General features: G+C 64.0%; 108 protein-coding genes (2 of these 108 cut by a window edge). 50 read left to right on the forward strand and 58 right to left on the reverse strand.

The window, feature by feature from the left end; translation table 11 throughout:
* The 3 genes from carA to CLU93_RS01300 all read right to left on the reverse strand — a co-directional run.
* Positions 1-1,098 carry the 5' portion of a glutamine-hydrolyzing carbamoyl-phosphate synthase small subunit gene (carA, locus tag CLU93_RS01290; protein ID WP_099759668.1) on the reverse strand. 81 nt of this gene lie to the left of the window's left edge, so only the first 1,098 of its 1,179 coding nucleotides appear in the window; it begins with the start codon at positions 1,096-1,098; its stop codon lies off the left edge, out of view.
* Positions 1,099-1,392: 294 nt separating this feature from the next.
* On the reverse strand, positions 1,393-1,800 hold the full coding sequence (locus CLU93_RS01295; protein WP_099759669.1) for a GlcG/HbpS family heme-binding protein: 408 nt from the start codon (positions 1,798-1,800) through the stop codon (positions 1,393-1,395).
* A 70-nt stretch (positions 1,801-1,870) separates the two neighbouring features.
* Positions 1,871-2,782, reverse strand: coding sequence for a patatin-like phospholipase family protein (locus CLU93_RS01300; protein ID WP_099759670.1), 912 nt, complete (start codon positions 2,780-2,782; stop codon positions 1,871-1,873).
* Between the two features lie 164 nt (positions 2,783-2,946).
* Here CLU93_RS01300 and CLU93_RS28420 point away from each other — a divergent pair, with 164 nt between their 5' ends.
* Together CLU93_RS28420 and CLU93_RS01310 are read left to right on the forward strand one after the other, a co-directional pair.
* The gene (locus tag CLU93_RS28420) at positions 2,947-3,606 is read left to right on the forward strand and encodes a hypothetical protein (RefSeq protein ID WP_218968319.1); all 660 of its coding nucleotides are present in this window, start codon (positions 2,947-2,949) and stop codon (positions 3,604-3,606) included.
* A gap of 14 nt (positions 3,607-3,620) precedes the next feature.
* A complete protein-coding gene (locus CLU93_RS01310) occupies positions 3,621-3,890 on the forward strand; it encodes a barstar family protein (protein WP_257224826.1) in 270 nt (89 codons plus the stop codon).
* A 14-nt stretch (positions 3,891-3,904) separates the two neighbouring features.
* On the opposite strand, the gene CLU93_RS01315 is transcribed toward CLU93_RS01310, so the two are convergent.
* The 5 genes from CLU93_RS01315 to tssF all read right to left on the reverse strand — a co-directional run bounded on the left by CLU93_RS01315 (position 3,905) and on the right by tssF (position 13,240).
* Positions 3,905-5,257 (reverse strand): virulence factor, encoded by a 1,353-nt coding sequence (locus tag CLU93_RS01315; RefSeq protein ID WP_099759672.1) that lies wholly within the window; start codon positions 5,255-5,257, stop codon positions 3,905-3,907.
* Positions 5,258-5,307: 50 nt separating this feature from the next.
* A complete protein-coding gene (locus CLU93_RS01320; protein WP_099759673.1) occupies positions 5,308-7,530 on the reverse strand; it encodes a T6SS effector phospholipase Tle3 domain-containing protein in 2,223 nt (740 codons plus the stop codon).
* Positions 7,531-7,570: 40 nt separating this feature from the next.
* Entirely contained in the window at positions 7,571-10,324 is a 2,754-nt protein-coding gene (locus CLU93_RS01325; RefSeq protein ID WP_099759674.1) for a type VI secretion system Vgr family protein, read from the reverse strand.
* 79 nt (positions 10,325-10,403) lie between these two features.
* Positions 10,404-11,435 carry a type VI secretion system baseplate subunit TssG gene (tssG, locus tag CLU93_RS01330; protein ID WP_099759675.1) on the reverse strand — a complete coding sequence of 344 codons (1,032 nt, stop codon included), beginning with the start codon at positions 11,433-11,435 and terminating at the stop codon, positions 10,404-10,406.
* Entirely contained in the window at positions 11,399-13,240 is a 1,842-nt protein-coding gene (gene tssF / locus CLU93_RS01335) for a type VI secretion system baseplate subunit TssF (protein WP_180287783.1), read from the reverse strand. Before tssF ends, tssG begins: the two co-directional genes overlap by 37 nt.
* 489 nt (positions 13,241-13,729) lie before the next feature.
* On the opposite strand from tssF, the gene leuA reads away from it, so the two are divergent.
* Positions 13,730-15,436, forward strand: a complete 1,707-nt coding sequence (leuA, locus tag CLU93_RS01340) for a 2-isopropylmalate synthase (protein WP_099759677.1) — start codon at positions 13,730-13,732, stop codon at positions 15,434-15,436.
* Between the two features lie 169 nt (positions 15,437-15,605).
* Entirely contained in the window at positions 15,606-17,207 is a 1,602-nt protein-coding gene (locus CLU93_RS01345; RefSeq protein WP_180287784.1) for a methyl-accepting chemotaxis protein, read from the forward strand.
* Positions 17,208-17,212: 5 nt separating this feature from the next.
* Here the strand turns inward: CLU93_RS01345 and egtB are convergent, their stop codons facing one another.
* On the reverse strand, positions 17,213-18,445 hold the full coding sequence (egtB, locus tag CLU93_RS01350) for an ergothioneine biosynthesis protein EgtB (RefSeq protein WP_099759679.1): 1,233 nt from the start codon (positions 18,443-18,445) through the stop codon (positions 17,213-17,215).
* Positions 18,446-18,455: 10 nt separating this feature from the next.
* Positions 18,456-19,448 (reverse strand): L-histidine N(alpha)-methyltransferase, encoded by a 993-nt coding sequence (egtD, locus tag CLU93_RS01355; RefSeq protein ID WP_099759680.1) that lies wholly within the window; start codon positions 19,446-19,448, stop codon positions 18,456-18,458.
* A gap of 320 nt (positions 19,449-19,768) precedes the next feature.
* On the opposite strand from egtD, the gene CLU93_RS01360 reads away from it, so the two are divergent.
* From CLU93_RS01360 to CLU93_RS01370, 3 genes are all read left to right on the forward strand, one after another.
* Complete coding sequence (locus tag CLU93_RS01360; protein WP_099759681.1) at positions 19,769-20,461, forward strand: ABC transporter ATP-binding protein; 693 nt, start codon at positions 19,769-19,771, stop codon at positions 20,459-20,461.
* Between the two features lie 179 nt (positions 20,462-20,640).
* Positions 20,641-20,928 (forward strand): hypothetical protein, encoded by a 288-nt coding sequence (locus CLU93_RS01365; RefSeq protein ID WP_034786045.1) that lies wholly within the window; start codon positions 20,641-20,643, stop codon positions 20,926-20,928.
* Between the two features lie 286 nt (positions 20,929-21,214).
* The gene (locus CLU93_RS01370; RefSeq protein WP_099759682.1) at positions 21,215-26,701 is read left to right on the forward strand and encodes a CHAT domain-containing protein; all 5,487 of its coding nucleotides are present in this window, start codon (positions 21,215-21,217) and stop codon (positions 26,699-26,701) included.
* On the opposite strand, the gene CLU93_RS01375 is transcribed toward CLU93_RS01370, so the two are convergent.
* From CLU93_RS01375 to CLU93_RS01395, 5 genes are all read right to left on the reverse strand, one after another.
* Positions 26,634-27,395 carry a GNAT family N-acetyltransferase gene (locus CLU93_RS01375; RefSeq protein ID WP_077402770.1) on the reverse strand — a complete coding sequence of 254 codons (762 nt, stop codon included), beginning with the start codon at positions 27,393-27,395 and terminating at the stop codon, positions 26,634-26,636. The two genes, CLU93_RS01370 and CLU93_RS01375, sit on opposite strands and share 68 nt — an antisense overlap.
* Positions 27,396-27,548: 153 nt before the next feature.
* Positions 27,549-28,376: a formate dehydrogenase accessory sulfurtransferase FdhD gene (gene fdhD, locus CLU93_RS01380; protein ID WP_099759683.1), complete on the reverse strand. Its 828-nt coding sequence runs from the start codon at positions 28,374-28,376 to the stop codon at positions 27,549-27,551.
* Positions 28,377-28,451: 75 nt separating this feature from the next.
* Positions 28,452-29,138: a hypothetical protein gene (locus tag CLU93_RS01385; protein ID WP_099759684.1), complete on the reverse strand. Its 687-nt coding sequence runs from the start codon at positions 29,136-29,138 to the stop codon at positions 28,452-28,454.
* Between the two features lie 93 nt (positions 29,139-29,231).
* Positions 29,232-30,689 carry a Ppx/GppA phosphatase family protein gene (locus CLU93_RS01390; protein ID WP_099759685.1) on the reverse strand — a complete coding sequence of 486 codons (1,458 nt, stop codon included), beginning with the start codon at positions 30,687-30,689 and terminating at the stop codon, positions 29,232-29,234.
* Between the two features lie 163 nt (positions 30,690-30,852).
* Positions 30,853-31,935: a calcium:proton antiporter gene (locus CLU93_RS01395; RefSeq protein WP_099759686.1), complete on the reverse strand. Its 1,083-nt coding sequence runs from the start codon at positions 31,933-31,935 to the stop codon at positions 30,853-30,855.
* A 239-nt stretch (positions 31,936-32,174) separates the two neighbouring features.
* Between CLU93_RS01395 and CLU93_RS01400 the strand changes: the two genes are divergently transcribed.
* A complete protein-coding gene (locus tag CLU93_RS01400; RefSeq protein ID WP_096234915.1) occupies positions 32,175-32,504 on the forward strand; it encodes a hypothetical protein in 330 nt (109 codons plus the stop codon).
* Positions 32,505-32,510: 6 nt separating this feature from the next.
* Here the strand turns inward: CLU93_RS01400 and CLU93_RS01405 are convergent, their stop codons facing one another.
* Positions 32,511-33,662 carry a GGDEF domain-containing protein gene (locus CLU93_RS01405; protein WP_099759687.1) on the reverse strand — a complete coding sequence of 384 codons (1,152 nt, stop codon included), beginning with the start codon at positions 33,660-33,662 and terminating at the stop codon, positions 32,511-32,513.
* 37 nt (positions 33,663-33,699) lie between these two features.
* Complete coding sequence (locus CLU93_RS01410; protein ID WP_099764178.1) at positions 33,700-33,975, reverse strand: hypothetical protein; 276 nt, start codon at positions 33,973-33,975, stop codon at positions 33,700-33,702.
* A 160-nt stretch (positions 33,976-34,135) separates the two neighbouring features.
* Here CLU93_RS01410 and CLU93_RS01415 point away from each other — a divergent pair, with 160 nt between their 5' ends.
* The gene (locus tag CLU93_RS01415; protein ID WP_099759688.1) at positions 34,136-34,906 is read left to right on the forward strand and encodes a transferase spermidine synthase; all 771 of its coding nucleotides are present in this window, start codon (positions 34,136-34,138) and stop codon (positions 34,904-34,906) included.
* A gap of 154 nt (positions 34,907-35,060) precedes the next feature.
* Positions 35,061-37,946 carry a bifunctional diguanylate cyclase/phosphodiesterase gene (locus CLU93_RS01420; protein ID WP_099759689.1) on the forward strand — a complete coding sequence of 962 codons (2,886 nt, stop codon included), beginning with the start codon at positions 35,061-35,063 and terminating at the stop codon, positions 37,944-37,946.
* Between the two features lie 16 nt (positions 37,947-37,962).
* Here CLU93_RS01420 and CLU93_RS01425 read toward each other — a convergent pair whose 3' ends face one another.
* From CLU93_RS01425 to CLU93_RS01440, 4 genes are all read right to left on the reverse strand, one after another.
* Positions 37,963-38,844 carry a LysR family transcriptional regulator gene (locus CLU93_RS01425; RefSeq protein WP_099759690.1) on the reverse strand — a complete coding sequence of 294 codons (882 nt, stop codon included), beginning with the start codon at positions 38,842-38,844 and terminating at the stop codon, positions 37,963-37,965.
* 69 nt (positions 38,845-38,913) lie between these two features.
* A complete protein-coding gene (trhA, locus tag CLU93_RS01430) occupies positions 38,914-39,531 on the reverse strand; it encodes a PAQR family membrane homeostasis protein TrhA (RefSeq protein ID WP_099759691.1) in 618 nt (205 codons plus the stop codon).
* 133 nt (positions 39,532-39,664) lie between these two features.
* Complete coding sequence (locus CLU93_RS01435) at positions 39,665-41,140, reverse strand: NYN domain-containing protein (RefSeq protein ID WP_099759692.1); 1,476 nt, start codon at positions 41,138-41,140, stop codon at positions 39,665-39,667.
* Positions 41,141-41,253: 113 nt separating this feature from the next.
* Entirely contained in the window at positions 41,254-42,384 is a 1,131-nt protein-coding gene (locus tag CLU93_RS01440) for a dienelactone hydrolase family protein (protein WP_257224829.1), read from the reverse strand.
* A 212-nt stretch (positions 42,385-42,596) separates the two neighbouring features.
* Between CLU93_RS01440 and CLU93_RS01445 the strand changes: the two genes are divergently transcribed.
* The gene (locus CLU93_RS01445) at positions 42,597-42,974 is read left to right on the forward strand and encodes a flagellar basal body protein (protein ID WP_099759693.1); all 378 of its coding nucleotides are present in this window, start codon (positions 42,597-42,599) and stop codon (positions 42,972-42,974) included.
* 12 nt (positions 42,975-42,986) lie between these two features.
* Here the strand turns inward: CLU93_RS01445 and CLU93_RS01450 are convergent, their stop codons facing one another.
* Positions 42,987-43,592, reverse strand: coding sequence for a TetR/AcrR family transcriptional regulator (locus CLU93_RS01450; RefSeq protein ID WP_099759694.1), 606 nt, complete (start codon positions 43,590-43,592; stop codon positions 42,987-42,989).
* 140 nt (positions 43,593-43,732) lie between these two features.
* Between CLU93_RS01450 and CLU93_RS01455 the strand changes: the two genes are divergently transcribed.
* The 3 genes from CLU93_RS01455 to CLU93_RS01465 are packed head-to-tail and all read left to right on the forward strand — an operon-like array spanning position 43,733 to position 46,600.
* Positions 43,733-44,794, forward strand: a complete 1,062-nt coding sequence (locus CLU93_RS01455) for a sugar phosphate isomerase/epimerase family protein (protein ID WP_099759695.1) — start codon at positions 43,733-43,735, stop codon at positions 44,792-44,794.
* A gap of 13 nt (positions 44,795-44,807) precedes the next feature.
* The gene (locus CLU93_RS01460; protein ID WP_099759696.1) at positions 44,808-45,674 is read left to right on the forward strand and encodes an alpha/beta fold hydrolase; all 867 of its coding nucleotides are present in this window, start codon (positions 44,808-44,810) and stop codon (positions 45,672-45,674) included.
* Positions 45,671-46,600, forward strand: a complete 930-nt coding sequence (locus CLU93_RS01465) for an alpha/beta hydrolase (protein ID WP_099759697.1) — start codon at positions 45,671-45,673, stop codon at positions 46,598-46,600. Before CLU93_RS01460 ends, CLU93_RS01465 begins: the two co-directional genes overlap by 4 nt.
* A gap of 41 nt (positions 46,601-46,641) precedes the next feature.
* Here CLU93_RS01465 and CLU93_RS01470 read toward each other — a convergent pair whose 3' ends face one another.
* Complete coding sequence (locus CLU93_RS01470) at positions 46,642-47,181, reverse strand: molybdopterin-dependent oxidoreductase (RefSeq protein WP_099759698.1); 540 nt, start codon at positions 47,179-47,181, stop codon at positions 46,642-46,644.
* A 30-nt stretch (positions 47,182-47,211) separates the two neighbouring features.
* Positions 47,212-49,206, reverse strand: a complete 1,995-nt coding sequence (locus CLU93_RS01475) for a TonB-dependent receptor plug domain-containing protein (protein WP_099759699.1) — start codon at positions 49,204-49,206, stop codon at positions 47,212-47,214.
* Positions 49,207-49,493: 287 nt separating this feature from the next.
* Between CLU93_RS01475 and CLU93_RS01480 the strand changes: the two genes are divergently transcribed.
* The 8 genes from CLU93_RS01480 to CLU93_RS01515 all read left to right on the forward strand — a co-directional run bounded on the left by CLU93_RS01480 (position 49,494) and on the right by CLU93_RS01515 (position 57,637).
* Complete coding sequence (locus CLU93_RS01480; RefSeq protein WP_099759700.1) at positions 49,494-50,318, forward strand: IclR family transcriptional regulator; 825 nt, start codon at positions 49,494-49,496, stop codon at positions 50,316-50,318.
* A 51-nt stretch (positions 50,319-50,369) separates the two neighbouring features.
* Positions 50,370-51,524: an acyl-CoA dehydrogenase family protein gene (locus CLU93_RS01485; RefSeq protein WP_099759701.1), complete on the forward strand. Its 1,155-nt coding sequence runs from the start codon at positions 50,370-50,372 to the stop codon at positions 51,522-51,524.
* 11 nt (positions 51,525-51,535) lie between these two features.
* Entirely contained in the window at positions 51,536-53,074 is a 1,539-nt protein-coding gene (locus CLU93_RS01490; protein WP_099759702.1) for a class I adenylate-forming enzyme family protein, read from the forward strand.
* 60 nt (positions 53,075-53,134) lie between these two features.
* On the forward strand, positions 53,135-54,301 hold the full coding sequence (locus CLU93_RS01495; RefSeq protein WP_099759703.1) for an ABC transporter substrate-binding protein: 1,167 nt from the start codon (positions 53,135-53,137) through the stop codon (positions 54,299-54,301).
* Positions 54,302-54,405: 104 nt separating this feature from the next.
* Positions 54,406-55,278 (forward strand): branched-chain amino acid ABC transporter permease, encoded by an 873-nt coding sequence (locus CLU93_RS01500; RefSeq protein WP_099759704.1) that lies wholly within the window; start codon positions 54,406-54,408, stop codon positions 55,276-55,278.
* On the forward strand, positions 55,275-56,237 hold the full coding sequence (locus tag CLU93_RS01505) for a branched-chain amino acid ABC transporter permease (protein WP_099759705.1): 963 nt from the start codon (positions 55,275-55,277) through the stop codon (positions 56,235-56,237). The genes CLU93_RS01500 and CLU93_RS01505 overlap by 4 nt, the downstream gene beginning before the upstream one ends.
* Positions 56,230-56,943, forward strand: a complete 714-nt coding sequence (locus CLU93_RS01510) for an ABC transporter ATP-binding protein (RefSeq protein ID WP_099759706.1) — start codon at positions 56,230-56,232, stop codon at positions 56,941-56,943. Before CLU93_RS01505 ends, CLU93_RS01510 begins: the two co-directional genes overlap by 8 nt.
* Positions 56,936-57,637 carry an ABC transporter ATP-binding protein gene (locus CLU93_RS01515; protein WP_099759707.1) on the forward strand — a complete coding sequence of 234 codons (702 nt, stop codon included), beginning with the start codon at positions 56,936-56,938 and terminating at the stop codon, positions 57,635-57,637. The genes CLU93_RS01510 and CLU93_RS01515 overlap by 8 nt, the downstream gene beginning before the upstream one ends.
* Before the next feature lie 26 nt (positions 57,638-57,663).
* Here CLU93_RS01515 and CLU93_RS01520 read toward each other — a convergent pair whose 3' ends face one another.
* Positions 57,664-58,662, reverse strand: coding sequence for an HDOD domain-containing protein (locus CLU93_RS01520; protein ID WP_099759708.1), 999 nt, complete (start codon positions 58,660-58,662; stop codon positions 57,664-57,666).
* Positions 58,663-58,826: 164 nt separating this feature from the next.
* Here CLU93_RS01520 and CLU93_RS01525 point away from each other — a divergent pair, with 164 nt between their 5' ends.
* On the forward strand, positions 58,827-59,411 hold the full coding sequence (locus CLU93_RS01525; protein ID WP_099764180.1) for a DinB family protein: 585 nt from the start codon (positions 58,827-58,829) through the stop codon (positions 59,409-59,411).
* A 1-nt stretch (position 59,412) separates the two neighbouring features.
* On the opposite strand, the gene CLU93_RS01530 is transcribed toward CLU93_RS01525, so the two are convergent.
* Positions 59,413-59,805 carry a VOC family protein gene (locus CLU93_RS01530; RefSeq protein ID WP_099759709.1) on the reverse strand — a complete coding sequence of 131 codons (393 nt, stop codon included), beginning with the start codon at positions 59,803-59,805 and terminating at the stop codon, positions 59,413-59,415.
* A gap of 81 nt (positions 59,806-59,886) precedes the next feature.
* Between CLU93_RS01530 and CLU93_RS01535 the strand changes: the two genes are divergently transcribed.
* The 5 genes from CLU93_RS01535 to fghA all read left to right on the forward strand — a co-directional run bounded on the left by CLU93_RS01535 (position 59,887) and on the right by fghA (position 64,793).
* Positions 59,887-60,426, forward strand: coding sequence for a GNAT family N-acetyltransferase (locus CLU93_RS01535; protein WP_099759710.1), 540 nt, complete (start codon positions 59,887-59,889; stop codon positions 60,424-60,426).
* Between the two features lie 136 nt (positions 60,427-60,562).
* The gene (locus CLU93_RS01540) at positions 60,563-62,137 is read left to right on the forward strand and encodes an oleate hydratase (RefSeq protein ID WP_099759711.1); all 1,575 of its coding nucleotides are present in this window, start codon (positions 60,563-60,565) and stop codon (positions 62,135-62,137) included.
* A 148-nt stretch (positions 62,138-62,285) separates the two neighbouring features.
* Positions 62,286-62,957 (forward strand): signal peptidase I, encoded by a 672-nt coding sequence (gene lepB, locus CLU93_RS01545; RefSeq protein WP_099759712.1) that lies wholly within the window; start codon positions 62,286-62,288, stop codon positions 62,955-62,957.
* Positions 62,958-63,006: 49 nt separating this feature from the next.
* Positions 63,007-63,870 (forward strand): NAD-dependent protein deacetylase, encoded by an 864-nt coding sequence (locus tag CLU93_RS01550; protein ID WP_099759713.1) that lies wholly within the window; start codon positions 63,007-63,009, stop codon positions 63,868-63,870.
* Between the two features lie 56 nt (positions 63,871-63,926).
* Entirely contained in the window at positions 63,927-64,793 is an 867-nt protein-coding gene (gene fghA / locus CLU93_RS01555; RefSeq protein ID WP_099759714.1) for an S-formylglutathione hydrolase, read from the forward strand.
* Positions 64,794-64,802: 9 nt separating this feature from the next.
* On the opposite strand, the gene CLU93_RS01560 is transcribed toward fghA, so the two are convergent.
* The 4 genes from CLU93_RS01560 to CLU93_RS01575 form a co-directional block, all read right to left on the reverse strand.
* A complete protein-coding gene (locus tag CLU93_RS01560; protein WP_099759715.1) occupies positions 64,803-65,468 on the reverse strand; it encodes a dienelactone hydrolase family protein in 666 nt (221 codons plus the stop codon).
* 160 nt (positions 65,469-65,628) lie between these two features.
* Positions 65,629-67,947 carry a xanthine dehydrogenase family protein molybdopterin-binding subunit gene (locus tag CLU93_RS01565; RefSeq protein ID WP_099759716.1) on the reverse strand — a complete coding sequence of 773 codons (2,319 nt, stop codon included), beginning with the start codon at positions 67,945-67,947 and terminating at the stop codon, positions 65,629-65,631.
* Positions 67,940-68,407, reverse strand: a complete 468-nt coding sequence (locus CLU93_RS01570) for a (2Fe-2S)-binding protein (RefSeq protein ID WP_070218230.1) — start codon at positions 68,405-68,407, stop codon at positions 67,940-67,942. Before CLU93_RS01570 ends, CLU93_RS01565 begins: the two co-directional genes overlap by 8 nt.
* Before the next feature lie 24 nt (positions 68,408-68,431).
* The gene (locus CLU93_RS01575; RefSeq protein WP_099759717.1) at positions 68,432-69,730 is read right to left on the reverse strand and encodes a cytochrome c; all 1,299 of its coding nucleotides are present in this window, start codon (positions 69,728-69,730) and stop codon (positions 68,432-68,434) included.
* A 201-nt stretch (positions 69,731-69,931) separates the two neighbouring features.
* Here CLU93_RS01575 and CLU93_RS01580 point away from each other — a divergent pair, with 201 nt between their 5' ends.
* The 7 genes from CLU93_RS01580 to CLU93_RS01610 all read left to right on the forward strand — a co-directional run bounded on the left by CLU93_RS01580 (position 69,932) and on the right by CLU93_RS01610 (position 76,003).
* The gene (locus CLU93_RS01580; protein WP_099759718.1) at positions 69,932-71,584 is read left to right on the forward strand and encodes a Na+/H+ antiporter; all 1,653 of its coding nucleotides are present in this window, start codon (positions 69,932-69,934) and stop codon (positions 71,582-71,584) included.
* Positions 71,585-71,780: 196 nt separating this feature from the next.
* Positions 71,781-72,371, forward strand: a complete 591-nt coding sequence (locus tag CLU93_RS01585) for a YfiR family protein (RefSeq protein WP_243420180.1) — start codon at positions 71,781-71,783, stop codon at positions 72,369-72,371.
* Positions 72,368-73,651, forward strand: a complete 1,284-nt coding sequence (locus tag CLU93_RS01590; protein ID WP_099759719.1) for a diguanylate cyclase domain-containing protein — start codon at positions 72,368-72,370, stop codon at positions 73,649-73,651. Before CLU93_RS01585 ends, CLU93_RS01590 begins: the two co-directional genes overlap by 4 nt.
* A 16-nt stretch (positions 73,652-73,667) precedes the next feature.
* Positions 73,668-74,171, forward strand: a complete 504-nt coding sequence (locus CLU93_RS01595) for an OmpA family protein (RefSeq protein WP_099759720.1) — start codon at positions 73,668-73,670, stop codon at positions 74,169-74,171.
* An 8-nt stretch (positions 74,172-74,179) separates the two neighbouring features.
* On the forward strand, positions 74,180-74,674 hold the full coding sequence (locus CLU93_RS01600) for a gluconokinase (RefSeq protein ID WP_099764182.1): 495 nt from the start codon (positions 74,180-74,182) through the stop codon (positions 74,672-74,674).
* 70 nt (positions 74,675-74,744) lie between these two features.
* Complete coding sequence (locus CLU93_RS01605) at positions 74,745-75,062, forward strand: DUF3144 domain-containing protein (RefSeq protein WP_099759721.1); 318 nt, start codon at positions 74,745-74,747, stop codon at positions 75,060-75,062.
* A complete protein-coding gene (locus tag CLU93_RS01610) occupies positions 75,062-76,003 on the forward strand; it encodes an acyl-CoA desaturase (RefSeq protein WP_099759722.1) in 942 nt (313 codons plus the stop codon). The genes CLU93_RS01605 and CLU93_RS01610 overlap by 1 nt, the downstream gene beginning before the upstream one ends.
* Here CLU93_RS01610 and CLU93_RS01615 read toward each other — a convergent pair.
* The 4 genes from CLU93_RS01615 to CLU93_RS01630 form a co-directional block, all read right to left on the reverse strand.
* Entirely contained in the window at positions 75,976-76,518 is a 543-nt protein-coding gene (locus CLU93_RS01615) for a gamma carbonic anhydrase family protein (protein ID WP_071078004.1), read from the reverse strand. The genes CLU93_RS01610 and CLU93_RS01615 overlap by 28 nt on opposite strands.
* 141 nt (positions 76,519-76,659) lie before the next feature.
* On the reverse strand, positions 76,660-77,874 hold the full coding sequence (locus CLU93_RS01620; RefSeq protein WP_373629695.1) for a benzoate/H(+) symporter BenE family transporter: 1,215 nt from the start codon (positions 77,872-77,874) through the stop codon (positions 76,660-76,662).
* Positions 77,875-77,971: 97 nt separating this feature from the next.
* On the reverse strand, positions 77,972-79,447 hold the full coding sequence (pdxR, locus tag CLU93_RS01625) for a MocR-like pyridoxine biosynthesis transcription factor PdxR (protein ID WP_099759723.1): 1,476 nt from the start codon (positions 79,445-79,447) through the stop codon (positions 77,972-77,974).
* On the reverse strand, positions 79,444-80,373 hold the full coding sequence (locus CLU93_RS01630; protein WP_099759724.1) for a hypothetical protein: 930 nt from the start codon (positions 80,371-80,373) through the stop codon (positions 79,444-79,446). Before CLU93_RS01630 ends, pdxR (CLU93_RS01625) begins: the two co-directional genes overlap by 4 nt.
* Before the next feature lie 148 nt (positions 80,374-80,521).
* Here CLU93_RS01630 and CLU93_RS01635 point away from each other — a divergent pair, with 148 nt between their 5' ends.
* Together CLU93_RS01635 and CLU93_RS01640 are read left to right on the forward strand one after the other, a co-directional pair.
* Positions 80,522-80,977 carry an META domain-containing protein gene (locus CLU93_RS01635; protein WP_099759725.1) on the forward strand — a complete coding sequence of 152 codons (456 nt, stop codon included), beginning with the start codon at positions 80,522-80,524 and terminating at the stop codon, positions 80,975-80,977.
* 55 nt (positions 80,978-81,032) lie between these two features.
* Complete coding sequence (locus CLU93_RS01640; protein ID WP_099759726.1) at positions 81,033-81,755, forward strand: HAD-IA family hydrolase; 723 nt, start codon at positions 81,033-81,035, stop codon at positions 81,753-81,755.
* On the opposite strand, the gene CLU93_RS01645 is transcribed toward CLU93_RS01640, so the two are convergent.
* Genes CLU93_RS01645 through ssuE form a run of 5 tightly spaced genes read right to left on the reverse strand, consistent with a single transcriptional unit; the run spans position 81,700 to position 86,185 of the window.
* Positions 81,700-82,542: an ATP-binding cassette domain-containing protein gene (locus tag CLU93_RS01645; protein ID WP_099759727.1), complete on the reverse strand. Its 843-nt coding sequence runs from the start codon at positions 82,540-82,542 to the stop codon at positions 81,700-81,702. The two genes, CLU93_RS01640 and CLU93_RS01645, sit on opposite strands and share 56 nt — an antisense overlap.
* A gap of 21 nt (positions 82,543-82,563) precedes the next feature.
* A complete protein-coding gene (ssuC, locus tag CLU93_RS01650; protein WP_099759728.1) occupies positions 82,564-83,355 on the reverse strand; it encodes an aliphatic sulfonate ABC transporter permease SsuC in 792 nt (263 codons plus the stop codon).
* A gap of 1 nt (position 83,356) precedes the next feature.
* On the reverse strand, positions 83,357-84,517 hold the full coding sequence (ssuD, locus tag CLU93_RS01655) for an FMNH2-dependent alkanesulfonate monooxygenase (RefSeq protein ID WP_099759729.1): 1,161 nt from the start codon (positions 84,515-84,517) through the stop codon (positions 83,357-83,359).
* A 12-nt stretch (positions 84,518-84,529) separates the two neighbouring features.
* Entirely contained in the window at positions 84,530-85,540 is a 1,011-nt protein-coding gene (locus tag CLU93_RS01660; RefSeq protein ID WP_165829382.1) for a sulfonate ABC transporter substrate-binding protein, read from the reverse strand.
* A 24-nt stretch (positions 85,541-85,564) separates the two neighbouring features.
* Positions 85,565-86,185, reverse strand: coding sequence for an NADPH-dependent FMN reductase (gene ssuE / locus CLU93_RS01665; RefSeq protein WP_099759730.1), 621 nt, complete (start codon positions 86,183-86,185; stop codon positions 85,565-85,567).
* Positions 86,186-86,439: 254 nt separating this feature from the next.
* Between ssuE and CLU93_RS01670 the strand changes: the two genes are divergently transcribed.
* The 5 genes from CLU93_RS01670 to CLU93_RS01690 all read left to right on the forward strand — a co-directional run bounded on the left by CLU93_RS01670 (position 86,440) and on the right by CLU93_RS01690 (position 91,450).
* A complete protein-coding gene (locus CLU93_RS01670) occupies positions 86,440-87,654 on the forward strand; it encodes an acyl-CoA dehydrogenase family protein (RefSeq protein WP_099759731.1) in 1,215 nt (404 codons plus the stop codon).
* A 21-nt stretch (positions 87,655-87,675) separates the two neighbouring features.
* The gene (locus CLU93_RS01675) at positions 87,676-88,503 is read left to right on the forward strand and encodes a MetQ/NlpA family ABC transporter substrate-binding protein (RefSeq protein WP_099759732.1); all 828 of its coding nucleotides are present in this window, start codon (positions 87,676-87,678) and stop codon (positions 88,501-88,503) included.
* Between the two features lie 3 nt (positions 88,504-88,506).
* The gene (locus CLU93_RS01680) at positions 88,507-89,898 is read left to right on the forward strand and encodes an LLM class flavin-dependent oxidoreductase (RefSeq protein WP_099759733.1); all 1,392 of its coding nucleotides are present in this window, start codon (positions 88,507-88,509) and stop codon (positions 89,896-89,898) included.
* Between the two features lie 100 nt (positions 89,899-89,998).
* Positions 89,999-90,898: a subclass B3 metallo-beta-lactamase gene (gene bla / locus CLU93_RS01685; RefSeq protein ID WP_099759734.1), complete on the forward strand. Its 900-nt coding sequence runs from the start codon at positions 89,999-90,001 to the stop codon at positions 90,896-90,898.
* Positions 90,899-90,970: 72 nt separating this feature from the next.
* Positions 90,971-91,450 (forward strand): META domain-containing protein, encoded by a 480-nt coding sequence (locus CLU93_RS01690; protein ID WP_099759735.1) that lies wholly within the window; start codon positions 90,971-90,973, stop codon positions 91,448-91,450.
* 82 nt (positions 91,451-91,532) lie between these two features.
* Here CLU93_RS01690 and epsC read toward each other — a convergent pair whose 3' ends face one another.
* Positions 91,533-92,486 (reverse strand): serine O-acetyltransferase EpsC, encoded by a 954-nt coding sequence (epsC, locus tag CLU93_RS01695; protein WP_099759736.1) that lies wholly within the window; start codon positions 92,484-92,486, stop codon positions 91,533-91,535.
* A gap of 189 nt (positions 92,487-92,675) precedes the next feature.
* Here epsC and CLU93_RS01700 point away from each other — a divergent pair, with 189 nt between their 5' ends.
* Entirely contained in the window at positions 92,676-93,851 is a 1,176-nt protein-coding gene (locus CLU93_RS01700) for a multidrug effflux MFS transporter (RefSeq protein ID WP_099759737.1), read from the forward strand.
* 103 nt (positions 93,852-93,954) lie between these two features.
* Here CLU93_RS01700 and CLU93_RS01705 read toward each other — a convergent pair whose 3' ends face one another.
* Entirely contained in the window at positions 93,955-94,257 is a 303-nt protein-coding gene (locus CLU93_RS01705; RefSeq protein WP_099759738.1) for a hypothetical protein, read from the reverse strand.
* Between the two features lie 80 nt (positions 94,258-94,337).
* Positions 94,338-94,778 (reverse strand): carboxymuconolactone decarboxylase family protein, encoded by a 441-nt coding sequence (locus CLU93_RS01710; protein ID WP_099393179.1) that lies wholly within the window; start codon positions 94,776-94,778, stop codon positions 94,338-94,340.
* A 103-nt stretch (positions 94,779-94,881) separates the two neighbouring features.
* Between CLU93_RS01710 and pdxR (CLU93_RS01715) the strand changes: the two genes are divergently transcribed.
* Positions 94,882-96,354, forward strand: a complete 1,473-nt coding sequence (pdxR, locus tag CLU93_RS01715) for a MocR-like pyridoxine biosynthesis transcription factor PdxR (protein WP_099759739.1) — start codon at positions 94,882-94,884, stop codon at positions 96,352-96,354.
* Here pdxR (CLU93_RS01715) and CLU93_RS01720 read toward each other — a convergent pair.
* From CLU93_RS01720 to trxC, 5 genes are all read right to left on the reverse strand, one after another.
* The gene (locus CLU93_RS01720; protein ID WP_099759740.1) at positions 96,323-96,913 is read right to left on the reverse strand and encodes a DUF1287 domain-containing protein; all 591 of its coding nucleotides are present in this window, start codon (positions 96,911-96,913) and stop codon (positions 96,323-96,325) included. The two genes, pdxR (CLU93_RS01715) and CLU93_RS01720, sit on opposite strands and share 32 nt — an antisense overlap.
* Positions 96,914-96,974: 61 nt before the next feature.
* Entirely contained in the window at positions 96,975-97,310 is a 336-nt protein-coding gene (locus CLU93_RS01725; protein WP_099759741.1) for a DUF6616 family protein, read from the reverse strand.
* A 25-nt stretch (positions 97,311-97,335) separates the two neighbouring features.
* Positions 97,336-98,082, reverse strand: a complete 747-nt coding sequence (locus CLU93_RS01730; protein WP_099759742.1) for a HEAT repeat domain-containing protein — start codon at positions 98,080-98,082, stop codon at positions 97,336-97,338.
* Positions 98,079-98,588 (reverse strand): MarR family winged helix-turn-helix transcriptional regulator, encoded by a 510-nt coding sequence (locus tag CLU93_RS01735; protein WP_373629869.1) that lies wholly within the window; start codon positions 98,586-98,588, stop codon positions 98,079-98,081. The genes CLU93_RS01730 and CLU93_RS01735 overlap by 4 nt, the downstream gene beginning before the upstream one ends.
* A gap of 70 nt (positions 98,589-98,658) precedes the next feature.
* The gene (gene trxC / locus CLU93_RS01740; RefSeq protein ID WP_099759744.1) at positions 98,659-99,111 is read right to left on the reverse strand and encodes a thioredoxin TrxC; all 453 of its coding nucleotides are present in this window, start codon (positions 99,109-99,111) and stop codon (positions 98,659-98,661) included.
* A gap of 130 nt (positions 99,112-99,241) precedes the next feature.
* On the opposite strand from trxC, the gene CLU93_RS01745 reads away from it, so the two are divergent.
* Positions 99,242-100,672: a coniferyl aldehyde dehydrogenase gene (locus CLU93_RS01745; protein WP_099759745.1), complete on the forward strand. Its 1,431-nt coding sequence runs from the start codon at positions 99,242-99,244 to the stop codon at positions 100,670-100,672.
* Here the strand turns inward: CLU93_RS01745 and CLU93_RS01750 are convergent, their stop codons facing one another.
* Positions 100,673-101,278 (reverse strand): LysE/ArgO family amino acid transporter, encoded by a 606-nt coding sequence (locus CLU93_RS01750; protein ID WP_099759746.1) that lies wholly within the window; start codon positions 101,276-101,278, stop codon positions 100,673-100,675. It lies immediately after the preceding gene.
* A 204-nt stretch (positions 101,279-101,482) separates the two neighbouring features.
* Between CLU93_RS01750 and CLU93_RS01755 the strand changes: the two genes are divergently transcribed.
* Positions 101,483-102,373: a LysR family transcriptional regulator ArgP gene (locus CLU93_RS01755; RefSeq protein WP_099759747.1), complete on the forward strand. Its 891-nt coding sequence runs from the start codon at positions 101,483-101,485 to the stop codon at positions 102,371-102,373.
* A 105-nt stretch (positions 102,374-102,478) separates the two neighbouring features.
* Positions 102,479-103,516, forward strand: a complete 1,038-nt coding sequence (locus tag CLU93_RS01760) for an alpha/beta hydrolase (RefSeq protein ID WP_099759748.1) — start codon at positions 102,479-102,481, stop codon at positions 103,514-103,516.
* 116 nt (positions 103,517-103,632) lie between these two features.
* Here CLU93_RS01760 and CLU93_RS01765 read toward each other — a convergent pair whose 3' ends face one another.
* The 7 genes from CLU93_RS01765 to CLU93_RS01795 all read right to left on the reverse strand — a co-directional run bounded on the left by CLU93_RS01765 (position 103,633) and on the right by CLU93_RS01795 (position 108,823).
* Positions 103,633-104,271 (reverse strand): phasin family protein, encoded by a 639-nt coding sequence (locus tag CLU93_RS01765; protein ID WP_099759749.1) that lies wholly within the window; start codon positions 104,269-104,271, stop codon positions 103,633-103,635.
* Positions 104,272-104,545: 274 nt separating this feature from the next.
* On the reverse strand, positions 104,546-104,881 hold the full coding sequence (locus CLU93_RS01770) for a hypothetical protein (RefSeq protein ID WP_099759750.1): 336 nt from the start codon (positions 104,879-104,881) through the stop codon (positions 104,546-104,548).
* Positions 104,882-104,908: 27 nt separating this feature from the next.
* Positions 104,909-105,280, reverse strand: coding sequence for a VOC family protein (locus CLU93_RS01775; RefSeq protein ID WP_099759751.1), 372 nt, complete (start codon positions 105,278-105,280; stop codon positions 104,909-104,911).
* Positions 105,281-105,363: 83 nt separating this feature from the next.
* Positions 105,364-105,969, reverse strand: coding sequence for a pyridoxamine 5'-phosphate oxidase family protein (locus tag CLU93_RS01780; protein WP_099759752.1), 606 nt, complete (start codon positions 105,967-105,969; stop codon positions 105,364-105,366).
* Positions 105,970-105,982: 13 nt separating this feature from the next.
* The gene (locus CLU93_RS01785) at positions 105,983-107,251 is read right to left on the reverse strand and encodes a YVTN family beta-propeller repeat protein (RefSeq protein ID WP_071078051.1); all 1,269 of its coding nucleotides are present in this window, start codon (positions 107,249-107,251) and stop codon (positions 105,983-105,985) included.
* Between the two features lie 57 nt (positions 107,252-107,308).
* Positions 107,309-108,157 (reverse strand): creatininase family protein, encoded by an 849-nt coding sequence (locus CLU93_RS01790; protein ID WP_257224831.1) that lies wholly within the window; start codon positions 108,155-108,157, stop codon positions 107,309-107,311.
* Positions 108,158-108,355: 198 nt separating this feature from the next.
* Positions 108,356-108,823 (reverse strand): SRPBCC family protein, encoded by a 468-nt coding sequence (locus CLU93_RS01795; protein ID WP_257224832.1) that lies wholly within the window; start codon positions 108,821-108,823, stop codon positions 108,356-108,358.
* A 349-nt stretch (positions 108,824-109,172) separates the two neighbouring features.
* Here CLU93_RS01795 and CLU93_RS01800 point away from each other — a divergent pair, with 349 nt between their 5' ends.
* From CLU93_RS01800 to CLU93_RS01810, 3 genes are all read left to right on the forward strand, one after another.
* Positions 109,173-109,589 (forward strand): hypothetical protein, encoded by a 417-nt coding sequence (locus CLU93_RS01800; RefSeq protein WP_099759755.1) that lies wholly within the window; start codon positions 109,173-109,175, stop codon positions 109,587-109,589.
* 520 nt (positions 109,590-110,109) lie between these two features.
* Positions 110,110-111,066: a diguanylate cyclase gene (locus tag CLU93_RS01805; RefSeq protein WP_099764185.1), complete on the forward strand. Its 957-nt coding sequence runs from the start codon at positions 110,110-110,112 to the stop codon at positions 111,064-111,066.
* Between the two features lie 116 nt (positions 111,067-111,182).
* Positions 111,183-111,683 carry a lysozyme inhibitor LprI family protein gene (locus tag CLU93_RS01810; protein ID WP_180287785.1) on the forward strand — a complete coding sequence of 167 codons (501 nt, stop codon included), beginning with the start codon at positions 111,183-111,185 and terminating at the stop codon, positions 111,681-111,683.
* Between the two features lie 128 nt (positions 111,684-111,811).
* Here CLU93_RS01810 and CLU93_RS01815 read toward each other — a convergent pair whose 3' ends face one another.
* The 3 genes from CLU93_RS01815 to CLU93_RS01825 form a co-directional block, all read right to left on the reverse strand.
* Positions 111,812-112,003, reverse strand: a complete 192-nt coding sequence (locus tag CLU93_RS01815; protein ID WP_099759757.1) for a helix-turn-helix transcriptional regulator — start codon at positions 112,001-112,003, stop codon at positions 111,812-111,814.
* A 33-nt stretch (positions 112,004-112,036) separates the two neighbouring features.
* On the reverse strand, positions 112,037-112,471 hold the full coding sequence (locus tag CLU93_RS01820) for a hypothetical protein (RefSeq protein ID WP_099759758.1): 435 nt from the start codon (positions 112,469-112,471) through the stop codon (positions 112,037-112,039).
* A 312-nt stretch (positions 112,472-112,783) separates the two neighbouring features.
* Positions 112,784-113,034, reverse strand: the 3' portion of a protein-coding gene (locus CLU93_RS01825; protein WP_099759759.1) for a methyl-accepting chemotaxis protein. The gene runs 1,396 nt beyond the window's last position; only the last 251 of its 1,647 coding nucleotides appear in the window; its start codon lies off the right edge, out of view; it ends in the stop codon at positions 112,784-112,786.

Consider the following 113,034-nt stretch of genomic DNA (forward strand, 5'->3'; position numbering starts at 1 on the left):
CGACGCTTCAGGGTGGCCCTGGAAGCAGAAGGCCGGCTTGTCCGTGCGGGCAAAGCCCTGCAGGGAGCCGTCGAACAGCGATTCATGGGTCACGCGGCAATTCGCGGGCAGAGTTGCCGCGTCGACTGCGAAACCGTGGTTTTGCGAGGTAATCAAGACCTGTTTCGTTTCCAGGTCTTGCACCGGGTGGTTCGCGCCGTGGTGGCCGAACTTCATCTTCAAGGTTTTTGCGCCGGAAGCGATCGCCATGATCTGGTGACCGAGGCAGATGCCGAAGGTCGGGATGCCCTTCTCGATCAGCTCGCGGGTAGCAGCGATGGCGTAGTCGCACGGTTCCGGGTCGCCGGGACCGTTCGACAGGAAGATGCCGTCCGGATTCAACGCCAGGGCGTCGGCAGCGGTGGCTTGCGCTGGCAGCACGGTGACTTTGCAGCCGCGTGCCGTCAGCATGCGCAAGATGTTGCGCTTGACGCCGTAGTCGAAGGCGACCACGTGGTATTTCGCGTCCGCGTCCGCCAGTTGGCCGTAGCCTTCGCCCAAGGTCCATTCCGTTTCGCGGTACTCGTAGGCAGCCTTGCTCGATACCACCTTGGCCAGGTCCATGCCGGACAAACCGGGGAAGGAGCGGGCCAGTTCCAGCGCTTGCGCGGCGGATGGCTCATTGCCTTGCGTGCCGACCAGGATGGCGCCGCCCTGCGCACCTTTTTCACGCAGGATGCGCGTGAGCTTGCGTGTATCGATGCCGGCGATGGCAACGATATTTTCAGCTTTCAGGTAATCGGACAGGGAGAGCGTGGAACGGAAATTGGATGCCAGCAATGGCAGATCGCGGATGATGAGGCCAGCGGCGTGAACCTTGGAAGACTCGACGTCTTCCGGGTTGACGCCCGTATTGCCGATATGCGGATAGGTCAGGGTGACCATCTGGCGGCAATAGCTTGGGTCGGTAAGGATTTCCTGATACCCGGTCATCGAGGTGTTGAAAACAACCTCGCCCGTGGTATGACCGGCGGCACCGATCGAAAAACCTTTAAAGATCGTTCCATCAGCAAGCGCTAATATGGCTGGAACGGCAGGGCCAGAAAAAAATGGCGGCAAGGGCAACTCCTGATAAAGTTACCGTAGCTGCGCCACGTCAGACCGACCGCCTAGATACCCGAGCCAGATGCACTCAGGGTGTTTCAACGGTCATTTTGAATGAGGGGATGGGTAGTCGCTACGGTATATGTGTGATTGGCTAAACCTTTGAATTATAACCAAAAGGAAGCTTTTCCACAAGGAAGAAAATGTAGAGTGGGCGGCATTTTTTTGCGCAGCAGCATAAAACCCGCGCCCCATGAAAAAGCCGCCCGGCTTGCGCGGGGCGGCTTGCAAAGCAATATAGGTTGCTACTTAGGCTGTCAAAGCCGCGATACCTGCTTTGGCGATTTGCGCATCTTCGGCGGACTTCACGCCCGAGACGCCGACGGCGCCCACGTAGTGGCCATCGAACACGATGGGCACGCCGCCTTCGAGCAAGCCGTCGATTTCCGGCGCGCTCAGGAACGACACGCGGCCGCCATTGATCATCTCTTCATAGATGCGCGATTCGCGGCGGCCCAGTGCGGCCGTCTTGGCTTTCGATGGGGCGATGTGCGACGAGATCGGCGCCACGCCATCCATGCGCTGCAGCCACAGCAGGTGGCCGCCGTCATCGACGATGGCGATCACGACCGCCCAGTTATTCTTGACCGCTTCCGCTTCGGCGGCGGCAGCGATTTTCTTTACGTCGTCCAGGGTCAAAATCGGTTTCGATTGCATGGTGCATCCTTGTTATGTTGAATCAAAATTGTATACGAAATGCGCAGCGGCGCGATCGATTACTGATCGCTTACTGCTCGCGTTTGGCTTTCAGCTTTTGCTTGAGCTGCGCCATGACGGCAAACGTCGCCTGCTCGCCCGCGAGGATCGCCTGGTTGCGGCTGTTGAAATCGTTGCCCTTCATGGTGCCCAGGCTGGGCTGGATCACCACGTCCGCATCTTTCAATTCGAACTGGTTGATGCGCTGCCCCATGATGGCGAACGTCTGCATCAGCACTTCCATCGAGCTGATGGCCTTTTGCGTATCCGTTTGCGACGAGATATTCACGGCAATGATGAAATCGGCGCCCATGTCGCGCGCAAAGCGCACGGGCACGGGAGCGACCAGGCCGCCATCGACATAGGTGTGGCCGGCAATCGTCACAGGCTGAAATACGCCCGGCACGGCCGACGAGGCGCGCACGGCCATGCCGGTGTTGCCACGCTGGAACAGGATCGGCTGGCCATTTTTCAAATCGGTCGCCACCACGCCAAACGGAATCTTCAGCTTTTCCAGCGGCACGCCGCCGACAGCCTTGTTGACATAGCTTTGCAGCGCCTCCCCCTTGAGCACGCCGGACGACTTGCCGAACAGGGGCAAGGCCCAGTCCGAAATGGCCGCCTCGTCCATGTCGAAGGCCATCTTTTGCAGGGCGAAGCCCGAGTTGCCCGCCGCATACATCGCGCCCACCACGCTGCCGGCGCTGGTGCCGGTGACGATGTCGGCGTGGATGCCCTGCGATTCGAGCGCCTTGATCACGCCGATATGCGCGAAGCCGCGCGCCGCGCCACCACCGAGCGCCAAGCCGATCTTGATCTTGCGCGGCGTGACGACGATGGGTTCCGGTGGCGTCAATACTTGTATCGGTTTCGGGGCGGTGGTATCGCAGCCGGCCAGCGCAAAGGCGGCCAGGGCAAGCAGGGTCAGGCGTTTAGGGAACATGGTGGAGAGGGGAAACCGCGCGCGGCAGTGGCAATATAGGAGAACCGATTGTAGCGCAAGCGGGGCCGTCCGCACTGAAGGCAGTCTTAAATGTTTATGGTGACAAGGTTCGTGCGGGCCTGCCCTACTGCTAGACTGGCGCCTGTTTTTTACTTGTTCCCGATATGTCAGAACATCAATTTGCCGACAGCCGCGCCCTGAGCGCCCCTTTTTCACAGCAGCTGGCCAGCCAGCCCGGCGACGGCGCCCTTGCCTGGCTGACCGCCATCCTTGCCACGCAAGCGCCCGCGCTGCGCTCGTCGAACACCATCCTGCTGGCCTACACGGGCAACCCGGCCGCCATCGACTGGATCGACGCGAATGTCGGCTCGCCCGTGGCAGGACAATGGGGCGTGGCGGCAGCCCTGCTGGGCACGCCCTGGCCGCGCATCCTTGACTGGCTGCAGCGCGGCGGCCCGCACCGGCTGATGGCGCTCGATACCCTGCGCGCGTATCGCAAGCCGGCCGTCAACATGTCGCCTCTGGAACAGATTGCCGCCCCTGTGCTGCCGCAGGCACCCGCGCGCGCCGAACTGGACGCCGCGCTGGCCGTCTGCCTGGCCGCGTCCGCCACGCCGCGCATCCAGGCGGCGGTGAGCACCATTACGCAACACGCCGACGAGATCCTGCGCGGCGGCCCACGCGGCGTAGCCGTGGCCGACTTGCCGCGCCTGTACCTCGATCCGGCACCGTTCCAAGATGCTTCCGCCATTCTGGAGCAACACGCGACCGTGGTGGGCGGCATGCGCAAAAACCTGCAAAACCTGCTCAAGGGCATAGTGTGAACAGGCAAACCCTTGTGGCCATCGACTTGAGCGATATCAACTCGTCACGCCAGCTGCATGCCAGCCTGGCGGCCGCGCTGGCCTTTCCTTCCATGTATGGCATGAACTGGGATGCCTTCTGGGATGCCATCACGGGCCTGGTGGACATGCCGCAACAGCTGGAACTGCGCGGCTGGCAAGCCTTCGCGAGGCGCCTACCCGCCGATGCGGCCATCCTGCAGCGCATCCTGGCGCGCATGGCGCAGGACATGCCGGCCCTGGCAGCGCAGGTGCGCTATGCCTGAGCCTGCGACATTGTCTATTTCGAATATCCCTGTTCGTTGAACTGTCCCGCGTCCAGCGTCGCCCAGGCATGGCGGATGCCCCACCACATCAGATAGGCATTGCCGCCGCCGCGCGCGCGGAACCACGGTTTCACGGGGTCGATCGGCCGTACCTTGGCCGGCGGCAAGATCAGCACGCCGGTCGTCTGTGCGGCGTCGCTGGTGCCCGCCACCAGCACGTTCTGGCCAAAGTGATTTGCCTGCGCGATGCCCAACGCCACATTCGTCAAGGCCGTGGCAGCGCCCATTTCGCCCAGCAGCGCCGGGGTGTTGAAGGTTTGCTTGAGAAAATCGAAGGCCGGCAATTCAGTCGTCAAGGTTTGCGCCAGGTAGCCGATGCGATCCGACGAGACCGGATGCGCATTGTGCGCGTCATGGATCACATAGCCGATCTCGGCATCGGTCTTGCGCCCATTCGCGGCCGCCTGCGCCAGCGTCGCCTGCCACGCCTGCACCGTCGGCGGCGGCAAGCCCTTCTGCGCCGTAAATGCACTGACCTGCTGCGTGGCCGGATAGCCTATCCACGCCAGCGCATCGCGCTCCGTCTTGTAATGGGGACCGGCCAGTACCAGCAAGACCATGTTTTCATTGATCTGCTCATCTTTCGGAAAACTGGGCGCATCCCAGCTCATCACCCACACCGTTTCCTTCGGATGCGCCTGCAGATAATCGAGGGCGGCCGCTAGGGAGATAAACCCGGCATTCGCGCCGCCAGCCGTCACGCGCACGTCGGGCGGGGTGGACTTGGTCCAGGAGTTGGGGAAGTTCGGGTTACCAATTGAAAAGGTATCGATAATCTCATCGCGTAAATCGTTGCCGGCGAGGACAGGATCCAGCCGTGCGTCTGGCACGCTATACTCAACATGAATGCCAGCCAGTTCATGCCAGCCTATTTTGTTTTTTACGTCATGGGCATTGTAAAAATAGGTGGGGTTTGAAAAATACATCCCATGAAATCTTAATATCATCTCCAGCACATATTTATGGTGATATCCTTTGAAAGTCCCTTTAATTTTGTTTGTTGATGCAATGTCAGCAACATATTTCAGCTCAGAAAACTCTTTCGGATATAGTTCCACCATGTCATCTTTTTTATTGGGCCGCACCTTGCCTAGCGTCCATAGCAACTGCCACTCAGTGGGATAATCCTGACGCTGAAGAGGATTAAGCCATTGCAAACCAACCACCTGTGCAGTGAATGGCTTACCAACACCCAAATCTTCAGAATTGTCTTTTTCGATGATCAATGCAGGCTTCACTGCGCATGCGGATATGCCTATCGTCGCCATAATTGCAGCAATGGTGGGAAAAAGAGAATTTCTGGCCATGATTATTCCTTTATTTTTCAAAAAATTTACCAATATGGAAATTGAAATTTTTACATTCCTTGGTTTTCGCGTAAATTTTTTATTTTCTCTGGCATTGCCCCCTCTGAAGAACTTTTACTCCAATCAAAAGCCGTCTGACCTTCCAAATCCCCTTTCGTTAAATATTTATACAGCATTTCCATTTCTTTTTTATCTTCAAAATATTGGAGAAACCGCCAATCCGCCATGGTTCTCAACTCCCGCAAATCCGTTTCCAACAAATGGCAGCAGCCCACGGCCACGTCATATGCGAGCGCCTTTCTGGAGTGCTCGCTATTGGTCAGGATGGTGGAGTGATCGGTGGCATAGGTGCCCACGTTGCCGGCCAGGCCCGCCTGGATTTTCCGCTGGCGCCATGCCGTGTATTGCGCGCTCGCCGTCTCGGGATGGTCTTCTTCCGTGACGTGTTTGCCTTTCTCGACCTTGCCTTCGCGCTTGGCCATCATGCGCAGGGAGGCGTGGTATTCGTATTGCAGTGCCGCTTCGCTCTCCTCGTTGCCGCGCGCGGCATCGGTGCGCTGTTTTTCGCCATGCAGGCCGCCACGCGGTATCTCCAGCTCGCGCTCGCCATGGAACGGGTCGCCCTGCGGATGGGCGGCATCCTTGTTGCGATCCCAGCCATGCGGATGCAGTCCCATGTCAAAGCTGGGGCAGATCTCGCCAAACAACTTCGCCTTCGGGAAGAAGGTCTCCGGCAGGTCGGGCGCTTCCAGCGGGATTTTCCAGTACTTGTCGGGCGAGGCATTGATACGCTTGCGCATCAATGCGGTGGCCACGATGGCGATGGGCGCAAACGCCACGGTGAGTATCTGGAACAGCCAGTTCTCTTGCGCTTCCAGGCCCTTGGCCACGCTATACGTGGAAATCATGGAAGGCGGATTCCAGAAATGGTCGCTGCCAAAATCAATGGCAGGACGATGATCGCCCCAGTAGTCGTACGCGCCTTTTACGCCGACAGGAAAACCTTCGGCAAACACGCGCTGGGTAAATATTCCCTCGCCGCCTGCCCTGGCGATTTCGCCAGGGTCGACCTTGCCCTGGCGGTCTTTCTTTGGCAGGCCATCCTTCTCCAGCACGGGACCGGCCAGGCCGCGCCAGCCCATGCCTTGCACCGTCAGGGACGAAATCACCTGGTCATGCGGATTGCAATACAAGGTCACGCGTCCCACGGTGGCGCCCCGCACGCCATAAGTATCAATATCGTGCTGCGCCTTGAAGGGGTGATGCGCACTGCTCATGGCCTGGTCGATTTTCTCGGCCTTCCATTGTGCGGCGCGCCGCTCGCCGATGAGGGCGAAGAAGGCCGCCAGCGTACCGAAACGGGCGGCGGCCGTCTGGCGCCCCGTGCTGCCGTCGGCCGCCTTCAGATTCGACGACGTCCAGTTCTCCGCCATATTGTCTTCCACCACGCTGTACGGTGGATTGCACAGGACATAATTATCGGCAATGCAAGGCCACATCCTGCCTTGGGAGTCAGCCACCTTGGGCAGGCGCTCGCCCAGAAAGGCCGCTGCCATGCTGACCATATTGCCCTGGCTATGGCACACGATGGTGATCGGCACGTCGGCCTGTTTTTGCCGTATGGCCTCGATCAGCCGGGCCAGGCGGTAGGCGGCCAGCACGAAATACGGGCGTGGCGGGCAGGCGTACACCTGTCTGTCATTGGTCGGATTCATGTGCTGAATCTGCATCCACAAAAACAGCTGGTCCGACAAGCCTTCGCCCCACAGGTCCGGCAGCGAACTGCAGCCATTGGCGAACGGTCCGCCGCCCCAGTAATTCTGCTCGTTCAGGAATATGCCGTCGCCATACGTCTGCAACTCCTCGTCATTGGCCGCATAACCCCAGCGAAAGCGGATCACGGGCGAGTAGCCATCGCCTTCCATGAAGGTTCTGGGTTTCATCAGCGGGTTAATGAAACCGTCGCGCGTCAGCTGCTTCAAATAGCGGGCCGGCGTCATGGCGATGCCCTCTTGCGCGCCGCGATCGGCATCATGCTGGCGCCGGTGCAAGCGCGCATTCAATCCCGCGCACAAACCGGTTTCCGCCTCGTCGTACCACTCGCCATCGGAATTGACGCCATGCACGAAAATCATGATGCCTGGCAAGGGCAAGCGTGTGCTAATGAGTAACTTGTCGTGATCGAAGCGCAACAGGCCGTCTTTTTCGCCTATCTGCAGGTATTTGCTTTCATCGAAGGGCAAGGAACCTGCCTTGGGCTTGTGTATACTCATGCCTGACTCCCGTGAATGATGGACAACGCACTATCCACGCTCAGTCGCGCGGCCTGAAAATACGTACCCTGAGTTTTTCCAGGCTGTCGCCCACGATGGCCGCGCCCTTGCCTTCGCTGTCGGCATCGACCACTTGCTGCGAGCCATCCTCACGATCCACGACGATCTTGACGCCACTGACGGGACTGTCGTCGAGGCCGGAAAGCACCTGCGGCATGCGGCCCAGGTCGCCCTCGTCAAAGCTTGGCAATTCAGCCTTGCTGCTGGCCGGGCCATTCCAGTGATGGCCATCGGTCTTGATGGTCAGCGCACCCGGCCCACCCAGTTCCACGCTGCCGCCCGCCAGTTTCAGATAGGCGCCACCGGCCGTCATGAACGTGATTTCATCCTGCGCCATGCCGATCATGCGGGTATTGGCCGTCAATTTCAGGGCCTTGGCGGCGTTCAGCTGCATCTCGTCAAACTGGCTCTGCATGAGAAATTTGCCATGGTGCGCGATCTGGGTGATGCCGCCCTTGTGGGCAAACACGGAAACGCCCTCGCCGGCCTGCATGCTGCAGCGCTGGCCCGCGATCACATGTACATGCTGCTGCGCCACCGTGTCGACATTCACGCCGGCATAGCTGACGATGGTCTTCGGGCTGCTCAGCGCCAGCCCCGCGGGCGCCGTCAGGCTGGCAGTCGGTGCCACGGCACCAGCCACCGCCTCTTTCAAGGCGGCCGCGGGCGCCACGTCGACCGGCAGCGCCTGGTGCGCGCCAGCGTATTCGCCCAACGATTTGAACAGGTCCAGGCACTCTTGCATCAACGCCAGATGTTCCTCGGCGGATAACTGCCCACCTGTCGCGTCGAGGCGCCGCCAGGCCGACAACAGCAGCGCCTTGCCGCTGCGGATCGCGCCGCCGTGATCGCTGCGCAACTCGAATCCGTCGCCGCGCTGCTGGCCAGCGCCGCCGGCGCGCGGCTCGACAAGGAACCCAAGGTTGAGCTCAGTGGTGGCGTGATCGCTGGCCAGCTGGGCACTGATTTGCCGGGGCGTGTCGTCAAAACGCAGCTGATTGCCGCCCTGGCCGCGCACTTCGCGGCTGCGCATGCCTGCCAGGTAGCGGTTGCCCGGCAGTGCGCCGCGCTTGCTGAGTGCAGGCGGCGGCGCCACCGCGTTGAACAATTGTCCCAGGACAATCGGCCGGTCAGGGTCGCCTGCCAAAAATCCGATCAGCACTTCCGAGCCGATGCGCGGCAATGCCAGCGTGCCGCACTGGTGCGCGCTGCCCTGTCCATCGCCAGCCCAGTTGCTGACGACGCGCAGCCAGGCCGTGTCGCGCTCCGTATCCGAGGCGCCGGAACCTTGCGCATGTGCATGGTCGGCAGCGCGGGTGGCAGGAAAACGCACCTTGATGCGCCCTTGCTCGTCGCAATGCACTTCTTCACCGCTGGGGCCGACGACGATGGCGCTTTGCAGCTGCGGCTGGGGTACATCGCGCTGTGGATCGAATGCGGGCACCAGGGCCACGCTGGAACGCACGCAGCTGAAGCGCATGCGAAAACGCGACGTTTCCGGCCCCGTCTCCCCTGCCACCCAGGCTGCGCCTTGCGCCAGCCAATCACTGGCGGCGAACAGACGCGCGATGCGCGCATCCAGGGCGCGCGGCAGGTTGTTACTGGCATGCACTTCCAATGCCGTGACAAGGAAACGCCGGGCATCTGGCCGATGCCGGTCGATTTCCGGATGACCTTCCAGGCTGAACTGCTGGCCGGCACACAGCGAGCGCACGACGCCCTCGCCATGAAAACACTTGGTTTCCACATCATGGCGCGCCATCGCCAGCAAGCCCAGCTGGCGGAAATCTTCCGCGTCATTGCCCATGTGCGGCGTCGCCACAAAATAGTCGTCGAGCTTGGCCGCAAGGCAATTGCCGCTGGCACCCTGATCGGCCATGCCGTCCGCATCCGTCTGCATGAACTGGCGGTTGCGCGGCGCCGCATAATCCCAGCTATGGCGCCCCATGCTGCCTGCCTGCAGGGTGCGCACGGCGCCCCAGGCCGTGATGGTATCGCTCTCTTCGGTGGCGTCCGCCCGGTGGTAGCGGATGACAGGCGCCACATTCTCCGGCAGGCGGCTGGCGTCGTCGAACAGCAACAGGACATGCGACGGCATGGCGTCGGACGCCCCATGCCGTGCGGCGCCAGGCTGGATGACCCAGGAAATGCCGCGCCGCCGCAGCAGGCGCCGGATGAATGCGGCATCGGATTCATTGTGCTGCATGGTCAGTTCGCGCGCCGGAAAGTGACGACCGGCCAAGGCCTGATCGATTTCGCAAGCAAACGTGGCGCCGATGATGGTGTTGCCCAGCCGCCATTCAGCAATCAGCAATTCGACGATCTCCAGCTCCGTCTTGCCGCGGAACACACGTGTATTGCGGCGTTTTTCCATCAAGGTCAGCGCATCGTGCAGCACCAGCTGGTAAGTGGCGAGGCCGCCATCGCTCAGTCCGGCAGACGCTTGCGCGACGATGCCGCACACGCTGCGCAACTGCCCTGCGTCGGTAACGATCTGCAACTCGGCCGGCACACCGATGAACTGCTTGAGCGGCAAGTGCGCATCGAGCGAGACGCAACGTATGCGGTACTCCAGGCCGGCGCAAATGGCTTCGCGACCATCTACCTGCTGCGGCAACAGCACATCGTCGTTGATTCCGTCCGCATACGCCAGCCGCAGGCGCAATGGCCGGTGATGGGCGTTCAGTTCCTTCGCCGCCAGCATGAACTGCATGAATTCGTCCGCGCTCTCCATTCATCCTCCCCCTGTGCCGATACGCCTCGCTCCCAGCCCATCAGTATTCATACATTTGCCGGCTGCCAATTGCGGCGCATCAAGCGGCACCGGGAAATCGGATGTCATAGCACATGGCGTCACAGTCGCGGCTGGCGTCTCCGTTCAGCAAGCGCGCGCCCTGCCCCAGGCCTGCTGCGCCCTGCTCCTCCCTGGCCGTCAGGCTGCTGCCATGCACGTCGGCAGCGCGCAGGATCAGACGGATTTCGTATTGCATGCCTGGCAAGCCGAACAGGCTCAACATGTTTTTCAAGGCCAGCGCAGCGGAATGTCCGGGGAGAAAATCGTCGAACTGTGCCCGGTTCAAGGGCCCCAGGTACAGGCGCAGGCGCAAGTCCCGGCGCCGGCAGCGCGCGCCCAGCATGGCACCCTGCCCCAGGCTCACATTGCTACGATTGAGCAGGGAATGCTCATTGCTTGGGCGCACGTGCCAGGTGCTGACGAAGGACTCGATACGCAAGGGCACGCCGAAATAATCCGCCAGCACATCGGCCATCAACTCGGCGCTGACGGGCCGCTGCCGCAATGCCGCAGCGTAGTAAGCAAGCGCTTCCGGCGGCAGCGCGCCGGTGCTTGTCAGGCGCGACGGCCAGGCGCCAGCCAGCGCCAGCTGCAACGACAAAAACCCGGGGCGGCCGTTTGCGTCGACCTGGCACTCGATCCGGCTGCCGGCCCAGGCCTGATAAAACAGCACGGGCGCGCGTTGCGACAAGGCATCGAGAAAGGCTCGCGCGCCGACATTTCCCGTGGCCCGCTCCTGGCGCACCAGCCGCTCCGTATAGTGCAGGGGCAAAGTGCCATTCACACCCAGCAAGCCCATGAAACTGGGCCGCAGGTGCAGGCGGCCATGCTCGCCGTCATGCCACACCGCCTCTATCTCGCAGGCGGGAAACGCCAGCGCAACGCTCTGATGGAAACGCAAGCCATCGTGCAGTGCGGAATCGGCAGACGCGCCCTGCCGGCATAGCCAGCGTTCGAGCAGGCGCACGGTCTGGAAGAAACCGAAACGGTATGGCGCCTGGGACAGCAGCGCGATTACGCCAGTGCGTGCTGGCCATTGCGGGGCGGGCATCGCAGCAACTCCTTCCCACTCTTGTGCGAAATGACGACCAAACGGCAATAGCTGTTGACATGCACATACATGCCCAGCACATGCTCGATCACTTGCGCAAAGACATGCAGGCCGCTGCCGACGTAAGCCTCTTCATCCACCGACAGCAAGACGTCGATGCCAAACACCAGCACGCCACCACTGGCGTCGGGCATCCAGGTGCTGCTGGCGCGCTGCGTCAAGGCCTGGATGCCTTGAATTTGCCGTTGTGACATGAGTGAAGCAGGCAAATCATGCAGCGCCAGCATTTCCTGAAACAACGCCAGACCATCCTCCTGCAAAGACTGATGATTCAACGACAACAATGCCAGCAAACGGGCTTGCGCAGGCAAGTCAGCTTTAAAGCGATACGCCGGACTCGGCTGGCGCAACAGGCGCACCGGCAGCGCGCCAGCGGGCCCCTCGTGCCGCAGATCGCCATCTGGAGCACCGACTGGCAATGCACTCGGCAAGTGGCGATTGCTGCATGTCAGATCGACCGATACCGTCGTTATCCCGGCATAGGTATCGTCCTCGTCGCCGTCGACAAACGCCAGGCTGCTTTCGTAACCAGGATGGCTGAGCGCCCGCGCCTCATCGCGCCGCGCCACCCAGTAACGGCTCTGCGCGCCGCCAGCCTGCCCATGGCGCATGGCATAAAACGGCTGACAGTGCGTCACCGTGCCGGCATGGGCGCCCTGCCGCACCAGGCGCACGGCATCGACACTATGAATGTCATACGCGTGCGCATATTTATGCTCGGCCAGCAGCGGATACTCGCTGTGCATTTGCGTCAAGCGGATCGGCGCTGCAGCTTGCTGGAACAAATTAATCACCGGCGTGCAGGCAAGCAGCAAATTGCTTGCCGATACAGACCGCAGCAGGCGTGCACCAGCGCTGCTGGCAGTCATGTCCCGCAGACCCAGATGCAAGGTCCAACGCTGACATCCCGGCGGCAACAGCGGTGTGATCTGGCCTAGGTCGATATCGAAGAACTGGAATTTTTCAGGAAAAGCAAAGTATTCAGTCAGCAAGCAGTAGGCACGATGGGAACCGGGCTTGCGCGGCAACAGCGCCTCCTCCGGCAAAAAACCGACGGCACGCAGCGGCACTTGCGCCAGCGGCAACTGCACGCCGCCGGCCTCGATCCAGGCATGCGCGGCATGCAAAAACAGGGCATCGCGCAAGGTGGCCGTCAGCGATGGCGTGCCATCGATGAAGACGCGCACGGCAGGCAGCCTCAATTGCTCCAGCGTACCGGTGGCCGACGTGGACACGATATCGATGGCGATCGCAGTCGATATGTCGGACGGTAAATTGACCGCCGCAGCAACATCCATCACGGGAACGAAGCGCGCGCCGGCAAGGCTGAGCGGCGCCAGCACCACGTCATAGGCGGTGCGAAACTTGCAGACGACGCCCTGGTATGGCGGTGCATGCATCAATGTTCCGCGCGGCAAGATATCGATGCCGTCGCGCGCCTGGCCCGGCACGCCGCTGGCGTCCACGTGGGCAATCGAACACGCCGGAAATGGCCTCAGGTAGTGTGGAAAATTCACTTCCAGCATGGACTCGGTGAAAACATGGCGTGCGTCATCGATTTTCTTGGCCGTGCGGGCATTGCACAAGGCATAGGCCTCGATCAGGCGCTCGATATGCGGGTCCTGGCAACTGTTGCCAGTCAGACCCAGTGCACCGGCGACGCCGGGATAGCGCGCAGCGAACTCCTGCTGATGCGTACGCAGCATGCCCAGTTCGAGTTCATAGTACTTCAGCAACGATTCCATGCTGGCAGCTCCAAAGCAGGGCGGGCGACACAGGTCGCCAGACGGAAACTGCATTATTCAATAATGATAGAAAAGTAAGTTGCGCAGGAACAATAAGTCGAGCTGCAGCATGGCAGCGGCATCGTTCCCTGCCGAAATATGCTTGACAGCCCTGCCCCACTTCCCTTACATTAAGTGCATGTCCTCCTTCAAACATTCCTCCCCTTCCCTGCTGTCGCTATCGCGACTACTGCTAGCACGCGCATAAGCTTGCCGCATTGCTTCGCCTGGCCACACGCCGGCGTGTTTCAAAAACCCTGGAAGGTTTGATGATGTTTGCACCATCCCCCGCTACACCCGTAACTTCTGACGCGACCGCCACCGCTGGCGCCGTTGCCCTGCTTTGCCTGCTAAAACTACCGACCGCTTGCCTGGCCTAGTGTTGCGTGGCCGCCCGGCAAGCTTGCGCCACAACCATTGATTTCCCCCTATCTTCAGGAGTACCCGATCATGATGTTGCAAAACCCAGCTTCCAAATACCGCGCTTTCCCTCCCGTCAAATTGACCGACCGTCAATGGCCGAACCAGATCATCAGCAAACCGCCTATCTGGATGAGCACCGACTTGCGCGACGGCAACCAGTCCTTGATCGAGCCGATGAGCGCGGAAAAGAAGCTGCGCTTCTTCGAGATGCTGATCGCCATCGGCCTGAAGGAAATCGAAGTGGGTTTCCCATCGGCATCGCAGACGGATTTCGACTTCGTGCGTAAACTCGTGGATGAAAAGCGCATCCCGGACGACGTCACCATTATCGTGCTGACCCAGTCGCGTGAAGAATTGATCCGCCGCACGGTGGAATCGGTGGTCGGCGCCAAGCGCGCCATCGTGCACCTGTACAACTCCGTGGCGCCCGTGTTCCGCAAGGTCGTGTTCGGCATGTCGCGCGAAGAAATCACGCAGATCGCCACCACCGGCACCACCCTGGTCAAACAGCTGGTGGCGCAGCATCCGCAAACGGAATGGGGCTTTGAATACACGCCGGAATCGTTTTCCACCACGGAACTCGATTTCTCCAAGCACATCTGCGACGCCGTCAGCGCCATCTGGAAGCCGACGCCGGCCAACAAGATGATCATCAACTTGCCATCGACCGTGGAATGCAGCACGCCCAACGTGTATGCGGACCAGATCGAATGGATGTCGCGCAAGCTGGCGCGCCGCGATTCCATCATCATCAGCGTGCACCCGCATAACGACCGCGGCACGGCCGTCGCGTCGGCAGAGCTGGCCGTGATGGCGGGCGCCGACCGCGTGGAAGGCTGTTTGTTTGGCAATGGCGAGCGCACGGGCAACGTCGACCTGGTCACTTTGGCGATGAATCTGTACACGCAGGGCGTGCACCCGGGCCTGGATTTCTCCGACATCGATACCGTGCGCAAGTGCGTGGAAGAGTGCAACCAGTTGCCCGTCCACCCGCGCCACCCGTATGCGGGCGACCTGGTCTTCACGGCCTTCTCCGGCTCGCACCAGGATGCCATCAAAAAAGGTTTTGCCAAGCAACAACCGGACAGCATCTGGGAAGTGCCGTACCTGCCGATCGACCCGGCCGACCTGGGCCGCAGCTACGACGCCGTGATCCGCGTCAACAGCCAGTCCGGCAAGGGCGGCATGGCGTATTTGCTGGAACAGGAATACGGCCTGGTCTTGCCGCGCCGCCTGCAGATCGAATTCTCGCGCGCCGTGCAAGCCGTGGCCGACGCCACGGGCCGCGAAATCGCCGCGCACGATATCCACGACATCTTCCAGAAGGAATACCTGCAGCAGACGGCGCCGTACGCCTACGCCGCGCACCGCATGGTGGAAGACACCAGCAGCGACGAATCCGTGCAGATCGACATCAGCCTGTCGCACCGCCAGACGCCATTGGCCCTGCAAGGCGGCGGCAACGGCCCCATCGACGCCTTCGTCAATGCACTGGGCCTGGACATCAAATTGATGGATTACCATGAGCACTCGATCGGCTCGGGCGCCAACGCGCAAGCGGCGTGCTACGTCGAATTGCGCCTCGATAATGGTCCGACCCTGTTCGGCGCCGCCATCGACAGCAATATCGTCACCGCCTCGTTCAAGGCCGTCTTGTCGGCCGTGAACCGCCGCATCGGGCAGACGGAAGCCGAAAAAACAACAGCGGCCGACGTGGCGGCCAGCGCCGCCTGAACGCAGCTCGGGCATCCCTCATAGGGAGAAAAAGCGGTACGGCTTGATCGCCGTGCCGCTTTTTCATTTCTCCGAGGCAATTGTTGCTGCAAAAGAAGTATCACGCACCGTATAATCGACTCATAATAAGACCAGCGGAGACAAATTATTAGCTACCGAGGGAATGAGTATGAAATTGACGGATATGAAGATAGGCGTGCGCCTGGGCGCCGGTTTTGGCTTGGTGCTGCTGCTGATGGCAGTGCTGGTCGGCACGGGATTGTTGCGCCTGGACAAGATCGGTGGGCTCAGCGAGTCCATCATCGAGAAAGACTGGGCCAAGGCCGACGCCATCGCCACCATCCGCAGCACCACGCGTTCGAACGCGGCGCTCGTTCTGGAACTGTTCATCCATGAAGACCCTGCCCGCGCCAACGCCATCCATGGCGAAATCGACGCCAACAAGGCCACCATCAGCGATGCGCTGGTCATCCTCGACCGTCTGATCGTGCTGCCTGAAGGCAAGGAACTGCTGGCTACCCTGAAGCAGCAGCGCAAAGCCTATGTCGTCTCGTTCAGCCAGGCCGACAAGCTGCTGATGGCGGGACAACGCGCGGAAGCGGCCGTGCATGTGCGCGACGATACCCTGCCCGCCCTGAACCGCTTGCAAAAGACGGTGAACCAGCTGAACGACCTGCAGCGCGCAGTCGTCGTGCATGGCGGCCAGCAAATCCAGCACAATATTACAGCAGCGAATGTGCTGATGGCCAGCCTGGGCACGGCCGCCCTGCTGCTGGGCGTGCTCTTTGCCTGGTGGGTCACGCGCTCGATCACCACGCCCATCGCGTATGCCCTGCGCGTGGCGCAAGCCGTGGCCGCAGGCGACCTGAGCAGTAAAATCGTGGCCGACGGCAAGGATGAAACGGGCCAGCTGCTGCAGGCGCTGCGCGACATGAATACCAGCCTGGCCACCATCGTGGGGCAAGTGCGTGGCGGCACCGGCACCATCGCCGTGGCGTCGAGCCAGATTGCCAGCGGCAATGCCGACCTGTCGGCCCGCACGGAAGCGCAGGCCAGCGCGCTGGAAGAAACGGCCTCGTCGATGATCGAACTGACGAGCACCGTGCGCAGCAACAGCGACAATGCGCGCCAGGCGGACAGCCTGGCACGCTCGGCATCCGCCATCGCCCAGCGCGGCGGCACGGCCATGGCGGAAGTGATCGGCACGATGGATGCCATCAATGCCTCCTCGCGCAAGATCGTCGACATCATCGCCGTCATCGACGGCATCGCCTTTCAGACGAATATCCTGGCCCTGAACGCGGCCGTGGAAGCGGCGCGTGCCGGCGAACAGGGACGCGGCTTTGCCGTGGTGGCCACCGAAGTGCGCAACCTGGCGCAGCGCTCGGCGGCGGCGGCCAAGGAAATCAAGGAACTCATTGCCGACTCCGTCAACCGTGTGGGACAGGGCGCGCAGCTGGTCAGCCAGGCGGGCGCCACGATGGATGAAGTGGTGGCCAGCGTGGGCCGGGTCAGCGCCATCGTCGGTGAAATCAGCGTCGCCAACCACGAGCAAAGCGAAGGCATCGAGCAGATCAATGCCGCCATCATGCAGATGGACCAGACGACGCAGCAGAATGCGGCCCTGGTCGAGGAAGCGGCCGCAGCCGCGGCAGCCATGCACGAACAGGCGGGCGAACTGGAAACCCTTGTCAGCCAGTTCAAGCTGGAGCACAACGCCGGCGGCAAGGCGCCAGCCCGCCCTGCCCCGTCCGCCCCGCGCTTGAACTAAATGGGCTATTCCACCTGGCGCGCCAGGCGGATACCGGAAAATTGCCAGCGCGCACCAGCCGGGAAGAAATTGCGGTAGCTGGCGCGCGCATGGCCGGCCGGCGTGGCGCATGACGAGCCGCGCAGCACATACTGGTTCAGCATGAACTTGCCGTTGTATTCGCCCAGCGCCCCGGGCGCCGTGCGGTAGCCGGGATACGGCGCATAGCTGCTGCTGGTCCACTGCCAGCAGTGGCCGAACATTTGCCGCAAGCCCGCGCCCGGCCCACCGGCGGCCGGATGCAGCTGGCCCACTTGCACGGCGAGGCCTTGCGCCGCCACTTCCCATTCCGCTTCCGTCGGCAGGCGCGCGCCAGCCCAGTGCGCATAGGCATCTGCCTCGAACAGGGACAAATGCGTGGCCGGCGCCTGCAGGTCGAGCGGACGCAAGCCAAATAGCGTGAATTCCTGCCAGTGCCCGGCGTCATCGCACTGCCAGTACAGCGGACATGCCAGTTGCGCGCTGCGCACCCAGTCCCAGCCTTCGGCCAGCCACAGGTGCGCCGAGCGGTAGCCGCCCGCCTCGATGAAGGCGAGAAATTCGCCATTCGTCACCAGCGCAGTGGCCAGCTCGAACGGCGCCACATATTGCGGATGGCGCGGCAATTCATTGTCGAAGCAAAAACCGTCGCCCGCATGGCCGATCTGCGCCAGGCCGCCGTCAAACGCGACCCAGGCCGTGGCCTGCGCAGCTGGCGGCGCTGGCGGCGCGGCGTTGTCAAGATAAGCGGGAAACAGCGCGCTCTGCGCCAGCAGGTGTTTCACGTCCGTCAACAGCAACTCCTGGTGCTGCTGCTCGTGTTCGAGGCCCAGCGCCAGCAGCATGCTCAGGCGTTCGCGCTCGGGCCGCGCCAGCTCACTGGCCAGCAGCCGGCCGATGCGCGCATCGACATCGATCCGGTAGGCGCGCACCTGCGCCATGCCGGGGCGCGTCAGCAAGCCCCGCTGGGCACGCGGATGCTTCTCGCCCACGCCGTTGTAGTAGGAATTGAACAGCACGCGAAAGGCGGGGTGGAATGGCGCGAACGCCGCTTCCATGCTTTCCAGAATAAACGTTTCGAAAAACCAGGTGGTATGCGCCAGATGCCATTTCACGGGACTGGCGTCCGGCATCGACTGGGCACCGCAATCCTCGTCGGACAGGGGCTCGGCCAGCAGCAGCGAGTGCTGGCGCACTGTATGATATTGATCGATCAGCATCTTTTCTTTCTTAATCCCGGATCACGCGCGCATAGATGACGGCAAACCACTGCTGCGGGTCCGTCCAGACTTGTACGGTGGAAAACCCCGCCTGCTCCAGCAAGCCGACGAAGCTTGCGCGCGTGTATTTATAGCTGTCTTCTGTATGGATGCGTTCGCCTTTCGCGAAACGCCGCTGGCCACCTTTCCAATGGACAACTTGTTCGCTGCGCGCTTCCAGGTGCATTTCGACGCGGCGCTCGTCGGCGTTGAAAAAGCCGTGGTGCTGCCAGGCGCGCACGTCGAAGTCCGCGCCGATCAAGCCGTTCACATGGCGCAGCATGTTCAGGTTGAAGGCGGCCGTGACGCCCAGCGCATCGTCATAGGCGGCGTCGAGGATGGCATCGTCCTTGATCAGGTCGACGCCGATCAGCAAGCCGCCATCGCCGTCCGCATTCGCGCGCAGGCGGCGCAAAAAGGCGGTCGCCTGTTCAGGTGCAAAATTGCCGATCGACGAGCCGGGATAGAAGAACAAGCGCCGCGCCTCGCGCACGCTGTCGGGCAAGTCCAGGCGGCTGGAGAAATCCAGGCCCAGGCCCGTCATCTCGATGTGCGGAAAGCGCTGCTGCAGCCGGCTCAGCGATTCACTGAGGAAATCATAGGAAATATCCACGGCCACATACTGGGCCGGGTGCAGCAGGGGGAACAGGCTGGCGGCCTTGGCGCAATTGCCCGCCCCCAGGTCGATCAGGGTGCTGCCCGGCCCCACGGCGTGCGCGATCTCGGCGCCGTAACGGGCGAAGATGGCCGCCTCGGTGCGCGTCGGATAGTACTCGGGCAAGGCGCAAATGGCCTCGAACAGTGTCGAGCCCAGCGCGTCGTACAGGTACTTGGGCGAGGTCCAGGCCTCGCGCGCCAGCAGGCCGCTGCTGATCTCGACTATCGTGGCAGGAGTGGCGCTGGCCACTCGGACGTTGCTGGCGGGAGACAAATCTGACTGCTGTTGTGCGAGTGGCATGGTCATGGGCTGGCGTCGTCTATCAAGGTTCACGAAGGGCTTGCGCGGTCAGCCACCGGGCGCCGCCCCTGCCATAGCGGTTTGCGGGCGCCTTTGCCGATGACTTTTTCCCATCATAGCGGAATCCGCACAAGCCAGCCGTGCGACAGGTAACGTAAGATCAAACGAGCAGTGTGTACACAAAATGGGTATTGCCCAGCAAAAATGATAATCCTGTCGTATACTACACATTGCCGGCCAATCAATCCGCGCCCCTTTGCAGTTCCCAGGCCCCCCTCTCCCCCGCGTGCCTCCCTTTACGATAGCCGTTATTAATCAAGATCACCATGCTCGAATTGCGCCATCTGTCGAAGTCCTATGCCCATGCCCGTCCCGTGCTGGCCAACATTTCCTGCCGCTTCAAGGCAGGTGAATTCATTGCCATCATGGGTGACTCGGGCGTCGGCAAGTCGACCTTGCTGAACCTGATCGCCGGCCTCGATACGCCCGATGCGGGTGCCGAAGCGCACCCTATCCTGGTGGACGGCATCGCCATGTCCAGCCTCGATGACGCCGCCGCCACCCGGCTGCGTCGCGCCCGCATGGGCTTTATCTTCCAGGCCTTCCACGTCTTGCCGCACCTGACCCTGCTGCAAAACGTGGCCCTGCCGCTGCTACTCAACGGACTGCCTCAGGAGCGTGCCGCCAGCATGCTCGAAGCGGTCGGCCTGGGCGGACGCGGCGGCGACTTTCCGCAACAATTGTCGGGCGGCGAAATGCAGCGCGTGGCCATTGCCCGCGCGCTCGTGCACAAGCCGGCGCTGGTGCTGGCCGATGAGCCGACCGGCAACCTCGATCCCGATACGGCGCACAGCATCCTGCAATTGCTGCGCGCCGAAATCAAGGCCAACGGCAGTTGCGCGATCATGGTCACGCATTCGCTGGCCGCCGCCGAAATGGCGGACAGAACCATGATCCTGACGAAAAACGGCTTACAAAATACAACAACCGTCAACCAAATTGATCAAACAATCAGTTAATTTAACTGACCATCTTTCACAAGTTTTGTTATCGTAGTATTATTGAAAACACTTGCCTGGTTATCAATGTTGTAACGCGAATGGTATCACGTCACCCGGAGAGCCTTACTGCGATGACGAACTATAGCTGGGACCACATACAGTGGTCTCGTCCCTTGCATAACCTGAAGGAGGAGTAAATGAACGTTCGCCAAAAGAAGCTGGAAATGATTGAAGCGATGAACCGGGCGCGTGCGCTCGAACCATCGAGTTTTGTGCCCAACAAGCTGCTCGATACCCTGATCGAGAAGATGAACCTGAAAAATGATGCGGAACTGTGCCGTGTTCTGGAAGTCCAGCCTCCCATCATCAGCAAGATTCGTCACGGCAAACTGTCGGTCGGTGCAACGATTTTATTGCGCATGCATGAAAAGTCGGACATCACCATCCGCGAACTGAAGGAACTGTCCGCCACGCCAGTCCATTGAATGACCCGCTGTTGTAATGCCATGCCAGGCACCCAGGTTCCCGGCGCCATGAACTTTTGCCATACAATTCGCGTAGTTCGCTCACCGCAGCACATCCGAGCACGATAGCGAAGAGACCCAGCCCAAACCATGCTGACCGTTTCTCTGCCCACCCGCTCCAGCGCCATCCCCGCTTTCACTGCGCATTCCCCCTGCCAGCCAGCATTTCCACTCAAACTTGATCTGACACAACACGCATAGTCTCCGCAGGCATCAAGGTCAGCTTTTAACCAGTGATCCCAACCGCATGTCCAGCGACCCTCTTGCGCCGCCCGTGCTGCGCCTGACGCTCACGCGCGATCCCCTCGCCGACGCCGGCGACTGCCCCGCCGCGCCCGGCTGGCATGCCGAAACCCACGTGCTGTCGGGCGCGCGCGGCATCGGCAGTTGCCGCACGGCACTCGATATCGGTCCGGCCGACGTGGTGCAACTGCTGCTGTGCGACGGCAGTTCGCTGCTGGCGAGCAGCCTGGACCTGCCACGCTACCTGGGGCCGGCCACGGCGGCACGCGACGGCGCGCCCGCCAGCATCGAGGTGGGGCTGGCCTTGCGCCCGCAGGCGGCGCGCCTGCCGCCCGGCGCCAGCCGCGATGGCCTGGGCGCCTGGATGCTGCGGGCCGTGCGCGTGTACCGCTGCGGCGCCGCCGCCATGACGGCGCTGGCGGCGGCGGGCGCCTTCCAGGACCGCCAGCTGGAGCAGCGCCTGGGCCTGTACCGCTGCGGCATCGAAGCGGGCAGCATGACAGCCGTCGCCAGCGTGCCCGACGGGCCGGAACCGGTGCTGCTGCTGTTGCATGGCACGGCCTCGTCGACCCAGCGCAGCTTTGGCGGCCTGTGGCGCAATGGCCTGGCGCCGCAGCTGGCGGCGCAATACGGCAACCGCATCTACGGCTACGAGCACCGCAGCCTCAGCGACAGCCCCATCGAGAACGCGCTGGCCCTCGTGCGCCAGTTGCCGCACGGTGCCGTGCTGCACCTGCTGGCCCATTCGCGCGGCGGCCTGGTGGGCGAATTGCTGGCGCGCGCGCAGCGCATCGACAGCCGCGGCGCCGTCGACCTGGCTGGCGACGGCCTGGAACGGCTGAGCGAAAACACGGTGGGCGGCGAAGCGTTCAACAGCCACGATATCGACCACTTCACGGCGCAAGCGCGGCTGGGCGCACGCGCCGGCCACGACGCCGATGCGGCGCGCCTGCGCGCACTGGGCGAGGAGTTGAAGACGCGCGCCATCCGCATCACCCGCTTCGTGCGCGTGGCCTGCCCGGCACGCGGCACCACCTTGATGTCGGGCCGGCTCGACCGCTGGGCCAGCGTGATGTGCAACCTGCTGCCGCAGGATGATGTACCCGATGGCGGCATGGCCTTCCTGCTGGCAGTGGTGCAGCAGCGCTGCGACGCGCGCATCCTGCCGGGCCTGGAAGCGATGATGCCCGACTCGCCCCTGGTGGCGCTGCTCAACGCGCCCGACGTGCGCGTGGCCAGCCCGCTGCACGTGCTGGCCGGCGCGTGCAGCGGCGAAGGCTTGCTGGGCTGGCTGGGCGACTGCCTCGGCGACCAGCTGTACGGCGGCCAGAACGATCTGGTGGTCAATTGCGCCTCGATGGCCGGCGGCGCCACGCGCAGCACGCCGGTGCGGCAACTGCTGCTGCGCGGGCCGCAGACGCACCACCTGAACTACTTCGAGCGCGCAGCGTCCGGCATGGCGGCAGTGCAGGCGCTGACGGGCGACGACAGCGCCTACCAGCCGCTGGCCGGCATCGAGCACGGCGCGCTGGGACGCGGCGGCGAAGTGCCGAAGCGGCGCGCGCACGCCCCCATCGTGCTGCTGCTGCCCGATATCATGGGCAGCCATCTGCAAGTGGGCAGCAACCGCATCTGGTTCGACCCCGTCAACCTGGTCGAAGGGCGCATCGAGCGCCTGGCAGTGGGCCAGCCGCACATCGTCAGCGCCGGCTGGATAGAGTCGTGCTACGAGCCGTTGGCCCGCTTTCTCGCGCAAAGCCAGGAAGTGCGGCCCTTTACGTATGACTGGCGTTTGTCGCTGCAGCACTCCGGCAACGCCTTCCTGCCCGTGCTCGACGAGGCCATGCACGACGCCGAACAGCGCGGACAACCGTTGCGCATCGTTGCCCACGGCATGGGCGGGCTGGTGGCGCGCCTGGCATTGAAGGACCGCTGGCAGCGCTTCGGCGCCCTGCCCGGCAGCCGCCTGCTGCAGGTGGGCACGGCCAACCGGGGCACGCAAGCGATGGTGCAAGTGCTGCTGGGACGCGATCCGCTGGTGCGGATGCTGGCCTGCTGGATCGGCTGGAAGCACACGCGGCGCCAGTTCCTCGGCTTCGTGCGCGCCTTTCCCGGCGTGCTGGAGATGCTGCCGTGGCCGCAGCCGCAGGTGGCCGGCAGCATCGATTATTTCGCTGCCGACGCCTGGGTGCAACTGGCCGCCGGCGACGCGCAAGCGGGCCTGCCCGACGGCTGGCAAGCGCCCGAGGCGCCAGCGCTGGCGGCGGCGCGCGCCACCGTGGCCCTGCTGGAGGCCGCACCGCCCGATGCCCGCCATTGCAGCTACCTGGCCGGCTGCGCCGACACGCCCGTGGCGCTGCGCCTGCGCGACGGCGGCATCGAGACGGCCTGGTCGCCGGACGGCGATGGCCGCACGGCCTGGCAAGGCGCGGTGCCGGACGGCGTGGAAGCGTGCTACCTGCCGCTGGCGCATGGCGACCTGCTGCTGCAAAAAGAAACCTACCCGGCCATCGCGCAACTGCTCGACAACGGCCAGGGCGCGGGCCTGTCCCGGCGCCCGCCGCACGCGCCTGGCGGTGCCCCGCCGCGCTTCCGCGCGTACGCTCCCGCTGCGCGGCCGCTGTACCCGCAGCCGCAGGAACTGCTCGACGCCGCCCTCGGCGCCGCCGGCCCCGCCAGCGCGCCCGAGAGCCGCGCGCCGCAGCTGAGCCTATCCGTCATCCACGGCAGCATGGCCTCGGCCGACGCGCCCGTCATGAGCGGCTGCTACGCCTACGAGTCGCTACGCGGCAGCATGAGTTTTCTCGACCGCCTGCTGGCCGGCAAGCTGCAGGAAATCCACGCGCTGGGGCGCTTCCCGCAGCGTCCCGACTCTGCCCTGGTGGTGCTGCAGCCCGATGCGGCGCGCCGGCCCGGCGGCGCCATCGTCATCGGCCTGGGCGCGCTGGGCGAACTGACGCCGGGCGAACTGGCGCGCGCCTTTGCCGGCGGCCTGCTCGAATACGCGTGCGTCTGTCTGCAGGTGCGCGCCGCCGGCCATGCGGCTGCGCCGCCGATGGGCGCACACGGCTTGCGCGTGGCCAGCCTGTTGTCCGGTTCCGGCTATGGCGGCTTGAGCATCGCCCTGTGCGCGCGGGCCCTGATCGATGGCGTGCGCAGCGCCAACCGGCGCCTGGAAGACGCGGGCATGGCGTGCCGTATCGGCCACATCGCCATCTATGAACAATCCGAGGCGCGCGCCATCGCCGCCGCCGTGGCCATCGAGCAGATCATGGCCGAAGCGCGCTACCAGTGCAGCTTCACGTTCGAGCGGCGCATCCGCCACAGCCCCGGCGGCTACCGGCGCATCCTGCCCAGCCTGAGCGGCGACAATGGCTGGCGCCGCGTGCAGATCGTCGCCGCGGATCTCTCTGGCGCCCTGCGCTTCACCGTGCTGACGGACCGCGCCCACAACAGCGTCGACGAGGAGCCGAACCAGCGGCAAGCCGTCGATGGCCTGATCATGGACGCCACCGACAACACCACCGACCAGCCGGGCCTGTCGCGCGCGCTGTACGAACTGATGCTGCCCAATGGCCTGAAAGCGGCCATCCCCGAGATGCGCGGCCTGATCCTGGCCGTCGACCAGAGCGCCGCCATCTACCCGTGGGAACTGATGCGCGACGAGGCGGGCAGCGAGGAAAGCCCGCTGTCGACGCGCATCGGCATGGTGCGCCAGCTGGCCAGCCTGCGCGAGCAGCCGCCCGCCACCAGCCCGCCCAGCAACAGCGTGCTGGTGATCGGCGACACCGATTCCGGCCTGCCCGAGCTGCCCGCCGCGCAAGCCGAGGCGCAGGACGTGGCGCGCATGTTCGGCGCGTACGGCTACCAGGTGCGCGAGCTGCTGCGCCCGCAGGCGCAGCGCGTGCTGGTGCACCTGTTCGACGAGCGCTATTTCGCCATCCACCTGGCCGGCCACGGCGAAGTGGCCGGTCCCGGTATCGCCCATACGGGCCTGGTGCTGGGGCCGAAGACGCGCCTGACGGCGGCGCAGGTGGGCAAGCTGAAACGCGTGCCGCAATTCGTCTTCATCAATTGCTGCCACCTGGGCGACATGCGCCCGGACGCCATCGCGCCATGGTCGAAACTGGCCGCCAGCCTGGCCACGGCCTTCATTGAAATGGGCTCGCAGGCGGTGATCGCGGCCGGCTGGCGCATCGACGACCAGGCGGCCAGTATCTTCGCGCACAGCTTTTATCACGCCATGCTGAGCGGCGAATACTTCGGCGACGCCGTGCGCCTGGCGCGCGAGGCGGCGTATCTGCAGTTCCCGGCCTCAAACACCTGGGGCGCCTACCAGGCATATGGCGACGACCGTTACCGTTTCCCGAATACCCAGAGCCGGCCCTGGCAGGCGCCCGATTACCACTACCACGGCCACCTGCTGGCCGACCTGGAAACCCTGCATGCGCGCCTGGCGGGCGCCGATGCGGCGCGCCGCGCCGCCATCGAGGAAAAGCTGGCCAGCATCGAGCAAGCCGTGCGCACGCGCTTCTTCGGCTGCGCCGACATCCGCGAAAACATGGCCGCCACGCGCGCCGGCCTGGGGGGACTGGACAACACCCTGCGCGCCATCGAACACTACCGGGCGGCGCACAGCGCGGCTGACGGCAAGGTGGGCTTGCACGCGCTGGCGCACTGGGCGGAACTGGAGATACGCCAGGGCGCGGCCCTGTGCGGCATCGATGCGGGCGCCGGCATCGAGGTGCCGGCCGTGCCGGACCCGGCGCAGGGACGCCAGTTGCTGCAGGATGGAAAACAGCATATCGACCTGCTGGTGGCGCTGGCGCCCACGGCGCAGCGCCTGGCCCTGCTGGGACGCTACTGGGCCTTGCAGGCACGCCTGGCCTGCGCCGGGGGGAACTCCGGCGCGCCGGCGCTGCGCGCCATGAGCGATGCCTGCCTGGGGGCGCTGGAAGAAGCGCGGCGGCGCAGCGGCGTGGCCGACTGCGACCTGATTTTTCAGGTGCTGGCGGGTGCCCTGCTGTTGAAAGCCCATGGCGACAGCGACGCCTGGCGCGCACTCGATGCGCAACTGGGCGACTTGCTGCACGACGCCATCGCCCATGCGCGCCAGCGCCACGCGGACGAACACCGCGCCATCGATGCCGGCGCCCCCGTGCGCGCCGCCCTGCTGGCGGCCCTGTGGCAAGTGCCGGACGGCCAGCCCTTCGACGCGCCCGCGCGCGCCGCCTTCCTGGCCCTGTACCACGACGCCGTGCGGCGCCACGGCAGCATCGGCGAACCCGAAGCGATCACCGTGCCGCTGCGCTTCCTGCTCGCACTGCTGCCACCCGACAGCGCGCAGACCGGCTTGCGCAGCGCCGTGCAGGCGCTGGCCAGCCAGCTGCAGTCATCACTTCCCGGCGCCAGCCTTGGCAGCCTTAGCCAGGCACCACGCCATAATGGCGCGCATAGCGCTCGTCCAGATTCGCCAGCGGCATCATCATGAACATGTCGGCGCTTTCAAAATCAGGGTCCCACGCCGGTTCGCCGCAAATCCAGGCGCCCGAACGCAGATAGCCCTTGATCAGCGGCGGCACTTGCGGCTTGTGCGCCGCTTCCACCTGGTGGATGGGGAAAGGCAGGTGCGGCGTGACGCGGTATTCGCTTGGAGCCATGTGCTTTTCCGCCAGCGCCTGATACACGGCGACGGCGTTATGCCCGCCATCGGCCAGGCTGATGCTGGCGCAGCCGACCAGATAGTCGCAGCGCTCGCGGCGCATGTACTCGGCCAGGCCCGACCACAGCAGCATGATCACGCTGCCGCCCCGGTATTTCGGGTGGATGCAGGCGCGGCCCGCTTCAACCATGCGGCCGCGCAGGTTTTTCAGGCGGCTCAGATCGAACTCATTTTCCGCATACAGCCGGCCGATCTTGGCCGCCTTGGCCGCGCTCAGCACGCGGTAGGTGCCCACCACTTTCAGGGTATCGGCATCGCGCACGATCAGATGATCGCAATGCGCGTCGAATTCATCGCTGTCGAGGCCATCGGCATTCGCCAGCGACGTCAGGCCCATGGTCTCGATAAACACCTTGTAACGCAAACGCTGGACTTCGCGCAATTCGGCTGCGGTAGTGGCCTGGCTCAGCACCAGTTGAACCGGCCGGGCCTTGGCTTCGTTTGATGCGACTATGTTTTGCATGGTTTCATCCCCTGTGATCAAGACGACTCCAGCGTACTTGTCTAATATGTCAGGGAAATGACAGCCGAATGTCATTTCCATGACGCAAGTCAATGTCAGGGGAAGAGCGTGCGCATTTACCACACTCGCCGGCGCCGTCAGTGAAAACGCCGCTTACAGCGTGATGCCGGGCGTGTAGTCGACGAAAGCATCCTGGCGGCAAAAGCCCACCAGTTTCATGCGCGCCTGCGTGGCGATGGAAATGGCCAGCGAGCTGGGGGCGGAAATGGTCGCCAGCAGGGGAATTTGCATGCGCGCCGCCTTACGCGCCAGCTCGTAGCTGCCGCGGCTGGACAGGAACACGAAGCCGCGCCGCATGTCGACAGCGTGCAGCGCGAGGTGGCCAATGAGCTTGTCGAGACCATTGTGTCGGCCGACATCCTCGAACACATGCACGATATCGCCGTCGGGCGTGCACCAGGCGGCCGCATGCACGCCGCCCGTTGCCTGCATCAGCGCCTGGTGTTCGCGCAAGCCGCTCGACGCGCGCGCCAGCGCGGCCGGCAGGTCGACCTGGATCAGGGATGGCGGCAGCGCTTGCGGCTGCAAGTCGAGCATGTCGATGCTGTCGATGCCGCACACGCCGCAACCGGTGCGGCCCGTCAGCTGGCGGCGCCGGTCCTTCAGGCGCACGAAATCCTCCTGCGCGATGCTCAAGGACACCTCGGCGGAATCAGGGCGCAGGAACACTTCACAATCGAAGATGGCGGCAGCCGTTGCCACCACGCCTTCCGTCAGCGCGAAGCCATACGCGAACGCTTCCAGGTCGCGCGGGGTGGCCATCATGACGACGTGGGAAATGCCATTGAAGACCAGCGCCACGGGAATTTCCTCGGCAACGTGGTCGATGGCATCGGTGGACTGGCCCGCGCGGTGGCGAACGATGGCGCGCTCGACGAAGCCGGCGCGTTCAATACTGATTTCTTCTGACATGGCAACCATGGGGGAACTATCACAGGCCCCATGGTAAACCAGAATGGGCAAGCGAGGGGGCGCGGGCGCCCTCCGCTCGCGCCATCAATCCTTCTTCGGACGGCCCGTTTTCAGCTGCGGCAAACCGGCCAGCACGTTTTGCAGGGTCGCCAGGTCGATCTGGCTGATCAGCGCCACGCCGATGCGCAGCAATTCGCTTTTCTTGATCTCGAAACCGGCCTTCAGGCACGCTTTCTTGACCTGGCCCAGGACTTCATATTCCGCTTCCGGCATGGTGAAGCTGTCGCGCACCAGTTTCGGCTTGCGGGCTTTTTCCTTCACGGCGACGACCTTGGCGACAGGCGCTTTTTTCGCGGCAGCTGGCTTGGCGGCCGCTTTGGCTACCGGTTTGACGGCGGCTTTTGCTACCGGCTTGGCGACGGCCTTGGCGGCTGGTTTCGCAGCAACCTTGGCGGCCGGCTTGGCAGCGGCTTTGGCGACTGGCTTGGTCACAGCTGGTTTGGCCACGACGGCCTTGGCTGCCGGTTTGGCGACGGGTGCCTTGGCTACCGCAGGCTTGGCGGCAACGGGCTTGACTGCCGCCGGCTTCGCAGCGGCGGCTTTGGCGGCCACTGGCTTGGCGGCGGCCTTGGCCACCGGCTTGGCTGCCGGTTTGGCTGTCGGCTTGGCAGCCGGGGCGGCCTTGGCCGCTGCCGCATTGATCGAGGCGCTGGTGGGGAACATCGATACGGGCGCGCTGTCGGCTTTTTTCACTGGGACGGTTTTGGTCATGAATTTTCCAATCTAATAAATAATATAAACAATATATACTCTTTTTTTAAATCTTGCTTGCTGCACATCAAGCCATGCGCACGGCATGACCTCCTAGGCGCTGGCACGGATGGTGAAATCGACGCCGACCTCATCCCAGAATTCCTGCTCCTTCTCGATCCAGAACGACACGGTGGGATGGTGCGCCACCCAGCCGCGCTTGATGTCGAGCTCGATGCGGCTCTTCATGCGCAGGCGCAGTTCGCTGAAATCGGCTTCGATACGTGCATGCATGAGCAGAATCGACAGGCGCAGCGCCAGCACGGCCTTGGCGAAATCGGGGTCGGACAGCACTTCGCCGATCTTGCGCAAGTTGCCCTTCTGCGCCAGGATCAAGCGGCTCATGGTCTTCTGTTCGCGCGTGGTAAAACCGGGCAAGTCCGCGTTTTCCACGATGTAGGAGGCGTGCTTGTGGTAGCCGGTCTGCGACACGGCCAGGCCCACTTCGTGCAGCAGGCTGCTCCAGCGCAGGCATTTCACCAGCGCGTCGGAGGTGGGCTTGAGCTGCGCATACATGGCCAGCGCCTGCTCGGCCACCCGGCCGGCACGCTGCTGGTCGATATGAAACTTCTCCATGCAGCCCTGCACCGACTGTTCGCGGCGGTCGCGCTTGGTCGAGCGCAGGTACAAATCCCACATCACGCCCATGCGCAGGCCAGCCTCGATCGGCGTCATGACGGGAATGGCCAGTTCGCGGAACAGGCCGATCAAGATGGCCAGGCCGCCGACGATGGTGCTGGCGCGATCGGGGCGCAAGCCCGGCATGTCGATGCGGCTGGTGTGACCGAGTTCGATGAAGCGCCGTGCCAGCGCGTCGAGGCTGACACCAGACAGCAAGCCATCACCGAGCTTGTTGCGGACGATGATGTCGGCGATGGTGCGGATGGTGCCGGAAGAGCCGTAGGCCGTCTTCCAGTGCTGCGGACGGTACGGCGGTGCGGCATCCTCGAAGTGGCTGCGCGCCGACAGGATGGCCGCCTCGAACGATGGCGCGTCGATGCGCCCGCCGATGAAGAACGACAGGCTTTGCTTGACGGTGCCCAGGCTGAACGACTCGACGCGCTCGATATCGTTGCCGCGCCCCAGTATCAGTTCGGTCGAGCCGCCGCCGATATCCATCACCAGCCGGCGTTCGCCGGGAATGGCCAGCGCATTGGCCACGCCCATGTAGATCAAGCGTCCCTCTTCCTCGCCCGAGATGATCTCGATCGGGTAGCCGATGGCTTGCTCGGCCAGCGGCAGGAAGACGGCGCCGTTGCGCGCCACGCGCATGGCCGAGGTGGCCACCACGCGCACGGCATCGAGTTCGAAGCCCGCGAGGATGGCACGAAAGCGCTGCAGGCACGCCAGCGCCCCCTGCATGGCCGCCTCGGTCAGGTCGCCATTGGCGTCCAGGCCGGCGGCCAGGCGTATCGGGTCGCGCACGCTCTTGACCACGCGTATGGTGTCGCCATCATGCTTGCCGACGTGTAAACGAAAACTGTTGGACCCCAGGTCCACCGCTGCATACATACTGGCCTCTTGTCATGTCATTGCTGTGCCAACTGAAAAAGTTGGCAAAATCAGTTGCTAAACTATATAAATCATTTAAACGATTTAAAAATCCTACCACACTACCCCCATCGTATGACAGCGGCGTGACAGGATTGTGACAAAACGGCAGCCGTGCGACGGCTTATGGGACGATGGTGGTGAACAGGTACACGGCGAAAATCACCAGGTGCACGGTGCCCTGCATGACCGTGGTGCGGCCCGTGCCCAGCGACAGGGTGGCCACCATCAGCGACAGCAGCAGCAGCACTGTGGATTTGATATCGAGTCCCAGGGTGATCGTCAGGCCCGTGGCCAGCGACACCACCACCACGGCGGGAATCGTCAGGCCGATGCTGGCCAGGGCGGAGCCGAGGGCCAGGTTCAAGCTCGTTTGCAGGCGGTTGGCGCGCGCCGCACGGACGGCGGCCAGGCCTTCGGGCAGCAGCACGATGGCGGCGATGACGATACCGACCAGGGTCTTTGGCGCACCCATGGCGGCGATCGCCGTCTCCAGCGCGGGCGCCAGCGACTTGGCCAGCAGCACCACGGCGCCCAGGCACACCAGCAGCGCGCCGGCGCTGACCCAGGCGACGGTGGGCGTGGGCGGCGCCGCATGCACCTCTTCGTCGCCGACGGCTTCCTTGGGCAGGAAGTAATCGCGGTGGCGCACCGTCTGCACCAGCACGAAAGTACCGTACAGGACCAGCGAGATGACGGCGATGAAAATGAGCTGGCTGGAGTTGTAATACGGGCCGGCGGCGCTGGAGGTGTAATTCGGCAGCACCAGCGTCAGGATGGCGATGGCCGCCAGGGTGGCCAGCGACGCGCTCACGCCCAGCAGGCCGAAGGTCTGTTCGCGGTGGCGCCCGGCGCCCAGCAGCAGGCAGATGCCGACGATGCCGTTCAAAATGATCATGATGGCGGCAAACACGGTGTCGCGCGCCAGCCCCGTCGTTTCCGGCCCGCCGGCCAGCATCAGCGAGACGATCAGCGCCACCTCGATCAGGGTCACGGCCAGCGCCAGCACCAGGGTGCCATACGGTTCGCCGATGCGGTGCGCCACCACTTCCGCGTGGTACACGGCGGCCAGCACGCTGCCGATCAGGCCAGCCACCAGCAGGATCTGATAGTAGCCGCCGACATTGAAGGTGGAACCGAACAGGAACAGCCAGCCGGCAAGGGGGGCGGCAAGCGGCCATACAGGCAGAGATTTGAGCATTTTCATTATGGGCCTGGCAAGAGTAAAAAAGGGGAACTGCGGTGCGGACGACAAGAGGGGCCGAGCGTGCACCCCACAGCATAACTTGCCTAGCTTAAATGAAAGTTAGAGTATGCACATGTTCGGCGTGCCGGCGGCCAGCATGGCCTGCCTGGTAACATGCCGTTGCAATTTTCTTGTCTTGTTGCTTGCTGCCGCCGTCATACTGCAGGGTACGCCTTACCGGCAACGACCAGGGACAGACCATGATTTCAATAAACAACACGGCCATGCGCACCTTCTTCTTCGCCGGCAGCCTGCTGTGCGCCGCCGCACACGCGGACACGCCGCCAGCGCAGGTTGACGCGAACTGGGCCACCCCGCCTGCGCCTGCCGCTGAGTCAAAGTGGCAGGACAGCCTGCCGCCCGCGCCACCGGTGGCGCCGCGCGAAGAAAAGATCCTGCCCAAAAGCGAATGGCTCACCGTCGAGCCGATGAAGGCGCCTGACCGGCGCTGCGATCCCGGCCTCGACGCCCTGTTCCTGAGCAAGGAATGCGGCAAGGAACCCAGCTGGCTGGGCTCGCGCAAAAAGTAAGCCGACTTACATCTCCAGGGTGCTGGCGCCTTGCGCTTCCACCACCCTGTTGCGGCCGGCCTGCTTGGCCGCCTGCAGCGCCTCGTCGGCCCGCTTGAACAGGCTGACGGTGCTGTCCTCGGCGCGGATGGTGGTCACGCCCAGGCTGGCCGTCAGCTGCAGCACGGCGCGTTCCGTCTTGACCGGCAGCACTTCGACGGCGGCGCGGATACGCTCGGCCACCATCAGCGCATCGGCCAGGGTCGTGCGCGGCAGCTGGATGGCAAATTCGGCGCCGCCCAGGCGACCCATCAGGTCGCTGTCGCGCAATTGCTGGCGGCACGTCTCGACGATGGTTTTCAGCACCGCATCGCCCACCGGATGGCCATAGCTGTCGTTGACGCGCTTGAAATGGTCGATATTGAGCACCACCAGGGCCGTCGGCAAGCCGGGCCGGCGCGCCAGCGCCATCCACGGCGCCAGCGCCTGGTAAAAGCCGCGCCGGTTCGGCACGCCCGTGGCCGCATCGAGCACCTCCAGGCGCGCCAGTTCGCCGCCCAGTTTTTCACGCGACAGCAGCAGGTAGCCGAAGGCGTTCGTCAGCATCATCAGGTACAGGGCGCCAAAACCGGCCAGCTGCAGCAGCTCGGCGTCGACATCCGGCACGGCGGCGGCGAGCACGCCGCGCGCGGCGATCAGCAGCGACAGCAGGCCCATGCTGACGACGAGGAAGCGGCGCAGCATGCTCGCCTCGCGCCATTTGAGGCACAGCGCGGCTACGCCGGCGAGGAAAAAGCCGGCCACGATCAGCGAGCCGCCGGCACTGCGCAGCAGCGGCGCCATATTAAACAGGTAGCAGGCGGCAAACAGCGCCACCGACAAGCCCAGCGCCGGCAATACATAGCGGCGCCAGCCGCTGCGCCCGGCCGCCTGCCACAGCGCGCCCGCGTCCAGCGCCATGCCGGCAAACAGCAGACTGTTGCCCAGCAAGATGGACAGCATATCGGGCAAGACGCCGCGGAAATACAGCAAACACCAGGCCACGGCCTGGCACTGCTTGGCTACCGCCCAGGTGGACAGGCTGAGCGACTTCTTGCGCTCATACTCGAAGAAGAACAGGGCCGCGCACAGGCTCAGGTTGCCGAGCGCCAGGGCCAGTACCAGAGTCTTGATATCCATGGGCTACGTTATCGATGCGCAGGCGCGGCGCGCCAGGTCAGATTTCGTGTTCGACATTCGTGCTGCCGTCGCCGACCTTGCTGGCCCACGCCTGCACGAAATACTGCTTTTCCACATCACTGGGCGCCTCATGCCAGAACACGATGAGGGTGCCCTTGTGGTCATGGATCTGCGCCACTTTTTCAATGAATCCGAAGTTGGCGGCCACGTCGGCCAGCGCCGCCGCATAACCATATACGCGCGTCAGCCGCTCGATGCGGTCAGGCTCGGTAAAACTGTTCGTCGCGGTAATGATGGGGTGATCCAAAAACATGCTTGTCTCCATGGTGCCCGACTGCGCGGCCGTGCCGCCGCGCGTCATATGCATATACGCATGCTCGGCGCGGATTAATCGGGTATGCTCACGGGAAGCTTATCAGATTTCTCTGAATGCAACAAAGCATCTTCCCCAGTCCACTCAGCGAAGTCGTCCTATGCCGGATCTCAAATTACCTGCCCTGCGCGCGCCCCAGGTGCATACCTGTGGCGACCGGCGCCGCCTGGAATTCCAGCCAGGCATGATCCAGAGCGAAATGCTGCTGTCGCGCCCCGACCATCTGCTGCTGCGCTATGCGCGCGCCATGATGTGCTTCACCCTGTTCGTGCCGCGTCCCAAGCACATCCTAATGGTGGGACTGGGCGGTGGCTCGCTGCTGAAATTCTGCCACCGCCACCTGCCCGAGACGCGCATCACGGTGCTGGAACTGCGCGCCGACGTGATCGCCCTGCGCGAGCAGTTCATGCTGCCGCCCGATGACGCGCGCCTGCGCATCATCGAAACGGACGCCGTCAGCTATATCCGCCAGCATCCGGGCTGCGCCGACGTGCTGCTGCTCGACGGCTACGACGAAACGGGTCTGCCGCCGGCACTGGGCAGCGCGCGCTTCTATGCGGACTGCCTGCGCACCCTGCTGCCCGGCGGCGTGCTGGTAGCCAACCTGTTCAGTTATGACGAGCACTACCCTGCCATGCTGGCGCGCCTGATGCTCACCTTCCGCGGCGCCGTGTGCCACTTCGACGGCATCGCTGGCAACAACCGCATCGTCTTTGCCGCCAGGCCAGACAAGCTCGGGGCGGGCCGTGCCCTGCGCGTCGTGCGCCTGGTGCGCTGGCGGCGCGCGTGCGGCCTGGGTTTCCTGAACCGCTGGCTGCCCGCATGGCAGTTGTGGCGCGTGCGCCGGCGGGCAGGCGCGGGCAGCGGCTGAACGTCGTCTTTCCCGGCCATAGGTCTTGTTGCTTAATAGCAGTAATTTGGTGCAAAATCAGCATGATGGATGTGGTTTATGACACACTATGGCCTGCGCGGGGCCGGCAGGCGCCGCCGAATCCAGGTATCCATGAAGTGAGATAGGAAAAAACATGCTGCGTCGTCGCCTGCCATTGTCGATTTCTGCCGCGGCCGCGCTGACCCTTGCCTGCGGCGCCAGCATCACCGGCTTGCTGTTCGCCGCCATCAGCCAGCTCGAATACGACAAAATGAGCCTGAGTCTGCAGCAGCGCGCCGGCGCGCGCGTGGCCGCCATCGAGCAGGGACTCGACGACGCGGTCGAGGTGCTGACCACGACCAACCAGCTGTTTGCCGCCGTCGTGCCGGTCACGCGCGAGCAGTTCCACGACTTCACCACGCCGCTGCTGCAGCGCCACCCGTTCATCCAGGCCTTCAATTTCCACCGCATCGTGCCGCATGCGCAGCGCGCGGCATTCGAGGCCGAGCTGCGGCGCATCGTGCCCGATTACGCCATGACGGAAATGCGCGATGGCGTCGTCTTGCCCGCGACAACGCGCGCCAGCTACCTGGTGGTCGATTATCTCGAACCGCTGCAGGGCAACCGCCCCGCCTTCGGCCTGAACGTGCGCCCTGACGGCTTGCTGGCCGGCGCGCTGGAACAGGCCATCCTCAGCGGCCAGACTACCGCCACCGGCCTGCTGGCCCTGGCGCAGGGTCCGCAGCAGGGTTTCGTTATCCTGCGCCCCGTGTACCGCCATGGCGCACCCCTGCAGACGGTGCCGCAGCGGCGCGCGGCGCTGATCGGCGATACGGCGGCCATCGTCCGGGCCGGCGAACTGGTGCAGAAAATCCTCGCCGGCGCCGACCTGCTGGGCGACCCGCAGCTTGAACTGAGCGTCTACGCCGATGCGAAAGCCGACCCGCGCCACTTGATCTTCCGGCATGGCCAGGCGCCTGCCGCCGCAGCGGGCGACGCCTGGGAGTCGCTGCCACGCTGGCTGCGATTTGCCTATCACAGCCACTATGACCGGGGCTTTGCGTCCGCCGGCCGGCCCTGGCATGTGCGCGTGGTGGCCCATCCGCGCCCCTTCCTGGCCGACCATCTGGGCTCATTGTTCACCCTGATCACGGGTTTGCTGTTCAGCGTGCTGACGGCCGCCTTCGTGCAATCGCTGACGCAGCGCTCGCGCCGCGTGCAGTTGCTGGTGGAGCAGCGCACGGCCGACCTCAAGCGCAGCAATGAACTGCTCAGCGCCGACGTGCGGGCGCGCCAGCGCACGGAACGCGCCCTGCAGGAAAGCGAAAAGCGCTTCCGCCGCCTGCTGGCCCTGTCCTCGGACTGGTACTGGGAACAGGATGCCAACTTCTGCTTCACCCACATCACCGGCGGCTTTACGGACAAGTCGAACATGCCGCTGGAACGCTTCATCGGCATGACGCGCTGGGAACATAATCCGGAGATGCGCAATTCGCGCTGGGGCAAGCAGCATATCGCCAACCTGGAAGCGCACCTGCCCTTTTCCAACCTCGAATATGCGATGAAAGACCGCGATGGCCAGCTGCGCTGGTTCAGCATCAATGGCGAACCGCTGTTCAACGAACTGGGCGAATTTCACGGCTACCGGGGCACAGGGTCCGAAATCACGGAACGCAAGCTGGCCGAGCAGCAAATCCAGCACATCGCCCACCACGACGTGCTGACGGGCTTGCCCAACCGCGCCCTGCTGCGCGACCGCCTGGCGCAGGCCATGGCCCTGTCGCGCCGCAAGAACCGGGCCCTGTGGGTGCTGTTGATCGACCTCGACCGGTTCAAATTTGTCAACGACAGCCTGGGCCACAAGGCCGGCGACCAGCTGCTGAAAACCATCGCCACGCGCCTGCAGGCCAGCCTGCGCGAAAGCGACACGGTGGCGCGCCTGTCGGGCGACGAATTCGTCGCCATCCTGTGCGAACAGGCCGACGAAGTACTCAGCGGCGCCATCGTGCAGCGCGTGATGGATGCCGTGGCGCAGCCGGTACTACTCGACGGCAAGGAATTTTTCGTCACCTGCAGCATCGGCGTGGCCGTCTACGACATGTCGCGCTACGACGCCCCCGGCGACGTGACCTTGCATGGCGAGACGCAGAACCTGATCGAGCAGGCCGACATCGCCATGTACTGCGCCAAGAAACAGGGCCGCAACAACATCAAGTTCTACACGACGGCCATGAACCAGGCCACGCTGGAGCGCCTGCGCATCGAGACGGCGCTGCGCAACGCGCTCGAACGCGAGCAGTTCGTGCTGCATTACCAGCCGCAGGTGGACCTGGCCAGCGGACGCATCGTCGGCGTGGAAGCGCTGCTGCGCTGGCAGCACCCGGAACTGGGCATGGTGGCGCCGCAGCGCTTCATCGCGCTGGCAGAAGATACAGGCCTGATCGTGCCGATCGGCGCCTGGGTCATGCGCGAAGCGTGCACGCAGGTGAAACGCTGGCATGCGGCGGGACTGGACACGCTGCGCCTGGCCGTGAACCTGTCGGCGCGCCAGTTCAACGAGCCGAACCTGGTCGCCTCGATCGCCAACGTGCTGCTGGAAACGGGCCTGCCGCCCGCCAGTCTGGAACTGGAGCTGACGGAGAGCCTGTTCATGCACGACGTGGCGCTGGCCGTCAGCCAGTTGCACGACATGAAGGCGCTGGGGGTGCAACTGTCGATCGACGACTTCGGCACCGGCTATTCCAGCTTCGCCTACCTGCGCACCTTCCCCATCGACGTGCTGAAGATCGACCGCAGTTTCGTCGGCGACGTGGCGCGCGACGCGGACGACGCGGCCATCGTCGTCTCCATCATCGCTCTGGCGCACAACCTGAAGCTGCGCGTGGTGGCCGAAGGCGTGGAAACGGCGGAACAGCTGGACTACCTGCGCCAGCACGGCTGCGACGAAGCACAGGGCTATTACTTCAGCCATCCGCTGCCGGCGCACGAGGTGGAAACCCTGCTGCGGGCAGCCATCCACGACACCGGCGCCCTGGCCTGAGCGTACGGCGCAGGCCTTACAGCTTCTGCTGCAGGAATTCGAGGAAGCAGCTGATGCGCTGCGCCAGCTGCGTATTGCGGTAATACACGGCGTGGATCTGCTGGCGGTAGCCCGTGTAGAACGGCTGCAGCACCTGCACCAGGCGGCCGGCCGCGATGTCGTCCTTCGTCATGAAGTCGGACAGGCAGACGATGCCCTGGTCATGCAACGCCAGCTGACGCAGGGTTTCGCCGCTGGAAGCGGCCAGCGCAGGCACGATCTGCAGGCTGTTGCCGGCAGCGTGGCGCAGCGGCCAGTTGTTGCCCAGGTCGTACTGGGCAAAGCCCAGCAGCGCATGGCAGGACAGCGCTTCCGGCGTGGCCGGTTCGCCGTGGCGCGCCAGATAGGCGGGCGTGGCCAGCACGTGCAGGGGACTGGCACTGAGCGGGCGCGCATGCAGGGTCGAGTCGACCAGGGCGCCGATGCGGATGGCGATGTCGGTACGGTGCTCGAGCAGGTCGGCGATCTGGTCGTTGCTGGTCAGCTCCAGGCGGATGTCCGGGTACATGGCGCGAAACTCGGCCACGTGGGGCACCACACAATGCAGCATGAAGGGCGAGGCGGCATCCACGGACAGGCGCCCGGCCGGCTTCTGGCGGCGGATGCGGATCGATTCCTCCACATCTTCCATCGAGGCGAGGATGGCGCGCGCCTTGTCCAGGAACAGCTGCCCCTCTTCCGTCAGCTCCATGCGCCGCGTGGTGCGCGTCAGCAGCGAGGTGGCCAGCTTGTCTTCCAGGCGCGACAGCGCGCGGCTGATGCCCGAGGTGGTTTGCCCCAGGTGCACGGCGGCCGCGCTCAGGGTGCCGCTGTCGATGACGGTGACGAAGATTTTCAGGTCGTCCGAGTTGATGTCCATTCTTGCCCTTGTTTCACAGATCGCGCCATTATAATGGAATGACGGCAACAGTGAGGGCGGGCGGCTACGTCAGGCAACGTAGAACAAAATGGCGATAAAATGACAGCTACTGCCGGCCAGCACGAACAGATGCCAGATGCCGTGACCATGGCGCAGCTTGTGGTCGGTGGCGTAGAAAGCGATACCGCCCGTGTAGCACAGCCCGCCTGCCACCAGCCACAGGAAACCGTTCCACTCGAGCGCCGCCAGCAGCGGCTTGATGCCGATGACGACCAGCCAGCCCATGGCCACGTAAATCACCAGCGACAGGATGCGCGCGCCTTTCGCGTACACATATTCCTGCACGATGCCAAACAGCGCCAGGCCCCAGACGACGCCGAACAGCGACCAGCCCCACGGCCCGCGCAGGGTCACCAGCATGAAGGGCGTGTAGGTTCCCGCGATGAGCAGATAGATGGCGCAGTGGTCGAGCCGCTGCAGTATGGCCTTGGCCTTGCCGCGCACGCTGTGATACAGGGTGGACGTGAGGTACAGGGTCAGCAGCATGGCCGCATACACGCTGCAGCTGACGATTTTCCAGGGGTCGCCCGTGCGGGCCGCCGCGACGATCAGGATGACGCCGCCGATAGCCGCCAGCGCGGCGCCCACCGTATGGGAAATGCTGTTGAACCGTTCACCGTGGTACATGCTTGACCGCCCGCTTCGTTAAAAACAGGCTCATCGTACACGCTTGCGAGAATGGCGGAGCGACTTCAACCCAATAGAAAGGCTGGGGTCGGACCCTGAGGGTCCGACCCCGGTTCTTGCTTTGGGGTTTCAATCAAGCCGCTTCCTCCTTCTTGCGCGCAGGACGGCGTGCCGGCGTCTTGCGCGGCGCCTTGGCCGGCTTGTCTTCAACGACCGGAGCGACTTCCACCGGCGCAGGCTCGATGACTTCGACTACCGCCTCAACCGCCTTCTTGGCCGGTTTTTTCGCCGCTGCAGTCTTGCGTGCCGGCGTGCGCGGCTTGGCCTTCGGCTTCGCTTCCACGACGGCTTCCACTAACGGCTCAGGCACAGGCTCAGGCATGGTTTCCACCACCGGCGCCACCTCGACGGCGACAACTTCGGCGCGCGCTTCACGCCCGCCATCGCCATTCTTGCGGCCGCCACGGCCATTGCGGCGCGAACCGCGCTTGGCGCTGCCTTCCTCGGCCACAGGTTCGGCCACCTCGTGCAGCACTTCCGGCTGCGGCGCCGGCGCATACTGCTCGATGACGTCCGATTCGGCCTCGGCCACCGGCACGAAGGCCTGTGGCGCTTCACTACGGCGTTGCTCGTTCTGCTTGCGACCGCCACGGCCATTGCGGCGCGAATCGCGGCGGCTGCCGCCTTCGCGGCTGTTGCCCTCTTCCGCCGTCGCGCCGGTCTCGCCACTGGCGATGGTCTCGCTGGCGCCATCGGCGTTCACGGCAGCCGGTACGGCCACCAGGCCGCTGCTACGGTAGACATACGCGCCCGATTTCTCGTCGCGGCCAAATTCCAGCAAGCCGCGCGTCTGCGCTTCTTCCAGCAGGTTGCCGAAGGTGCGGAAACCGTAATACGATTCACTGAAGTCCGGCTTGCGGCGTTTGATCGCTTCTTTCAGCATCGACGCCCAGATCTTGCCGCTGTCGCCCCGTTCGGACACCAGCGCGTCGAACGTTTCGACGGCCATCTCGATCGCTTCCGTCTTGCGCGACTCGTATTTTTCCTTGCGGCGCACTTCTTCGTCGGGCGAGCGCTTGACAGCGGCAGCCGGGCTTTCGCGCGCGTCGCGCTTGGCGGCCGTGCGGCGGCTCTCGCGCACCAGGTCATCGTAGAAAATGAATTCGTCGCAGTTCGCTACCAGCAGGTCGGAGGTCGACTGCTTGACGCCCACGCCGATCACCTGCTTGGCGTTTTCGCGCAGTTTCGACACCAGCGGCGAAAAATCGGAATCGCCGCTGATGATGACGAAGGTGTTCACGTGGGCCTTGGTGTAGCACAGGTCCAGTGCGTCGACCACCAGGCGGATGTCGGCCGAATTCTTGCCGGACTGGCGCACGTGGGGAATTTCGATCAGCTCGAAGTTCGCTTCGTGCATGGTGCCCTTGAAACTTTTATAACGGTCCCAGTCGCAATATGCCTTCTTGACAACGATGCTGCCCTTGAGCAGCAAGCGTTCGAGGATGGGCTTGATATCGAATTTTTCGTAATTTGCATCTCGCACGCCGAGCGCGACGTTCTCGAAGTCGCAAAACACGGCCATGCTGAGGTTTTCTGGGGATGACGCCATAAGGATGAATTCTCGCTGGATAATAAGGGCGGACGGGAAGCGCAACGCCTCCCTTTTCGCCTAGTATATTCGCCCATCCCCCGTTTCGGCGACAACTATCGTGCGCGGTGCACCTATTGCGCACCGCCGACGGCGCTGGCGACTGGCCAAACCACGCTTTCATCGACCGAATACAACTGGCACGGCAGGCTGCTGCGGCGCTGGCACGAAGCGAGTGCGCGCACATCGGGACTTTCGCCCTCCTCGGCCCAGCCCCAGGCGCCGCTGGCCGACAGGGCAAAGGCGCGCGGCGCGGTTTTCTCGAGAAAGACGCGGTAGGCGGCGCGGCCCTGCTCTGCCAGATACGGCACGGCGGCGATATCGTCCTGCGGCGCGAAATGCGTGGCGGGTGGCGACGGCGCATCGGCCACGCGGTAGACCTGGCGCACCGGCATGCCGATTCTCTGCAGGAAGCGCTCCGTGGCGGGCAGCCACACGGCAACGCCGTCACGGCTGCCCAGGGTCAGGTGGGCATCGCGCTTGAACGGGCCATACGCGACCAGTTCCGCCTGCCCGCCGGAACCAGTGAAAGAGCGGAACAGGCGCTGCGCCAGCGCCGGCGAAAAATACGAGTCGTTCGCGCCATACAGCCACAGGCTGGGGATGTGATTGTAGGCGCCGAAGGTGGCGAAAGTCTTGGCCAGCGCCCCTTGCCAGTCGCAGCCGGGCATGTCGACGCGCAGGCCGCCGGAAAAATTGAGCACGCCGCGCACGCCGGGCAGCACCCGCGTGGCCAGCGCCAGCGCCGCCATGCCGCCATACGACTGGCCCGCGACGACGATGCGCTGCGGGTCGACCCAGCTCTGGCGGCGCGCATACGCCAGTGCGGCCAGCATGTCGCGTGCCTGGCCCTGGGCATTGCCCAGCATGTCGCAGCCGAAATCGCGGTAGGCGCCCGTGGAGCGCGCAAAGCCGGCGCGCATGGGCAGCATCACCGCATAGCCGCGGCGCACGAATTCGGTGGCCATATAGATGAAGCGCTCGCGCTGCTGCAGCCGCGCCGGGCCGGCCTGCTTGCCGTGATTCATCAGCAACAAGGGAAACGGGCCGGGGCCGGCGGGGCGGAACACCGTCGTTTCCAGCATCTCGCGCAAGCCGTCGCCGGCCGGCAGCATGATCACCTGCTCGTGCAGGCGCGCATCGAGCGGCAACTGCGAGGGAACAAGCTGGGCTTTCAGGGGCGCACAAGGAAAACTGAGCAGCAAAGCCAGGAAAATGGGGCGACGCAGAGGAAAAATGGCGGACTCCGTGGACGACTTCCCTGCCAGTCTAGGCAGTGAAATGCCACAGAGCAATATGAAAATATTATGTGATGCAGCTATTTTTCGGCACGAAGCAACAGGAAAAATTTTTGCCTTGCACCACCACACTTTTCCCGCAGGCGGGAGTAAACTAGGCGTATTCTGAAGGAGTCGCCATGTCCATCTCCGCCCTCACCAGCGGTACCTCGGGGCTGACCGCCAACCAGCGCGCGCTGGATGTGGCCGCCAACAATATCGCCAATGCGAATACGCCGGGCTTCCAGCCGCAACAAGCCGCGTTCCAGGAGTCCAGTCCGGCCGGCACGGGCGTCACGCTCTCCGTCGAAGGGCGCAAGCTGGCCGCCAGCGAAAGCGTCAGCGTCAGCGGCGCCAATGCAAATGCGCTCAAGGCGGCCGAAAGCCGGCCGAACGGCGTGGGCCTGGCGTCCGAACTGACGGATAACCTGGTCTACAAGGCCGGTTTCAACCTGTCGGCGAATGTCGTCAAGGCGGCCGACCAGGCCTTGGGCAGCCTGATCGACGTCAAGACATAAACCTGCGACTATCTACAAGGTAGCCTGGGAAGCCAGCGCCAGCGGCGCCATGGCTGGCGCAATCAGCGCCAGCAGCCGTTCGGCCGGAATGCCGTCGCGCGCCTGTACCGACAGGCCATGCAGCAGCGCCGCATAATAATCGCCCAGCGCCTGCACGTCGGCGTCCCCTTTTAACTCTCCCGCCAGCTGCGCCGCGCGCAGGCGCTCGATGACCGCTTGCGTGCGCGCGCGGCGGTGCTGCGCCAGCCAGTCGGCGATGCCCGCGTTGTCCGCGCTCGTGTTGGTCGCGGCCGTGACCACCATGCAGCCTTGCGGCTGGCCGCTGCGCGTGTACAGCAGCACGGCTTCTTCCAGCATGCGCGCCACCGCCTCGCGCACATGCAGGCTGGCGGCCAGCGCATGCACGGCAAACGCGCCTTCTCCCGTTTCATACAATTCCACGGCTTCGCGGAACAGCTGCTCTTTCGAGCCGAACGCCGCATAGATGCGCGCCGAGGCGATGCCCAGCGCCGCCACCAGGTCGGCCATCGACACGCCTTCATAGCCGCGCGTCCAGAACGCGTCGCGCGCCTTTGCCAGCGCCAGCGCGCGGTCAAATTCCCTCGGTCTTCCTGCCATTTTCATCCTCTGCTTGCGAACTGGCGGCCAGTATAACGCCTGGCACGCCACCCGCCTTCGCCATTTATTTTGCCGCTGCGCCTTGACCGCGCCAACAATTTCACCTATTCTTTGTCGATCGACAAAGAATAGGAGCCGATATGAAAACCATCCAGGGACCGAGCCTGCACCTGGCACAATTCGCCGCCAACACGGCGCCCTTCAACACCTTGCCCGCCATCGCCGAGTGGGCGGCCGGCATGGGCTTCAAGGCCCTGCAGATTCCCGCCTGGGATGCGCGCCTGTTCGACGTGGCGCAGGCCGCACACAGCCAGGCATACTGCGATGACCTGGTCGCCATGCTGGCCGGCCATGGCCTCGTCATCAGCGAACTGACGACGCACATCCTCGGCCAGCTGGTGGCCGTGCACCCGGCCTACGACGCGCTGTGCGACAGCTTCGCGCCGGCACACCTGCACGGCCAGCCGGCCGCGCGCACCGAGTGGGCCATCGAACAGGTGAAACTGGCGGCCATGGCTTCAAAGCGCCTGGGCCTGACGGACATGGGCACGTTTTCCGGCTCGTTCGCCTGGCCCTACCTGTTCCCGTTCCCGCAACGCCCGCCCGGCCTGATTGAGGCGGCCTTCGACGAACTGGCGCGCCGCTGGCTGCCCATCCTCGACGTGTGCGAGGAACAGGGCGTCAACCTGTGCTACGAAATCCACCCCAGCGAAGACCTGCATGACGGCATCAGCTTCGAGATGTTTTATGAAAGAGTGGGCCGCCACCCGCGCTGCAAGATGCTGTTCGACCCCAGCCACTTCGTGCTGCAGCAGCTCAATTACCTGGAATTCATCGATATCTACAAGGAGCACATCCGCATGTTCCATGTGAAGGATGCGGAATTCAATCCGACGGGACGGCAAGGCATCTACGGCGGCTACCAGTCGTGGGAAAACCGCGCCGGGCGTTTCCGTTCGCTGGGTGATGGCCAGGTCGATTTCAAGGCGATCTTTTCAAAGATGGCGCAAAACGATTACGCCGGCTGGGCCACGCTGGAATGGGAATGCTGCCTGAAGGACCAGGAAGTGGGTGCGCGCGAAGGCGTGGCCTTCATCAACGCCCACATCATTGCCGTGACCGACAAGATCTTCGACGACTTCGCCGGCGCCCCCGTCAGCGCGCAGCAGATCCATCAATTGCTGGGCATCCAGCACACCTAATTAGGGAAACCATATGAACGATTTTACACACGACTACGTCCGCATCGACGGCCAGCGCCTGCATTGCGTGATTGCCGGCGCAGGCAAACCCGTGCTGCTGATCCCCGGCTGGCCGCAAACCTGGTATGCGTGGCGCCATGTGATGACAGCGCTGGCCGCCAACGGTTACCAGGCGATCGCCATCGACCCGCCCGGCAGCGGCCATTCAAGCCGCCCGGCCGATGGCTACGACACGGGCACCGTGGCCGCCACCCTGCACCGCGCCATGCTGGCGCTGGGCCACGCGCAGTACGACGTGGTGGGCCACGACATCGGCATGTGGGTCGGCTATGCGCTGGCCAGCGATTTCCCGCAGGCCGTGACGAAACTGGCGCTGACGGAAGCCGTCATTCCCGGCCTGGCACCGGCGCCGCCGATTTTTGTTGCGCCATCCGACAACATCTTCCTGTGGCACTTCATGTTCAACCAGGTGCTCGATTTGCCGGAAATGCTCACGGCGGGCAAGGAGCGCGAATACATCCGCTTCATTTTCGACCGCTGGTCGTACCGCCGCGACAAGGTGGCCGTCGACGTGTATGCGGACGCCTACGCCACGCCGGGCGCCCTGCGCGCGGGTTTCGCCTACTACCGCGCCATCCCCGAAACCATCCGGCAAAACCTGCAGCGGGCAAAACACAGCCTGCCGATGCCCGTGCTGGCCATCGGTGCCGAGCACGCGACGAATGACGCGCCCCTGCTGACCATGCAGGGCAAGGCAGATCATTTACAAGGCGCCATCGTCGCCGAATGCGGCCACTTCATCATGGAAGAACAGCCGGAAGCGTTCATCGCCCACCTGCTGCCCTTCCTGGCCGGAGAAAAGTCAGGAAACAACGCATGAGCCTCGATCCACTGATCGCCGCCTGGCTGGAAGAAACAAAAGATGCGCCGCCACCCGCCTCGCTGGCAGACCTGCGCGCGGCCACGGAAACGGGACTGCGCCAGCTGCACGGGCCGTTGGAAGACGTCAGCTCGATCAGGGATTACGTGCTGCCCGGCGAACATGCGCTGACCGTGCGCGCCTACGTGCCGGCCGGCGCGGATACGAACTCCCCCCTGCCCGCCATCGTCTTTGCGCATGGGGGAGGATGGTGTCTGTGCTCGCTGGACCTGTACGACAATCCGTGCCGCGCGCTGGCCAACGCCACCGGCTGCGTGATTTTTTCCGTCGATTACCGGCTGGCGCCCGAGCACAAGTTCCCCGTGCCGCTAGCCGATTTTTACAGGGCGCTGTGCTGGGTCGCCGAGCATGCGGCGGCGCTGGGCATCGATGCGCTGCGGCTGGCGGTGGGTGGCGACAGCGCGGGTGGCAACCTGGCGGCAGCCGCCGCCCTGATGGCGCGCGACCAGGCCGGTCCCGCGCTGGCGCACCAGTTGCTGCTGTACCCGGCGCTCGATTTTGCCTTCGACACGCCGTCTTACCAGCGCTATGCGCAGGGCCATTCGCTGACGCGCGAAGCGATGCGTTTTTGCTGGTCGGCGTACCTGAACGAGCCGGCCGAAGGCGCGCAGCCTTATGCTGCGCCCCTGCGGGCCGCCTCGCTGAAGGACTTGCCGCCGGCGACCGTGCTGGTGTGCGAGCACGACCCGCTGCATGACGAGGGGGTTACGTATGCGCAGCGGCTGCGCGATGACGGCGTGGCGACACAATGCGTGCAGCTCGACGGCATGATCCATGCATCGATACACATGCTGGGCCTGACGCCAGCGGCGCGGGGATTGTTCGACGTTGCGGGACTGGCGATGCGAACAGCCCTGGGAAGGTAAAAAAAACGCCGCCGGGGATGGCTCCACGGCGGCGCTTTTCATTATTCCACCAGCTTGCGCACCTCGATGCCGTTCAGCCATTTCACGTGGCGCGGCCCCGTGCGAATGTCTTTGGCCGAGATGAGGGCAATCTCGCCATCGTTGTCGTCGAGCGCCTTGCCGTTTTTTTGGTAGTAGACGATCACGCCCTCGCCGGCCGGCGCGTTATACAGCTCGCCCCAGGAAAACACCACCGCGTAGCCATCGGTAGCCGTGGCGATGATGGCGAGCTTCTTGACGTCGTTGTGGCCAGGTGCGTCGAGCACCGCCTTGTCGAGAACATCGCGCAGGCGCACTCCACGATAACTGGTGATGGTCTCGGCCTTGTCGCCGTTATGGCGCGTGACGGCAATCTCTCCGCCATTCGCGGGCGGCAGCTGGCGCAGGTCGGCCACCTTCAGGGTCAGCGGCGTTTCCACCATGCCCGTCACGGCCAGCGCGTGGCTCATGTTGTCGCGCGCGGCAGCGGGTGCCGACCACGCGGCCGGTGCCGCCGCCAGCAGCGCGGCCGAAGCAAAGCCAGCGAATATTTTCTTGATCATGCTGTGTCCTTTCATTAAACAGTCAAAAAATCAGAACTGGACCTGTGCATTGGCCAGCCAGGTGCGCCCGGCGCTGGGGAAGCCGTCGGACAGCGCGTAATTGCGGTCACCCAGGTTCGCCACGCCCGCTTCCAGCGTAAATGCCGGCAAGGGGCGGACCACGGCCTTCAGGTTCAGCGTCGTAAAACCACCGAGTTTCAGGGTGTTCGAGACCCAGCGCCCGCTGTTCGATTCAGCGATGGCCACCACGTCGACCTGGCGCGCCGCGTGCAGCACGGCGTGCGCCGTCAGCTTGTGGCGCGGCACGTCCGTCAGGCGGATGGCGCGGTCGCTGACATTTTTCATGTCCGTATACGTGTAGTTGCCGCCGAAATCGAGCCAGGCGCCAACGCGGCCACGCAAGCCCAGCTCCACGCCGCTGATATGCGCCCGGCCCGCGTTGCGCATCTGCGCGCGCGCGCCCGAGACATTGGCCACGCTCTGGATCTTGTCCTTCACGTCGCTGTAGAACAGCGCTGCTTCCAGTGCCAGGCCTTGCGCATTGCCTTGATAGCCCAGCTCATAGTTCATCGCTTCTTCCGCGCGCAAGGCCGGGTTTTCGATATACGTGCCCAGGCGCTGCGAGTAGCGGTCCTTCAGGGTCGGCAGGCGCGACTTGCGCGCCACGGTGGCGTACACGCGCGATGCAAGACCGGTCTTGTAGAACAGGCCCGCCTGCAGGTCGGTGGCCGATTGATTATCGGGCAAGGTATACGCATTGCCGGCGCTGTAGACCGTGTCCGGGCGCAGCTCATTGCGCGAGGCGCCCAGCGACAGTTCCGTCGCGGCGTTCAGGGCGATGCTGTCTTCCGCGCCCAGGGTCCACAGCGCGTCCTTGTACCAGGTGGTGCGCACGCCCTTGGCATCGAGTTCCTGGTGTTCGTCGGCCTTGACGCTGGCCACAAAACGCAGGCGGTGCGCGGCCAGGCGGAACGATTCGAGTTCCACCGCGCCGCCGTTCGTGCGGTCGTTATAGATGCTGCGCCCGCCGCTGACGCTGCCCTGGCCGCTGGTTTTCAGGGTCGTGTAGCTGCCATTGGTAAACGAGGTGATTTCATTGTCGTAGCTGTCGTGGTACAGCCGCAGTTTCACGCGTTCCTGCTGGCCCAGGCGCGTCTGCGAGACGAAATACACGCTTTCCTTGTTCCAGTACGGCCACTGCCAGTAGCGCGCGCCGACGGGGTTCGTCGATGGCGGCTGGCCCTTTTCGCCATGCTGCTTGTAGTAGCTCAGTGCATACTCGTCGCCCGCCTGCGCGCCATCGGGTGTGTAGCCCACCTTGAACGACAGCTTATGGTCCTTGCGGTAGGCATTATTGCGCATGCCGCCGTCTTCCGTGGCCGTCGGGCGGAAGTCGGACGACATGGGGAAACCGTCGCTGTCGATATACGACACGCCCGCCTGCAGATACCACAAGCCCTGGTTGGTGCCCACGTTGGCCGATACCTGGCGCTCGCTGCCCGAGCCGAAACCGATCGAGGCATCGCCCTCAAGGCGCGCCGCGGGTTTGCGCGAGATCAGGTTGATGGCGCCGCCCAGGGTATTGGCGCCGTAGGCCACGGAGCTGAAGCCCTTGGCCACCTGGATGGCGGCCAGGTCGCCAGTCGTGAAGCGGTTGAAATCGACGTAGCCGTCATACGGCACGTAGACGGGAATGCCGTCGATATACAGCGGCACCTGGCGCGCATCGAAACCGCGGATGGCGACGGTTTTTTCGTTGCGCGCATTGGTCGACAGCGACACGCCCGACAGCAGATTGAGGGCGTCACCCACGTTGTCGCGGTTAAAGCGGCGCATCTCGGCGCGACTCACTTGCGAACCCACCTGCTGCCCATCCAACTGCGCTACTTGCCCCAGCTGGTCGCGCTGGCCGATCACCGTCACCGTGCCCAGCACGAACGGCGCCGCCGCATCCGCGTCTTCCTTGCCAGCGGCCTGCTGTGCCAGCGCCAGCATCACGGCGCCTGCCATTACCTGTTTCAACATCGTCTGACTCTTTCCATTATCGTTGTATATCACGCTATATAGCGCTACGCAAAAAAATACAAAAAAGCGGCCACGTCTGCGGCGGCTGTCACCCAACAGCGCAATATACAGATGTATATAGCGATGCTCAAGCGAGAAGGCCAAAAGCGCACGCACAAGTCAAATTTCACGCTTTTTTCATGCAGCGCAGCATTTCGCTGTGCGAACGCATGTTTCATAAAACGGTTGACATGCGGGATCCGGCTAGGCAAACTCATTTCCAGGGAGTCAAAAAAATGAGGGCAAATATGAGCAATACTCAGGCCGCAGCCGATCCGGAACTCATCGTCTTCAGCGATGACGAAGAAGGCAAGGACCGCCAGTTCGTCAACGCGCTGGCGCGCGGTCTGGAAGTGCTCCGGTGCTTCCGCCCCGGCGAAGTGTTTCTGTCGAACGCGGACATGGCCAAGCGCACGGGCATCCCGAAACCGACGATTTCGCGCCTCACCTATACCCTCACCAAACTCGGCTACCTGAATTACTCGGACAGCCTGGGCAAGTACCAGCTGGGCGCCGGCGTGCTGGCCCTCGGCTACCGCATGCTGTCGAACCTCGACGTGCGCAAGATGGCGCGTCCGCAGATGGAAGAACTGGCCGAACATGCGCAGGCATCCGTGTCGCTGGGCACGCGCGATCGCCTCAGCATGGTCTACGTGGAAACCTGCCGCAGTAGCGCCAACGTCACCCTGCGCCTCGATGTCGGTTCGCGCATTCCCCTGATGACGACGGCCATGGGCAAGGCCCTGTTGTGCATCCTGCCGCAGGCCGAGCGCGACTACCTGATGGACCATGCGCGCGAGCACGAGACGGAGCGCTGGCCGCGCATCAAGGCCGGCATCGAGCAAGGCTTCAAGGATTACCAGGACCGGGGCTTTTGCATCTCGGCCGGCGAGTGGCAGAACGACGTGCATGCGGTGGGCGTGCCCATGCTGGGCGCCGACGGCGAGCAGGTGATGGCCTTCAATTGCGGTGGCCCCGCCTTTTTGCTGTCGCGTGAAAAACTCGAGTCCGACCTGGGACCGCGACTGGTCGCCCTGGTCAAGACAGTGGAAAAAAACCTGGGCCGCGGTTAGACTGCGCGCCCCCTCTCAACGACAGCTCAACTCAAAGCGCCGAGGAAACCGATGATACGCGACGAAGAAACCCTGAACATCCTGCTCGACAGCATCGCCCGTTTCGTGCGCGAAGTGCTGGTGCCGAACGAGGCGCTGGTGGCCGAAACGGATACGATACCGCCCGCCATCGTGGCGCAGATGCGCGAACTGGGCCTGTTCGGCCTGTCCATCCCGGAAGCCTACGGCGGCCTGGAACTGAGCATGGAAGAGGAAGTGCGCGTCGCGTTTGAAATCGCCCGCACCTCGCCCGCCTTCCGCTCTCTGATCGGCACGAACAACGGCATCGGCTCGCAAGGCATCGTCATCGACGGCACGGAAGCGCAAAAACAATACTATCTGCCCAAGCTGGCGGCCGGCGATATCATCGGCTCGTTCGCCCTGACGGAAGCGGGGTCCGGCTCCGACGCGGCCTCGCTGCGCACGAGCGCCGTGCGCGATGGCGATTTTTATATCCTCAACGGCAGCAAGCGCTATATCACCAACGCGCCCGAAGCGAGCATCTTTACCGTCATGGCGCGCACGGACCCCGTCAAACGGGGCGCCTCGGCCATCTCCGCCTTCATCGTGGAAAGGGACACGCCGGGCCTCTCGCTGGGAAAAATCGACAGGAAGATGGGCCAGCAAGGCGCGCATACCTGCGACGTCATCTTTGAAAACTGCCGCGTGCCGGCCGCGAACATCATCGGCGGCAAGGAAGGCGTGGGTTTTAAAACGGCCATGAAGGTGCTCGACAAGGGCCGCCTGCACATCGCCGCCGTCTGCGTGGGCGCGGCCGAACGCATGCTGGGCGACGCCCTGGCGTATGCGATGGAACGCCAGCAGTTCGGCCAGCCCATCGCCGAATTCCAGCTGATCCAGGCCATGCTGGCCGACAGCAAGGCCGAGATTTACGCGGCGCGCAGCATGGTGCTCGATTGCGCGCGCCGGCGCGACAACAAGGAAGACATTTCGACGGAAGCGTCGTGCTGCAAGCTGTTCGCCTCCGAAATGTGCGGCAGAGTGGCCGACCGCTCCGTGCAGATCCACGGCGGCGCCGGCTACATCAGCGAATACGCGGCCGAGCGCTTCTACCGCGACGTGCGCCTGTTCCGCATCTATGAGGGCACGACGCAGATCCAGCAGATCGTCATCGCCCGCAACATGATCAAGGCAGCGCAAAAGTGAAGGCGACCGCGATGGACATCCCCGCCCTGCTGGCCGGCTTGCCGGCGCGCCTGTCGGCCATTCCCGCCTACTGGGCGGCGCGCGCGCCGGACGCGCCGGCGCTGCATGAAGGGGGCCGCAGCTGGACCTACGCGCAGCTGCAGCACAGTGTGGAAAGCGCCGCGCAGTTGTTGCGCCAGCTGGACGTGCGCGCCGGCGACCGCCTGATGGTGGTGGGCGAGAACTGCGCGCTGCAAGTGGCGCTGATTTTTGCTGCCGCCAGCATCGACGCGTGGATCGTCAACGTCAATGCACGGCTGTCGGCGCGCGAGATCGACACCATCGCCGCGCACAGTTCCGCGCGGCGCATGCTGTTTCTGGCCGGTGCCTCGCCGGAAGCGGCCGCGCATGCCGCGCGTCTGGGCGCGACCACTGCCACGGTCGACGGCATGGGCGAGCTGCTGGCGGGAGCATTGAACGAAGCGTCCATTCCGGAAGCCACGGTCCCCGGCAACGAACAGGTGGCCGCGCTGATCTACACGACGGGCACCACGGGCCAATCAAAAGGCGTGATGCTGACGCACCGCAACCTGCTGTTCATCGCCGCCGTCTCCAGCACCTTGCGCGGCCTGACGCGCAGCGACCGCGCCTATGGCGTGCTGCCGATTTCGCACGTGTACGGCCTGGCCTCGGTGGCCCTGGGGACCCTGTATGCGGGCGCCGCGCTGTACCTGGTGCCGCGCTTTTCCGTCGATGGCCTGCTCTCGGCCCTGAAGGACGACGGCTTGACCATCGTCCAGGGCGTGCCCGCCATGTACGCCAAGCTGCTGCAAACCCTGGGCGGCGCCGACACGCCGCTGCCCACGCGGCTGCGCTTTGCGTATGCGGGCGGCTCGCCGCTGGCGCCGTCGCTCAAGCGCGACGTGGAAAAGCTGCTGGGCACCGCGCTGCACAATGGCTACGGCATGACGGAAAGCGCGCCCACCATCAGCCAGACGCGCCTGGAAGCGCCGCGCCGCGACGATTCCGTCGGCATGCCGATCCCGGGCGTGGAAGTACGCGTGGTGGACGTGGCCGGCCTGGATGTGACGCCGGGCGCGGCGGGAGAATTATGGATACGCGGACCGAACATCATGGCCGGCTACTACCGCGAAGCGGCCATGACGGAGGCCACCATGCGCGAAGGCGGCTGGCTCAATACGGGCGACATGGCGCGCCAGGAACCGGACGGCGCGTTGTTCGTTGTCGGGCGCACCAAGGAACTGATCATCCGCTCCGGCTTCAATGTGTATCCGTTGGAAGTGGAAACGGCGCTCAACGCCCACCCCTGCGTGGTGCAATCGGCCGTGGTGGGACGCACCCTGGACGATGGCAACGAGGACGTCATCGCCTATGTGGAGCTGGACCCGCGCCAGCCCGCCAGCGTGGCACAATTACAGGCCTGGCTGGCGCAAACGCTGTCGCCGTACAAATGCCCGTCCGCCATCATCGTCATGGACGCGCTGCCGGCCGCCGCCACGGGCAAGATTTTAAAGGGGCAGCTGCGGCAAATGGCGCAGAATGCCCGATAAGTTGACCATGTAGTACCAGACTTGAGAACAAAACCAAGCCACATCACCGGAGGAGACACGATGAAACGCACCTACACACGCATCGCCATGGCAGCGCTGGTTGCCAGCGCCTGGATGACGCAGGCCAGCGCCGACGAATTCCTGGTCGGCGCGGAAATCCCGCTGACGGGCAACCTGGCGCGGGTCGGCGCCGGCATGCAGGAAGGGATCATGGTCGCGGCCGAGGTCTTCAACAAGACCAACGGCAAGCACACCATCAAGATCATCACCGTCGACGACGAATCGGCGCCCGCCAAGGCCATCGCCGCCGTGGAAAAGCTGGCCAGCCAGGGCGTGGTGGCCATCACGGGCGGCTATGGCTCGAACAATATCTCGCCCGCCTCGGACACGGCCAATAAGCTGGGCCTCGTCTACATCACCTCGGGCGGCGTGGACGACAGCCTGGTAGCGAGCGGGCGCAAGAATTTTTTCCGTATCAATAACACGGCCGGCTATGAAAAAGCCATGCTGGGACTACTGCAGGACGTGGGCGCCAAGTCCGTCTCCATCGTGTATTCGACCAAGGACGCCACCACGGGTCTGGCGAAAGACGTGGAAAAAGCCCTGGCGGCCAAGGGCGTGAAGGTGACGACGCATTCGTTCGACCCGGCCATTACGGACTTCAAGCCCATCATCAACAAGATCAAGCTGCAGGACAAATCGGAAGTGGTGGCCATGGTCGGCTATGAAAACGATTACGTGGGCATCATCCGCGCCGCGCGCGTGCTCAAACCAAAAATCAAGGCCATGGTGGGCGTGTGGTCGCTGGCCACGCCGAAGATGGCATCCGACTTCCCCGACCTGATGCCGAATGTGTTCGGCACGGCCCTGCTGCCCTTCCCGACCGAATTCAAGACGGCCGACGGCAAGGCCTTCAGCGACGCCTACAAGCAGCTGTACAAGAAAGAGCCCGATTACCTGGGCCAGTTCGGCTACGTGCAGTCGATGCTGCTGTTCGAAGCCATCGCGCGCGCGGCCGACAAGGGCACGCTCAAAAAAGGCGGCGTGGCCGATGAAATGCGCAAGACGGACCGCGAAACCCTGATCGGCCGGGTGCAGTTCGCCGCCAATGGCGACAACCTGAACTTCGTGCACCGCATGGCGCAGCACCAGGACAAGAAAGTGGTGATCGTCTGGCCGAAGGAACACGCCACGGGCAAGCTGGCCTATCCAGCCCTGCCCTGGTAAGCAGCCTCCCGCTGCACACGCGCGCGCCTGCCGGGCGCGCACCGATGAACGGCAGTTCTGCGCTGTGTACACGCGGCGCCAGGGCTGCCTGACGGGATGACGACATGACAGAATTAATCTTGCAAGCCCTGTATTCAGGCTTGCTGCAGGGCGGCTCCTACGCCCTGATCGCACTGGGACTGGCGCTGGTCTTCGGCACCATGAAAGTGATCAACCTGGCGCACGGCGAACTGGTGCTGCTGGCCGCCTACATCGCCTACAGCGTCGAATCTGGCCTGGGCCTCGGTCCCATGTTCGCCATTCCCATCGCGCTGGTGATCGTCAGCCTGACGTCCGTGGGCGTGTATCTGATCGTCAGCCGCATCAAGAAGGACCGCGAAATCAATTCGCTGATCCTCACCTACGGCATCGGCGTGATACTCACCAATGTCATTTTGCTGGTCTGGAAGGCGGACATCCGCTCGACCTCATCGAGCTGGCTGCAGGAAGGCATCGAGATCGGCCCGTTTTTCAGCATGCGCAGCGAAGTGATTTTCTTCGGCGTCAGCCTGGTGCTGATGGCGGCCCTGTGGCGCTGGCTGTCGACCAGCTGGTATGGCCGCGCCGTGCGCGCCGTCTCCAGCAACCGCGATGCGGCCAAGCTGATGGGCATCGACCCGGGCCGCACGGAACTGGTGTCGTTTCTCGTCGCCGGCATCCTGGCCGCCTTCGCCGGCGTCGCCCTGTTCAGCTATGGCGTGATCCAGCCCGCCTACGGCGGCGCGCTGACGGTGAAAGCCTTCATCATCACGGTATTGGCCGGCATCGGTTCCATCCCCGGCGTGCTGCTGGCCGCCGTGCTGCTGGGCGTGGCCGAAGCGCTGACCGTCACCCTGGCCAGCTCCGCGCTGCAGGAATTGTCCGGCATGGTGCTGTTCCTGCTGGTGCTGTTCATCATGCCGAACGGCTTGTTCGGCGCACAACGGAGGCGCGGATGAAGCGCTCAACTTTCCTTTCAACGGCCGCTTTGCTGCTGGCCGCGTATGTCGCGGTGCCGCTGGCTCTGGGCGGCAACCAGTATGTGATGAGCATGGTGGTGGCGGCCCTGGTCATCGGCGGCGTGGCCATGTCCTGGGCCCTGCTGGGCAATCTGGGCGGCATGGTCAGCTTCGGCCATGCGGCCTTCTTCGGCGTGGGCGCGTATGTCTCCGCCCTCACGACCGTGAAACTGGGCGTGCCCGTATTTGCCGCCATGCTGCTCGGTGGCGCGGGCGCGGCCATCGCCGCCGTCATCATGTTGCCCGTGCTGCGCCTGCGCGGGCCGTACTTTGCGCTGGCCATCCTCGCCTACGCCCACATCTTCCGCATCCTGGCAACGGAATGGAGTGCCGTCACAGGCGGCGCCGGTGGCGTGAACAATATCCCCACCTTGCCCACCGTCTTCGGCTTCGATTTGGCCAGCAAGACGGGCGCCTACCTGGTGGTGCTGACCCTGGTGGTGGCGTGCGCCTTCGCCTATAGCCGCATCCGCGCCAGCCATTACGGCATCGCCCTGCGCGCCATGCACGACAGCGAAGACGCCACGCGCGTCGTCGGCGTCAACAGCACCTTGCTGAAAGGCGCGATGCTGCTCGTGTCGGCCTTCATGGCGGGCCTGTTCGGCGCCTTCAACGCCCATTACATCAATTTCCTGGAGCCCGACTACGCCTTCAATAGTCTGTGGGTGACCTTGCCGATCGTGGCGGCCATCTTCGGCGGTTACCGCACCATCCTCGGCCCCGTGCTGGGCGCCGTGGTGGTCTACCTGGTCGACCAGCTCATTTTTAAATCGCTGATCCCCACCGGGCACCAGCTGGTGCTGGGCGTGCTGCTGGTGGCGATGATCGTCTTCAGTCCGAACGGCCTGCTGCCGCTACTCCGCAAACTGTTCAACGCGAAGGAGAAAGCACATGCTTGAACTCGATAATGTATCCGTGCGCTTCGGCGGCCTGACGGCCGTCGATTCCGTCACGTTAAAGGTGGGCAGCCACGACGTGATCGGCCTGGTGGGCGCGAATGGCGCCGGCAAGACCACGCTGTTCAATGCAATTTCCGGCCTGGTGCGCCCCACCAGCGGCGGCATCCGCTTCGAAGGGCGCGACATCATGGCCACGCCCATGTACCAGCGCGCGCGCCTGGGACTGGGCCGCACCTTCCAGATTCCGCAGCCGATGCATGAACTGACGGTGCGCGAGAACCTGATCGTGGCGCAGCGCTTCGGCACCGGCAAGGTGGACATGCGCAAGATCGATGAAATCCTTGATTTTACGAGCCTGCTTGACAAGGCCGGGCGCGATGCGGCCAGCGAACTGGCGCTGACGGAACTCAAAGCGCTGGAAGTGGCCAAGGCGCTGGCGACGAACCCGAAACTGCTGCTGCTCGATGAAGTGCTGGCCGGCCTGGAAACGAACGGCAAGCGCCGCTTCATGGGCATGCTGAAGGACTTGCACGCGGCCTTTGGCGTGGGCATCGTCATGATCGAACACGACATCGAAACCATCAGCAATCTGTGCCAGCGCGTGGCCGTGCTCAATTTTGGCCAGCTGATCGCCGACGGCACGCCCGATGCCGTCTTCCGCGATCCGGCCGTCATCGAAAGCTATACGGGAGCCGTCCATGCTTGAGATAGAAAATCTGCGCGCCGGCTATGGCGCCATCAATGTGCTGTGGGATGTGTCGCTGTCGATCCGGAAGGGCAAGCTGACCACCATCATCGGCCCGAACGGGGCCGGCAAGACCACCCTGCTGCGGGCCATCATGGGGCTGCTGCCCGTGGGCGCGGGCAGCATCGCGCTCGACGGCGTGGCCATCAACGGCACGCCCACCTGGAAGATGAGCGATGCGCGCGTGACGATGATACCCGAGGGGCGCATGACGTTTCGCGACATGAGCGTGGAAGAAAACCTGATCATGGGCGCCTTCCCGAAAGAGCACCGCAGCCACATGCCGGCGCGCCTGGCCGAAGCCTATGCCATGTTCCCGCGCTTGCACGAGAGGCGCCGCCAACTGGCCGGTTCATTGTCCGGCGGCGAAGCGCAGATGCTGGCGATGGCGCGCGGGCTGATGTCGGACCCGTCGCTGCTGATCATCGACGAGCCTTCGCTGGGCCTGGCGCCGCTGGTGGTCAACGAACTGTTCGAGATCCTCGCGCGCCTGAACGACGGCCGGCGCACCATCATCCTCGTCGAACAAAACACGGCGCGCGCCGTGGGCGTGGCCGATCACGTCTACCTGATGCAAAGCGGCAAAGTGGCGCTGTCGCAGGCAGCTTCCGAAGTCAAGCTCGAACACCTGCACGAACTCTATTTTGCGCGCTGAGTGATATCAGCCGCACGCGGCTGGCATCACTCGTCGTCGTCGGCCAGTTTGCCAAACGCCAGCAGCTCACCCTTGCCGAGTCCGGTCGTCACGAAAGGATCGTCGGCAGGAAAGCGGCCGCTATCGGCCAGCATGCGCAGCTTGCTCAAGCGCTCGCCCAGCGCCAGCGCCTGCGCCTGCGGATCGGCATCGGCGCTGGCATCAACGCCCACTTGCCCGATCGCGCGGGTTACGGACTGGGGAAATTCCCACAATTCGGCGATGCGTACCGACAAGATGCGCGCTTGCGCAAACACTTGCGCAATGAAGGCGTCCGATTGCGGAAAGACATCGGGCCCATGCATCTGGTCGATCAGCCGGAACGCCACCACCAGGCCGACATTGGCCATCAGCCCCGCGAGATAGGCATCGAAGGCGTTGGCATGCATCGTCGGCGCGACCAGGCTGGCCGCCAGCGCACATTTTTCGGACTGGCGCCAGATCAGCGGCGCCGTGCGCACGGTCAGCCCGCCGCTCTGCATGCTGACGATGGGACGGAAGGCGACGCGGGCGAGCAGCATGCGCATGCCGTTTTGCCCGAGCAGCATGATGGCGCCTTCCATGTTGTTGATCGACGGGCTGGCGTTGTAGCGCGACTGGTAGCAGGGCCGGTTCGCTTCGCGGTAGACCTCGGCGACCAGCAGCACGTCCTGGGCCAGCTGGGCCGACAGCTTGGCCGCGCTCATGTTTTCATCTTGCAAGGTACGCATCAACTGCGGAATGATGGCTGGAATGCGCGGCACCAGCGCGGCGCCAGCGATCGGTTCACGCACCAGGCGCGCCAATTCGTCCAGAATCTGCTGTTCGGTCTCCGCCGGAGCCTGCGCAGAACCCGCAGCCGCAGCCGCCAGCCAGCGGTAGTACATGGCATCGATTTCGGTGATGGTGGCTGGCTGCAGCGTCGCCTCGGGCGCGGCCGCCGCCGTGACTGGCGCAGGCTTGTTTTTTTCGTCGCCGCCGTTCAGTAATTTTCCTATCCAACCCATTTTGCTATCCCAAGCCCTGTTTGCATCATTATCGCGAAGTTCGCTCCGTGATTTTACTTGATGACAGCAGCGCTGGTGCAGCGGGCGTAAGCGCTTTGTCCACCTGCCGCAACATGCTAAAGTGGCACGACATGCACCCTGCCCTGCTCAACCAGCGATCCATCATGAACAATCCACTCGCGCACTACATCACCAGCCAGGCGTACAACAACGCCTGGGCCAACCACCGCCTGCTGAAAGCGTGCGGGCAGCTGACCCAGGCCGAGTTCCAGGCCACGCGCGTCAGCTTTTTCCCCACCATCGGCTTCACGCTGAACCACATCCTCACATGCGACTGGTTTTATCTCGACGCGCTCGAACGCGAGCTGCGCGGCGCAGCGCCCCACGCCGACTGCTATGTCTTCTTTGAAACGGACGAGCCATTTACCGACTGCACGGCCCTGCACGCGGCGCAGCGCGCCTCGGACCTGCGCCTGATCGCGCATTGCCGCAGCCTGTGCGATGCGGACCTGGCGCGGCCCGTGACGATCTTGCGCGACAATCCGCAAATCGACACACGCCAGCGCCTGCTGGCGCATGTGTTCCAGCACCAGATCCACCACCGGGGGCAAGTGCACGCCATGCTGGCCGGCACGCGCATCGCGCCGCCCCAGCTCGACGAATTCTATTGCGCCGGCGAGGCAAGCGAGCGGGCGCAGGATTTCCTGGAACTGGGCTGGACGGAAGACGACGTCTGGGGCCCGCGCTGAATCATTCTTCGGCGTGGCAGCAGACGCACAGCTTGTTGCCGTCGAGGTCGCGGAAGTAGGCGCCATAATAATTGGCGTGATAATGGGGCCGCAAGCCAGGTGGCCCCTCGCACACGGCGCCCAGCGCCAGCGCGGCCTGGTAGCTGCGCTCCACCTGGGCGCGGCTGGCCGCCAGCCAGGCCGTCATATGGCCATTGCCGGGCGTCGCCGGCAAGCCGTCGTGCGGCGCCGTCAGCACGAACAGGGGGCGCGGCGCGTCCCGCGCCATCCAGCCGGCCCAGGGTTGGGCCGGATCATGAAACTTTTCGATCAAATCGAGTTCTCCCAGCAGGGCCGTGTAGAAGGCGTAGGCGCGGGGAAAGTCGTTGGTGCCGAGGCAGAGATGGGACAGCATGCTGCTCCTTCATGAATTCAAGCATGTGCGGCAAAATGCGCCAGCTGATTATAATGGCGCATCGCTTTCCGACACGCTTCCATGCCAGACCTCGACCGCCTTCAGTTGCTCCCGCCCTCCAGCGCCGACCTTCCCGCCTTGCTGGCCTTCGAACTGGACAACCGTGCGTATTTTGAACGCTGGGTCACGGCGCGCGCACCGTCCTATTACCACCAGGAAGCCATCGCCGCCGCCATCGAGCAGGCGCAGCGCGAGCGCCAGCAAGACCTCGCTTACCAGTATCTGGCCAAGCTGGACGGACAAATCATCGGCAGGGTCAATCTGACGGCCGTCACGCGCCCCTACTTCAACAAGGCGACGCTCGGTTATCGCATCGGCGAACGGTTCGGCGGACGCGGCTACGCCACGCGCGTGGTCGCCCTGTTGCTGGAAGAGGCGTTCGGCACACTGGAACTGTGGCGCGTGGAAGCGACAGCGCGGCCGCAAAACATGGGGTCGATCGCCGTCATGCAGCGCAACGGCTTTCACCAATATGGCCACTCGGAAAAAGCCATGCGCTTCCAGGATGCCTGGTCGGATCTGCTGTACTTTGAACGGCGCAAGGAACGCGCTGTCGCCTGAAAAAACCGAACGAACGCTCTATTTATCCGCCGAGCCTCCCCCTGACGTTGTAAAATAGGCAAATATGGCACGACATCGGCCGTGCCGCTTGCAAGCCTTTCGCGCATGCGGATGCGCTCACATTCAGGGGAAAACCATGACCAATACAAACAAAAAAGCCTACCTGGTCGGCGGCGGCATCGGCTCGCTGGCTGCGGCCGCCTTCATGATACGCGACGGCGGCATGCAAGGTAGCAACATCACCATCTTCGAAACATCGCCCGTGACGGGCGGCAGCCTCGATGGCGGCGGCAACGCCGAGGATGGCTATACCTTGCGCGGCGGGCGCATGCTGACCACCGATAATTACGAGTGCACCTGGGACTTGTTCAAGAGCATCCCTTCGCTCGAACATGCGGGCCAGAGCGTCTACGATGAAACCATCGCCTTCAACGAACGGCACATTCCCCACTCGCGCGCGCGTCTGGTCGACCGCAACCGTTTCAAGGTTGATGTCAGCAGCATGGGCTTTTCCATGCAGGACAGGCTGGAACTGCTGAAGCTGACGGAAGCCGATGAAGACACCTTGGGCAGCAGCGCCATCACGGATTGGCTCTCGCCCGAATTCTTCGACACCAAGTTCTGGTATATGTGGGCCACCACGTTTGCCTTCCAGCCCTGGCATAGCGCCGTCGAGTTCAAGCGCTATCTGCACCGCTTCATGATGGAATTTTCGCGCATCGAAACCCTGGCCGGCGTCAAGCGCACCGTCTACAACCAGTACGATTCGCTGGTGCGCCCGCTGGTCGCGTGGCTGCAGGAGCAAGGCGTCAACATCATCATGGATTGCACGGTGACCGATATCGAGGTCCAGGAACCCGAAGGCCGCCTGACCGCCACCGCCCTGCACTGCCAGCGGCGCGGCCTGGCCGACGTGATTCCCGTCGCCGCCGACGACCTGGTGTTTTTCCAGAACGCATCGATGACGGATGCCGCCAGCTATGGCAGCATGCACAGCGCACCGGCCAAGCGCACGAAAACCGACAGCCAGGGTTGGCTGCTGTGGGAAAAACTGGCCGAAGGCCGCCCGGCGCTGGGCCGTCCAGCCGCCTTCAACAGCAGCATCCCCGAATCGTACTGGGCCTCGTACACGGTCACCCTGAAAGACAGCGCCTTCTTTGACCGGATGGAGCAATTCACGGGCAACAGCGCGGGCACGGGCGGCCTCGTCACCTTCAAGGACAGCAACTGGTTCATGTCCATCGTGCTGGCGCACCAACCCCATTTCGCCGGCCAGCCCGAGGGCGTGCAAGTATTCTGGGGCTATGCGCTGCACCCTGACCGCATCGGCAACTTCGTCGCCAAGCCCATGTCCGAATGCAGCGGCGAAGACATCCTGCGCGAGCTGTGCGGCCACCTGAACTTCGACCTCGACATCATGGCCACGGCTAATTGCATTCCCTGCCGCATGCCCTACATCACCAGCATGTTCATGCCCCGCGCAAAGAGCGACCGCCCCCTGCCCGTGCCGGCCAACTCCGTCAACCTGGCCTTCGTCAGCCAGTTCGTGGAGCTCGCCGACGATGTCGTCTTCACGGTGGAATACTCGGTGCGCGCGGCGCAGACGGCCGTCTACCAGCTGCTCGGCGTGCAGCGCGACGTGCCGGCCATCCAGGCGCACGACAAGTCGCTCAAGGTCAAGCTCGATGCCGTCATCAAGGCGTTCAAATAGTCTCGTTGCTGACGCTTGCGCGCAACATCGGCCGCGCAGGCGCCTGATTTAAGACTGGCTTCAGCCTCGCCGTGCATGGTGGATAGGGCGCCAGCAGCAATGGCGCCTTCCCTCACACTCACGGGCACGGCCCAGCGAAAGAGCCAACATGACAACATGGATGCGCGCCAACAAAGGTTTTTTGATGTTTCTGCTGCTGTTCGGCGTATTCCGCACGGCCGTGGCGGACTGGAATCCCATACCGTCGGCATCCATGCGGCCCAACCTGCTCGAAGGCGACGTGGTCTTCGTCAATCGCCTCGCCTTCAACCTGAAAGTGCCGCTCACCGACATCGTGCTGCAGCGCCTGGGTGAACCGCAGCGGGGCGACATCGTCACCTTTTCCTCGCCGAAAGACGGCACGCGATTGATCAAGCGCATCATCGCCCTGCCCGGCGACACGGTGGAAATGCGCAATGAAGAGCTGGTCATCAATGGCCAGCCCGCCCGCTACACGGCGCTCGACACGGCGCCCGAAACCATCGCCCACCTGGGCCAGCTGACGGCGCAGCGCATCAGCGAGCGTAACGCGACCGAGCATCACCGCATCCAGGTCTTGCCGCAAATCGCAGGCGCGGCGCGCAGCTTTGCCCCCGTGACGGTGCCGGCCGACCACTTCATGATGTTGGGCGATAACCGCGACAACAGCGCCGACTCGCGCTATTTCGGCTTCGTGCCACGCGCATTGCTGATTGGCAGGGCCGAGCGCATCCTCGTCTCGGCCAATATTAACGAGCATTGGCAGCCTCGGCTGCAGCGTTTCGGCATGAAGCTGGAGTAAACATCCCCCCTTGCAACGGCGCCGTGCTTTTCGGTTAGCATGGCGCATCATGCAAAATTTTTCCTCAGCCAGCCTGCAAGCCGCCAGCGACGATCCCGCCCTGGAGCAGCTGGCGCAGTTCCTGCAGCGCCATCCCGACGTGCTGCTGCTGACGGGCGCCGGCATCAGCACGGCGTCCGGCATACCCGACTACCGCGATACGGACGGTGTACGGCGCGGCAATGCGCCCGTGCAAGGCCCCGACTTTCGCCGCCAGGAAGCCGTGCGCCGCCGCTACTGGGCGCGCAGCATGGTGGGCTGGCCCACCCTGGCGCGCGCCACGCCCAATCCCGGTCACCTGGCCATCGCGCATTTGGCGCAGCGCCAGCACATCGGCGGCCTGGTCACGCAAAACGTGGATGGACTGCATCAGCAGGCAGGCAGCGCCGCCGTCACGGAGTTGCACGGCAGCATACACGGCGTCGTATGCCTCGACTGCCATACCCGCCACACGCGCCGCCTGATCCAGGATCAGCTCGAACGCGACAATCCGCAGATGCTGGGCGCCACGGCCACGCCGGCGCCCGATGGCGACGCCTTGCTGGAACCAATGCAACTGGCCACCTTCCACCTGCCCGCCTGTCCCCGCTGCGGCGGCACCCTGCAGCCAGACGTGGTGTTTTTCGGCGATGGCGTGCCTGCCGCCTGCGCGGCCGAGGCGGAAAGCAAGATGCAGGCGGCCAGCGCCTTGCTGGTAGTGGGCTCGTCCGTGATGGTGTATTCGAGCTTTCGCCTGTGCCGCATGGCGGCCGAAACGGGCAAGCCCGTGGCCGCCATCAACCTGGGCAAGACGCGCGCCGACCATTTGCTGGCCTTCAAGACCGAAGCGCCGGCGCAGGACATCTTGCCTGCAATAGCGGCCATGCTGGGCTGATGCCATGCCAGCGGCGCGCCACTCTGGCTATACTGTGGCATTAACGAGGAGAATTCATGCTGGAACTGTTGAGTGAACACGCCTGTTTTGGCGGCGTACAACGCTTTTATCGCCACGACGCGCACGCCATCGGCTTGCCCATGCGTTTCTCGGCCTTCATTCCCGATACGCCGCCAGGCGCCACGGTCAGCACCAAACGCCCCGCCCTGTTTTACCTGGCTGGCCTGACGTGCACGGAAGAAACGTTCATGATCAAGGGCGGCGCGCAGCGCGTGGCGGCCGAGGAAGGCTTGATCCTGATTGCACCCGACACCAGCCCCCGTGGCGCGAATATCGCGGGCGAGACGGATGCCTGGGATTTCGGCGCGGGCGCCGGCTTTTACGTCGATGCCACCGAAGCGCCGTGGCGCAGCCACTATCGGATGTATAGCTACCTGCTGGAACTGCGCGCCCTGCTGGAACAGGAACTGGCGATCGATGCGCAACGCACGGGCATTTTCGGCCACTCGATGGGCGGCCATGGCGCGCTGGTGCTGGCCTTGCGCAACCCTGACCTGTTCCGCTCCGTGTCCGCTTTCGCGCCCATCGCCGCACCGAGCCAGTGTCCGTGGGGCAAGAAGGCGTTTACGGGCTACCTGGGCAGCGACGCAGCCAGCTGGCAGCAATACGACGCCAGCGCGCTGATGCGCGGCCTGCAAGGCCAGCCGCCACTATTCCCCGCAGGCATCCTGATCGACCAGGGCCTGGCCGACAAGTTCTTGCCCGAGCAACTGCACCCCGACATCTTCGAAGCGGCGTGCCGCGATGCCGGCCAGCCATTACGACTGCGCCGCCATGCCGGCTACGACCACGGCTATTACTTCATCGCCAGCTTCATGGAAGAGCACGTGCGCTTCCATGCGAGGAACTTGCGCGCCGCCTGACCTGCTGCCCTACTGCGCCGTACTGGTATGCCCGCTGAAATGGCGCGTGTACCAGTCGGTAGCCAGCAAGGCCGCCTGGTGGCGCGTGTCGGGGCCGCCAGGTGCGGCGATCTGTTCCAGTTGTTTGTCGCAGCGCAAGGTGGCAAACGCCATGCGGTTCAGGCCGGCCACGTCGGGGTCGCGCCCGCCCACGATCAGCAGCGATGGCACGCGCACGTTTTCCAGCGCCGCCTTGCCCGCCATTTCCACCTGGCCATCGCAGACGGCCAGTGCGGCGATTTCCGCGCTGCGCCAGGCTGCCAGCTGCATCACTACGGCCGCGCTGGTGCCATAGCCATACAGGCCGCAGGGCAAACGCCGCGTGGACGGGTCGACCTGCAGCCAGCCCAGGGCTTTTTCCAGTTGACGCGCCAGCAGCACGATATCGCTGCGCACGAAATAAGCGTGGCCATTGCTGCCGCCACCGGGCCCGACACCGCCCTGGTCGAAGCGCAGAGTGGCGATGCCCGCTCGCAAAAAATCCTGGGAAGTGGCGTGGCTGGACGCGCCCAGGTAGTCGCTATCGGCGCCCGCGCCATGGGCAAACAAGACGATGCCCACGGGCCGCTCGGGCATTTCAAGCACGCCGTCCATTTGAAGTTCATCGGCCGTGATGCTGACAAATTGTTCTTGCATGGCTGCCTCCGCTATCGAACTTGGATCAAGCTGACATAAAGCTGCTATTGCGCTGATGTTGCCAGACCGGGCGCCGCCTGCGCGCCCTGAGCGGCTATCCTCAGTGTAGCAGCCTGCGCCCGTTCACGCGCAGCGCACGTCATTTTGCCGCGCGCCCGCATCAGACGGCGCCGTGCCGGTCCAGCCCCTTCAGCACGGCTTCCGGGCGGATCGGCAAATGCCGCACGCGCGAGGCCACGGCGGCGAAGATGGCGTTGCCAATTGCTGGCGCCACGGCCGTCGTGGGCGGCTCGCCCATGCCCGTCGAAGTTGCCGTGCTGGCCACAAATTCGATGTCGAGCTCGGGCACGTCGGCCATGCGCAGCGGCGTGTAGGTATTCAGGTTGGTATCCTTCACTTCGCCGTTGAGGAAAGCCGTGCCTTCATGCAAGGCCATGCTGACGCCCCACAGCGCGCCCCCTTCCGCCTGCGCCAGCGCGCCATCGGGATCGACGATGCTGCCCGCATCGATCACCATGAACAGCTTTTCGACTTTCACCATGCAAGTGCTGCGGTCCACTTTCACCCGCGCGACGCAGGCCGTCCAGGTCGGCATGTCGCGCTCCTGGCCGAACGTGGCGGCAATGCCCAGGCCCGTGTCGGGCGGCATGGCCGTGCCCCAGCCCGCCTTGTCCGCCACCCGCCGCAGCACGTGGGCCAGGCGCGCGGCGCCGCCAACGGCGTTCGGCGCGCTGCCCGCATTGCGCCCCGTGCCCTGCAACAGCGACAGACGGAAGGCCAGCGGATCGACCTTGGCCGCCTGCGCCGCCTCATCCATGAAACTTTCCACGGCCCAATTCGTCCAGCCCGGACCCACGGAACGCAGCCAGCCGGGACGGAAACTGCTGTTGGCCAGGTCGTTCGACACGGCCCGCACGCGCTGCGCGCCCACCGTGTACCAGTGGTCGGCGCCAGCGATGGCGAACGGGTCGTACGGATGGCCCTGCGTATCCTTGGCCAGGAAGGCGGGGATCATCGCTTGCGTGGGCCAGCCTGCGCTCGCTTCGTGCACCATCGCCGAGACCTTGCCGGCGTCGTCGAACGCCATGCGCACATGCTGCACGGATGGCGAACGGGGCGAATCGAAACGCGCATCGTCGGAGCGCGTGCAAATCATCTTGACGGGCCGCCCCACGGCTTGCGCCGCCAGCGCGGCCGGCACGCAATAATCGCCATTCAGGCGCCGGCCGAAGCCGCCGCCCAGCAGATAGGTATGCAGCATGACCTTGCTCTCCGCAACCTTGAGCGCCTGCGCCAGCACGGGCAGGATCAACGATTGCCACTGGTTGCCCGCATGGATATGCCAGACGCCGTCGATTTCCTGCGCCAGCGCATTCACCGGTTCCAGCTGAAAATGCAGCACGGTGCTGGTCGAGTAGTGGCGTTCCAGTTGCAGGCTGGCATCGTTGAACGCTTGTTCCACGCCATCATCATCGACCACGCGGGCGCCCAGGCTGGCATCGGCCAGTTGCTTGCCCGCATAGTTGACGATATCCTGCTCCGACACGTGCGCCGCCGCACCGGCCCGCCATTTCACTTGCACCAGGTCGGCCGCGCGCATGGCGGCCGCATACGTGTCGGCTACCACCATGACCCAGCCGGGCACCGTGCCGCTGGGGTCTTGCAAGGCGAACGAACGCAAATAGCCCTGCACCTTTTTCGCGGCCGTATCATCGATGGAGACGACTTTTGAACCGTAGCGCGTAGGTGGTATCTTCGGGCGCGCATACAGCATGCCCTCGACTTCCGCATCGATGCCGTACACGGCCGTGCCATTGATTTTCGCCGGAATGTCCAGCGCCTGCACCTGCTGGCCGATCAGCCTGCGCTGCTGCGGCGTTTTCAGCACGATGGCTTGCAATTGCCCGGGCGTGTACTGGCGCGCCAGCTTGCCACGGCGCACGATGTCGCCATAGCTGATCGAGCGCCCACGCCCATGCACGACGCCCAGCCGGGCGTCGCAGGCGGAGACGGGCACGCGCAGCAGGCGCGCGCCCTCCTCGACCAGCGCGAGGCGGCCAGCCGCGCCGGCACGGCTGAGCGGATCGAAATTCTGCCAGACGGACCAGCTGCCGCCCGTCACCATCAAGCCCCATTTCGGGTCCGTGTCCACGTAATGCAGGCGCACCTTGCTCCAGTCCGCTTCCAGCTCCTCGGCCACGATGCGCGCCAGGGCCGTGCCGATATGCTGGCCCATTTCCGCCTTGGCGATATTCACGGTGATCATGCCGTCACGCCCGATCTGGAACCAGATGCTGGGGTCGAACACGGGCGCCGCAGGCTTGACGGGCGGCGCGGGCGCCGTCTTGCCAGCGGCCAAAGAGCTGTCGGCGCGCAAAAAGGCCAGGGTAAAACCCGTGCCGGCGGCGGCGATCAGGAAACCGCGCCGTCCCAGCGCGCTGGGATGGGCAGCAGAATTTTCTTTTGGCAGCTTAAACACCGGGCGCCTCCTGCATGCCAGCCGCCAGTTTAATTGCCTTGCGGATGCGCACATACGCCATGCAGCGGCACAGATTGCCGCTCATGACGGCATCGATATTCGCATCCGTCGGCTGCGGATAGTCTTTCAACAAGGTGGCCGCCTGCATGATCTGGCCCGACTGGCAATAGCCGCACTGGGGCGCCTGCGTGGCCAACCACGCCCGCTGCAGCGGGTGCGTGCCATCGGGCGAGAGACCTTCGATGGTGGTGATGGCGCAACCGGCCACGGCGGCAATCGGCGTGATGCACGAGCGCATGGCACGGCCATCGACGTGCACGGTGCAGGCGCCGCACATGCCGATGCCGCAGCCAAACTTGGTGCCTTTTAAATGAGCTTCGTCGCGCAGCACCCACAACAGGGGCGTCTCGGCGTCGGCTTCGGTGCCGAAGGGCTGGCCATTCACGGTAATGTTATACATAAATATTCAAGATACTTTCAAGAGTTACTTGCCGGCCCGCGCGCGCGCCACCGCCGCTTCCAGGTTCGTCCAGGCGGGCTGGGTGCTGCGGCTGCGGCGCAGATAGGCTGCCAGCTGGGCCACGTCGTTGTCCGTCAGCGACGCGCCAAAACCGGGCATCAGCACGCCGGGCATCGCCTCGTCCTTGCTGATGCCGTGCAATATCACCTGGATCAGGTTGGCGGGATCGGGCGCACTGACGGCGCTGTTCAGGCTCAGTTCCGGACGCAGGGCCGCGGGCCGGCCGTCGCTGTTCGAGTGGCACGACGCGCAGGCGGCCACGTACAGGCTGGCGCCACGGTCGTTGTCGACCAGGCTGACCCGCTGCGAACGCTGGATGCCCGCCTTGACCACGGTATCGGTATCGATCTGGCGTTGCTCTGCGCCGGCCACGCCGGCAAAATACGTGGCCAGCGCGCGGATATCGCTGTCGGGCGACGCACCCATGCCTTCGTGCACGACGGCCGACATCGGGCCGGCCGCCACGCCGTGCAGGGTTGTCGCTCCCGTGCGCAGGAAGGCGTACAGCTCGTCCTGCGTCCACGGCAAGGGTGCCGTGTTGGCACTGGTCAAGGCCGGCGCATACCAGTGATCGATGGAAGCGCCCAGATACGACGAGCCGGCAAGCTCGGCGCCCAGCGCATTGCGCGGCGTGTGGCAGGCGGCGCAATGCGCCAGGCCCTCGGCCAGGTAGCGGCCCCGGTTCCAGTCCAGCCCTTGCGCGGGGTCGAGCTGATAACTGGCCGGCTTGAAAAACAGCAACTTCCAGCCCGCCTGCAAGGGACGCAGATTCAGGGGGAAAGGCACGCTATTGGCAGGCGCGACCGCATACACGGGCGGGCGCGTCATGACATACGCGTACAAGGCCGTCAGGTCGGCGTCCGAGACGAGGTTGAAATGCGTGTACGGAAAGACGGGATACAAATGGGCGCCATCGCGGCCCACGCCTTCGCGCATGGCCCGCTGGAAGGCGGCCAGCGACCAGCGGCCGATGCCCGTCTGCCGGTCCGGCGTGATATTTGTCGCGTAGATCGTGCCGAACGGCGTGGCCAGGCCATGGCCGCCCGCGTAGTCGGCGCCGCCCTGGACCGTATGGCAGGCGGCGCAATTGCCCATGCCGGCCAAAATGCGGCCCTTCTCCACCACTTGCGGGGAAAATGCCGTGGCGGCGGGCGGATCGATGGGCGCCAGCGCGGGGCGCCAGTAATACAAGTAGGCAGCCAGCGCCGCCACGATGAGCAATGCCAGCGACAGCAGCAGGCCGGTGAAAATCTTTTTGAGCAAAACAGGAGTCCGGTAAAAGGCCAAGCACAAGGCTAAGCACGCGCCTGCCGCGCACGGACGGCAGCAGCAGGGCAGATTGTGGCAATGAATGGGAGAATCTTACCGCGATTGTGACTTGTTGTATGTACGCATTGACACGCAGGTAACGCCATGCGCGGGCTGCGCCTTATAATCAGCGTTTCAGCACGCCGCCGCTCCTTCATGCATACCGTTACCATCATCCTCATCCTCGTCTTGAGCGTCGTCCTGTGCGGCTTCATCGCCCGTTCGCGCTGGGTCAAGCTGCCGCTACCGCTGATCCAGATCGCCGGCGGCACGGGATTGGCCCTGTTTGGCGTGCAAGTACCGCTCGATCCCGATATTTTCTTCCTGCTCTTCATTCCGCCGCTGCTGTTTCTCGATGGCTGGCGCATTCCCAAGGGCGCCTTCTTTTCCGATGCGCGCTCGATCCTGATGCTGGCCATCGGCCTGGTGCTGTTTACTGTGCTGGGCATGGGTTTCTTCATCGACTGGCTGATCCCCAGCGTGCCGCTGGCCGTCGCCTTCGCGCTGGGCGCCATCCTGTCGCCGACCGACCCCGTGGCCGTCTCGGCGATCGCCGCCGGCAACCCGATCCCGCCGCGCCTGATGCACATCCTCGAAGGCGAATCGCTGCTGAACGACGCCTCGGGCCTGGTCTGCTTCACGTTTGCCGTGGGCGCCATGATGACGGGCGGCTTTTCCATCGGCGCCGCCTCGCTCAGCTTCCTGCAAGAAGCAGGCGGCGGCATCGTCATCGGCCTGGCCATCTCGTGGGGCGTGGGCCTGGCAAATAAATGGCTGGTGAGCAAGGTCGGCGAAGAACCGGGCCTGCAAATCCTGATCAGCATCCTGATTCCGTTCGCCGCCTACCTGGGCGCCGAGCAAATCCACGGCTCGGGCATCCTGGCCGCCGCCACGGCGGGCGTGTCCATGCATTACGCCGACCTGATCGGCCGCCCGCTGGCCGCCACGCGCACCCAGCGCAAGGCCGTGTGGGATACCGTGCAACTGGTCTTGAACGGCGTGATCTTCGTCATGCTGGGCGCGCAACTGCCCACCACCGTGGCCGGCTTGCCGGCAGCATCGGCCGAAATCGGCGCCGGCAGCGCCTGGAAACTGCCCCTGTTCGTCATCGCCATCACGGTAGGGCTGACCTTCATGCGCTTCATCTGGGTCTTCATTTCCATGAAACTGACCCTGTTCAAGCACCACAAGAAAATGGCTGGCGAACCGAAGGACGCGGCGCTGCTGGCGCGTCCCAGCCTGCGCCTGCTGCTGGTGGCCTCATTTGCGGGCGTGCGCGGTGCGCTGACCCTGGCCGGCATCCTGACCCTGCCGTTGTTCTTACCTGACGGAAATCGTTTCCCCGCGCGCGACCTGGTCATCTTCCTGGCCATGGGGGTGATCTTGCTGTCGCTGATACTGGCCAGCGTCACCCTGCCCTTGCTGACCAAGGGCCTGGTGTTCGCGCCGCCCGCGCGCCGCTCGACGGAAGAGCGCGATGCCCGCGCCGCTGCCGCCGAAGCGGCCATCGCGCGGCTGGAAAAAGTCTGCGAAGGCATCGACAAGAATGACAAGCAGCAAGTCGTCACCGAGGCGGCCAACCGCCTGATCGAAGCCTACCGGCGCCGCCTCGCGTACGGCGAAAGCAGCAACGACGAAGCGACGCGGCTGCAGGAACTGGCCAAGGCCGAGCGGGCGCTGCGCCTGGAAGCGCTGAATGCGGAACGCGATGAACTGTACCGCCGCCGCATCTCGGGCGAACTCGACGACACCATCCATTTGCGACTGCTGCGCGAAATCGACTTGCTGGAAGCGACACTGGAAGAATAGCAACACTCTGTAGCACGATAATAGTGTCGATCAGTTAATTATCATGGTAAAGAATGCAAGTTTCGGCATTCGTGTTTATAATGCAAGCTTTATGGCGTAGCGCCATCATTTACTTTCAGCATGGACTTCCGTACAGTCTGTGTTGTTGAGTAAGGATGTGAATCGCCGCCCGACCTGCATAAAGATACCCGACGCCGTGCCCTCCTCCCACCGCCACCAGCAGCGCTGCGCGCCGCCCGCCCTGCTCGCAGTGCTGCTGACCTCGCTGCTGGCCTCGCTGTTCGCCTGCGGCGCACTGACCCCGTGCGCGGCGTGGGCGCAGACGGGCGCGGCGGCCGACGCCAGGCGACCGGCCGAGGTGGCCCAGGTCCTGTTTGGCATCATCAGCTATGTGCGCTGGCCCGTGGCGCGCCCGGAAGTGCGCGTCTGCATGCTCGGCGTGCCCCGCTATGGGGCAGCCATCGTCGACAAGCCCGCCTCCAGCCTGGGCCAGCGTATCCGGGTGAAAGTCCCGGCGGCGGCCGCCGCTGCCAGCGAATGCGACGTCATCTACCTGGGCAGCCTGCCCGAGGGCGAACGCGACCAACTGCTGGCGCAGATCATCGGCAAGCCGATTTTATCGGTCGCCGAACCCGGCACGGCCTGCAGCGTGGGCACCATGTTCTGCCTGCGCCTGAACGACGCGCAGATCGGCTTTGACGTCAACCTCGACGCCATCGCCCGCAGCGGCCTGCGCGTGCATCCGAACGCCTTGCAAATTGCACGTCGCAAGGCACCGCAGCCATGAGCGCCAGCATGCCCCCAAAACTGGCACGCAAGCCCCGCCGCACGCTCGACAGCGTGCTGCGGCGCGCCCACCTGAGCGTGTCGCTGATTGCCGTGATGGCGGCCGGCCTGACCCTGACGGCCGTGGCGCTGCTGGCCCTGCGCGTGTATTCGGACCAGAACCTGCGCCTGGTGGCCCGCTCGATGAGCTACACGGTGGAAGGGGCCGTCGTCTTTGGCGACGCCCTGGTAGCCAAAGAAGCGCTGGCCTTGATCGGCGTGAATGAAGATATCGACCAGGCGCAGGTGAGCGACATGGCCGGCAAGGTGCTGGCCCGCTGGGAACGGGGCGAACACGGCACGCGCTATTACATCGAACGCGCGCTGACGGGCTGGATGCTGCCCGATTCGCTGACCTTCCCCGTCATGCGCAATGAGCAGGCCATCGGCAGCATCACCCTGGTGCCGCACAGCCGCAGCCTGCTGCCCTTCCTGCTAAGCGGCCTGTCCTGCCTGCTCGCCTGCCTCGTGCTGAGCCTGGTCGTCGCCGTGCGCCTGTCGCGCCGCATGGAAAAGGAAATCACCTCGCCCCTGCGCCACCTGGCGGAAACGGCGCACCGCGTGCGGCGCGACCGCTCGTTCGAATTGCGCGTGCCGCCCGCCAACATCGCCGAACTGAACCAGATCAGTGACGACTTCAACGCCCTGCTCGACGAACTGGAGGCATGGCAAAGCCATCTGCAAAAGGAACACGCCTCGCTGTCGCACCGCGCCAACCACGACAGCCTGACGGGCCTGTCGAACCGCGCCTTCATGGAAGCGGAGCTGGAACGCGCCATCCTCGAAGCGCGCATCGGCAATGGCAAGGTGGCCGTGCTGTTCCTCGACAGCGACCGTTTCAAATACATCAACGACACCTTCGGCCATGCCTCGGGCGACCGCGTGCTGGTGACGATCGCCGCGCGCATCAAGCAGCAATTGCGCGAGGGCGACCTGGTGGCGCGCCTGGGCGGCGACGAATTCGCCATCCTGCTCAAGCCGCTGCGCAACAGCAGCGACGCCATGCACATCGCCGACAACATCATCACCGCCATGGCGCAAGCCATTGAACTGCCTACCGGCAACAGCATCGTCACCTCGCTGACCATCGGCGTGGCCGTCTTCCCCGATCACGCCATCGACGCCGTCTCGCTGGTCGGTGCGGCGGACGAAGCCATGTACCGCGCCAAGCAGGCGCAGCGCGGCACGCGCCAGGTGGCGCGCCTGCCGCAACCCCACACTCACCCCCACACTCACCCCTGAACCAAGGAGCAACACCATGCAATTCATCTACACACAATTACGCCGCGGCTTCCTCGGTCTGTTCATGCTGGGCCTGCTGGCCGCCTGCCAGAGCACGCCAGAGACCAAACCGCTGTTCAACGCCGAGCAAGTCGCCACCTTGACGGAACAGGGCTTCAAGCAGACGGACGAAGGCTGGGAGCTGAGCTTTACCGACAAGCTGCTGTTCGATTTCGGCGCTTCCAGCCTGACGGCCCCGAGCCGGGCCGCCATCCAGAAAATCAGCGCCGCCCTGCTGAAAGTGGGCATTAGCCACATGCGCGTGGAAGGCCATACGGACAACGAAGGTGCCGAAGTACTCAACAACAAGCTGTCGCTGGCGCGCGCCAACGTGGTGGCCGATGCGATGGGCGTGGTCGGCATTCCACGCGGCAATATCGTCGTCAAGGGCATGGGCATGAGCAAGCCCGTCGCCTCGAACGCCACCAAGGCTGGCCAGGCAGAAAACCGCCGCGTCACCGTCATCGTTTCGGCGCCTTGAACGTGGGCGTGCCCGCCGTGCGCTGGGTCGTGATGGGTGTCTCCGGCTGCGGCAAGAGCGCCGTCGGCAGCCTGCTGGCCGACGCCTTGCACGTGCCGTACGTGGAAGGCGACGACGTGCATGCCCCGGAAAACGTGGCCAAGATGGCCGCCGGCATTGCGCTCGACGATGCCGACCGGGCCGGCTGGCTGGCCGCCCTGCGCGAACGCATCGCCACGGCCTGCGCGCAAGGCAGCGGCCTGGTCGTGTCCTGCTCGGCCCTGAAGCGCGCCTACCGCGACGTGCTGCGCGAGGGCGACCCGGCCCTGCGCTTTGTCCACCTGGACGGCCCGCGCGCCGTGCTGGAGCACCGCCTGCAGCGCCCCGGCCATTTCATGCCGGCCAGCCTGCTCGACAGCCAGCTGGCCACCCTGCAGCCCTTGCAGCCAGACGAAGACGGCATCGTGCTCGATATCCGCCAGCCGCTCGCCGTGCTGGTCGAACAGATCCTGCAAGCGCCCTGACCGGCAGCCGCGCGGCTGGACAGCCTGCGCCCCCCTGTGTAGACTGGCGCGCACTTTCATAGGGATTTTCATGAACACACCAACGACAAAACCAGCACCGGGCCCGGAATTCTGGGAACGCGCCGACCAGGTCATCGCCCTGGCCAATGAGCAATGCCAGCATAGCGGCGGCAATGAAGTGGCCACCTCGCTGCTGTACGCAGCCGCCCGCTTCAACGCCTTCCTCGTCGCCAGCAAGAGCAACGACGTGGCGAAGATGCAGGAAGAGAAGGAAGGCGCCGTGGCGTTCTTCACGGAACAGTACAAGCGCATGCTGACCGACAACTTCAACGACTACATCACCAACTTCGACAAGTACACGCAACCGTCGTCGGCCCCCGAGGGTTGATGACGGTTGCCAGCCTGGACAGCCACCGCGCCCGCGCCACGCACGCCGGCAGCGTCATTGACGGCGCGGTGCGCCATGCGCCTTTGCCATCGCTGTGGCTGACAGCCATGCTGGCCGGTGCCGTGACTGGCGCCCTGTTCTTCTTCAGCTGGACGGGCCTGCTGCTGTTTGTCATCAGCACGGCCATCGTCCTGCTGTTCGGCCATTCGCTGGGCAGCCACCGCAAACTGATCCACGACAGCTATCAATGCCCGCAATGGCTGGAATATGTACTCGTCTACCTGGGCGTGCTGGTGGGACTCAGCGGCCCGCTGGGCCTGCTGCGCCAGCATGAGCTGCGCGACTATGCCCAGCGCCTGCCCGACTGCCACCCCTATTTGCGCCACGGCGCCGGCTTCTGGCGTGATGCCTGGTGGCAATTGTTCTGCCGCCTGGACCTCGACCATCCACCGCGCATCACCATCGAGCCGCGCATCGCGCACGACCGCTTTTACCGTTTTCTGGAAAGTACCTGGATGCTGCAGCAACTGCCGTGGGCGCTGCTGTTCTTTGCCTGGGGCGGTTGGGGTTTCGTCTGCTGGGGTGTCTGCGCCAGGGTCAGCGCCGGCGTGCTCGGCCACTGGCTGATCGGCTACTTTGCCCACAACCATGGACAAATGCACTTTCATGTCGATGGCGCCGCCGTGCAAGGCAGGAATATCCGCCTGACGTCGCTGCTGACCATGGGCGAATGCTGGCACAACAACCACCACGCCTATCCGGGCTCAGCCAGGCTGGGCCTGCTGCCGGGCGAATGGGACCCGGGCTGGTGGGTCTTGCTGCTGTGGCAACGCATGGGCCTGGTATCCGGCCTGCGCCTGCCGCAAGACCTGGCGCCGCGGCCGGAACTGCGCCGCCTCGATCATGCCGACAATCAGGCGTCGTCGCCACCGGCCAGGTAATTGTTCTTCACACGCACATAATGTTCGGCCGAATAGCGCAGGTAGGCGATCTCCGCCTCCGTCAGTGCGCGCACCTTGGCGGCGGGCCGGCCCACGTACAGATGGCCGCTTTCCAGCACCTTGCCCGGTGACACCAGGCTGCCCGCGCCCAGCATCACGTGCTTTTCCACCACCACGTCATCCATGACGATGCTGCCCATGCCGATCAGGCATTCGTCGCCGATGCTGCAGCCATGCAAGATCACGGAGTGGCCGATGGTCACGTATTTGCCGATGGTCAAGGGAGAACCGTCGGGCTTGGCCGCATTCTTGTGCGACACATGGCCCATGGAAAAGTCCTGGATATTGCTCCCTTCGCCGATGACGATGCGGTTGACGTCGCCACGCAGCACGCTGTTGCACCAGATGGAACAGTCGTCGCCGATCTGCACATCGCCAATCACTTGCGCCGTGTCATGCAGGTAGACTCTTTCGCCCAGCACAGGACGGGTATTCAGGTAGGAACTGACAGGCATCGCTTTCTCACTCTTCATTAATAGTAAAAGTAAACATTCACACCCAGCCGGCGGCCATCGCTCACATCGGGGAAAGTACTGTGCCAACGGGCACGGGCGCAGCAATTGTATGCGGCGGCTGGCAAAATGGCTATGCCGCCGTCAAGCCGCCTTGCGCCAGCCATGCATCAGCACGTGCGCCGCCAAGCCCGCTGCCAGTCCCCACAGGGCGCCGCCCACGCCCAGCAGGGTCACGTTCGCCGCCGTCGCCAGGAAAGTGATCAGCGCTGTTTCGCGCATGCGCACGTCGGCCATCGCCTGCGCCAGGCTGTTGCCGATGGCGCCCAGCAGCGCCAAGCCCGCCAGCGCCGTAATAAAACTGCGCGGCAAGACCATGAACAGGCTGGCCAGGGTGACGCCGAAGATGCCCACCAGGATATACAGCACGCCGCAGGCCAGCCCCGCGACATAGCGCTTCGACGGCTCCGCATGCGCATCCTTGCCCGTGCAGATGGCGGCCGTGATGGCGGCCACGTTGAAGGCGTGCGCGCCGAACGGCGCCATGAGCAGCGAACCGAGTCCCGTCACCGTCAAAATGGGATTGGCGCTGACCGGGTAACCGTCATTGCGCAGCACCAGCATGCCGGGCATGTATTGGCCCGTCAGGGTGATCAGGAACAAGGGTAGCGCCACGCCCAAGAGCGATGCCACGGAAAAGCGCGGCATCTCGAAGACGGGCGCGGCCAGGGCCAGTTCGATGCCTTGCGCATCGATGCGCCCTTGCGCCAGCAGCAGTGCCAGGCCGATCAGCATGATGCCGACCACGGCAAAGCGTGCTGTGAAGCGGCGCAGCACGGCGTACGACAGCAGCAGCACCACCACCAGCAGCGGGTCGGCGCTGGCGCCGCCAAACGCGTTCACGCCGAACTGCAGCAAGATGCCTGCCAGCAAACCCGCCGCGATGCCGCCAGGAATCCATCGCACCAGGCGCTCGAAGGCGCCCGACATGCCCAGCAGAATGAAGGCGATGGCGGACACCATATAGGCGCCAATCACCTCGGCATACGGCGTGTGCGGCATGACGGTGGCCAGGAAGGCCACGCCGGGCGTGGACCAGGCCGTGATGATGGGCGCGCGGTAGCGATAGCTGAGCCAGATGCCCGTCACGCCCACGCCGATGCTCAGCGACCAGACCCAGGACGCCGTCTGCGCCGCGCTCAGCTGGGCCAGCTGGGCCGCCTGGAATACCAGCACGAAGGTGCCGCCATAGTTGACGAGCACGGAGATGCAGGCGGCCATCGTGGGGGCAGCCAGATCGCGCCAGTGCAGCCGGTCGGCCATGGCGGCGCTCGTGGTGGTGGTGGTGGTTGTTGTCATGTGGATGCCCCTGCCATTGAAAGGGAGCATCTTAATGGCCACATGGACTGCTCAAGCAGTCCAATTCAAACACATATAACAGACCACTTTGACGGCATCAGCCCAAGGCGCGCGCCAGGCGCACGATGCCGCTGTCGATCTCGTGCGGCGTGAGCGCCGCAAAGCCCAGCAGCCAGCCGCCGCGCTTTGGTGGCGTCGCATACAGCCGGCTCAGGCCCGGCAGCACGATGCCCGCCTGCGCCGCCTGCCGTAGCGTGTCCAGCTCTACCCTGCCCTCGTGCAGCAGACACGGCATTTGCAAGCCACCCGGCGGCAGCTGCGCCGTGACCACGTGCGGCAAGTGCCGCCGCACGGCCTGCGCCATCGCGTCGCGGCGCACGGCGTAAACCTTGCGCATGGCGCGCACATGGGCCGCGAAATGGCCGTCCGCGATGAAACGGGCCAGTGTCAATTGATCGAGTTGCGGCGTGTGGCCATCGAGGATGCTGCGCGCATAGGTCATCGGTTTGACCAGCGCGGGCGGCAGCACCATGTAGCCGATGCGCAGGCCTGGATACAGCGACTTGGCGAAGGTGCCCAGATAGATCGTGCGCTGCTGCGTGTCGAGCCCCTGCACGCACGCCGTCGGCAAGCCCGCGTAATGAAACTGGCTGTCGTAATCGTCTTCGATGATCCAGCCCTGGCGCTCGGCAGCCCAGGCCGTCAGGGCCAGGCGGCGCTCGAGCGCCAGCGTGACGCCCGTCGGGTATTGATGCGACGGCGTGACGTACACCGTGTTGGCGCCGCTGCGGTCCGCCCGCAAGTGGTCGATCGACAAGCCCTGCGCGTCGACGGGCACGGGCAGCACCCGCAATTGCGCCATCTCGAACGCCTTGCGGGCGCCAAAATAGCCGGGGTCTTCCATCAATATCGGGCCATGCGCATCGGCCAGCACTTGCGCGCACAGGTACAGCGCCTGGCGCGTGCTGCTCAAGACCAGCACCTGATCTGCCGTGGCCCGCGCGCCCCGCTCCAGATTCACATAGTCGGCGATGGCTTGCCGCAGCGGTGCGGCACCTTGCGGGTCGCCGTGCAGCAGGACGCCGGCACGGTGTTCGCCGGCCGCCTGGCGCCGCAAGCGTTCCCACACGTCGAGGGGAAAGGCGCGCGTTTCCGGCAAGCCCGTGGCGAAAGCTTTGACGCTCTGCTGGTCGGTGACGCCGCCGCTGGCGAGAATCTGCGCACCGCGCGCGCTGAGGGCCACCGGCTGCGCGGACAAGGGCGGCAGCGCAGCCGCAGGCTTGCCCAGCAAGCTCGCGCCTATCGTCGGCGAGACAAAACTGCCCGATCCCGCCTGCCGCTGAATATACCCGTCCAGGCGCAGCTGTGCATACGCCATTTCCAGCGTATCGCGCGACACGCCCAGCGACTGCGCCAGCGCGCGCGTGGCCGGCAGGCGCAGGCCCGGCGCCAGCACGCCATCGAGTATCAGTTGGCGCAGCGCGCGCTGCACCCGCACGCGCAAGTCGAGCGCCGCCAGCTCGGGCGCGGCGAGGCGGATTTTCAGGGTGTCGAGTTCGAACTGCGGTGTCATAGGGCCTTGGCGCGGGCGGCATCCACGGCCGCCATGCTGCTGGCGTGCGAAAAGCCGTGCTGCTGCAGCACCGCCACCAGCTGTTCGCTGGCGCAGCCCAAACGCAGGTTTTCCGCCACCCAGTCCTGCCAGGCGGCGCCGATCTCCGGCATCGGCTCGGGCGCCAAAGTGAGACCGAGTATGCAGCTGGCCAGCAAGCCGTTGATGCGCTTCGTATCGATCAGGTGCTGCACCACCGCGTGGCCCGACTGGGGATACGGATGCAAGGTGCAGCGGCCGAAAGCGGCCAGGCGCTGCGCGTGCATGGCGTCGAGGTTCACCGATTCGCTGGCGCCAGGGTTGGCCGCGTCGGGCCGCGTGCCGAACACCAGGTGCAGCTGCGTTTTATCCGTCGCCCTGGCGCGGCACAGGGCCGCCAGGTCATAGTAACCCGAGAGCGGCGGGTCTTGCGCCAGCGACTCCATCACGGGCAGCCAGCGCAGCTCATGGTACAAACGCGCCTGCTGCACGTCGAGGAAAGACAGCGGCCCGAAGGCGACGATCTGCTGCGCATCGAGCAGCAAGCCAAACATGACGGCCGCATACGCGCCCATGGACTGGCCGAGGGTGGTGATGGTACTGGGCGCGATGCGGCGCACCAGCTCGCGCAAGGCCTGCGCCGTTTCATCCACGTGGCTGCCCAGGCCCGCGATCTGGCGGTGATACCAGGCGTTGCCCGAATCGCGCACGAGGATTTTGTTCAGCGGCTGCCCGCTGACCTGCTCCAGCTTGCGCAGACGTCCATAAAAATCGAAGGCGGGACGCGAGGTCCACGAAACGAAGCCGAAGGCGATCACCAGCGGCGCGCCGGGCACGATGCGGTCGACCAGCACGTCGTTGCCAGTGGTGGCGACCAGTCGATTATCCAGCGCTTGCGCTTGCAGCATCGGCCCGGCTCCCCGATCAAGGTTGAAACAGCAGAAAGCATGAGTTTAATGCCAGGACTGGCAAAAAGGAAACAATCACCGCTGCCGTGCGCTGAGCGGCGCGCAAAACCTGCTAGTCTGCAGGCATTCCCCCTCACAGGAGCATCCCATGCTGCATCGCCTGAAATACCTTCCTTTTGCCGCCGCCATCGCCATGGCCGGCGGCTGCGCCGCCACCAGCGACAGGCCCAAGCCGGACAACGCCCTGGCGCCGCAGGCCAGCCTGACGAATACCTACTGGAAGCTGACGCAGCTCGATGGGGCTGCCGTGGCGATGGCGCCGCAGCAGGAGCGCGAAGTGCGCATCACCCTCACCGACGATGGCAAGGTCCAAGGTTTTACGGGCTGCAACCGCGTGATGGGCGGCTATACGCTGTCCGGCACGGCCCTGCGTTTCACGCAACTGGCTGGCACGCGCATGGCCTGCCCGCCGCCGTTGATGCAGCTGGAAAGCGCGGTACTGGCCAATTTGAACAGCGTGACGGGCTACCAGCTTGAGGGCGAGAAGCTGATCCTGCTCAAGGATGGCGCGCCCGTGGCCCGCTTTGAATCGGTCTACCTGTGAAATAAAAATCGACTGCCGTTACAATGGCTTCCAGTCCATCATCCGGAAGGAAGCCATGTCCGCACTGCCCTCGCCGCCGTCTCCATCAATGCCATCGGTCGCCGGCCGCTACCGCGCTTTTCTGTTCGACATGGACGGCACCGTCATCAATTCCATCGCCGCCGCCGAACGCATCTGGGGCACCTGGGCGCAGCGCCAGGGCCTCGATGTGGCAACCTTCCTGCCCACCATCCACGGCGCGCGCTCGGTCGACACCATCGCCCAACTGCGCCTGCCCGGCGTCGACGCACAGCGCGAATCGCAGGGCATCACGGATGCGGAAATCATCGATGTGGAAGGAATTATTGAAATCGCGGGCGCGCTGCGCTTTTTACAGTCGCTGCCCCCCGCGCAATGGGCCATCGTCACCTCGGCGCCGCGCGCGCTGGCGACGGCGCGCCTGAAGGCGGCCGGCATGCCCATTCCCGCCATCATGGTGACGGCGGAAGACGTCAAGGCAGGAAAACCCAGGCCCGATTGCTACCTGCTGGCGGCAGAAAAACTGGGCGTGGCGCCCGGTGACTGCCTGGTATTCGAAGACGCCTCGGTCGGCATCGAGGCCGGTGAAGCGGCGGGCGCGAAGGTCATCGTCGTCACCGCCACGCATGCGCACCCGCTGGCGACGCGCCACCCGGCCATCGACAATTATGAAGCCATCGTGGCAACCGTCGATGCGGATGGGTTCATCGTGCTGGCGCAGTTGTCCGACCCTGCGACTGCAGCACGCGCGACAAGATAGTCTGCTCCAGCGCGGCGAAAGCCGCATGGCCGCGCTGACGGGGGCGCGGCAAGTCCACCCGCACGTCCAGGGTAATCCGCCCCTCCTCGATCAACAGCACGCGGTCGGCCAGGGCCACCGCTTCGGCCACGTCGTGCGTCACCAGCACGGCCGTAAAGCCGCGCGCCAGCCACAGCGACTCAATCAGCTGCTGCATTTCGATGCGCGTCAGCGCGTCGAGCGCGCCCAGGGGCTCGTCAAGCAGCAGCAATTGCGGCTCGTGCACGAGGGCGCGCGCCAGCGCCACGCGCTGCTTCTGCCCACCCGACAGGGCCGCCGGCCAGTCGTCAGCGCGTTCGGCCAGGCCCACCGTCCACAGCGAGGCGGCCGCCGCGCCGACTGAGCGGGGCAAGCCCAGGGCCACGTTGTCGAGCACCGTCTTCCACGGCAGCAGCCGCGACTCCTGGAACATGATGCGAATATCGGGCGCACCCACGCCGCTGCCGATGGCGATTCTGCCTTCATCGATGCTTTCCAGCCCCGCGATGGAGCGCAGCAAGGTGCTCTTGCCACAGCCGCTGCGCCCCACGATGGCGACGAATTCGCCCGCTTCCAGCTGCAGGTCGACGTTGTTCAGCACAGGGCGGTCGCCATACGCCTTGCTCAATTGCGTCAGTTCCAAAGGCACGCCGCGGCGCGCCAAAGGAGCTTGCGGCGCGACCTTGGCCTGCGGCGGCGCGCTGGCGGGATCGTATTGCACGAAGTGCGACAAAAAATCCGTTTCGATCTGGATGGGGGCGAGCAGCATGGTGTCTTCTTTCGTCAGTCACTATCGGTAGGCGGGATTCCAGCGCAGGCAGTGGCGTTCCAGCCCCCGCGAGAACAAATCGGCCAGCTTGCCCAGCAAGGCGTACAGCAGTATCCCCACCAGCACCACGTCCGTTTGCAGGAATTCGCGCGCATTCATGGTCATGTAGCCGATGCCGGCCTGCGCCGAGATGGTTTCGGCGACGATCAGCAGCACCCACACGAGGCCCAGCGAAAAGCGCACGCCGACCAGAATGGAGGGCATGGCGGCCGGCAGGATCACGTCGCGGTACAGGGGCCAGCCCGAGAGGCCATAGCTTTTCGCCATTTCGATCAAGCCCTGGTCGGCCGAGCGGATGCCGTGGAAGGTATTCAGGTAGACGGGGAAGAACACACCGACGGCCAGCAGAAAGAGTTTCGCCGTCTCGTCGATGCCGAACCACAGGATCACCAGCGGGATCAGGGCCAGCGCCGGGATGTTGCGCACCATTTGCAATGTCGTGTCGAGCAGGGTTTCCGCATGGCGGAAGCTGCCCGTGAATAATCCCAGCAGCAAGCCCAGTCCCGCGCCGATGACGAAACCGACCGTCGCGCGCCACAAGCTCGTTTTCAGGTGCAGCCACAGTTCGCCCGATGCGGCCAGGTGCCAGAAGGCTTTCGCCACGGCCCACGGCTCGGGCAGGATGCGGCTCGACAGCCAGCCCCACTGCGCGGCCAGCTGCCAGGCCAGCAGCAGCGCCACGGGCAAGGCCCACGGCGCCAACGCATTGCGCCATGGCGTGCCGGGCGGATGCCTGACGGTGGCCGTCGCCATCTCAGGCTGCCTTTTTCTGCGGCGCGGCCGGCACGATATTGCTGGCCATGACTTCGCCGAAAGGCCCCGTCAGTGACTGCTCACCCACGGCCTTGCCCTTGCCCAGCAGCGGGAACACCAGTTCGGCGAAGCGGTATGCTTCTTCCAGGTGCGGGTAACCGGAGAAAATGAAGGTGTCGATGCCCAGGTCCGCGTATTCCTGCATGCGCGCCACCACCGTCGGGCCGTCGCCCACCAGAGCCGTGCCTGCGCCGCCACGCACCAGGCCCACGCCGGCCCACAGATTCGGCGACACTTCGAGCTTGTCGCGCCGCCCGCCATGCAGGGCCGCCATGCGCTGCTGTCCCACGGAATCCATCTTGCCGAAGGCCGCCTGCGCCTTGGCGATGATGTCGTCGTCCAGGTGGCTGATCAACTCATCGGCCGCGCGCCAGGCGGCTTCGTTCGTTTCGCGCACAATCACGTGCAGGCGGATGCCAAACCGGACTGTGCGACCTTTTTTTGCGGCACGCGCGCGGATGTCGGCGATTTTCTCGGCCACGGCAGCAGGCGGCTCGCCCCACGTCAGGTACACGTCCATCTGCTCGGCCGCCAGTTCATGCGCCGGCTCCGACGAGCCGCCGAAATACAGCGGCGGATACGGTTTCTGCACGGGCGGGTACAGGGTTTTCGCGCCCTTCACCTGGATATGCTTGCCCTCGAAATCATAGCCGGCCGCGCCGCCCTCGCCCGCCAGCGTGGCGCGCCAGACCTTGATGAATTCATCGGAGATCTCGTAGCGCTTGGCGTGGTCGGCAAACAGGCCGTCCGCTTCCAGCTCGCCCTGGTCGCCGCCCGTGACGACGTTGATCAACAGGCGCCCGTTCGACAGGCGGTCAAACGTGGACGCCATGCGCACGGCCAGGCCCGGCGTGGACAGTCCCGGGCGCACGGCGACCAGAAATTTCAGCTTGTGCGTCACGCTGATCAGCGACGACGCCACCACCCACGCGTCTTCGCAGGAGCGGCCCGTGGGCAGCAGCACGCCGTCGTAGCCCAGCGTATCGGCGGCCACGGCCATCTGGCGCAAGTAATCGGCATCGACGGGGCGCGCGCCCTGCGACGTGCCCAGGTAGCGGCTGTCGCCGTGGGTGGGGATGAACCAGAAGACATTGAATGACATGATATTTGTTCCTTATTTTGTGCTGGTAGCGAGCTGGCGCGCCGGCAGCAGCGCGTCCTTGACAACGATCGGTTTCGGAATCAGCTTCAGGCTGGAAAAGGCGTCCGCCACCCTTTGCTGCGAAGCGATGACGTCGACGGAAACGGGTTTCACGCCATACGCATAGCGCGAGGCGGCCAGCGCCACGACCTCCTTGCTCAGACCCGTCTGCGCCGACAAAATCGTCGCCACTTCGTCCGGGTTGTTGCGGCCCCAGTCATCGACCTTGGCCACTTCATCGAGCACGATGCGCAGGATCTCGGGATTTTTTTCTGCATACGTGCGCGAGGCCAGATAAAACTGGTAGTTCGCCACCAGGCCCTTGCCATCGGCCAGCACGCGCGCGCCCAGCTGCTTTTCAGCCGCCGCCAGGAACGGGTCCCAGATGGCCCAGGCATCCACGCTGCCCCGTTCAAAAGCGGCGCGCGCATCGGCCGGCGGCAGGAACACGGGCTGGATGTCGGCATACGCGACACCCGCCTTTTCCAGTGCTTTCAACAGCAGGTAATGCACGTTCGAGCCCTTGTTCAGGGCGATTTTCTTGCCCTTCAAATCGGCCAGGGTGCGCAGGCCGGAACCCTTGGGCACGACGATGGCTTCGCTGGCCGGCGACGCCGGCTCATTGCCGACATACACCAGATTGGCGCCGGCTGCCTGCGCAAAGATCGGTGGCGCTTCGCCCACGGTACCGAAATCGATGCTGCCCACGTTCAAGCCTTCGAGCAGCACCGGGCCGGCCGGGAACTCCGTCCATTTCACGCCCACACCCTGCTCGGCCAGGCGTTTTTCCAGCGTGCCGCGCCCTTTCAGCAGGGTCAGGGTGCCGTATTTCTGGTAACCGATACGCACCTGCACCTGCAGCTCCCCCTTGGCCTGCGCCAGCGCCGCAGCCGGCATGCCGGCCGCCATCACGCCGGCGGCGGCGGCAAACAGCAAGCCCAGAGTGGTACGGCGCGAGAGTCGTTGTGCGTGGCGGTGTGTCATGAGGGTTCCTTGGTCGGTAAATAATCAGGCGGCTTGAAATTGCGGGGCGTAAGGCTGGTCTTGCAGCGAACGCAGGGGATGCGGGACCTCTGTTGGCGCGGGCGGACGCCGGCCCTGCAGCACGAACAGGCCGGTGGAGAGCTCTTCGATGCCGGCCTGCACGCGGTCGGCAAGCGGCGCGTCCAGGCTCAGGCCCCGCTCTACGTGCCATTCCAGCTGCTGCGCATTGGCGTAGATGCTGGTAAACACCTGCTTGGCGCCCAGCGCATGCAGCACGGGACGCAGCGCATAGTCGAGCGCCAGGGTGTGGGCGTGGCCGCCGCCCGTGGCCAGCGGCAGCACCAGCTTGCCGGCCAGGCCATCTTGCGGCAGCAGGTCGAGAAAGGCTTTCAGCAATCCTGTATACGCGGCCTTGTAGATGGGCGTGGCGATCACGATGGCGTCGGCATCGGCCACGGCGTGCACGGCGCGGGCAATCGCCGCGTCGTCGTAGTCGGCCAGCAGCAGGGCACGCGCCGGCAGGTCGCGCACATGCAGCTTGGCGTAGCTGTGACCCTGCAGCGCCAGCTGTTCGCCGATATGCAGCAGCAAGCGGCTGGAACTCGATGGTAGCTGGGGGCTACCGCCCAATAACAAGATGCTCATGTGATGCCCGTCCCTGTAGGTTGTCGAAAGTGGATCTGCTCGGATGCTTGCAGCCTATCGCCATCATCAGCCGGGTAAAACGAATGCTTTCGCGCTTCGATATGCGTTTTTTGACTATCCGGCCCTGACGCCCCGCAAGCGAAGGCGCCGCTCCCGGCGCGGCTTTTTTCGCATATCCATGCGCGGTTTTCTTCGTGTACGGCACGCGCCTGGCGGTGCAATATCGGCCTCATCGTCTTTCTGGAATGTCACTCATGTCTAGCGCTTTACCGCATGCCTCCCTTCCCCAGTCGCCCGTGCCGGAACCCTTGCAAGACGCCATCCGCATCGCAACAAAGCTGGCCGCGCGCCTGGCCGAAACGGCGAATGCCCGCGACCTGGCCGGCGGCCATGCGGCCCAGGAACGCGAATGGCTGCGCGAGTCGGGTCTGCTGACCTTGTCGATCCCCGTGGAATTCGGTGGCCAGGGCGCGTCGTGGCCCCTCGTGTACCAGGTGATCCGCATCCTGGCGCGCGCCGACAGCGCGCTGGCGCATGTCTTCGGCTTCCACCATTTGCAGCTGGCCGGCCTGCAGTTGTATGGCAACGCGCAACAGCAGCGCCGCCTGCTCACCCTGACCGTCGACGAGCGCCTGTTCTGGGGCAATGCCTTGAATCCCCTCGACAAGCGAGTCACGGCCAGCGACACCAACAGTGGCTTTATCCTCGATGGCATCAAGAGCTTTTCTTCCGGCTCGGTCGGTTCCGACTGGCTGACCGTCTCGGCCTGGCACGCGCCCACGCAGACGGCGCTGATCGCCGCCCTGCCCACGCGCCAGGATGGCGTGAGCGTGCAGGCGGACTGGGACGCCTTCGGCCAGCGCCAGACGGACAGCGGCAATGTGCATTTCCAGGCGGTGGCCCTGCCCCACGAGCTGGTGCTGCAGGCGCCCGCGCAGGCCGCCACGCCGCAAGCGACCGTGCGCTCGCAGATCGCGCAGCTGATCATGAGCAACCTCTATCTGGGCATCGCCGAAGGCGCGTTCGAGGCGGCGCGCCGCTACACGGACGAGCAGGCGAAAGCCTGGTTTGCCTCGGGCGTAGCCAAGGCAACGGAGGATCCCTTGATCCAGCACCGCTACGGCCAGCTGTGGCTCTTGCTGCGCCCCGCGCAAGTGCTGGCTGACGGCGCGGCGCAGGAACTGGAAAAGGTGTTCCGCAAGGGCGCGCTGGTGACGGCGCGCGAACGGGGCTTGCTGGCCGTGGCCGTGGCCGAAGCCAAATGCCTGGCGCACCAGGCGGGACTGGAAATCAGCAGCCAGATGTTCGAACTGACGGGCGCCAGATCCACCTCGGCCCAATACGGCTTCGACCGCTACTGGCGCAACGTGCGCGTGCATACCCTGCACGACCCCATCGACTACAAGCTGCGCGACCTGGGACGCTTTGCCTTGAACGGCACCGTGCCCGAGCCGACGGCGTATTCCTGATTCACCCACCAAGGAGCCAGCATGACCATCACCCGCCGCAGCATCCTCCTCAGCTCCCTGACCCTGGCCTTGACGGCCAGCTTCGCCCACGCCAAGGACCCGAAAGAGATCACCATCGGCACCAGCGCCGGGCCGTACGCGGACCAGATCAAGCTGGGCATCAAGCCTATCCTGGAAAAACAGGGCTACAAGGTCAAGCTGGTCGAGTTCAACGACTACATCCAGCCGAACTTCGCGCTGGCCGAGGGTTCGCTGGACGCCAACGTGTTCCAGCACATCGTCTATCTGAAGAAATTCGCGCTGGAACACAAGCTGGCGCTGACGGACCTGATCACCATTCCCACGGCGCCGATCGCCATCTACAGCAAGAAGCACAAGACCCTGGACGACGTGAAGGAAGGCACGACGGTGGGCTTGCCGAACGATCCGACCAACCAGGCACGCGCGCTGGTGCTGCTCGACCAGCTGGGATGGATCAAGCTGCGCGCCAGCTTCGACCCCGTGCGCGCATCGGAAAAGGATATCGCCGTCAACACGAAGAAAATCAAGCTGCTGCCGCTGGAAGCAGCGCAGCTGCCACGCTCGCTGGGCGACACCGATTACTCCTTCATCAACGGCAATTACGCGCTGGCGTCGGGGCTGAAACTGACGGAGGCGCTGGTGGCCGAGAAAATCTCGCCCAACTACATCAACTTGGTAGCCATCCGCACGGCCGACAAGGACAAGCAGTTCGCGAAAGACCTGGCGGCAGCCTACCGCTCGCGCGAATTCCTCGACATCACGAATAAACACTTTGCCGGCTATTCGAAACCCGACTACCAGCAAGCCTTGCAGACGGCGGCAAAATAAGCCATGGCAAAGACGATACGTTTCAACGCCTTCCAGATGAATAGCGTCGGCCACCAGTCGCCGGGGCTATGGACGCATGCGCGCGACCGCAGCCACCGCTATACCGATCCTGCGCACTGGACGGAGCTGGCGCAGCTGCTGGAAACGGGCCTGTTCGACGCGGTTTTTCTGGCCGACGTGCTGGGCGTGTACGACGTGTACCGGGGCAGCCTCGATGCGGCCCTGGAACACGGCGTGCAGGTGCCGCTGAACGATCCGCTGGCCCTCGTGCCCATCATGGCGCAAGCCACCACGCACCTGGGTTTCGGCGTCACCTGCGCCCTCACCTACGAGCATCCGTACACGTTCGCGCGGCGCATTTCCACCCTCGACCACCTGACGGGGGGACGCATCGGCTGGAATATCGTCACCGGCTATTTAGACAGCGCGGCGCGCAACCTGGGTTTGCAGCAGCAACTGGGTCACGACGAGCGCTACGACCTGGCCGACGAATACCTGGACGTCGTCTACAAGCTGTGGGAAAAAAGCTGGGACGACGACGCCGTCGTCAACGACAAGGCGCGCGGCATCTACGCCGATCCGGCCAAGGTACATCCGATCAACCATGCCGGGCGCCACTACCAGGTGCCCGGCATCCATTTGTGCGAGCCGTCGCCGCAGCGCACGCCCCTGCTGTACCAGGCGGGCACCTCGCCACGCGGCACGCGCTTTGCGGCGCGCCATGCGGAAGCGACCTTTGTCAGTGGTCCCAGCAAAACGGTGGTCAAGCGTTACGCCGACGACTTGCGCGCCGCCGTGCGGCAAAGCGGGCGCGATGGCGATGCGCTGCTGATCTACGCGCAGGCGCTCGTCATCACGGGCGCCACGCAAGAAGAGGCGCGCGCCAAGCACGCCGACTACCTGCGCCACGTGAATATCGAGGCGGCGCTGGTGCTGCTGTCGGGATGGACGGGCGTCGATTTCAGCCGCTACCCGCTCGACGCCACCATCGACTACATCGATTCCCCGGCCGGGCGCTCGGCGCTGGCGTCGTTCAGCCAGGCCGACCCGGACCGCAAGTGGACCGTGCGCGAGGCGGCCGAATACATCGGCCTGGGCGGGCGCGGCCCGGTGCTGGTGGGCGATGCGCGCCAGGTGGCCGACCAGCTGGAAAGCTGGCTCGACGAAACCGGCATCGACGGCTTCAATCTGGCCTTCGCCGTGGCGCACGACAGCATGGCCGACGTGGTGACCCACATCGTGCCGGAGCTGCAGCGGCGCGGCCGCTATCGCACCCATTACGAGGAAGGCAGCTTGCGCCACAAGGTCTTCGGCCAGGGCCCGCGCCTGCCCGCCAGCCATGCGGGACGCCAGGTCAGCATCGCCCCCGGCAGCGCCACCCTGGCTGCGGCCTGAACACCCGCTTCGCCAGCAGCTATCCATGCAAGGATGCGTTTGCGTCCAGCCCCGTTCCGTGTCAGCATACGCCACCCTGGCAACACGGATAAGGATTGCAATGCCCCTCACTCTTACACGCGCGCTGGCACTGGCGCTGCTGGCAGGCCATGGCTGCCTGGCATGGGCGCAAGCGCCAGCCACGCCGCCGACGCCGGGCTGCGACGTCTGCGCCACCTGGAATGCCGACCAGGCGCCGTTCCGCATCTTCGGCAATACCTATTATGTGGGCGTGAAAGGCCTCAGTTCCGTGCTGGTGACGTCGCCGCAGGGCCACGTGCTGATCGATGGCGGCTTGCCGGAATCGGCGCCCAAGATCATCGCCAATATCGCCACCCTGGGTTTTCGCATCGAGGACGTCAAGCTGATACTCAATTCGCACGGCCACATCGACCATGCGGGCGGCCTGGCCGAACTCCAGCGGCGCAGCAATGCGCTGGTGGCCGCCAGCCCGTCGGCGGCGCTGGACCTGGCGTCGGGCGAAGTGGGGCCGGACGATCCGCAATACCATGCGCTGCCCAAGTACCCGCCCGTGAAGGACATGCGTTTGGCGCGCGATGGTGGCCATTTCGACGTCGGCCCCGTCAAGCTGACGGCGCACGCCACGCCGGGCCACACGCCCGGTGGCCTGAGCTGGACGTGGCAATCGTGCGACGGCCCCCGCTGCCTGAACATGGTCTACGCGGATAGCCTCAACGCCGTCTCGCGCCCCGGCTTCAAGTTCAGCGCCAGCAGCGAGTATCCAAACGCGGTGGCGGATTTGCGCCACAGCTTCGAGACCCTGGAAAAACTGCCCTGCGACGTGCTCATTTCGGCGCATCCGGAAGCGTCGCAATTGTGGGAGCAGCTCGAAGCGAGCGCCACGGCCGGCAGCGATGCCTTCATCGATCCGCAGGCCTGCCACGCCTATGTGGCGGCGGCGCGCACCTTGCTCGACTCTCGCCTGGAACAGGAGCGGTAGGCTTTTCAACCGTGCACGCTGGCGTGGCGCCAATCTGCTACGCTGGCGCCATTCATTTGAAGAAGGATTGCCATGTTCACACTCGCCAGACTGATTCCCCTCGCCGCCATCGTCGCCATCACGGCCGGCTGTGCGCAAACGCCCGTGCGCAGCGACGCTGCCGCCGCCGCGCCAGGCGCTACCTCGCCCGCCAAGCCGGCACCCAAGCTGACGGGCACGCAGTGGAAGCTGAAGGAATTGAAGGGCAAGCAAGTGGTGCGCAAGGCGCCTGAACAGCGCGAAGTGACCCTGCAGCTGGCCGAAGGCCGCGCCAGTGGCCACAGCGGCTGCAACCAGATGATGGGCGGCTACACCAGCGATGGCATCAGCACCTTGAACTTTGGACAGATGGCCGGCACCATGATGATGTGCCAGCCGCAGGACATGGACCTCGAACGCCTGCTCCTGACCACCCTGGGCGAAGTCAATGGCTATCGCTACGCCGACCAGGAATTGCTGCTGCTGAAAGATGGCGTGCCAGTGGCGCGCTATGAAGCGCTGACGGTGAAATAAGCCCAAGCGCAAATACCGGGGTCGTACCCTGAGGGTACGACCCCGGTTTCTGCGCTGGGGTTCGTTGTCCCTTCCATCCTTCTCAGTCGTTGCGCATCTGCGCCTGCGACACGTTACTCTCAGGCGGCACGCTCTGCGTCAGCCACACATTTCCCCCGATGGTCGATCCCGCGCCGATGGTGATGCGCCCCAGCACGGTCGCGCCCGCGTAAATGACCACGTCGTCCTCGACGATGGGATGGCGCGGCGTGCCCTTGATCAGCGCGCCGCTTGCGTCAGCCGGAAACCGCTTGGCGCCCAGGGTGACCGCCTGGTACAGGCGCACCCGCTGGCCGATGATGGCCGTCTCGCCGATCACCACGCCCGTGCCGTGGTCGATGAAGAAGGACGCGCCGATGTGCGCGCCCGGGTGGATATCGATGCCCGTCAGCGTGTGCGCGATGTCGGCGATCAGGCGCGCCAGGAACGGCGCGCCCAACGCGTGCAGCCGGTGCGCGAGACGGTGGTACAGGATGGCGATGGTGCCCGGATAGCACAACATGATTTCAGCCACTGACGTGGCGGCCGGGTCCCCCGCGTAGGCAGCCTGCACGTCCGACACCAGCAAGGCGCGGATATCGGGCAGGCTGGCGGCAAACGCGCGCGTGATCTCGCGCGCCTGCTGCGCCAGGGCCGCATCGTCGCTGGCGCCATCGCCCTCATCGCCGGCCGGCACGGCGTGAGCCGGAGCCGAGAACAGCAGGCCGCGCCGCACCTGCTCGCTGAGGCGGTTCAGCGTAGTGTTGAGCGTGTCACCGACAAAATAGTCGATGCTTTCATCGGTCAGGTTGGGCCGCCCGTAATGCGTGGGGAACAGCGCTGCCGACAGGCCATTGACGATGGTGGTCAGCGCTTCGCGCGACGGCAGTTCGCGCACCCTGCCGTTATGGCGGATCTTGTGCTTGTCTTCGCGCGAGGTGCGCAGCGCCGCGATCACGGGCCCCAGGTTCCACTGGGCCGTGTCGTCGGCGGGCGCTGCGGGATAAATGCTGTGCATGGCGTATCACTTCCAGAAAAAGGCAAACAGGCCGGGTCGCCCCAGCTTAACGGCGCAGACAGGCAAAGCCAACGAAGGATTGCGAGCTTTGATATACGAAAAACGCATATGGATGGCAAACCGCGGCGGCACCGGACCCGATTCCCGCCGCTAGCGTAAAATGACGGACTAACAAAAACACTCTTTGACATGACTAAATTATTAACCTGGATTTTGGCGGGCCTGGCGATGGTCGGACCGCTGGCAATTGACACCTATCTGCCGTCTTTCCCCGCCATCGTGCAAGATTTCAATGCCAGCCCCCTGCTGGTGCAGCAGACCCTGAGCTTTTTCCTGTTCACGTTCGCCTTCATGATGCTGTTTTACGGCACCCTGTCCGATTCGTTCGGCCGCCGTCCCGTGATTCTCGTCTCGCTGGTGCTGTATGTGATCGCCTCCGTGGGCGCCGCGCTGGCGCCGTCGCTGGGCTGGCTGCTGGCCTGGCGCGTGCTGCAGGGACTGGCGGCAGGCGCCGGATCCGTGATCGGCCGCGCCATCGTGCAAGACCGCTATTCGGGCGCCGCCGCGCAAAAAATCCTTTCGCACATCATGATGGTGTTCGCGCTGGCGCCGGCGATTGCGCCCGTGCTGGGCGGCTGGCTGCAGGTGGGCCTGGGCTGGCGGTCGATCTTCTGGTTCCTCACGGCCTTCGGCGTGCTGATGTTCATCGTCGTCTGGCGCGCGCTGCCGGAAAGCCTGCCGAAGGAACAGCGCCACGCCTTCCACCTGGGCGACATCGCCGTCAATTACTGGAAAGTGCTGTGCCACCGCCAGTTCCTGCTGCTGTCGACGGCCATCGGCGCCGCCTTCGGCGGCTTCGCCCTGTACATCGGCTCGGCCGCCTACTTCATCATCAACATCCTGCATTTGCCGGAAACGGCATTCGCCTGGCTGTTCATTCCCTTAATTAGCGGCATGGTGTTCGGTTCGGCCCTGTCGGCGAAAATCGCCCACCGCTACAGCCAGCGCCAGATGATCTGGGCCGGCTTCATCCTGATGCTGCTCGCCGCGCTGGCCAACATCGGCTATAACTACTTCTTTGCCGCTGAAGTGCCATGGGCCGTGCTGCCGCTGTTCTTCTACTCGTTCGCGCTGTCGATCGCCATGCCGCCGATGACCCTGATGGCCTTGAACCACTTCCCCAACAACAGCGGCCTGGCCTCGTCGATGCAATCGTTCATCCAGATGCTGCTGTTCGCGCTGGTCTCGGGCCTGGTGGCGCCGCTGCTGTTCGACAGCGCCCTGAATCTGGCGTATGGCGTGATGGCGGGACTGCTGGTGAGTTTGGTTTGCTGGGTGTTTGCGCAGGGTAAGGCAGAAGCGTAGGTCGGATTAGGTTCGCAGAACCGTAATCCGACAACATTGTTGGCGGGTGACGTCGGATTACGCGCAAGCGCTAATCCGACCTACGAGCAATATACAGCCAGGATTACGGCCACGGTGCAGGGGTGACGTCAACATACTGCGCCCCGCCCTGCTCCGGGGCCGGCTCCGCCGCATCGCGCGCGGCCGGCTGGTTCAACGACCCGGCCGGCGAACGCAAACTCAAAATCTCCTTGCGCGCTTCGACGAAGTCGGCGGAACTCAAGGGATGTTGCTGGTCGGGCCAGTGGCTGACGGCCCATTCCTGCAAGGTTTCAAAGCGCCGCCACAGTTCGGCGATGAATGCGCGGCGCGCCTCTTCCTCCTGCTCCAACGTCTTGTCGGCGCCTTCCCCGGTATGTACTTGCATGGCTGCTCCCTAGGATATCAATCGTATGGTCAGCCTACGCAGGAACCAGCCATGCGTCTGTTCGCGAACGAACACTGGGTTTATTCGGGCATCTTGCGGAAGCCAACGGCCAGGCGGTTCCAGGTATTGATGGAGCCGATGGCCAGGGTGACGTTGACCATTTCCGCCGGCGTCAATTGTTCCGCCAGCGCCGCATACACGTCATCGGGCGCCTGGCTTTGTGGCAGCAGGGTCAGCGCTTCCGTCCAGGCCAGCACGGCCCGCTCGCGCGGCGTGAAGAAAGGCGTTTCGCGCCAGACGGACACGGCATACAGGCGGCGTTCCGTTTCGCCCGCCTTGCGCGCGTCGCTCGTGTGCATATCCACGCAAAAGGCGCAGCCATTGATTTGCGAAGCGCGCAGGCGGATCAGCTCGAGCAGCGAGTGTTCCACGCCCAGCTTGGCAATCGCCGCTTCCAGCGCGTACATGGCCTTGACGGCGTCAGGCGAAGCTTGTGTAAAATCGAGTCGTTGCTGTGTCATGATGCATTCCTTGATGATGAGAGATGCACTATTCTAGAAGCGGGGCAACAGTGCGCGGCAGGCCAATCCCCCCGAAAAGCAGCAGACCACCAGCAGAAACCCCATGGAATTACATATCCTGATCGACGGCACGCGCGACCTGGGCGGCCAGCTGTACCGCCAGCTCAGCGCAGCCATCCGCTCGGGCCGCCTGACGGATGGCCAGCAATTGCCGCCCACGCGCCTGCTGGCCAGCCAGCTGGGCCTGTCGCGCAAGACGGTGTCCGACGTGTATGACAAGCTCGGCTATGAAAAGCTGCTGGTCGGCAAGGTCGGCGTGGGCAGCTTCGTGCAGACGCCGCACGCCTCGCCGCAGCGCCGCCATGCCAGCACGCCGCTGGCCAGCGCGCAGCGCATCGCCCGCTGGGACGCGACGCCCACGCCTTTGCGCCGCGCCAGCCAGGAAACGCCCGCGCGCTACGCCTTCATCGGCGGACGCGCCACGCCCGCGCACTTCCCGCAGGATGAATGGCGCGCCTGCATGCTGCATGCGCTGCGCCAGGGTGGCCAGGCACGCGGCCGTTATGGCCCTGTGGAAGGCTTGCCCTCCTTGCGCGCGGCGATCGCCGGCCACGCCGCCTTCAGCCGTGGCATCCATTGCACCGAGGAACAAGTGCTCGTCACCAGCGGCGCGCAGCAAGCCTTGCACTTGCTCGCGCTGACCCTGCTGGAGCCGGGCGACACGGTTGCCGTGGAAGAACCCGGCTACCCGGTCGCGCGCGCCGTATTCGCCAGCCAGGGCGCGCGCGTGGTGGGCATCGACGTGGACGAGGATGGCCTCGTCGTCACGCAAATCCCCGACGGCACGCGCTTGATCTATGTCACGCCCGCGCATCAATTCCCGCTCGGCATGCCGATGAGCATGGCGCGCCGCCATGCCTTGCTGGAGCGTGCCCGGCAGTTGGGAGCCATCATCATCGAAGACGACTACGACAGCGCCTTCCGCTATGAAGGCCGGCCCGAGGATGCGCTGCAAAGCATGGACCGCTATGGCGTCGTGGCGCACGTGGGCAGCTTTTCCAAAATCATGCTGCCGGAATTGCGCCTCGGCTATGTGGTGCTGCCGCAAGCCCTCGTAGCCGCCATGCAGACGGTGAAATACCTGAGCGATTGCCATACGGCCAGCCTGGGCCAGCATGCGCTGGCCAAGTTCATCGGCGATGGCCATTTGCTGCGCCATATCCGCCGCTGCCACGACATCTATGCGGGGCGGCGCGAACGGCTGCAACACTGGTTCAACGGCCCGTTGGCACCGTGGTTCCGCCTGGTGCCGGCCAGCGCCGGCTTCCACGTGGCGGCGCTGGCGCAGGCGCCGCTCGATATCGCCGAATTGCTGCGCCGCGCGCGCCTGGCCGACGTCAGCCTGTATGCGCTGGCCAGCTTTTACCATGGCCCCGCCCGCCATGAAGGCCTGTTTCTCGGCTATGGCGCCATCGACAAACTCGATATCGACACGGCGCTGGCCCTTGTGCTGACGATCCTGCAAGAGATGGCGCCCCTGCCACTCAGCGGGGTTGCCAGCGATAGTGCCCCGTAATCGGATAGCTGAATAATATATTCTCCTCGCGCGCGCCCTCGCCGATGTTGTGGATGATCAGCGGCACGCCGCTCCACGACTGCTTGTCGCTGACGATGCCGATGTGCGTGAGGTTGCGCGGCAGGCGCCAGGTGACGATGTCGCCCGCGCGGTAAGCGTTCGCTTTCTTGCTTGGCGGCAGGCTCGTGCCGTGGCGGGCAAAGTAGGTACCCAGGTTCGGCACGCGGCGGTGGTCGATATTGCGGTCCGGCCCTTTCATTTGCCAGCGTCCCTGCTGCTGGTATACCTGCCACGCCTTGCGCATGTCTTCGTGCACCAGCACCTGCAAGTCCTGCCCCAGCTGGCGGTAGGCGCGCACCACCACATCCGTGCACACGCCCCGCTCCAGCGGCACGTCGCCGCCCGGATAGGCCAGCCGTTCATAGCGCGGATCGTACTGCACGGTCACCCCCACCTGCTTGCGGGCGGCGACGACGAGGGCTTGCGGGGTGGCAGGGATTGCCGACGCCAGCATGGGCGCCAGGGCAAGCATCAGGGTGGAAAGCAGTTTGATTGGCATCAACGTCGGTGGTGGAATGGAAATGCCAACTGTACCGCAGCGGCAAGAAAAACGTCGGGCGCTAGGCTGCGGCCAACTGCGCCAGGTGCGCGGGGAAATCCACGGCCGGTCCCGCCGCATTGATGGTCTCAAAGTAATCATGCCAGCCCGTGGCGGCGATGCCGGCCAGCAAGGTATCCAGTGCCGCCTCGTCCGGGAAGCGCCAGACGGCATAGAATTGCTGGGCAGCCGCGTGCAGCTTGCCGCCGTCGATGGCGCCCATGGCCAGCGCTTCGGCGCCGCTGCCCGACAGGGCCGCCATGCCGGCGCCCACCTTGGCGAAATACGCCTGGCGCGCGGCGCCATCGAGGGCCAGCCAGGCGGGTTTCGGGCTGTACAGTTCTAACAGGTAATGCATGGTTTCTCCTTAAAAAGATGAATCGTCAGGCCAGCGAGCGCTGGGCCCGCTTGCAGATGCGCTGTGTGGCGCCATTGGGACTTTCCTGCAGCCATTGCGCGCACAGGCTGCGTACCCAGCCTGGCTGGCTCTTGGCCGCATCGTTGAGCCAGTTGGCCACGGAATCCTGCACGTAGACGGCCGGGTCGGCGCGCAGGGGTTGCAACAGGGGCAAGGCCAGCTGCGGCTGTTCTTTTAACTGGGCGATATGCGCGCACCACACGCCGCGCGGACGCAGCGCTTCGCAGGCAAAGCGGCGCACTCTTTCCGACGGGTCCGCCGTCCACGGCGCCAGCAGCGCGATGGCGTCAGGCAGATGCTCTGCCAGATGGGGCCGCAGCGCCAGCCAGGCCCATTCGCGCACGCCAAAGTGGCCATCGTCGGCCAGCGGCCGCATGGCGGCCAGCTGTTGCGGCAGGGTACGGCCAGCCTGGGCGGCGATGGCAAAGCAGGCCCAGCCACGTACCGTGTCGGATGGATGCGCTTGCAGCAAAGCCAGGTCAACATTGGCCTCCAGCAGCAATTGCGCCGCCAGTGCCATGCGTTTGGTGATGCCCGCGGCGGCCTGCGCGCGCATCCGCTCCAGGCGGGCGGCGCCGAGATCGGGTACGGCTGCAGCCAGCAGCTGGGCGAAATCGATGGCCAGCCCCTCCGTCAGGGTGGCGCTGGCCACGCTGCCCCCATTCAGCAGAGCCAGCCGCGCGGGCGTCACGTCAGCGATGCCACCGCTCATGCAGCACCTCGGTCCGTCTTGCGCCAGGCTTTTTCCAGCAGTCCACTCAATAATTGCATCTCGTCCCGCGTGAAATCGGCAAACAGGCTGGCGATCCATCGCGCATGTTCATCGATCAGGGTGGCGGCGGCAGCTTCTCCCTTGGCGCTCAGGCGCACCTGCAGCTTGCGCCGGTCGACCTGGTCAGGATGGCGCGCCAGGAAACCATCGCGCTCCAGACCGTCGAGCAAGCCCGTGATGGTGCCGCGCGTCACGCCGGCCCGCTCGGCCAGTGCGTGCGGCGAGAGTCCGTCAGGCACGTCGCGCAGCAGGGACAGCAAGACGAACTTGCCTTCCGACAAGCCGTGCCGGCCCAGGCGCGTGGCGCAATCGCCATCGATGGCCGATGCCAGGCCCAGCACTTCAAAGCACAGGCGCAAGCGCGCCGTGGACTGCGTCATGTCGAGACCGCTGGCGCGGCGCTGCACGTCACCCAGCAGGGCCGTATATTTCTGTTCGAGCTTTATCATATGGCGCAATATAATATGGCGCCATACTAAATGTCAAATGGAAACCTGCAGTGGTTTGCCGAGCGGCTCACAGGCGGGCTTTGTCCCTGGCCCAGGCGACGATGGCATTCGCATCGATGGCGCCCGGCTGGCGCGCCACTTCCACGCCGCGCAAAAACAGGGCCAGGGTGGGAATGCTGCGGATATTGAAACGGCTGCCCAGGTCTGGCGACGCTTCCGTATTGACCTTGACGACACGAAACGCCGGCTCCAGGGTCTTGGCGGCCTGCACATAGAATGGCGCCATGCTGCGGCACGGGCCACACCAGGGCGCCCAGAAATCCACCAGCACGGGAATGTCGCTGCGTTCGATATGCTTGAGGAAACGGGCGCTGGCCAAGTCCACGGGCTGGCCCGTAAACAAATCCTTCTGGCACTTGCCGCAAGTGGGCTGTTCAATCAAGCGCGCGGCCGGCAAACGGTTGACGGCGTCGCAATGGGGGCACACGATGTGCAGGGAATCTGGCGTGGTCGGGGTCATGGCATTCCTGGAAAGGGTAGCGTACAGTTGCCGGACATTTTACGGCGTATCGTGCGGCGGCGCTGATCCGCATAGTCCACTATAGTGTGCTGGAATGGCGCGCATATTGCCCAGCCAGCCAAGGAGAAACATGCCTGATGTCGCAAACAACATGGAGCTGAAGAACGCCGGGCTGGCTGCCGCCCTGGCCGTGCAGCGTGCCGCCTGCCGGGCCCACCCCCTACCCACGCTGGCCGAGCGCAAACGCGACCTGCAAACCTTGCAGCGCTTCATCCGCGAGCATACAGACGCGCTATGCGAAGCGATCAGCGCCGATTATGGCAACCGCTCCCGGCACGAAACCTTGCTGGCGGAGATCTTTCCCGCCATCGACGGGATCGATCACGTACTGAAACAGTTGAAAAAATGGATGAAGCCGCAACGCCGCAGCGTGGACTGGCGCACTTTTCCAGGCGCCCGCAACCGCGTACTGCCCCAGCCGCTGGGCGTGGTGGGCGTTATCGTGCCGTGGAATTTCCCCATCAACCTGAGCCTGGTGCCTTTGACCTACATCTTCGCCGCCGGCAACCGCGCCATGGTCAAGATGAGCGAGAATTCACGCCACCTGGCGCAACTCTTGATCGAGAAGATGCCCGCCTATTTTCCGCCGGACAAGCTGCAGTTTTTTGACGAGACGGGCGGCGTGGGTATTGAATTTTCACAACTGCCGTTCGACCACCTGCTGTTTACGGGCTCCGGCCAGACGGGCCGCGCCGTCATGGCGGCGGCCGCGCACAATCTGTGCCCCGTGACGCTGGAGCTGGGCGGCAAGGCGCCGGCCATCGTCTGCGCCGATTTCGATGTGCGTACGGCAGCCGAACGCATTTTGTTTGTCAAATACCTCAACGCGGGGCAAATCTGCACCAGCGTCGACCACGCCTGGCTGCCCGAGGCCAGCATCGCCGCCTTCGTCGAGCATGCGCGCCAGATCATGCCCGCGCGCTACCCGCGGCTCGACACGCCCGATTACACGTCCATCATCGACGAGGCCGCCTTTGAGCGCCTGCTGCAGGCGCTCGACGATGCGCGGGAACGGGGCGCGCAAGTGATTGCGCTGCTGCCGGGCCCAAGCCACGACCGGGCCACGCGCAAGATCGCGCCGCACATCGTGCTCGACGCCCCCGCAGACAGCCTGCTGCTGACGCGCGAAATCTTTGGCCCCATCCTGCCGCTGCGCGGCTATACAGACCTGAACACGGTGATCGACAGCATCAACGCTGGGCCGCGGCCGCTGGCCATCTATCCGTTCAGCAACGAAACAAGTACGGTGCAGTTGCTGATCGACCGGGTGATGTCGGGCGGCGTGTCCGTCAACGACGCGCTGTACCATGTGGGCCAGCACGATTTGCCCTTCGGCGGCGTGGGCGAGTCCGGCATGGGCCACTACCACGGCGTGGAAGGTTTTCACACCTTCAGCAAGCTGCGCCCCGTGTTTTATCAGGCGCGCTACAGCGCGTTGAAACTGCTGTGGCCGCCGTATGGCAAGCTGGCCAGCCGCGTATTGAACTTCCTGACCCGCTGATTACAGGAACAGCGAGGCGGCGATGGCCCACATGACGACGGCGATGATGCCATCGAGCACGCGCCAGGCCATGGGCTTGGCAAACACGGGCGCCAGGTAGCGGGCGCCAAAGCCCAGCAGGAAGAACCACAGGGCCGAAGCCAAGATGGCGCCACCGGCAAAGTAGAAGCGTCCCACACCTTCATGCTGTCCGCCGATCGAACCGAGCAGGATGACCGTGTCGAGGAAGGCGTGCGGGTTCAGCAGGCTGAACGCCAATGCCGCGCCGATCACGGCCCAGTAGCCTTCGGGCGACTTGGCCGCCGATACCGTCAGGGCCGTTGGACGCCAGGCCGACTTGGCCGCCCGCAAGCCATACGCGATCAGGAACGTGGCGCCACCAGCCTTGGCCCACAGCAAGAAATTAGGATTGTCGGCAATGAAAGTGCCCATGCCGGCCACGCCGGCCGTGATCAAAATCGCGTCGCACAGCAAACAGACGAGTATGCAGGTGAGCACGTAATGGCGCTTCAGCCCCTGCTTGAGCAAGAATGCATTCTGCGTGCCGATGGCCACGATCAGGCTCGCTCCGAGCCCCATGCCTTTCAAGAAAATTGCGCTGTCCATATCGATTCCTTTCTATTGCTTTCCATCACGCGCACGGCCGCCCACGCTCTGCCGGCAACGGCAAAGTCATCAGAGGTAGGTGGAGGGTGGTGCGGAACCAGGAGGACCGCGCGGGAGAGTGGAGTTGTTACCCTATTTCAACAGTGTAAAGAAAAAGTAAATATAAGTATAATGAATGATTCTAACCATATATAAGAGAATCTTATGCGCGTCGTCGATTACCGTGGATTGGCCGCCCTCGACGCCGTGATTGGCCTGGGCAGCTTTGAAAAGGCCGCGCAGGCACTGGCGATCAGCCAGCCGGCCGTGTCGCAGCGCATCCGCACCCTGGAAAACCTGGAAGGCACTTTGTTGATCATCCGTAGCCACCCGCCCCTGCCCACGGAAGCGGGCCAGCGCCTGATCGCCCATTACCGGCAAGTCAAGCTGCTCGAGGCGGCGCTCGACGCCCAGCCCGGTCCCACCACGCAATTGCCGGAGCTGGCCATCGCCGTCAACGCCGACAGCGCCGCCACCTGGATCCCGGAAGCGCTGGGGCCGCTACTCTCGCCGCCGTCCTGCCTGCTCGATATCCGCCTCGACGACCAGGACCACACCCTGAGCCAGCTGCGCGAAGGCCGCGTATTTGCCTGCGTCACCAGCGCCAACGACTTGGTGGCCGGCACCACGGCCACGCCGCTGGGCGGCATGCGCTACCTGTGCGTGGCCTCGCCCGCGTTTGCGCAGCAATGGTTTCCCCATGGTTTTACGGTGGAGGCCGTCAGCCAGGCGCCCGCCATCACGTTTGGCAGCAAGGATGCACTGCACGAGCGCTATCTGCAGCACCGCCTCGGCTACACGGGCCGCTATCCGCACCATGTGCTCGGTTCGGCGCGCGATTTCGTGCGCTTCATCGAAGCGGGCTATGCCTATGGCATGGTGCCTTTGCTGCAGGCGGAGACGGCGCTGGCCACTGGCAGGCTGGTCGACGTGGCAGCCGGGCAGGCGCTCGACGTGCCCCTGACCTGGCATGCCTGGGATATCCAGACGCCGCTCACGCGCACCCTGTCGGACGCCGTCATCGCCACGGCGCGCAAATGGCTGCTACAGGATTGATTGACGCATGCAACATTTATCTATGCTGGACAGCAACTTCCCCATGTGTGCCCTGCCCTGCCTGGCCTACACTACAAGCATGATCCATCACCATCAGGAGCTGGCATGACGACCCTGCGCACCACATTGCTCGGTTTGCTGGCGACCATCCCGCTCGCCGCCGGCCTGGCCGCTTGCTCACCCTTGAGCGTCATCAATGCCTTGTCGTCCGGCAGCGCCTCGCAAGTGACGCGGGGCCTGGCCTACGGCCCCCTGCCACGGCAAAAACTCGATGTGTATGCCCCCAAGACCCGCACGGGGCCCGTACCCGTGGTGGTGTTCTTTTATGGCGGCAACTGGACGGCGGGCGAGCGCGCCGACTATGCCTTCGTTGGCCACGCGCTTGCCGCGCGCGGCTACCTGGCCGTGATCGCCGACTACCGGCTGTATCCAGAGGTGCACTACCCGGAGATCTTGCAGGATGCCGCCCGCGCCGTAGCCTGGGCCGCGATGGAATCGAGCCGCCATGGCGGCGACCCCGCCCGTTTGTTCGTGATGGGCCATAGCGCGGGCGCCTACAATGCGGCGATGCTGGCGCTCGACGCCAGCCTGCTGGCGCGCCACGGCATGCACCCGCACGACTTGCGCGGCTGGATAGGCTTGGCCGGTCCCTACGATTTCTTGCCGATCGAAAATACCACCACCCGGCCCGTCTTCTTTTACCCGGATACGCCCGCCGCTTCGCAGCCCATCCACCACGTGACGGCCGAGGCCCCGCCCGCCCTGCTGATCGCCCCCTTGCCCGGACAGGACAAGCTGGTCAATCCACAACGCAATACGGGCGGCCTGGCCACCGCCTTGCGGGCGCTGAACCGGCCCGTGACGGAAACGTATTTCGACAAGGTCAGCCATACCACCCTGGTCGCCTCGCTGGCCAGCCCCCTGCGCATGCTGGCCCCCACACTGGACGCCGTGAGCGCCTTTATCGATGCCAACAGCAAGGTCGATACCATGCTGACACGTAAGATGGGCGCGGGCGCGGGCACGGGCGTGGGCACGGACGGGCGGGAAATTCCCGCCACGCCGCCACGTCCTGCAACGGCGCAAAGCACCGCCACGCAGGCTGCCATCGCGCGCGCCCACGACAAAACGCCCGCCCCCTGAAGGACGGGCGCACTGCCCGGACCACTACGCACGATGCTGCGCAAGCCAAGCGCATCGCAAGGCTCGGCCCTTGCGATGCGGATTCAGCTGGCATTCAGCTACCGGCAGCGGCCCGCTTACTCTTTACGGCTGGCGCTGCTGGTTTTGCTTTGTGCGGAGCCCGCTTGCGATGCGCTGCCGCTGGCGGAGCTTTCGCTGCCGGCCGACTGCTGGCTACCTTGCTGGCTGGCGCTTTGCAGGCTTTGACCGTCACGGCTTTGCGCGCCGCGCTGCTGATCGCGGTTGGCGCCATTTTGATGGTAAGCCTGGAACGGTTCAGCGACGCGCTGCATGGCTTCCTGCTGCTTGCGCACGTTTTTCTGCGTTTCTTCCGAAGCCGTGCGGGCCACTTCTTCGGCCAGCGCCTTGGCCGTACGGCTCGTTTCATTCACATGCTGCTCGGCCACGTTGGCCAGTTCGACCTGCGTATCGGCGGCCAGACGCGACAGCTGTTGCTGATACTTGCGCAATTGCTCGGCGGCTGGCTGGCCCGCTGCGGCAGCCACCTGGAACACATCTTCGGCACGCTCGACCGTCAGCAGGTTCTGGCTGGTAACAGTGGTTTCTTCCAGCAAGCCTTGCGCCAGCTGCATGTTCAGGTCACTGAAGTGCTGCACCGACTGGAACATGGACTTCGACAGACCATTGAAAAAAGCCAGTTGCGCTTCCAGGTGGTTTTTGACGGCTGGGGTAACACTACGGGAATATGGATACATGGAGTTCCTCATTAAATAGCGGTTGGGTAGACACAAGGCGACACCCCCGGTTGTCGAACGGTGAAGCAGACGACCGGGCTACGCCACGAAACGCGAAAAAACATATCCGATTGGTGGGAAGATGCTTTGCAACGCGAGTCCCAAGGCTACGTGAGCACCGCAGGTGAGGGATGATCTGGATCAAACGTGCGCTAAGCTGCGCAGAAAGTTTTGGCTGGACAGCTTGCCCTTGGCAAACGTCAGTGACAGGAAGGAAAAACTGTGCCAGGCACGCTCAACGCGCGGCGCCGGTGCCCGGCACGACGGGCTTGTAGCCATGGCTGCGCAGCGAAGCTTCCAGCCAGCGGTTGCCATACCAGCCACGTGCCAGCAGGTAACTGAGCTCCGCGGCGGCCATCAGCAGCATCATGGGACCGATGTGCAGTTCGGTGGCCAGATGGCTGCCAAACCACAGGCAGACATCCATCGCCAGCATCAGCAGCAATAGCCACCAGCGGCGCTTGGCCACGGCCCAGAACGAGCCCAACAACAGGGCCGGCCAGGAAAATCCCGTTTTCACGTAGGCATAGCGGCCCGCATCGTCGGCAAACAGGGTGGCGCTGTGCTTCATGCTGCTCTCTTCTGGTAATGAACGGTGTCAGGGTTCGGGATGGTGGCAGACGGCTTCGACATTGTGACCGTCCGGCCCCAGCACGAAGGCGCCATAGTAATTCGGATGATACATGGCGCGGATGCCGGGGGCGCCGTTATCCTTGCCGCCCGCTGCCAGTGCCGCCTGGTAAAACGCGTCCACCTGGGCGCGGTTGCCCGCCGTGAAGGCGAGATGCATGCCGGCATGCGGCGTGCCGCCCACGCCAAACCAGAAATCGGGCTTGCCATCCTTGCCCAGGCCAACCCATCCCTGCTCTTCCATCACCACCGACACGCCCAAGGGCGCCAGGGCGGCCGAAAAGAAGGCCTTGCTGGCCTGGGCATCGCTGACATTCAAACCGATGTGATCAAGAATCATGATGGTGCTCCACGCAGGTAAGGGGACAGCTAAGGGGACAGCTAATGCAGTATGCGCCAATATTGCCTTTAAAGCAAGCAAAGCTACAGATCCGGCGCGTAGCGGGCGACCATCTGCGCCTGCGTTTCCTGCGGCCCGCTGCCGCCCGTCTGCTCCGCAATCATCTGGCCCATCGTCGGCAAGACGCAGCGTTCGACTTGCGCCGTGCTGTCCCACAGGCGCGCACGCATGAGGGCCTTGGCGCAGTGCAAGTAAGCCTCGGCCACGCGCAGGCGCATGACCAGGCGTGGCGGGTTGCGCTCGGCGGCAAAGTGCGCCAGCAGCGCCGGATCGTCGCTGAGACTGGCCTCGCCATTTACGCGCAAGGTTTCATCGACGCCGGGGATCATGAACAGCAGCCCCGCCCTGCCCGTCTCGGCAATATTGCTGAAACTGTCGAGGCGGTTATTGCCCTTGGCATCGGGCAGCAGCAAGGTATGGGCATCGAGCACGTGCACGAAACCGGGCGCGCCGCCGCGCGGCGAGGCGTCGAGCTGGCCGCCAGCGCCGCCCGTGGCCAGCACGACGAACGGCGACAGCCCGATGAAGGCGATGCAATGCGGGTCGAGACGGTCGAGCTGCTTGCTCAGCGAACGCCCCTGCGCGGGCGGATAATGCGCGCGCAGTTGCTCCAGCGAATCGATTTCCATGCGCTTCCCCTGCCTAGCGCAGGTTGCCCGTATGGCCGAGCGAATAACGGCCCGGCTGCGGCCACACGGTCAGGCCGTGCGGTTCCTGGCCGACTTTTACCTTGGACACGTCGCCACTGTTCGTATCGATGCGATACACCACATCGTCGAAACGGCCGGACAGCCACAAATACTTGCCATCGGCGCTCACATTGCCCATGTCGGGGCTGCCGCCGCCGGGAATCGGCCAGTTCGCCACCACTTTTTCGGTGGCGAAATCGATCACGCTGACGCTGCCCTTGCCATTGCGCTTGCCGTGGATGCGGTGCGTGCCGCGGTTGGCCACGTACAGTTTCTTGCCGTCACGGCTCGGGTACAGGCCATGCGCGCCCACGCCCGTCTGGATGAAGCCGATTTCCTTCAGGGTGGCGCCATCGACGATGTGCACGCCGTCGGCGTCCATGTCGGCGATAAAGAATTTCTTGCCGTCCGGCGAGATGCGTATGTCTTGCGGCATGCCCTTCTTGACGCTGCAGATTTCATTCGCGGGACCGCCCACGGGGCCGGACTCGGCAAAACGCTTGGCCGGCATCTGCAATTTCAGGTAGCCGTCGACCTTGCGCCCCACCAGGTCGATCTTGGCGATGGTGCCGTCGAACTCGCAGGTGAACATGGCGTAGCGGCCGTCATTCGAGAAATCCGCATGGTTGATGCCGCCGCACTGGGGCGTGTCGATCGAATACTGCACGGCCATGGTCTTCGGATCGCGGAAATCGAGGCGGTGGCGCGCTTCGGCCACGACGATGGCCGACTTGCCATCCGGCGTGAAATACATATTGTAGGGATCATCGACGGGCACTTCCTTGCCCGGCTTGCCCGTCAAGGGGTCGACCGGCGTCAGACTGCCCTTGTCCGTGCGTTCGGCATTGTTCGCCACCCACAGCGTGCGCAAGTCCCACGACGGCACCACGTGCTGCGGGCCGCTGCCGACCTTGAACTTGTCGACCACTTTCAGGCTGTCCTGATCGATCACGTACACATCGTTCGAGCGCAGGTTGGGCACATAGACTCTGCGCAAGTGATCCTTGACGACGGGACTCATATTGCTGCTGCCGATGCTGCCGTACACGTTTTTCGGGTCCACCAGCGGCGGCATGCCCGGCAGCGGCGAATACGCGGCAGCCGGCGCGGCGGCGGGGACCGGCGTGCTGGCGCCGATGACCTGGCTGGCCACGCCCAGGCCGGCCAGTGCGGCAGCCAGGGCGGACAAGGTGACGATGGTGCGTCGTTGAGATTTTTTCATGTGATTTCGCGTCGTTTCGTTGCAAAAGCCGGAAGTTCAGGACTGCCGGCGGAGAATTTACTTGTTACGTTGCAGCAATTGCTTGATGGCGGCCACCGACGTGTCCACCTGCAGCTTGATGCCGATCTGGCCCAGCTCGACCGTGGCACGCGTGGCGTCGCCGCGCACGCCATCCGCCACACCGGGCTTCGGTCCGTGCGCCATGGCCTCGCTGCGCACCAGCGACGGGTCCGTCGCCAGCATCAGCGCCGCGTCCGCCAAGCCTGCATGCAGACCGATCTCGGCGCTGCTGTGGCCGCGCTTCTGCAGCTCGGCAATATATTGCGATTGCGTGATGTCATAGTAATCGAGCAAGGCATACGCACGCGCATCTTTCGCCGTGGAAGCTTTGCCCCAGGCCCGATTGAGCTTATTCGCCACATTCTGCTCATTCTTCTGGTAACCACCGTGATCACCGAGGAAAATGATGTCACGGAAACCATGCTGGCGCAGGCTGGCGGCCGCGCCTTCCAGCACGGCCTCGAAGGCGGCTGGCGGTATCGAAATCGTGCCGGCAAAGCGCATGTGGCCGGCTGGTGGAGAAATACTGCCTTCCGGCACGTAGGACACGACGGGCGCGACGATGGTGTTGCCCAGCTTTTGCGCAATCTGGCGCGCCAACAGAGCGGCGCGCACATTGTGCTTGCCCAGCGCGATATACGGCCCGCTCTGCTCGACGCCGCCGATCGGCACCAGCACGGTGGTGGCGCCGTGGTCGATACGGCTGCGCAACTCCGTGCTGGTCAGCTCTTCCAGCATGACACTGCTGCTGGCAGGCGTGGCCGCCAGGGCGGACGCGGCAGGAATCAGGCAGAACAGGGTCAAGGAAAACACGGAGCCGAATGGCTTGGACAGTATGGAGGGCACACGCGGCGCAAGAGGTACATTCGGCAGAGGGAACTGCAGCGTCATAAGCAAACATCTTTCCAAGGTCAAAGCGTGACGCCGTGCCCGGCCTTGCCAGGCAAGCTGGCTGCCACGCAGGAATTGTATTCCATCATGACGGGAAGGGCACGTTAATTTGACGCGGTGCTTTGCAAGGAATTGACGAGGGGAAACTATCTGTCAGACTGTTGTCGCCTTGGCCCCGTCCACCTCGCCATCATGGAGAGCCGCGTGGCGTTTCTCGGCATAGGCCTTGAGCGAGCGCATCGTTTTGGGTAGCCCTAGCCTGACTTGTTTGGCAACGCCTGGTCCGAACAGAAAAGCAAGCGCTCCAGTGAACCACACACGGTGAACGACTTCCGCTCCGCCATCTACCGCGGCAACCGTGTGCTCGAAGTGGATGCGGAACAGCGGGATGTAGCCCTCGACGGTGAACGAGCGGCCTGCGGTGCGCTCGGTAAGCAGCATCGGAATACCCATCCCCTTGTTCGGCACGATCCTGCCCGGTGTTCCAGTTGCGAATGGCCCATTGAGCCGGGCTTGCTTGGTATCCGGATCCCACAAGTGCCATCGGTCGACTTCACTCCAGATTTGATCGATGACCGTGGGCGGGACTGCAATGTGGATGCTTTCTTCAATATGCGCCAATTGGGGGATCTCCCTATCATTGTGATAAAAGTAACTGCGTCTGCTATCCGGCATCGCGCAGTGCCTGGGTATTGGTCAGCGGCATAGCAATTATCAAAAGATACTCCGCCAGCAGGAACAAACACTGCGGCTTTTCCTGTACATCGATAAAAAATATACCTGCCGCAATTGGAGGATACACTGTTTTCTTGCCATATAAATAAAGTTGAATTCTGGCTATACTTGTCGCAGACAAAGCCGGACCATCATGACAGCCTTATTTAGCGCCAAGATTAAGGGGTGCGCCAGTGAGCAGGAACCACAAGCTGCCGCTCGTCATGACCGTGAGCCTATAGGATGTTGAGAGATTATGAACGCGACACATTGGCGGGTTGAAGAGCTAAAGCATCACGCTGCGGATATCGTCTGGCTTGATGCCGAGGATGCTCGCCACGCATATCATTTAGTGGGCCTTCATGATTCGAAGACGCATCTCGGCCTGGACGTTAACACCGTTGCCTCCATCGAGCGGTTCGCATTCGGCGATGACGTGGTCAGCGCAACCAGGTGGTTACGTGCCCGTATGCCGGGAAGTCAGCAGGTCGTAGTTGTGTTTGGAGAAGACGAATGCTTCGTATGCAGCAGTGTGTTCCTGGTCGAAAATTGGTCGGATATTGTTGTCCCTTCACGTGACGACGCGATGATCTATTCGAACGACACGCCGCTTATCCTGTTTTATTGCCATGAAAATGCATACGAGGTGGGGCAGCGAATGGCCTATGATTAAAGGCAGCGTTCGGCCAGGAGCCGCCGTTGAAGCGAAACCTGAGTAACTAAAATCAATAATGAAATGATGGAATATGAAATGCAGCTTCAGCTGGGACAGAAAATTTCCCGCATTTCTCTTTCTCGTTAATTTTCTTTGCCTGCACCTTTGCACCTGAAGTTGTACCGGCTCATGTCAGGATTTTTTCCTTGGCATTATCGGTGCTATTTTCTTGCGTAGGCAGCAATAAATCTGCGTTGGCCTCAGCGACGAAGAGCTTGCAACGGAAGTTCATGCAGCCGATACCACGAGCTTTGTTTCCCGCTTTGCTACAGTTGCTGGTATTGTCGACAGTGACGATGCTGCTGGATGTTTACATTGCCACGAATTCACTAGACACTGCTGAGCTACTCATAAGCTGTGGCTGGATGACTGTTGCAAACACTCAGTAAAGCCTGTCATGGGGCGGGCCTGCCAACGACGGCAACCGGCCATACAGGACATCCAGTACACAATACCTTCCTTCTCACATTCATTCATGATGACTACCCCTACTCTCGATTCTTCCATCGTCGCCTGCGACGATTCAGGTGTCTATCGAACACTGCTGGAGTCGACCCGCGCAATTCCGTGGCGAATCGACTGGGCCACGATGCGCTTCACTTACATTGGCCCTCAAATTGAGGAGTTGCTCGGTTGGAAACAGTCAAGTTGGCTGTCCGTAAACGACTGGGCCGAACGCATCCTGGAGGAGGATCGCAAGAAGACGGTCGATTTTTGTGTCGCACAGTCGCAGATGGGCCTCGATCACGAAGCCGACTATCGGGCGCTAACGTCCGGCGGAGAACAGCTTTGGATCCGAGACGTCGTGCACGTGGTGCGTCGCCAGGACGGCAGCGTCGAATCGCTGGTTGGCTTCATGTTTGACATTACCGAGCGTAAGCAGGCAGAGGACAAGATCCTCCAGTTGCAGCGCGAACTGGAAGTGCTCACCTACCGCGACAGCCTGACAGGCGTTGCAAACCGCCGCATGTTCGACACGCTGTACGCGATCGAATGGGCCAAGGCGCGCGCCACTGGCGAACCGCTGTCGCTGATCGTGATCGACATAGATTATTTTAAACAGTACAACGATCATTATGGCCACATGCAAGGTGACGACTGTTTGCGTCGTGTGGCCCAGGCAATGGATGAGGGCGCTTCACGTTCGCGCGACCTGTGCGCCCGCCTGGGAGGCGAGGAGTTTGTGCTGCTGCTGCCAGCCACGGACGAGGGCGCAGCCCGCAACGTGGCCGAGCGCTGTCGCAAGCTGCTGGCGCGCAAGGAAATCGAGCATGCACGCTCCGGCGTTGGTCGCTTAGTCACTGTCAGCATGGGCGTCGGCACTATCTTGCCCGGGGCCCTGGTTGACCCCCATGTTTTTCTCGATAGAATAGACCGCCGTCTTTATCAGGCCAAGTCCGGGGGACGCGACCGTATATGCGACGTCGAGTCGTAAGCCTCCGCACTAGTGCTCACAAGCCGAATTTCTGCTTTGGGGCGGAAGCTGCCGATGATGGCAACCGGCCAGAAGCGGACCTCCATACGATCCAGTACAAGAAGGAGCGAGTGCTCGTGAGAAATACCGTTTTAAGCCGGTTGTCCATGTTGGGCGTTGTTTTCTTGTGCCTTTCGCTGTCGTCCTTGACCAATGCTTCCGAACAACAAAGCGATATGGCATCGATCAAGCAGGAGCATTGCGAAGAAAGTAATAATCTTGAAAATACCTTCTGCATGAGTCGAGAACTAAAAGAATCCGACGCGCGCTTAAACGTCGTCTACAAGACATTGATGTACGCGCTTACCAAGCCACAAGGGTTGCAACGCGCGCAACGTGCATGGATTGTTTTCCGCGACGCGGAGTGCAAGTTCCAGAACGCGGCGATGCATGGCGCAAGTGCTTACAACTTTTCGATGGACCTGTGTTTGATGCAGCTGACTGAACAGCGCATATCGGTGTTAGAAACCGTTAGGCCCTGTAATGGCTGCATAGAATTCAAGGATGAGTTTTATGGAACGAGGAAAGAGTTCACCTTGCCAGAGCGTAAACGCACTCCTGCTTCGGGCAAGCTATGACACGGGGCGAGGCCTGCTGGCTTTTAGTCCCGTTTTAACGCGCTTCGACTGCTACGTCCGCCAGGGGGCGGACCCCGCCAACGGCGGCAACCGGCCAGGAGCAGACATTGTGAATGGTTCTTAACATCTCACTCTGAACTAGGTTGAAGGGAAAACAGTTCTTCAACTGTCAAGCCAAGAGCCCGCGCCAATTTGAGCGCAAGAATGGTTGATGGCACCATTTGTCCAGATTCAATTGCATTAATGGACTTGCGCGTGATGCCGGCGCGCTCGGCCACTTCCGCCTGCGTAAGGTCCATCCGCGCGCGATGGACTCGCATTGTAGTTGTCAGTCGATCCACTTTCAAAGCCTGTCAACGGTCGTGCCAGATCAAACTGGCTAGTACGGTCACGCTAGCGGCAATAATAGTCACCGCTGCCATGACAGCGGCCTCGTGTTCAAAAGAACTCAAGGACAATCCTACAGCCAGTATGGGTTGGAGTGCGAGCGTCACCAAGAAACCATTTCGCAATGCGCCTTGCAAACCTGCCTGACGAAACTCGTCGTTACGAACCGCTTTCATGCTAGCTTTATCAACTCGCTTCAGCATGGAGGACAGGGCGCCAGCGACTATTATGATCACAATAGGCATTACCAACCACAGCGCGTTGCCTATTCGGGCCAGATCTGTGCTGGCGAACTGCAAGAGCGCCGCAATGCCGAGTAAAAGCACGAACCCCAGAATGATAAGCAAATGGCGGTGCGCTACGCGGGCGGCAGCGTCGATAGGGTACAGTTTGTCAGCCATACTTACCTCCTTGTATTTGGAAACTCAAGTGTAACTCATCGCGGACAAAAAGTAACGTATAGGTTACATTTGCACTGCTTGGATCGCAATTGTTATACAACGACTGCTTTGGGGCGCAAGCGGACTCACGCGCCCGACAGTCAGGCAGACACCTTGACTACTGCGAAACCGGACGGCGCCGCCCACCGTCCCTTCCGCCCTGCCAGCCCGAACAACTTTACTGCCACTCGCCACAGTCGCAGAACTCAAGGCCCCCATCCGACGACGCCAGCAGCAAAGCAAAACCCCGGCGTACCGGGGCAGTCACAAGGTTCAAGCGCGGGCGCTGCGGCCGGGCAGCGCCAGGCGGCGGCTGGCGGCGCTTGAAACCGGGGCCGGCAAGCCGCCCGCCACTTTCAACGATTTGGCCTGGGCATCGCCACGCAGGCGGAACACGGCCACCACGTCGACCAGTTCCACGGCGCGCTCTTGCAGCGAAGACGCTGCGGCGGCCGCCTCTTCCACCAGGGCCGCATTCTGCTGGGTCACCTGATCCATTTGCGAAATGGCCTGGTTCACCTGCT

The organism is Janthinobacterium sp. 35, assembly GCF_002754575.1.
Classification (GTDB): Bacteria; Pseudomonadota; Gammaproteobacteria; order Burkholderiales; family Burkholderiaceae_D; genus Janthinobacterium; species Janthinobacterium tructae.

Bases quoted from the DNA above. Each gene is read 5' to 3' on its own strand.
- CLU93_RS01295 (WP_099759669.1), bottom strand. From the start codon at position 1,800: ATGCAATCGAAACCGATTTTGACCCTGGACGACGTAAAGAAAATCGCT.
- CLU93_RS01300 (WP_099759670.1), bottom strand. From the start codon at position 2,782: ATGTTCCCTAAACGCCTGACCCTGCTTGCCCTGGCCGCCTTTGCGCTG.
- CLU93_RS28420 (WP_218968319.1), top strand. From the start codon at position 2,947: ATGTCAGAACATCAATTTGCCGACAGCCGCGCCCTGAGCGCCCCTTTT.
- CLU93_RS01315 (WP_099759672.1), bottom strand. From the start codon at position 5,257: ATGGCCAGAAATTCTCTTTTTCCCACCATTGCTGCAATTATGGCGACG.
- CLU93_RS01320 (WP_099759673.1), bottom strand. From the start codon at position 7,530: ATGAGTATACACAAGCCCAAGGCAGGTTCCTTGCCCTTCGATGAAAGC.
- CLU93_RS01325 (WP_099759674.1), bottom strand. From the start codon at position 10,324: ATGGAGAGCGCGGACGAATTCATGCAGTTCATGCTGGCGGCGAAGGAA.
- tssG (WP_099759675.1), bottom strand. From the start codon at position 11,435: ATGCCCGCCCCGCAATGGCCAGCACGCACTGGCGTAATCGCGCTGCTG.
- tssF (WP_180287783.1), bottom strand. From the start codon at position 13,240: ATGGAATCGTTGCTGAAGTACTATGAACTCGAACTGGGCATGCTGCGT.
- leuA (WP_099759677.1), top strand. From the start codon at position 13,730: ATGATGTTGCAAAACCCAGCTTCCAAATACCGCGCTTTCCCTCCCGTC.
- CLU93_RS01345 (WP_180287784.1), top strand. From the start codon at position 15,606: ATGAAATTGACGGATATGAAGATAGGCGTGCGCCTGGGCGCCGGTTTT.
- egtB (WP_099759679.1), bottom strand. From the start codon at position 18,445: ATGCTGATCGATCAATATCATACAGTGCGCCAGCACTCGCTGCTGCTG.
- egtD (WP_099759680.1), bottom strand. From the start codon at position 19,448: ATGACCATGCCACTCGCACAACAGCAGTCAGATTTGTCTCCCGCCAGC.
- CLU93_RS01360 (WP_099759681.1), top strand. From the start codon at position 19,769: ATGCTCGAATTGCGCCATCTGTCGAAGTCCTATGCCCATGCCCGTCCC.
- CLU93_RS01365 (WP_034786045.1), top strand. From the start codon at position 20,641: ATGAACGTTCGCCAAAAGAAGCTGGAAATGATTGAAGCGATGAACCGG.
- CLU93_RS01370 (WP_099759682.1), top strand. From the start codon at position 21,215: ATGTCCAGCGACCCTCTTGCGCCGCCCGTGCTGCGCCTGACGCTCACG.
- CLU93_RS01375 (WP_077402770.1), bottom strand. From the start codon at position 27,395: ATGCAAAACATAGTCGCATCAAACGAAGCCAAGGCCCGGCCGGTTCAA.
- fdhD (WP_099759683.1), bottom strand. From the start codon at position 28,376: ATGGTTGCCATGTCAGAAGAAATCAGTATTGAACGCGCCGGCTTCGTC.
- CLU93_RS01385 (WP_099759684.1), bottom strand. From the start codon at position 29,138: ATGACCAAAACCGTCCCAGTGAAAAAAGCCGACAGCGCGCCCGTATCG.
- CLU93_RS01390 (WP_099759685.1), bottom strand. From the start codon at position 30,689: ATGTATGCAGCGGTGGACCTGGGGTCCAACAGTTTTCGTTTACACGTC.
- CLU93_RS01395 (WP_099759686.1), bottom strand. From the start codon at position 31,935: ATGAAAATGCTCAAATCTCTGCCTGTATGGCCGCTTGCCGCCCCCCTT.
- CLU93_RS01400 (WP_096234915.1), top strand. From the start codon at position 32,175: ATGATTTCAATAAACAACACGGCCATGCGCACCTTCTTCTTCGCCGGC.
- CLU93_RS01405 (WP_099759687.1), bottom strand. From the start codon at position 33,662: ATGGATATCAAGACTCTGGTACTGGCCCTGGCGCTCGGCAACCTGAGC.
- CLU93_RS01410 (WP_099764178.1), bottom strand. From the start codon at position 33,975: ATGTTTTTGGATCACCCCATCATTACCGCGACGAACAGTTTTACCGAG.
- CLU93_RS01415 (WP_099759688.1), top strand. From the start codon at position 34,136: ATGCCGGATCTCAAATTACCTGCCCTGCGCGCGCCCCAGGTGCATACC.
- CLU93_RS01420 (WP_099759689.1), top strand. From the start codon at position 35,061: ATGCTGCGTCGTCGCCTGCCATTGTCGATTTCTGCCGCGGCCGCGCTG.
- CLU93_RS01425 (WP_099759690.1), bottom strand. From the start codon at position 38,844: ATGGACATCAACTCGGACGACCTGAAAATCTTCGTCACCGTCATCGAC.
- trhA (WP_099759691.1), bottom strand. From the start codon at position 39,531: ATGTACCACGGTGAACGGTTCAACAGCATTTCCCATACGGTGGGCGCC.
- CLU93_RS01435 (WP_099759692.1), bottom strand. From the start codon at position 41,140: ATGGCGTCATCCCCAGAAAACCTCAGCATGGCCGTGTTTTGCGACTTC.
- CLU93_RS01445 (WP_099759693.1), top strand. From the start codon at position 42,597: ATGTCCATCTCCGCCCTCACCAGCGGTACCTCGGGGCTGACCGCCAAC.
- CLU93_RS01450 (WP_099759694.1), bottom strand. From the start codon at position 43,592: ATGGCAGGAAGACCGAGGGAATTTGACCGCGCGCTGGCGCTGGCAAAG.
- CLU93_RS01455 (WP_099759695.1), top strand. From the start codon at position 43,733: ATGAAAACCATCCAGGGACCGAGCCTGCACCTGGCACAATTCGCCGCC.
- CLU93_RS01460 (WP_099759696.1), top strand. From the start codon at position 44,808: ATGAACGATTTTACACACGACTACGTCCGCATCGACGGCCAGCGCCTG.
- CLU93_RS01465 (WP_099759697.1), top strand. From the start codon at position 45,671: ATGAGCCTCGATCCACTGATCGCCGCCTGGCTGGAAGAAACAAAAGAT.
- CLU93_RS01470 (WP_099759698.1), bottom strand. From the start codon at position 47,181: ATGATCAAGAAAATATTCGCTGGCTTTGCTTCGGCCGCGCTGCTGGCG.
- CLU93_RS01475 (WP_099759699.1), bottom strand. From the start codon at position 49,206: ATGTTGAAACAGGTAATGGCAGGCGCCGTGATGCTGGCGCTGGCACAG.
- CLU93_RS01480 (WP_099759700.1), top strand. From the start codon at position 49,494: ATGAGCAATACTCAGGCCGCAGCCGATCCGGAACTCATCGTCTTCAGC.
- CLU93_RS01485 (WP_099759701.1), top strand. From the start codon at position 50,370: ATGATACGCGACGAAGAAACCCTGAACATCCTGCTCGACAGCATCGCC.
- CLU93_RS01490 (WP_099759702.1), top strand. From the start codon at position 51,536: ATGGACATCCCCGCCCTGCTGGCCGGCTTGCCGGCGCGCCTGTCGGCC.
- CLU93_RS01495 (WP_099759703.1), top strand. From the start codon at position 53,135: ATGAAACGCACCTACACACGCATCGCCATGGCAGCGCTGGTTGCCAGC.
- CLU93_RS01500 (WP_099759704.1), top strand. From the start codon at position 54,406: ATGACAGAATTAATCTTGCAAGCCCTGTATTCAGGCTTGCTGCAGGGC.
- CLU93_RS01505 (WP_099759705.1), top strand. From the start codon at position 55,275: ATGAAGCGCTCAACTTTCCTTTCAACGGCCGCTTTGCTGCTGGCCGCG.
- CLU93_RS01510 (WP_099759706.1), top strand. From the start codon at position 56,230: ATGCTTGAACTCGATAATGTATCCGTGCGCTTCGGCGGCCTGACGGCC.
- CLU93_RS01515 (WP_099759707.1), top strand. From the start codon at position 56,936: ATGCTTGAGATAGAAAATCTGCGCGCCGGCTATGGCGCCATCAATGTG.
- CLU93_RS01520 (WP_099759708.1), bottom strand. From the start codon at position 58,662: ATGGGTTGGATAGGAAAATTACTGAACGGCGGCGACGAAAAAAACAAG.
- CLU93_RS01525 (WP_099764180.1), top strand. From the start codon at position 58,827: ATGAACAATCCACTCGCGCACTACATCACCAGCCAGGCGTACAACAAC.
- CLU93_RS01530 (WP_099759709.1), bottom strand. From the start codon at position 59,805: ATGCTGTCCCATCTCTGCCTCGGCACCAACGACTTTCCCCGCGCCTAC.
- CLU93_RS01535 (WP_099759710.1), top strand. From the start codon at position 59,887: ATGCCAGACCTCGACCGCCTTCAGTTGCTCCCGCCCTCCAGCGCCGAC.
- CLU93_RS01540 (WP_099759711.1), top strand. From the start codon at position 60,563: ATGACCAATACAAACAAAAAAGCCTACCTGGTCGGCGGCGGCATCGGC.
- lepB (WP_099759712.1), top strand. From the start codon at position 62,286: ATGACAACATGGATGCGCGCCAACAAAGGTTTTTTGATGTTTCTGCTG.
- CLU93_RS01550 (WP_099759713.1), top strand. From the start codon at position 63,007: ATGCAAAATTTTTCCTCAGCCAGCCTGCAAGCCGCCAGCGACGATCCC.
- fghA (WP_099759714.1), top strand. From the start codon at position 63,927: ATGCTGGAACTGTTGAGTGAACACGCCTGTTTTGGCGGCGTACAACGC.
- CLU93_RS01560 (WP_099759715.1), bottom strand. From the start codon at position 65,468: ATGCAAGAACAATTTGTCAGCATCACGGCCGATGAACTTCAAATGGAC.
- CLU93_RS01570 (WP_070218230.1), bottom strand. From the start codon at position 68,407: ATGTATAACATTACCGTGAATGGCCAGCCCTTCGGCACCGAAGCCGAC.
- CLU93_RS01580 (WP_099759718.1), top strand. From the start codon at position 69,932: ATGCATACCGTTACCATCATCCTCATCCTCGTCTTGAGCGTCGTCCTG.
- CLU93_RS01590 (WP_099759719.1), top strand. From the start codon at position 72,368: ATGAGCGCCAGCATGCCCCCAAAACTGGCACGCAAGCCCCGCCGCACG.
- CLU93_RS01595 (WP_099759720.1), top strand. From the start codon at position 73,668: ATGCAATTCATCTACACACAATTACGCCGCGGCTTCCTCGGTCTGTTC.
- CLU93_RS01605 (WP_099759721.1), top strand. From the start codon at position 74,745: ATGAACACACCAACGACAAAACCAGCACCGGGCCCGGAATTCTGGGAA.
- CLU93_RS01610 (WP_099759722.1), top strand. From the start codon at position 75,062: ATGACGGTTGCCAGCCTGGACAGCCACCGCGCCCGCGCCACGCACGCC.
- CLU93_RS01615 (WP_071078004.1), bottom strand. From the start codon at position 76,518: ATGCCTGTCAGTTCCTACCTGAATACCCGTCCTGTGCTGGGCGAAAGA.
- CLU93_RS01620 (WP_373629695.1), bottom strand. From the start codon at position 77,874: ATGACAACAACCACCACCACCACCACGAGCGCCGCCATGGCCGACCGG.
- pdxR (WP_099759723.1), bottom strand. From the start codon at position 79,447: ATGACACCGCAGTTCGAACTCGACACCCTGAAAATCCGCCTCGCCGCG.
- CLU93_RS01630 (WP_099759724.1), bottom strand. From the start codon at position 80,373: ATGCTGCAAGCGCAAGCGCTGGATAATCGACTGGTCGCCACCACTGGC.
- CLU93_RS01635 (WP_099759725.1), top strand. From the start codon at position 80,522: ATGCTGCATCGCCTGAAATACCTTCCTTTTGCCGCCGCCATCGCCATG.
- CLU93_RS01640 (WP_099759726.1), top strand. From the start codon at position 81,033: ATGTCCGCACTGCCCTCGCCGCCGTCTCCATCAATGCCATCGGTCGCC.
- CLU93_RS01645 (WP_099759727.1), bottom strand. From the start codon at position 82,542: ATGCTGCTCGCCCCCATCCAGATCGAAACGGATTTTTTGTCGCACTTC.
- ssuC (WP_099759728.1), bottom strand. From the start codon at position 83,355: ATGGCGACGGCCACCGTCAGGCATCCGCCCGGCACGCCATGGCGCAAT.
- ssuD (WP_099759729.1), bottom strand. From the start codon at position 84,517: ATGTCATTCAATGTCTTCTGGTTCATCCCCACCCACGGCGACAGCCGC.
- CLU93_RS01660 (WP_165829382.1), bottom strand. From the start codon at position 85,540: ATGACACACCGCCACGCACAACGACTCTCGCGCCGTACCACTCTGGGC.
- ssuE (WP_099759730.1), bottom strand. From the start codon at position 86,185: ATGAGCATCTTGTTATTGGGCGGTAGCCCCCAGCTACCATCGAGTTCC.
- CLU93_RS01670 (WP_099759731.1), top strand. From the start codon at position 86,440: ATGTCTAGCGCTTTACCGCATGCCTCCCTTCCCCAGTCGCCCGTGCCG.
- CLU93_RS01675 (WP_099759732.1), top strand. From the start codon at position 87,676: ATGACCATCACCCGCCGCAGCATCCTCCTCAGCTCCCTGACCCTGGCC.
- CLU93_RS01680 (WP_099759733.1), top strand. From the start codon at position 88,507: ATGGCAAAGACGATACGTTTCAACGCCTTCCAGATGAATAGCGTCGGC.
- bla (WP_099759734.1), top strand. From the start codon at position 89,999: ATGCCCCTCACTCTTACACGCGCGCTGGCACTGGCGCTGCTGGCAGGC.
- CLU93_RS01690 (WP_099759735.1), top strand. From the start codon at position 90,971: ATGTTCACACTCGCCAGACTGATTCCCCTCGCCGCCATCGTCGCCATC.
- epsC (WP_099759736.1), bottom strand. From the start codon at position 92,486: ATGCACAGCATTTATCCCGCAGCGCCCGCCGACGACACGGCCCAGTGG.
- CLU93_RS01700 (WP_099759737.1), top strand. From the start codon at position 92,676: ATGACTAAATTATTAACCTGGATTTTGGCGGGCCTGGCGATGGTCGGA.
- CLU93_RS01705 (WP_099759738.1), bottom strand. From the start codon at position 94,257: ATGCAAGTACATACCGGGGAAGGCGCCGACAAGACGTTGGAGCAGGAG.
- CLU93_RS01710 (WP_099393179.1), bottom strand. From the start codon at position 94,778: ATGACACAGCAACGACTCGATTTTACACAAGCTTCGCCTGACGCCGTC.
- pdxR (WP_099759739.1), top strand. From the start codon at position 94,882: ATGGAATTACATATCCTGATCGACGGCACGCGCGACCTGGGCGGCCAG.
- CLU93_RS01720 (WP_099759740.1), bottom strand. From the start codon at position 96,913: ATGCCAATCAAACTGCTTTCCACCCTGATGCTTGCCCTGGCGCCCATG.
- CLU93_RS01725 (WP_099759741.1), bottom strand. From the start codon at position 97,310: ATGCATTACCTGTTAGAACTGTACAGCCCGAAACCCGCCTGGCTGGCC.
- CLU93_RS01730 (WP_099759742.1), bottom strand. From the start codon at position 98,082: ATGAGCGGTGGCATCGCTGACGTGACGCCCGCGCGGCTGGCTCTGCTG.
- trxC (WP_099759744.1), bottom strand. From the start codon at position 99,111: ATGACCCCGACCACGCCAGATTCCCTGCACATCGTGTGCCCCCATTGC.
- CLU93_RS01745 (WP_099759745.1), top strand. From the start codon at position 99,242: ATGCCTGATGTCGCAAACAACATGGAGCTGAAGAACGCCGGGCTGGCT.
- CLU93_RS01750 (WP_099759746.1), bottom strand. From the start codon at position 101,278: ATGGACAGCGCAATTTTCTTGAAAGGCATGGGGCTCGGAGCGAGCCTG.
- CLU93_RS01755 (WP_099759747.1), top strand. From the start codon at position 101,483: ATGCGCGTCGTCGATTACCGTGGATTGGCCGCCCTCGACGCCGTGATT.
- CLU93_RS01760 (WP_099759748.1), top strand. From the start codon at position 102,479: ATGACGACCCTGCGCACCACATTGCTCGGTTTGCTGGCGACCATCCCG.
- CLU93_RS01765 (WP_099759749.1), bottom strand. From the start codon at position 104,271: ATGTATCCATATTCCCGTAGTGTTACCCCAGCCGTCAAAAACCACCTG.
- CLU93_RS01770 (WP_099759750.1), bottom strand. From the start codon at position 104,881: ATGAAGCACAGCGCCACCCTGTTTGCCGACGATGCGGGCCGCTATGCC.
- CLU93_RS01775 (WP_099759751.1), bottom strand. From the start codon at position 105,280: ATGATTCTTGATCACATCGGTTTGAATGTCAGCGATGCCCAGGCCAGC.
- CLU93_RS01780 (WP_099759752.1), bottom strand. From the start codon at position 105,969: ATGGAAATCGATTCGCTGGAGCAACTGCGCGCGCATTATCCGCCCGCG.
- CLU93_RS01785 (WP_071078051.1), bottom strand. From the start codon at position 107,251: ATGAAAAAATCTCAACGACGCACCATCGTCACCTTGTCCGCCCTGGCT.
- CLU93_RS01800 (WP_099759755.1), top strand. From the start codon at position 109,173: ATGAACGCGACACATTGGCGGGTTGAAGAGCTAAAGCATCACGCTGCG.
- CLU93_RS01805 (WP_099764185.1), top strand. From the start codon at position 110,110: ATGACTACCCCTACTCTCGATTCTTCCATCGTCGCCTGCGACGATTCA.
- CLU93_RS01815 (WP_099759757.1), bottom strand. From the start codon at position 112,003: ATGCGAGTCCATCGCGCGCGGATGGACCTTACGCAGGCGGAAGTGGCC.
- CLU93_RS01820 (WP_099759758.1), bottom strand. From the start codon at position 112,471: ATGGCTGACAAACTGTACCCTATCGACGCTGCCGCCCGCGTAGCGCAC.